The following is a 113,490-nucleotide window of genomic DNA, read 5'->3' on the forward strand; positions in this document are numbered from 1 at the left end:
GGAGAGGGCGCCCAGCACCCCGACGACGTTCAGGATCAGCAGCGCCGCCCGGGCGGACCAGAGCGAAGCGCACAGGGTCAGGAGCAAGGGTCCGACGGTGAACATGACTTCCTGCGCCACGGCGTCCATCGCGTACGCGGTGTGCACCTGCTCCTCCCGGCGCAGCACGGAGGGCCACAACGCCCGCAGACCGCCCTCCAGGGGCGGCGTGAAGAGCCCGGCGACGACCATCGAGAGATACGCCACCGGCAGCGGGTCGGTGCCCGAGAAGGCGAAGACGCTCATCCCGAGGGCCGAGACGAGCGAGGCCGGCAGCTGGACGCGGGGCTGCCCGTACAGATCCACGAGCCGCCCGAGCAGCGGCTGCCCCACGGCGTTGCCCACCCCGTACACGGCGGCGAGCGCACCGGCCAGGCTGTACGTCCCGCCCTCCGCACGGACGAAGAGCACGACGGCGATGGCGGCGGTGGCGTTCGGCAGCCGCCCGGTGAGCGTGCCGGCGAGCAGCCGTGCGGCGTGCCTCGCCCTGAGGATCTCCAGGTATCCCGCGGCCATGTCATGCCCTTCCGGTAACGCGTGACGTCCGACTGGTCATGCACACGAGGTTTTACGTATAACGTCCTGTGTCATACGTACCATGTGCCCAGTCCGCGAGTCCAGACGAAGGAGCAGGTCGCCGGTGGCACGAGGTAGCACCCGCCCGACGAGCCGTGACGTCGCCCAGGCCGCCGGGGTGTCCCAGGCCGCGGTCTCCCTGGTGCTGGGCGACAAGTGGCGCGGCCGGGTCTCCGAGACGACCGCGGAACGCGTCCGCGAGGCCGCCCAGGAGCTCGGCTACCGCCCGAACCTGGCCGCCCGCAACCTCCGCCTGGGCCGCACCCGTACGGTCCTCCTGGTGGTCCCCGCACTGACCACCGAGTTCTTCGCGGGCGTCTACACCGGCGCGGCCCGCGTCGCGGCGGACCACGGCTTCGGCGTGGTCCTGTACCCCTCCCCCGAGGGCATCGGCCCCGCCCGTGACCCGTTCGGCTCCGCGGCGGCCGCCCTGGACGGTGTCATCGCCTCCTCCATGGCCGCGGACGCCCTGACCGCCATCCGGGGCGACCAGCTCCCCCTGGTGATGCTCGACAGCGACCCGGAGGGCAGCCTCGGCGCGGCGACCGTCAACCTCGACATCAAGGACGGCGTACGACAGGTGGCTGAGCACCTCCTGTCGCTGGGCCACCGCCGTTTCCTCCATCTGGCGGCGGACATCCCGTCCTGGACCTTCGAGGTACGCGCCCGGGAACTGGCCAAGCGCCTGTCCGAGGTCCCCGGTACGGACCTCCGCACGACCCGAGCCCCGATCTCCTTCGAGGACGCCCTGTCCGTCGCGGAGACGGCGCTCGCCGCCCCCGGCCCCCGTCCCACCGCCCTGGTCTGCGACGACGACAAACTGGCGGCAGGCGCCTACAAGGCGGCCCGCCGCCTGGGCCTGCGCATCCCCGAGGACCTCTCCATCACGGGCCTGGACGATCTGGCACTGGCCCAGGCCATCGACCCGGAGCTCACCACCGTCCGCCTGGACGCGGAACGCTTCGGCGAACGCGGCATGGAAGCCCTCCTGGCCGTTCTGGACGGCCGAACACCCCCCGTGGGCGACATCCCGGTACACCTGGTCGTACGAGGCTCCACGGCCCCACCAAGCTCCCCGTAGACCGCTCGCCCCCCGCGCCCGCAGCCGCCGACGCACGAAAGGGGCCGTGCCGGTACATCCAAAGCCCGTCGCTTACGTCCGGATCTGGCAACGGCTCCCCATGGGGCGACGTCTGATCCGGCTGCGACGGGCTGGATGTACCGGCACGGCCTCGCCCCACCCACCGGCACCCGGCAGGCAGGGCGAAGACCAACGGTCACTCCTCGTCTTCGGCGTCCTCGGCCTCCGTGGCGGTCTCCGCGCCGCCCTCCTCCAGCAGCCGGCCCAGCTGACGCCCGACGATCCGCTTGAACTTGCGCTGCTGCGGACGCGTACGGTCCAGGACCGCGACCTCCAGGCGCTCCGCGGGGATCTCCCGCTCGCCCCCGTTCGGCTCCCGCGACAGCGACTGCACGGCCAGCTTCAGCGCCTCCGCCAGCGACATCCCGTCCTGGTGGCGCTGGTCCAGATAGCTGCTGATCTGCTCGGCATTGCCACCCACCGCGACGGACCCGTGTTCGTCCACGATGGACCCGTCGTGCGGCAGCCGATAGATCTGGTCACCTTCGGGGGTCTCCCCCACCTCGGCGACGACGAGCTCCACCTCGTACGGCTTCTCGGCGGCCGAGGAGAAGATCGTGCCCAGCGTCTGCGCGTACACATTCGCCAGACCCCGAGCGGTCACATCATCACGGTCATAGGTGTAACCCCGCAGATCGGCATAGCGCACACCACCGATCCGCAGGTTCTCGTATTCGTTGTACTTGCCGGCGGCCGCGAAGCCGATCCGGTCGTAGATCTCGCTGAACTTGTGCAGCGCACGGGACGGGTTCTCGCCGACGAACACAATGCCGTCGGCGTACTGCAGCACAACGAGGCTGCGACCGCGGGCGATGCCCTTACGGGCGTACTCCGCCCGGTCGGCCATGGCCTGCTGGGGTGAGACATAGAACGGCGTCGACACCGGTTATCCGTCCCTTTCTGTCGAAGTCACTGGGTCACCTTGGCAAAAAGAGCCGGGCTCAGAGCAGCGCGGCCCGCGGACCGTCCGGCTGCTCCAGACGCCGCTCCAGGATCGCGCGGGCGACCTCGGAGGACTCGTCGTCGGTGAGCCTGCGGAAGCCGTCCTCGGTGATCACGGTGACGATCGGGTAGATCCGGCGGGCGACGTCGGGACCACCGGTCGCCGAGTCGTCGTCGGCCGCGTCGTACAGCGCCTGGATGACGAGGGTCGTGGCCTGCTCTTCGGTCAGGTCGTCGCGGTAGAGCTTCTTCATGGCACCGCGCGCGAAGATCGAGCCGGAGCCGGTGGAGGCGTAGCCCTGCTCCTCGGAGCGGCCGCCGGTGACGTCGTAGGAGAAGATGCGGCCCTTGTCGCGGTCCACGTCGTAACCCGCGAACAGCGGGACCACGGCGAGGCCCTGCATGGCCATGCCGAGGTTGGAACGGATCATGGTGGAGAGCCGGTTCGCCTTGCCCTCCAGGGAGAGCGTGGTGCCCTCCACCTTCTCGAAGTGCTCCAGCTCCAGCTGGAACAGCTTGACCATCTCGACGGCCAGACCGGCCGTACCGGCGATGCCCACCGCCGAGTACTCGTCGGCCGGGAAGACCTTCTCGATGTCGCGCTGAGCGATCATGTTGCCCATGGTGGCCCGGCGGTCGCCGGCGAGGACCACTCCGCCGGGGAACGTGACGGCGACGATGGTCGTGCCGTGCGGGGCCTCGATCACGCCCTGGACGGGCGGCAGCTGCCGCTTGCCCGGCAGCATGTCCGGCTGGTGCTCGGACAGGAAGTCCATGAAGGACGACGACCCGGGCGTCAGGAAGGCAGCCGGTAGACGCCCGGTGCTACGAGTGTTGGCTTCCACGGGGATCCTTCCAAGTAGGCGGCAGCCCGACGAACAGCGTCGGGATCATCTCCCAACTTGCCGATGGCCGAATTGCAGTTGAAGCACAGTACGCCACGGACCCTACCCGTCTCGTGGCAGTGATCCACATGAACTGCAGGAGCTTTCAAACAGATCACACAGAGCCCCATTTGAGAGGCGACCATCTCGTCACGCTCGGCTTCGGTAAGGCCGTACTGGCGCTTCAGATGGCTGGCACGCCCCTCAGCGGCTCGACACGACTTGCAGCGCGTCGACAGCCCGTCCGAGGCCGTTGCATTGCGGTGCCACTCGGTCCACGGCTTGACCTCACCGCACTTGAGACAGAGTTTGTGTCCCTCGGCCACCTCCACCTTGAGGCGAACTTTCCGCCCGAGGCTCTGCTGATGTGTCCGGTGATAGTCCGATGCGCAATCTCGACAGTGTCGCTGCAGACCGTCCAGGTGGGACCGCTTGCGGGCGAAGGCCGCGTACGGCTTGTACTCACCGCACCGCACGCAGCACTTCACGTCCTCTTCGCTTGTCAAGTCGAAAGCCCCCGCAACCTTCGATTCGAAGGCTACTCGCCACCTTTCTGAACGAAACTTCGAACGAAGTCCTCGGCGTTCTCCTCCAAGACGTCGTCGATTTCGTCCAGGACGGAGTCCACGTCGTCGCTCAGCTTCTCCTGGCGCTCCTTGAGGTCCTCGGAGACCTGCGCGTCTTGCGCCGTCTCCTCGACCTCCTCGGTGGAACGCGTCGCCTTCTGCTGTCCGCCGCCGGTGTCCTTGGTCGCCATAACCCTCACCCCGCTCGGTTCGACGTTCTTGATCAGACCCTACAAGCAGGGTCCGACATCGGCCCCGCAGTTGCTACAACGTCCGGGAGCCACCTCGATGATTCCCGGACGTCGCGTCTTTCCACCCCGTTGTGCCGCCCGGGCTCCGACGCCCCTTGCGGCCCGGTCAGCCGCCTGACAGGACCCTGACCAGGTCTTCCGCCGTGCGACAGCGGTCGAGGAGCTCCTTGACGTGATTACGCGTTCCGCGAAGCGGCTCCAGGGTTGGGACGCGCTGGAGCGAGTCCCGGCCCGGCAGATCGAAGATCACCGAGTCCCAGGAGGCCGCCGCCACATCGTCCGCGTACTGCTCCAGACAGCGCCCGCGGAAGTACGCGCGGGTGTCCTCCGGCGGCTTCGTACGGGCCCGCTCGACGTCCCGCTCGTCCAGGAGCCGCTTCATCTTGCCGCGCGCCGCCAGACGGTTGTACAGGCCCTTCTCGGCCCGTACGTCGGCGTACTGGAGGTCGACCAGGTGCAACCGTGCCGCGTCCCAGTCGAGGCCGTCACGGCGCCGGTAGCCCTCCATGAGCTCCCGCTTGGCCACCCAGTCGAGCTCCCCCGAGAGGCTCATCGGGTCGTTCTCCAGGCGGTTGAGCGTGTCCTCCCAGCGGGCCAGGACGTCCTTGGTCTGGTCGTCGGCGTCCGCCCCGAACCGTTCCTCCACGTATTTGCGCGACAGCTCGAAGTACTCCATCTGGAGCTGTACCGCGGTCAGCGTGCGACCGCTGCGCAGCGTGACGAGCCGCTTCAGCGTGGGGTCGTGCGAGACCTGGTGCAGCGTGCGCACCGGCTGGTCGACGGCCAGGTCGACGGCGATGAAGCCGTCCTCGATCATGGACAGGACCAGGGCGGTCGTGCCCAGCTTGAGATAGGTCGAGATCTCCGACAGGTTCGCGTCACCGATGATCACGTGCAGCCTGCGGTACTTCTCGGCGTCCGCGTGCGGCTCGTCGCGGGTGTTGATGATGGGGCGCTTGAGCGTGGTCTCGAGGCCCACCTCGACCTCGAAGTAGTCCGCGCGCTGACTGAGCTGGAAGCCGTGCTCGTGCCCGTCCTGGCCGATACCGACGCGGCCCGCTCCGGTGACGACCTGGCGTGAGACGAAGAACGGCGTGAGGTGGCGCACGATGTCCGAGAAGGGGGTCTCCCGCTTCATCAGGTAGTTCTCGTGCGTGCCGTACGAGGCGCCCTTGTTGTCGGTGTTGTTCTTGTAGAGGTGGATCGGCTGGGCGCCTGGGAGCTGGGCCGCGCGCTCCGCGGCCTCCGCCATGATGCGCTCGCCGGCCTTGTCCCACAGGACGGCGTCCCACGGGTTGGTGACCTCGGGAGCGCTGTACTCCGGGTGCGCGTGGTCCACGTACAGCCGTGCGCCATTGGTGAGGATCACATTGGCCAGGCCGATGTCCTCGTCGGTGAGCTGGCTGGAGTCGGCGGCCTCGCGGGCGAGGTCGAAGCCTCGCGCGTCCCGCAGCGGGTTCTCCTCCTCGAAATCCCAGCGGGCGCGGCGCGCCCGGTGCATCGCCGCCGCGTACGCGTTGACGATCTGGGACGAGGTGAGCATGGCATTGGCGTTGGGGTGGCCGGGGACGGAGATCCCGTACTCCGTCTCGATGCCCATTACTCGCCGTACGGTCATGCGGCCCTCCTTGCCCGGCAGCGCCCTCGGTCGGGGGCGCTGCTCAAGTACCGCTGGTGCTCCGGTGCGTGTGCGGTGCCCGTCCCCGCAACGCGCGACTCGGCGGTACGAAAGAGCCTAGAACGCCTCTGCGCTGGTGGGGAGATCATTTGCGTCATTGCTCTGCTCCAGCCGTGCCCCGGAAAGCAGTCGGCTGCGGGTACCCGTGGAGGGCACCCGCAGCCGCCCTGGCTTTTACAGGTACTGCCCGGTGTTCGCCACCGTGTCGATGGAGCGTCCGGTGTCCGCGCCCTGCTTTCCAGTGACGAGCGTACGGATGTAAACGATCCGTTCGCCCTTCTTTCCGGAGATTCGGGCCCAGTCGTCCGGGTTGGTGGTGTTCGGCAGGTCCTCGTTCTCCTTGAACTCGTCCACGCACGCCTGGAGGAGGTGGGAGACCCGAAGGCCCTTCTGGTTCTGCTCGAGGAAGGCCTTGATCGCTGCCTTCTTGGCGCGGCCGACGATGTTCTCGATCATGGCACCGGAATTGAAGTCCTTGAAGTACAGGACTTCCTTGTCGCCATTGGCGTAGGTGACCTCGAGGAAGCGGTTCTCCTCGGACTCGGCGTACATCTGCTCCACGGCGGTCTGGATCATGCCGTGGACGGTGGCCGCCCGGTCCCCGCCGTGCTCACCGAGGTCGTCGGAGTGCAGCGGGAGGCGTTGTGTGAGGTACTTGGCGAAGATGTCCTTGGCGGCCTCGGCGTCCGGGCGCTCGATCTTGATCTTCACATCGAGTCGTCCGGGGCGCAGGATCGCCGGGTCGATCATGTCCTCGCGGTTCGAGGCGCCGATCACGACCACGTTCTCCAGGCCTTCCACGCCGTCGATCTCGGCGAGCAGCTGGGGGACGATGGTGTTCTCCACGTCCGAGCTGACGCCCGATCCACGGGTGCGGAAGAGGGACTCCATCTCGTCGAAGAAGACGATGACGGGGGTGCCCTCGCTGGCCTTCTCACGAGCACGCTGGAAGACGAGGCGGATCTGCCGCTCGGTCTCGCCGACGTACTTGTTCAGGAGCTCGGGGCCCTTGATGTTCAGGAAGAAGCTCTTGCCGGTTGCCTGGCCGGTGACCTCGGCGACCTTCTTCGCCAGCGAGTTGGCGACCGCCTTGGCGATGAGCGTCTTGCCGCATCCAGGAGGCCCGTAGAGCAGCACACCCTTGGGCGGCCGCAGTTCGTGCTCCTTGAAGAGGTCGGGGTAGAGGTAAGGGAGCTCGACCGCGTCGCGGATCAGTTCGATCTGGTTTCCCAGGCCGCCGATCTGCTCGTAGCCGATGTCCGGGACCTCTTCGAGGACGAGCTCCTCGACCTCGCTCTTGGGGACAACTTCGTAGACATAGCCGGAACGGGGTTCGAGAAGCAGGGCGTCGCCGGGACGGATGACGACGTCCAGCAGCGGCTCGGCGAGCCGTACCACCCGTTCCTCGTCGGTGTGCCCCACCACGAGGGCGCGTTCGCCGTCCTCGAGGATCTCCTTGAGGGTGACGATGTCGCCGACGCTCTCGTACTCCATGGCCTCGACCACGTTGAGGGCTTCGTTGAGCATCACTTCCTGGCCGCGCCTGAGCTCCTCGAGCTCCACGCTGGGGCTGACGTTCACCCGGAGCTTGCGGCCCCCGGTGAAGATGTCCGCCGTGCCGTCCTCGTTCGCCACGAGGAAGACACCGAAGCCGGCCGGTGGCTGTGCCAGCCGGTCGACCTCTTCCTTGAGGGCCACGATCTGGTCGCGGGCCTCACGGAGCGTGTTGGCGAGCCGCTCGTTCTGTGCGGACACGCCGGCCAGGTTGGTCTGCAGCTCGACGATCCGCTCTTCGAGAATCCTCGTGTGCCGCGGAGAGTCGGCGAGCTTGCGTCGCAGGACGGCGATCTCCTGCTCAAGGTAGGCAACCTGCCCGGCAGGGTCATCGGACCCTCGTCCCGGGCGGATGCCGCGGTTCATGTCGTCGTCGTGGGCTGCCACGGTCCTCACCTCCTCCAAGGGGAGCTGGACGCTTCCAGACCCTACCTGGGTGGGTGTCGATTGAAACCCCTAGATCACAAAGACTGTCGGGGTGTGTCCGATCTTCACCCTTGCGCTCTCCCTCACGCCAGGGGAATACCCACCGAACACGGTCGGGAAGCGGGCGGAGGTAGGGTCGACGTGTTCAACACCCGTCAGAGCTGGCCCGATTCCCCAGTCTGCGGATCGCTCGACGCAGGAAACGGCAGGAGAAATGACCGTGCAGCAGGAGGCCCCAGGCGGCGGCGAGGCTCTCGAGGTCTGGATCGACCAGGATCTGTGCACCGGAGACGGCATCTGCGCCCAGTACGCGCCGGAGGTCTTCGAGCTGGACATCGACGGCCTGGCCTATGTGAAGAGCGCCGACGACGAGCTCCTACAGGCCCCGGGCGCCACAACGCCCGTACCGCTGACGCTTCTGCGGGATGTCGCCGACTCCGCGAAGGAGTGCCCGGGCGACTGCATCCACGTACGTCGAGTTTCGGACAGGGTCGAGGTCTACGGTCCCGACGCGGAGTGACCACAAGGGCACTCCGCGTCACGATGAGTCTCTTTTCTCACACGCTTCTCATGCGTTCTGGGCCCCGGCGGGCGTCGAGCGGATGAACGTGCCGTTCTTCCACTGCCACTTGGCCTGCTCCTTCACGTCCGGGCAGCAACTCGGCACGTCGGCAGAGGAGTAGCCGAGCAGGGTCGCCGTGACGGCGCCGTCACGCACCGCGAAGTCGGTGACGCTGAGGCGGTCCTTCGGGTCGACCAGGGTGGCCACGACGCGGGGCTTCTTGGCTCCCGACCCGCCCTGGGTGATGACGTAGACGCCGTTGGGCGGGGTGCCGATGCCCGCGTCGCAGCGGACCACGGCCACCGTCTCCGGGCTGCCGTCGCCGTCGAGGTCTCCGGACGCCTTCTTCTGCACGAGGACCTTGACGGGCCCGCACTCGATCGGGAACGTGACGCCCGCGGGGTCCGGGGGCGCCGTCGCGGCCGGGGCGGACTTGGCCCCGGGGCCGGGCTGGGCCGCCGTCGCGGAGCCGGGCTGGAGGACCGAGGAGAGGGCGACGACTCCGGCCAGGGCGGTGGCCGTGGCGAGCCAGTGGATGGGGCGGGTGTGGGTGTGTGCCAGTTCCGGGACGACGGATTGCTGCACTAGGAGCGTCTCCTGGGAGGGCCGTGACGGTGGGGGTGGGGTGGCCAGCATGGTGCCACACGTCACAGTGGGGTGGAACGGCGGGGTCCGGACTTCTGGCGGCGTGTCACGGCGGCGGGCCAACGGAAAGGGCTTGCGGCGGAGTTGCCCGCCTGTCCCGCGGCCCACGTACGGGAACGCGCTGCGGCCGAGCTCCGGAGTGCTTCCGGGAACTCGGCCACAGGTGTGGTGCGTTGAGTACGTCGACGGCGTGGGCGCCGGTCGGGTCAGCGGCCTGAGCCGCCGTCGGCGTTCGGACCGGTGTAGTCGTCGCCGTACGCGCCCTTGGCCGGGCGGCGGCGACGCATGGGCGGCTCGACACCGTCCGCGAGGCGGCGGGCGGTGAGCAGGAAGCCGGTGTGGCCGATCATCCGGTGGTCCGGACGGACCGCCAGGCCCTCGACGTGCCAGTTGCGGATCATCGACTCCCACGCGGACGGCTCGTTGAAGGAGCCGATCTCACGGATGGACTCGACGGTCCGCGCGAGCTGGGTGGTGGTGGCGACGTAGCAGCACAGGATGCCGCCGGGGACGAGCGCCTTGGAGACGGCCTCCAGGCACTCCCAGGGCGCGAGCATGTCGAGGATGACACGGTCGACGTCGGTGTCGGACAGATTGTCCTGGAGGTCGCCGACGGTGAGCTGCCAGGCGGGGTGCGGGCCGCCGAAGTAGCGCTCCACGTTCTGCTGGGCGATCTCCGCGAAGTCCTCGCGGCGCTCGTAGGAGTGGAGCATGCCCTGGTCGCCGATGGCGCGCAGCAGGAAGCTGCTGAGCGAGCCGGAGCCCACGCCCGCTTCCACGACGCGCGCGCCGGGGAAGATGTCGGCGAAGGCCAGGATCTGCCCCGCGTCCTTGGGGTAGACCACGGCGGCGCCGCGGGGCATGGACAGGACGTAGTCGGGGAGCAGGGGGCGCAGCGCGAGATAGGCGACGTTCCCCGTGGTGCGGACAACGCTGCCCTCGGGAGCGCCGATCAGCTCGTCGTGGGGGAAAGAACCCTTGTGGGTGTGGAAGTTCTTCCCGGCCTCGAGCGTGAACGTGTAGTGGCGGCCCTTGGGGTCGGTCAGCTGAACCTGGTCCCCGACCTTGAAGGGCCCGCGCCTGCGGGCGGCACCGGTCGGTTCGGACATGTGACCAGCCTACCGGTCCCCGCACGGAGCGCCGACCACGTTCGGGCGGGGGCGTACAGCTCAGGACGGGCGGGCCATCGCCTTGACGAAGGCTCGCTCGACGTCCGCCGCCGACAGGACTCCGTAGATCTCACCCGAGTCCTCCACCACCAGGTACTCGGTCGCCGGGGTGGCACGGAGAGTGTCCAGGAGGGCCTCGCCGGCGAGTTCCGCGGAGACGCGCATGCCGTCGGTGAGGTCCTGGGCGAGGCCGCTGACGGCGACCCAGGGGCGGCGGTGCTCCGGTACGCCGACGATGGCGGCCTCGCGGACGAGGGAGAGCGGTTCGCCGTTGGCGTCGACGACGACCAGGGCGCGGGCGCCGGCGTCGTTGGCGCGGCGCAGCGCCTCCGAGAGCGGGGTGCTGGTCTCGACCGGGACCGCGCGCCGGGTGAGTGAGCGGGCGCGCAGCTCGGGCAGGTGCTCGCGCAGGCGGGCCATGCGGAGGCTGTTGCCGGCGCCGGTCCAGATGATCGCGGCGAGGATCGCGGCGAGCAGGGCGTCGGTGACGGTGTCCATGCCGCCGATGTTGTCCTGGGTGGCGCCGAGCGCTCCGGACTGGGTGAGCAGGGGCAGGCCGATCAGCACGGAGACGGCGAGGGCGCGGCCGACCCAGGCGGCGGCGATCGTGCCGCTCATCGGCTTGCCGGTGATCTTCCAGACGACCGCGCGGAGCATGCGGCCGCCGTCCAGGGGCAGGCCGGGGAGCAGGTTGAAGGCGGCCACGATCAGGTTGGAGATCATCAGGCCGGCCAGCAGCACGCCGGGGACCGTGCCGGGCTCGACGGCCAGCATGGCGAGGTAGAAGACGCCCGAGAGGACGAGGGAGAGCAGGGGGCCGACGAAGGACAGTACGAACTCCCGGCCCGGGGTCTCGGCCTCCTTCTCGATCTCCGAGACGCCCCCGAAGAACTGCAGCTGGATCCGGCGCACCGGCAGTTTGAAGCGCAGCGCGGCGACCGTGTGGGCCAGCTCGTGGACGAGGACGGAGGCGTAGAAGGCGACCGCGAAGAAGAGGGACACGAGGTAGCGCAGGGCGCCGAGTTCGGGGAGCACGCGGTCGAGCTGGCCGCCGAACACCCAGGTGATCAGCGCGGCCACGAGGAACCAGCTGGGCGCCACGTACACGGGCACGCCGAACGGCCGCCCCATCAGCAGCCCGCCACCGGGCTCCCGGCCGCGTCGCGGGGGCTGCGTCTTGCCGGTACCGGTGCCGGTTCCGGAGTGGGCCAGGGCTCGGGGGTGTTCGGGCTCGGGGTGCGGTTGCCCTGCGGCGGAGGAGCCGTGGCGCGCGTCGGCCTCGTCCGAGGAATCGGAAGGGAAACCGGGACCGGCGGGTGCCTCGGCCCGGTCCCGGGAATCGCCGGGCGCCTCGGCCCCGTCCTCGGCCCCGTCCTCGGCCCCGCTCGAAGAGTCGCCGTGCGTCGCGGCCCCGCGAGCTGAGTCGTGGGGGCCGTCGGGGGACGGGGCGGCCTCGGGGGTGCCCGGGGTCGTGGGTGGTGTCGGCCCGGTGGGGTGCTCGGAGCGCTCCGGTCCGGGACGCGTGGCATCCGCGGCCGGGGCCGAGGGGGCCCGCTGCTCCCCGTGGCGCTCGGTCGCTTCGTCGGTGCCGGACCGCGGCTGCCCGCTCCCGCCGCTCTCGTCCACGATGTCCCCTCGTTCGAAGCGTCTCCCGCTCCCGATCATGCGAAGCAGGAGGGTCTGGGTCGATGGTATGCGTCCGTCGCGACGCGTTCCGCCCCGGCACCCCCTCTGTTCTCCGCTCCGTCGCACAAGCGCGCACAAGCCCCTACCGTGCACTCACTGTCAGTGGCGGGCCGTAAGGTCTGTGGACATGGAAACCAGCACCGGGGGCGCCGTGCCGCCCGAGCCGACCGAAGCCGACGCGGCCGAAGCCGCCGTGGCCGAGGCTGTCGTGGCCGAGGCGACGGACGCGTCGACGGTTCCCGCGGCCCGACCGGCCCTGCCTCCGAGCTCGCTGTCGCCCTCACGGGCCGGCGACTTCATGCAGTGCCCGTTGCTCTACCGGTTCCGGGTGATCGACAGACTCCCCGAGAAGCCGAGCGAGGCGGCCACCCGCGGCACGCTGGTCCACGCGGTGCTGGAGCGCCTCTTCGACTCCCCGGCGGCGGAGCGCACGGCTCCGCGCGCCAAGTCGCTCATTCCGGGGCAGTGGGACCGGCTGCGCGAGACGCGCCCGGAGGTCGTGGAGCTGTTCGCCGACGATCCCGAGGGCGAGCGGTTGACGCGCTGGCTGGGCGAGGCCGAGCAGTTGGTGGAGCGCTGGTTCAGTCTTGAGGACCCGACGCGACTGGAGCCCGCCGAGCGGGAGCTGGCCGTCGAGGCCCAGCTCGACTCCGGGCTGAAGCTGCGCGGCATCATCGACCGCGTCGACGTGGCCCCGACGGGCGAGGTCCGGATCGTCGACTACAAGACGGGCAAGGCACCGCGGCCGGAGTACGCCGAGGGTGCGCTGTTCCAGATGAAGTTCTACGCCCTGGTGGTGTGGCGGCTGAAGCAGGTGGTCCCGCGCCGGCTCCAGCTCGTCTACCTCGGCAGCGGCGACGTGGTGACGTACGACCCGATGATCGAGGACCTGGAGCGGGTCGAGCGCAAGTTGCTCGCCCTGTGGGAGGCGATCCGGCAGGCCACCGAGACCGGCGACTGGCGACCGAGGCCCACCAAGCTCTGCGGCTGGTGCGACCACCAAGCGGTATGTCCGGAATTCGGCGGTACTCCCCCGCCCTACCCGCTGCCGGTCAGGGCGCCGGAGTCAGGCGTCACCGAGCAGGGCAGAATGGGGCGGGATTAGGGCCTGTCCGGCGCGTTGCTCAGCTCCGGCCCGGTCCGCCGGACAGACCTCAAGGAGACTTACGTGGCCATCCGCGTCCTACTGGTCGACGATCAGCCGCTGCTGCGTACCGGCTTCCGGATGATTCTGGAGGCGGAGCAGGACATCGCGGTCGTCGGCGAGGCCGGTGACGGTCTCCAGGCACTCGATCAGGTACGTGCGCTGCAGCCCGATGTGGTTCTGATGGACATCCGTATGCCGAGGATGGACGGGGTGGAGGCGACCCGGCAGATCACCGGGCCGGGGCGGGACGGACCGGCCAAGGTGCTCGTCCTGACGACCTTCGACCTCGACGAGTACGTGGTGGAGGCGCTGCGCGCCGGGGCCAGCGGCTTCCTCCTCAAGGACGCGCCGGCCAATGAGCTGGTGCAGGCGATCCGGGTGGTCGCCGCGGGCGAGGCGATGCTCGCGCCGAGCATCACCCGTCGGCTTCTCGACAAGTACGCGGGTCATCTGCCATCCGGCGACGAGCCGGTGCCCGACACGCTGCACACCCTGACCGAGCGGGAGGTCGAGGTGCTGAAGCTGGTGGCGCGCGGCCTGTCGAACGCGGAGATCGCCGCCGACCTGTTCGTCAGCGAGACCACCGTCAAGACGCATGTGGGCCATGTGCTCACCAAGTTGGGGCTGCGCGACCGGGTGCAGGCCGCGGTGTACGCGTACGAGAGCGGGTTGGTGCGCCCGGGCGCACAGCAGTAACCCCCGATACGCCGTCCACTCCCCCAGGTGCTCGGCCGAGGGCCCCAGGAGCACGACCGAGGGCGCCCCCTTCCACGAAGAGGGCGCCCTCGGCGTTCGTACCGGCGGTGGTGGAGTCAGTCCTTGCTGATCTCCCAGAAGCGGAACACCGTCGAGGCGTCGAGGCAGTACTCGAGGCCGTAGACGTTGTCCCGCACGATCGCGTACTGCTTGGCCTGCCAGATCGGGATGACCGGGAGGTCCTCGGCCACGATGTCCTGGATCTTGCCGTACGCGGTGTCGGTCGAGGAGCGGTCGCTCTGGGCGGCCGTCTTCGGGATGAGCCGACCGGTGATCGTGCTGTTCGTGTAGTGGTTGCTCAGCACGTTGCCCTTGCCGAAGAAGGGGGCCGTGAAGTTGTCGGGGTCCGGGTAGTCGGGCACCCAGCCCTTCACGTACACGCCGTACTTGCCCTTGGCGATGTCCTTCTCGTACTGGTCGTACGCGACGGACTTCACGGTCGCGTCGAACAGCCCACTGGCGTTGAGCTGCTGGGCGATCGCCCTGAACTCCTGGTCGGTGGCGGGGCCGTAGCGCGAGGGGGTCGACCAGAGCGTGAGCTTGACCTTGCCGGTGATGCCCTCGGCCCGGAGCGCGGCGGCGGCCTTCGTCTTCGAGGGGCGGGCGCCGTAGCGGTCGAAGAAGGCCGTGTTGTGGCCAGTGACACCGGCCGGGACGATCGAGTACAGCGGCGTCGCGGTGTCCTTGTAGACCTTGTTGACCAGGCCCTCGCGGTCGAGCAGATAGGCGATGGCCTTGCGCACGCCAAGCTTGCCGGCGACCGGGTCGTCCATGTTGAAGACCATGTGCTGGACTTCGGCGCTGGTGCCCTCGACGACGTTGACGCCCCTGCCGGTGGAGGTGTCGTTGCTGATGTCCGCGATGTCGTCGGCGGCGAGACCTCGGTAGGCGATGTCGACCTGGTGGTTCAGCAGCGCCTTCTTCAGGGCGGTCTGGTCGCCGTGGAAGAACTTCAGCGTGATGCCGGAGTTCTTCACCTTGGCGGTGCCCTTGTAGCTGTCGTTGACCGAGAAGACGGCCTGGTCCTTGCCGAAGGAGTCCAGCTTGTACGGGCCCGAGCCGACCGCCTGGTCGTCCTTGCGCAGCCCGTTGTCCGCGTACTGCTGGTGGTCCACGATCGAGCCGGCGCCGGAGGCGATCTTGCTGGGGAAGGTGGCGTCGGCGTACTTCAGTTTGAAGACGACGGTCTTCGCGTCCGGGGTCTGGACCGTGTCGAGCATGGGGAACATGACGGCCGGACCGGAGGCGTCGTCGATCTTCAGAATGCGGTCGAAGGAGAACTTGACGTCCTCGGAGGTGAGGGCGTCACCGTTGCTGAACTTCAGGCCGTCCTGGAGCGTGCACTTGTAGACCTTTGTCGTGGCGTCCGAGAACGCGCACTCCTTGGCCGCCTCGGGAACCGGCTCCGTACCGCCGTCGGGGAAGCTCAGCAACGACTGGAAGACGTTGTTGAACAACAGCCAGGACCCCGGGTCGTAGCCGGATGCAGGGTCGGTGGCCAGGACGTCGTCGGACATCCCCATCACCAGGGAGGAGCCGGTGCCGCCGGGCTCGCTCGTCTGCGAGCCGCATCCGGCGAGCAGACCGGCGGCCAGCCCCGTCGCGACGGACAGGACTGGCCACTGGTTGCGCATGTTCACGAGGAGGTGCCTTGTCATTGTTTTTCTGGAACGCCACGTGGAGCGGGCGCCGAATCGTGCGGTCGGGCGCCGGGTCCACGGGACCCGGCGCCCTGTGAAGGACCGGTCAGCCGCTCACACCGCGGCCGAGCTCCCACAGCTGGAGCGTGGAGGACGAGTTGAGCGCCCACTCGGTGCCGGTGATGTCGTCCCGCGCGGCGATGTACTGCTTGCCCTGCCACAGCGGCAGGAGCGGTACGTCGTCGGCCACCTTGTCCTGGATTTCGGTGAGGCTCTTCGACGCGGTGAGGCGGTCGGCCTCGCGACGGGACTCCGGGATCAGCGTGCCGCGGATCGTGGAGTTCACGTACGGCGAGCCGAGGGTGTTGTCCTTGTCGAGGAACGGCGCCAGGTAGTTGTCGGCGTCCGGGAAGTCGGGGAACCAGCCCATGCCGTAGACCTGGTACTCGTTCTTCTTCTCGGCCGGACGGAACGTCGTCCAGGGCTCGCCCTTGATCTCGACACTGAACAGGCCGCTGGCGTTGAGCTGCTTCTTCAGCACCTCGAACTCCTGCGCGGTGGCCGAGCCGTAGTGGTCGGTCGTGTAGTGCAGGGTGAGCTTCACCGGGGCGGTGATGCCGGCCTTGTTCAGCGTCGTGGTGGCCTTGGAGACGCTCGGGTCGCCGTACTTGTTGAAGAACGAGTTGGAGTGACCCGTGATGGTGGCCGGGACCATCGAGAACAGCGGCTCGGCCTGGGAGCCGTACACCTTGGAGACGAGCTCGCCGCGGTTGATCACCTCGGCCATGGCCTGGCGGACGGCCTTGCTCTTCACCGTCGGGTCATCGGTGTTGAAGCCGAGGTAGCGGATCTCGAGGCCGGGCATCTCGACCAGGTCGATCTTGCCGGTCGCGCCGGCGGCACCGAGCTTGGTGATCTGCGCCGGCGTCATCGCGCGGGTCATGAGGTCGATGTCGCCCTTGTTGAGCGCGGCGCCCATGGCGTCGGCACTCTCGAAGGAGCGCATCTCGACCTTGTCGCTCTTCGGCTTCAACAGACCCTTGTAGTTCGGGTTCTTGGTGAAGGTGATCTTGTCGGCCTCGTCGTTCTTGACGTCGGCCTGGAGGGTGTACGGGCCGGAGCCGTCGACGGAGAAGCCGTCGCGCAGCTTGCCCTTCTCGTAGTCCTTCGGGTTCACGATGCCGGCGACCGGGGTCGACAGCTTGAACGGGAAGGTGGCGTCCGCGGTCTTCAGGTGGAAGATCACCTGGCGGTCGCCCTGCGTCTCCACGGTGTCGACGGTGGACAGCAGCGCGAACACACCGCTGTCGGCCTTGAGCGACATCGCGCGGTCGATCGAGAACTTCACGTCCTTGGCGGTGATCGGGTCACCGCTCGCGAACTTCAGTCCGTCGCGCAGCGTGCAGGCGTAGCGCTCGTTGCCGGAGTCGGTGAAACCGCAGCTCTCGGCAGCCTCGGGCTGGGGCTCGCCGTCACCGCGGGGCTGGACCATCAGCGTCTGCACGGTCTGGCGCAGGATGTTCCAGGTGCCGACGTCGTACGCGTACGCCGGGTCGAGAGGAGCCGGGGCATCCTTCGATGCGGTGAACCGGTCCGTGGTGCCCACGACGATCGCGTCGCCGCCGCTTCCCCCGCTGTTGGAACCGCCACACGCGGCGAGCACCGGGGCGAGCAAGCCGACAACGGCCGGCAGCACCAAAGTCTTGCGGTTCATGCTCGAGTTTCTCCAGAGCTGTCGTATCCGTGTACTCGCCATGCAGGGGTGGTGCGGGCGAGTCACCGGGGTTATGGCGAGGTTCTCGCGACGACATTAGTCCGCACCACCAGGACGGCCCGCAGAGACCGGAGTTGAGTTCCCATCACGCTGCGAAACCGGGCGTGGACGCACCGATAACCCGACAGCGGAAGGATTAGTGCAGCGTTCCACCAATCGGGACACAAGGGCACGTCGACCACCCCCGAAAGGGGGGTCGCTGCACACGGCAGCCCGAATGTCGACCCTCTATCAGGTGACAAACCTCACACTGCCAACTCGGTGGGAGAGTACCGGAATTCGGCCATCCGGCCCCGGATTGAATTTCCCGTGGCAGGTCCGGGGCCCTTACCGGCGGATACGCAGGGGATAGCGGCACATTCGGTTACGCACGCTGGGTGAACGTCTAGCGCATTTCCGTCATCAGGCCACGGAGAAAAGGCAGGTCGACCTCTTCGAGGGAGGTCACGACCGTGCGCCGGACGGCGGGGGCGATCGGGGCGACGGAGGGAACGGCGACCACGTGGCAGCCTGCGGCCTCCGCGGCGGCGACGCCCGTGGCCGTGTCCTCGATGACGGCGCACCGGGCCGGTTCGGCGCCGAGTCCGGACGCCGCCAGCAGATAGGGGTCGGGGAAGGGCTTGGTCCGCTCCACCTCGTCGCCCGCGACGGTCAGCGCGAAGTACTGGGGGCCCAGGGAGGCCAGAACACGGTCGATGATGCGCCGGTGCGAGGCGGAGACCAGGGCGGTGGGGATCTCGTGCGCGGCGAGCTCCGCGAGGAGTCTGGCCGCCCCCGGCATCAGCGGCAGCGCCCGGTCGATACGGTCCTCGAAACCGTCGTTGAGCAGCACCGTGAGCTCGCCGAGCGTGATGTCGGCCCCGGTGGCCTCGATCAGGAAGCCCGCGCTGCGAGTCATGGGGCCGCCGACCACCACATGGCGCCAGGAGTCGTCGAGGGTGTGCCCGAGCGTCCGGAAGATCTCGACCTCGACGTCCCACCAGAACCCCTCGGTGTCCACCAGGGTGCCGTCCATGTCCAGGAGCACGGCCTGCAGCGCTGAGCCTTCGGCCGTACGGGTACCGAGCGCGGGAACCGTAGTGGTCATCCTGGCGCACCTCCTTGAGGGACGAGAAGGCCGGTTCCCTCAGGGGGAACCGGCCTGCTGTGGACCGTCCAGTGTACGACGGCGTCAGGTGAAACGCCTGTTGGTTGTGGGGGCCCGCTGACTCGCCTCGCGCCGGGTCACCTCGCGTTGAAGTACTTCGCCTCCGGGTGGTGGATCACGATCGCGTCCGTGGACTGCTCGGGGTGCAGCTGGAACTCCTCCGAGAGGTGGACGCCGATGCGCTCGGGCTCCAGGAGCTCGGCGATCTTGGCGCGGTCCTCCAGGTCGGGGCAGGCGCCGTAGCCGAGGGAGAAGCGGGCACCGCGGTACTTGAGGTCGAACATGTCCTCGATGGCCGAGGGGTCCTCACCGGCGAAGCCGAGCTCGGAGCGGACGCGGGCGTGCCAGTACTCGGCGAGGGCCTCGGCCAGCTGCACGGACAGGCCGTGCAGTTCGAGGTAGTCGCGGTAGGAGTTCGACTCGAAGAGCTTGGCCGTCTCCTCGCCGATGCGGGAGCCGACCGTGACGACCTGGAGGCCGACGACGTCCCGCTCGCCGGACTCCTCGGGCCGGAAGAAGTCGGCCAGGCACAGCCGCCGTCCGCGGCGCTGGCGCGGGAAGGTGAAGCGGGTGCGCTCGTTGCCCTGTTCGTCCAGGAGGATCAGGTCGTCGTCCTTGGACACACAGGGGAAGTAGCCGTAGACGACGGCCGCTTCGAGCAGGTTGTCGGTCTGGAGCTTGTCCAGCAGTCCGCGCAGCCGGGGCCGGCCCTCGGTCTCGACGAGTTCCTCGTACGTCGGTCCGTCGCCCGCACGGGCCTGCTTCAGGCCCCACTGACCCTTGAACAGGGCGCCCTCGTCCAGCCAGGAGGCGTACTCCTTGAGCTGGATGCCCTTGATGACACGGGTGCCCCAGAAGGGCGGGGTGGGCACCGGGTTGTCGACGGCGACGTCCGAGCGGACGTGGCCCTCCTCCGGGCGCTCCTCGACGACCGTCGGTGCGGTGGCGCGCACCCGGCGCTGCTTGAGCTCCGGCAGCACGGCCCCCGGCACTCCTCGCTTGACCCCGATGAGCGCGTCCATCAGGCGAAGGCCCTCGAACGCGTCCCGGGCGTAGCGGACTTCGCCCTCGTAGATCTCGTGCAGGTCCTGCTCGACGTACGCCCTCGTCAGGGCGGCGCCACCGAGGATGACCGGGTACTCGGCGGACAGACCGCGCTGGTTGAGCTCCTCCAGGTTCTCCTTCATGATCACCGTGGACTTGACCAGCAGGCCCGACATGCCGATGACGTCGGCCCGGTGTTCCTCGGCGGCGTCCAGGATCGCGGAGACCGGCTGCTTGATGCCGAGGTTGACGACGTTGTAGCCGTTGTTGGACAGAATGATGTCGACGAGGTTCTTGCCGATGTCGTGCACGTCGCCGCGCACGGTCGCCAGCACGATGGTGCCCTTGCCCTCGGCGTCCGACTTCTCCATGTGCGGTTCGAGGTAGGCGACCGCGGTCTTCATGACCTCGGCGGACTGGAGCACGAACGGCAGCTGCATCTGGCCGGAGCCGAACAGCTCGCCGACCACCTTCATGCCGTCGAGCAGCGTCTCGTTGACGATGTCGAGGGCGGGGCGGGTCTGGAGGGCCTCGGCGAGGTCGGCCTCGAGGCCGTTCTTCTCGCCGTCGATGATGCGCCGCTTGAGTCGCTCGTCCAGGGGCAGCGCGGCCAGTTCCTCGGCCTTGCCCGCCCTCAGCGACTTGGTGGTGGCGCCCTCGAACAGCGCCATCAGCTTCTGGAGGGGGTCGTAGGCTGGTTCGTCGCCCTGCTGGGCGATGCGCCGGTCATAGATAAGGTCGAGGGCGGTGGTGACCTGCTCCTCGTCGAAGCGCGCGATGGGGAGGATCTTCGACGCGTGCACGATCGCCGAGTCCAGGCCCGCCTTGACGCACTCGTCGAGGAAAACCGAGTTGAGCAGGATGCGGGCGGCCGGGTTGAGGCCGAAGGAGATGTTCGACAGGCCCAGCGTGGTCTGCACGTCGGGGCGGCGGCGCTTGAGCTCCCGGATCGCCTCGATGGTGGCGATGCCGTCCTTGCGGGACTCCTCCTGGCCGGTGCAGATGGTGAAGGTCAGGGCGTCGATGAGGATGTCCGACTCGTGGATGCCCCAGTTCGTCGTCAGGTCCTCGATGAGCCGTTCGGCGATGGCGACCTTGGTCTCGACGGTACGGGCCTGGCCCTCCTCGTCGATGGTCAGCGCGATCAGCGCCGCGCCGTGCTCCTGCGCCAGCCGGGTGACCTTCGCGAAGCGGGACTCGGGGCCGTCGCCGTCCTCGTAGTTGACGGAGTTGATGACGGCCCGGCCGCCGAGCTTCTCCAGGCCGGCGCGCAGGACCTCGACCTCGGTGGAGTCCAGGACGATGGGCAGCGTGGAGGCGGTGGCGAAGCGTCCGGCGAGTTCCTGCATGTCCGCGACGCCGTCCCGGCCGACGTAGTCGACGCACAGGTCGAGCATGTGGGCGCCCTCGCGGATCTGGTCGCGGGCCATCTCCACACAGTCGTCCCAGCGGCCCTCCAGCATGGCCTCGCGGAACTTCTTCGAGCCGTTGGCGTTGGTGCGCTCGCCGATCGCCATGTACGCGGTGTCCTGGCGGAACGGGACGGTCTGGTAGAGGGAGGCGGCGCCGGGTTCGGGGCGCGGGTCACGGGCGGTCGGGGTGAGATCGCGGACCCGCTCGACGACCTGGCGCAGGTGCTCCGGGGTCGTACCGCAGCAGCCGCCGATCAGGGAGAGGCCGTATTCGCGTACGAAGGTCTCCTGGGCGCCGGCCAGCTCAGGTGCCGTCAGCGGGTAGTGCGCGCCGTCCCTGCCGAGCACCGGAAGACCGGCGTTCGGCATGCAGGACAGCGGGATGCGGGAGTGGCGGGCCAGATAGCGCAGGTGCTCGCTCATCTCGGCGGGGCCGGTCGCGCAGTTGAGGCCGATCATGTCGATGCCGAGCGGTTCCAGCGCGGTCAGCGCTGCGCCGATCTCGGAGCCGAGCAGCATGGTGCCCGTGGTCTCGACCGTCACCGAGACGACGAGCGGCAGGACCAGGCCGGTGGCGTCCATCGCGCGGCGGGCACCGAGGACCGCGGCCTTCGTCTGCAGCAGGTCCTGAGTGGTCTCCACGATCAGCGCGTCGGCACCACCGGCGATCATGCCCTCGGCGTTCTGCTGGTAGGCGTCGCGGAGGGTGGTGTACGGGGCGTGGCCCAGAGTCGGCAGCTTGGTGCCGGGGCCCATGGAGCCGAGCACCCAGCGCTGCTGTCCGGTGGACGCCGTGAACTCGTCCGCCACCTCGCGGGCGATACGCGCACCGGCCTCCGACAGCTCGTACACGCGCTCGGGAATGTCGTACTCACCGAGCGCCGAGTGGTTGGCGCCGAAGGTGTTCGTCTCCACACAGTCCACGCCCACCTCGAAGTAGGCCTCGTGGACGGAACGGACGATGTCGGGGCGGGTGAGGTTCAGAATCTCGTTGCAGCCCTCGAGGTTCTCGAAGTCCTCGAGCGTCGGGTCCTGCGCCTGCAGCATCGTGCCCATCGCGCCGTCGGCCACCACGACACGCTCGGCGAGCGCCTCGCGGAGCGCGGCGATGCGGGTCCGGTTCTCGGCAAGCTCTGACGAAAGGGACGGGTTCGGCAACGAAGCCATGAAGGTGCTCCCTGAAGTGCGACGGCTGTCGGCTTTGCGCTTCCCATGGAAGGCGCACGCCGTCAGGGTAGCCCGAGCACCGTCACAGGGTCAGGGGCGTCCACGGGGCGGACGGGCGTGGCGGGTGCGTCCGGGGTGTTAAGACAGACCGAACATGTTGCGACGACCCATTAGCGGGAGCTCGGCAACGAACGGTAGTGTTCGACATTGCCGAACGGCGGTAGCGGAGGCGCACGCTGTCGGTCGAAGGGGACGGAGGCAGCACGGCGATGGCACGGAACATCCAGTCGCTCGAACGGGCGGCGGCGATGCTGCGGCTCCTGGCGGGCGGCGAGCGGCAGCTCGGTCTGTCCGACATCGCCTCCTCGCTGGGCCTGGCCAAGGGTACGGCCCATGGCATCCTGCGCACCCTCCAGCAGGAGGGCTTCGTCGAACAGGACAGCGTCTCGGGGCGTTACCAGCTGGGCGCCGAGCTGTTGCGGCTCGGCACCACCTATCTCGACGTGCACGAGCTGCGCGCGCGGGCGCTGGTGTGGACCGACGACCTGGCCCGCTCCAGCGGCGAGAGCGTCTACCTGGGTGTGCTGCACCAACACGGCGTGCTGATCGTGCACCATGTGTTCCGGCCCGACGACAGCCGTCAGGTGCTGGAGGTCGGGGCCATGCAGCCGCTGCACTCCACGGCCCTGGGCAAGGTCCTGTCGGCCTACGACCCGGTGGCGCACAGCGAGGTCCTGGAGGCCGAGCGGAAGACGTTCACGGCCCGTACGACGGTCGAACCGGAGCAGTTCGAGGGCGTCCTCGACCTGACCCGCGCGCGCGGGTACGCCGACGACGTCGAGGAGACATGGACGGGCGTCGCCTCGGTCGCGGCACCCATCCACAACCGGCGGCGCATGCCGGTGGGCGCGGTGGGCATCGCGGGAGCCGTGGAGCGGATCTGCCGGGACGGCGAGCTGCGCCCCGAGCTGATCGCGGCGGTGCGGGACTGCGCCCGCGCGGTCTCCCGGGACCTGGGAGCCGGACGGTTCTGACACCCCGAACGACGAGCTGAACCCCGTACGACAACAGGCCGGTACGTGTCCTACGTACCGGCCTGTTTTGGCATGTACGCGCGGGCCGCCGAGGCCTCTCAAGATCGATAACTCACAGCGATCAATAACGATCGTGTTTTCGATAACGGACCTCTTGACGAGCTGGTAACCCCAGGGCAAGACTCCCGTCCATCGGTCGGCATTGTCGAACACCTACCGGCAATAAGCGTTAGAGTGTGACAGTGCCATGGGCCGGCATCGCCCTCACCCCCGAGGGCGCGAACCACCGGTGGGACCCGGGGTTCGCCTTCCCCTGGACGAAGGACAAAGGAGTCGCGGGTGTCCAGCTCCGACATCTTCATCGGCGAGACCATAGGTACCGCCATACTCATCCTGCTCGGCGGTGGCGTCTGTGCCGCCGTCACGCTGAAGGCCTCCAAGGCCAGAAACGCCGGCTGGCTCGCCATCGCCTTCGGGTGGGGCTTCGCGGTCCTCACGGCGGTCTACACCTCCGCGCCGCTGTCCGGCGCACACCTGAACCCGGCCGTGACGCTGGCGCTGACCATCAAGGACGGCGGCTGGAACAACCTGCCGGTGTACTGGGGCGGCCAGCTGCTCGGCGCGATGATCGGCGCCACGCTGGTCTGGGTCGTGTACTACGGACAGTTCCACGCGCACCTGACCGACCCCGACATCGTCGGGGCCGCGGACGCGCAGGCCGCTGGTGCCAAGGCCGTCGAGGCGGAGGAGAAGGGCGCGGGCCCCGTGCTCGGCATCTTCTCCACCGGTCCCGAGATCCGCAACGCGGTGCAGAACCTCGCCACGGAGATCATCGCCACCGTCGTGCTGGTGCTCGCGGTTCTCACGCAGGGTCTCAACGACAAGGGCAACGGCCTCGGCCCGCTGGGCGCCCTGATCACCGCGCTGGTGGTTGTCTCCATCGGTCTCTCCCTCGGTGGACCCACCGGTTACGCGATCAACCCGGCCCGTGACCTCGGCCCGCGCATCGTGCACGCGCTGCTCCCCCTGCCGAACAAGGGCGGCTCCGACTGGAGCTACGCCTGGGTTCCGGTCGTCGGTCCGCTGATCGGCGGCGCGATCGCCGCAGGCCTCTACAACGTCGCCTTTGCTTAAAGCCCCGAGGCCTTCGGGCCTCGGGCCCTCTTTGAACCGCAAGGTTTTCCGAGCCGTAAGCAATACGCCGTCAGGCTGTGAGCAATACGCCGTGAGCCAGCCCCTTTCATACGGAACCTTCAGGAGCACACCGTGACCGACGCACACACCGCCGGCCCCTTCATCGCCGCGATCGACCAGGGCACCACGTCCAGCCGCTGCATCGTCTTCGACCGCGACGGACGCATCGTCTCCGTCGACCAGAAGGAGCACGAGCAGATCTTCCCGAAGCCGGGCTGGGTCGAGCACAACGCCGCCGAGATCTGGACCAACGTCCAGGAAGTCGTGGCCGGGGCCATCGAGAAGGCCGGCATCACCCGTGACGACATCAAGGCCATCGGCATCACCAACCAGCGCGAGACCACCGTGCTGTGGGACAAGAACACCGGTGAGCCCGTCCACAACGCCATCGTCTGGCAGGACACCCGCACCGACGCGCTCTGCAAGGAGCTCGGCCGCAACGTGGGCCAGGACCGCTTCCGCCGCGAGACCGGCCTGCCGCTCGCGTCCTACTTCGCCGGCCCCAAGGCCCGCTGGCTGCTCGACAACGTCGACGGTCTGCGCGAGCGCGCCGAGGCCGGGGACATCCTCTTCGGCACCATGGACACCTGGGTCATCTGGAACCTGACGGGCGGTGCGAACGGTGGCCACCACGTCACCGACGTCACCAACGCCTCCCGCACCATGCTGATGAACCTGCACACCCTGGCATGGGACGACAAGATCGCCGAGTCCATCGGCGTCCCGCTGGCCATGCTGCCGGAGATCCGCTCCTCCGCCGAGGTGTACGGCGAGGTGACCGGCGGCCGGCTCGGTGAGCTGCTCGGCGGCATCCCGGTCGCCTCCGCGCTCGGCGACCAGCAGGCGGCCCTGTTCGGCCAGACCTGCTTCTCCGAGGGCGAGGCCAAGTCCACGTACGGCACCGGCACGTTCATGCTGATGAACACCGGCGACAAGATCATCAACTCGTACTCGGGCCTGCTCACCACGGTCGGCTACCGCATCGGCGACCAGGCTCCGGTCTACGCCCTCGAGGGTTCGATCGCCGTCACCGGTTCGCTGGTGCAGTGGATGCGCGACCAGATGGGCCTGATCAAGTCCGCCGCCGAGATCGAGACCCTCGCGTCCTCGGTCGAGGACAACGGCGGTGCCTACTTCGTGCCGGCCTTCTCCGGCCTGTTCGCCCCGTACTGGCGCTCCGACGCCCGCGGTGTGATCGCCGGTCTGACCCGGTACGTCACCAAGGCGCACATCGCGCGCGCCGTCCTGGAGGCCACCGCCTGGCAGACCCGTGAGATCACCGACGCCATGACGAAGGACTCCGGCGTCGAACTCACGGCCCTCAAGGTCGACGGCGGCATGACCTCCAACAACCTGCTGATGCAGACCCTGGCCGACGTCCTGGACGCCCCCGTGGTGCGCCCGATGGTCGCCGAGACCACCTGCCTCGGCGCCGCCTACGCCGCCGGTCTCGCCGTCGGCTTCTGGACCAACACCGAGGACCTGCGCGCCAACTGGCGCCGGGCCGCGGAATGGACCCCCAACATGGACGCGGAGATCCGCGACCGTGAGTACAAGAGCTGGCTCAAGGCCGTGGAGCGGACCATGGGCTGGATCGAAGACGAGAACTGACAAGGAGTAACAACCCGCAATGACCAGTCAGTCCACCCTGCAGTCCGTGCCTGCCCTCGGTACGCACCCGGCCTCCGGCTCCAACCCGAGCCGCGCCGAGACCCGGGAGCAGCTCTCCAAGGCGACGTACGACCTTCTCGTGATCGGCGGCGGCATCCTGGGCATCTCCACCGCCTGGCACGCCGCGCAGTCCGGTCTGCGGGTGGCTCTGGTCGACGCCGGCGACTTCGCCGGCGCCACCTCCTCCGCCTCCTCCAAGCTGCTCCACGGCGGTCTGCGCTACCTGCAGACCGGCGCGGTGAAGCTGGTGGCGGAGAACCACTTCGAGCGCCGTGCGGTCTCCCGCCAGGTGGCCCCCCACCTGGCGAACCCGCTCACGTTCTACCTCCCCGTGTACAAGGGCGGGCCGCACGGCGCGGCGAAGCTCGGGGCGGGCGTCTTCGCCTACTCCGCACTGTCGGCGTTCGGCGACGGCGTCGGCCATCTGCTCTCGCCGGCCAAGGCGCAGCAGGACGTGCCGGAGTTGCGCACCGAGAACCTCAAGGCCGTGGCCGTGTACGGCGACGACCAGATGAACGACGCGCGCATGGCGCTGATGACGGTCCGCGCGGCCGTCGAGGCGGGTGCGGTCGTCCTCAACCACGCGGAGGTGACCGGCCTGCGCTTCACCAAGGGCCGGGTCACGGGCGCGGACCTCAAGGACGGTACGAACGGCGCGGAGTTCGGGGTCAACGCGCGCCTCGTCCTCAACGCCACCGGCCCCTGGGTCGACCACCTGCGCAAGCTGGAGGACCCGAACGCGGCGCCCTCCATCCGCCTGTCCAAGGGCGCGCACCTGGTTCTCAAGCGCACCTCCCCCTGGAAGGCCGCGCTCGCGACCCCGATCGACAAGTACCGCATCACCTTCGCCCTCCCCTGGGAGGACATGCTGCTGCTCGGCACGACCGACGAGGAGTACGAGGGCGACCCGGCGGACGTCTCGGTCACCGAGAAGGACATATCCCAGATCCTGGACGAGGCCGCGTTCTCCATCCGCGACCAGCAGCTCTCCCGTGATCTGATCACCTACTCCTTCGCCGGTCTGCGGGTGCTGCCCGGCGGCCCCGGCGACACCTCGAAGGCCAAGCGCGAGACGGTCGTCACGGAGGGCCGTGGCGGGATGCTGTCCGTCGCGGGCGGCAAGTGGACCACCTTCCGGCACATCGGCCGTACGGTCATGAAGAAGCTGGAGTCGCTGCCGGGCCACCCGCTGGGCGAGGACTTCGAGCCGATCTCCGAACTGCCGAAGAAGCTGCCGCTGCCGGGTGTCGCCAACCCGCGCGCGGTCGCCCACCGGCTGCTCGTCGACGGCCCTGCGCCCGGCCCCCGTATGGGCGCCGACACCGCCAAGCACCTGGCGACGCACTACGGTTCGCTGGCCTTCGACATCGCACGCCTGGCCAACGAGAGCCCGGAGCTCGGCGAGCGCGTCCACCCGGACGCCCCGGAGATCTGGGCGCAGGTCGTGTGGGCCCGCGACCACGAGTGGGCCGAGACGACGGACGACGTGCTGCGCCGCCGTACGACGCTGACGATCCGCGGGCTCGCCACGGACGAGGTCCGCGGCAAGGTGCAGGACCTGCTCGACAAGAAGTGACCACCCCCTGAGCGGGTGATCCGATCGGTTTGAGGGGCGGCTCCCACGGGGGGAGCCGCCCCTCCGCGTGCGCCGCCACAGCCCGGCGCCCGTCAGCGCAGGAGTGCCTCGACGTCCTCGGTGGACGTCAACTCCCCGCGACGGACGATCAGTTCGCGCCCGAGGAGGAGCGCGCGCCGGGAGGCGGGTACCGGGTCCGGGAGGGTGGTGAGGTCGGTGAGGTGGGCGAAGCCGATGACGCGGCGGCGGCGCGCTCCGCGAACGGGCGGGCGGGCGTCTTCAACATCGGCCTCGCAGGCATGATGCTGATCGGCTGGCTGCTTCACGGCCGTGACCACGAGCCGGTTCACCGGCGGACGGCATCGCGTACGAGGATCTGAAACTCGGCTGCGGCATCGCTCCGGTGCCGCGCCTGCTGAGCGCGGGTGTGACGGTCGGGCTCGGCACGGACGGAGCGGCCGGCTCGAACATGCTGGACATGCTGGACATGCTGGGGGCGGTGCGGCAGGCGGCCCTGGTCCACACACAACCCGTGGTCCACGCTCGCCTACGCCGCGCACTCGGCGGACGTGAGGGACACCGTCGTCTACGGCAGGATCCTGATGCGGGACCGCGTGCTCACGACGCTCGACGAGGCCGCCGCCCTCGCCGATCTGGGGGCTCTCGCCTGATCCGACCGTGGATTGTGTGTCCGTTCGGCCTGGTGACCCCACATAATGGCCCAAGACATCGGATGACTCAGCGACATCCGGAGTGACAGGGAGGTCGGCCATGGCAGTCACCGATGAGGCGATCGAGAAGATCAAGGGCATGATCGTCTCCGGCACGCTGCGCCCCGGCGACCGGCTTCCCAAGGAGAGCGAGCTCGCCGCCGACCTCGGCCTGTCCCGGAACTCCCTTCGGGAGGCGGTGCGCGCGCTCTCGCTGATCCGCATCCTGGACGTACGTCAGGGCGACGGCACGTACGTCACCAGCCTGGATCCCCAGCTCCTCCTGGAGGCGCTGAGCTTCGTCGTCGACTTCCACCGGGACGACACGGTGCTCGAGTTCCTCGCCGTGCGCCGGATCCTGGAGCCCGCCGCGACGGCGATGGCAGCCTCGAGGATCAGCGAGCAGCAACTGCAGGCCCTGACCTCCCAGCTGGACGCGCTGGGCGCCGCCCCCTCGGTGGAGGAGCTCGTCGCCTGCGACCTGGAGTTCCACCGGGGCATCGTGCAGAGTTCCGGGAACTCGGTCCTGTGCTCGCTGCTGGACGGCCTCTCGGGGCCCACCACCCGGGCCCGGATCTGGCGCGGCCTCACCCAGGAGGACGCGGTCAGCCGCACCCTGCACGAGCACCGGGCGATCCTGTCCGCCCTGCGGGACCGCGACGCGGAGGCGGCCCGCTCGTGGGCGACGGTGCACATCGCGAGCGTGGAGCAGTGGCTGCGCAGCACCCTGTAGAAACAGCTCGGATGACTCGGGGGGGGTGGTTCATGGTGGCGATCACGCGTGTTTCCGGCCCCTCGGTGGGGCAGTGATCCGTTCACTCCCCCGTGCAAGGGGGCTGCGGAGGCCCCCTTGGCACGCCGTAAGGTTGGGGCGTACGTAAGGGGCACGTCGGAAGGAGGCGCTGGGTGATCGAGCTCGAGGGGGTTCCCGAGCTGATCGACCCGGTCATGGTGGCCGCGTTCGAGGGCTGGAACGACGCCGGCGACGCCGCCTCCACCGCGGTCGCGCATCTCGACAGGGAGTGGAAGGGCGAGGTGTTCGCGGCGCTGGACGCCGAGGACTACTACGACTTCCAGGTGAACCGCCCCACGGTGTGGCTGGACGGCGGGGTCCGCAAGATCACCTGGCCGACCACGCGCCTGTCGGTGGTCCGGGTCGGCGGCGAGAAGCCGCGCGATCTCGTGCTGGTCCGCGGGATCGAGCCGTCGATGCGGTGGCGCTCGTTCTGCAACGAGCTGCTCGGCTTCGCGCACGAGCTGGGTGTGGAGCTGGTGGTGATCCTGGGCGCACTGCTCGGTGACACCCCGCACACACGTCCGGTGCCGGTCAGCGGGGTCACCTCCGACCCGGACCTGGCCCGCACGATGGACCTGGAGGAGACCAAGTACGAGGGCCCCACGGGCATTGTCGGCATCCTCCAGGAGGCGTGCACGCACGCGGGAGTACCGGCGGTGTCACTGTGGGCGGCCGTACCGCACTATGTGTCGCAGCCGCCGAACCCGAAGGCGACGCTGGCCCTCCTCAACCGTCTGGAGGACCTGATCGACCTGCGGATCCCGCTGGGCGAGCTGCCCGAGGACGCGCGGGCCTGGCAGCTGGGCGTGGACCAGCTGGCCGCCGAGGACAGCGAGGTCGCCGAGTACGTGCAGACGCTGGAGGAGGCCCGGGACACCGCGGAGCTGCCGGAGGCGTCGGGCGAGGCGATCGCGCGCGAGTTCGAGCGCTATCTGCGGCGGCGGGACGGCGGTCCGGCGGGCCCGGCCCCCGGCGGGCACGCCACGGCCGACGGCAGCGACAGCTCCTCGTATCTGCGGGACAACCCCGGCGGTCGTCCGAAGCCTCCGAAGTCCCCGCGGCCGGAGACCGGCACCGAGGACGAGGACTCCCCGGAGGACTGAGCGGACCGATCGGACAGACCGGACGGATCAGACGGATCGGTCCGCGCAGGCGGAAGCCCGGCCGACGGAAGGGGCGGTGCGCACCTGGCGCACCGCCCCTCCGCGTTCAGTACCCCGCGGTCTCCTCGCGTCAGCGTTCGACGGCGATCACGTCGTACGGGGTGTCCGGCGTCGGGGTGGTCGTGAAGCGGGCGTTGGGCAGGTACAGGCGGTCCCCGTACGCGGCCACGGTGGTCGGCACGTCGAGGTCCTGGTCGGTGAGGCGGTGTTGGAAGACGCCGCTGCGCCCGTCGGGTGAGAGCCGGAAGACGTCGATCGCGTTCTGCATGTTCTGCACCACGTACAGCGTCCGGCCGGTGAGCAGCAGCCCGTCGCCGTTGACGAGGGGCGCCGCGTCGCCGAGGTCGACGAGCCGGGTGACTCCGGTCCTCGGGTCGACCCGGTGCAGGGCGCCGACCCCGGTCTGCACGACGAGCAGGGCGGCACCGTCCGGGGTCCGCGTGATCCCGTTGGCGTTGATCGTGGCGCCGGGCACCTGGCTCCAGTCGCCACCCAGGGGGAGCCGTACGACGTCGGCCGCGTCCGGCAGGGCGCCGCCCGGGCCGAGCGGCAGCGCGTACAGCGTGGGCTGGTAGGAGTCGGTGAACCAGACCGCGCGGGGGGTCAGGACCACGTCGTTGACGAAGGTCTCGGGCTCCGTGGCGAGGACGTACGACGCGAGTTCGGCGCCGGTACGGACGTCCACCACGCGGGCACCCGTGCCGACCGTGGCGATGAACAGCCGCCCCCTGCCGTCGAGTTTGAGCCCGGCCGCCGCCGTACCCGGCCCCGGGGCGATGGTCCGGCCCTGTCCGGTGCGCAGATCGGCGCGGTAGACCGAACCGTCGGCGATGGATCCGAGGTAGGCGTACGGACCGCCGCCGATGGTGATGCCCTCCGGGCGGATGCCGTTCGGCAGATGTATGACGGTGGGTAACGACTTCTCTGCTGCCCAGGCCGGGCCGGCCGAGGACCCGGCGAGCGCGGCGCCGGCGAGCGCGGCACCGGCGGTGAGCAGTCTTCGGCGACTGGGACGGTCTTCGAACGAACGGTGCGTGGATGTCACGGTGCGTCCTTCCGGGCGGGACCGGGAGTTGACCGGTCCAGCGATCAACTGTCCCTGCCACCCCACCACATGACACCTGACTCCGCAGCCTTTGGCCTGTTTGCTGCGTGACATCTGTTTCAGGACGGATTGCACAGGTTTCCCAATTCAACTTGTTTTCAAACCGAGTTGGCGAAGCCGGGGTGGACGAGTCGCCTTGGGCGTGCCAGGTTGTGCCCCGAAGGCGCGGCCCGGGGACGGGACATGGCAGCACCCGCAGGACCGAACCGAGAGGAGCGGTACGCGATGACCGACCAGGTACAGCCGACACAGGGCCCGGGAACGGCCGGGCCGGGACCCGACGGAGCGGGGTTCACCTACCGGGGAGCCGAGCAGGAGCTGATCGTCGTCGCACGCCCCGAGGCCCGGCTGCGCGCCGGTGCCGAGGGCGTCCGCTCGGCGACGGGCTCGGACGTGTCGGCCCTCAACATGTTCCTCAGTGACGAACAGCTCGCCCTGGAGCCGCTGTTCGGCGGCGAGGAACGACTGCGGCAGTCCGAGGTGGCGGACGGCGGGGGCGGAAACGACCTCGCGCTCTTCTACCGGGTGCGCGGCGTCGAGAGCCGCGCCCAGGAGCTGCGTTCACGGATCGCCGCGCTGCCGGAGATCGACACGGCGTACGTGAAGCCCGGCGCCGTCCCCGCCTCGGTGGGGTCGGCCGGGCGGACCGCACAGGACTCGGCGGGCCCGGACGACGGCCGGCGGACGAAGGAAGGAGCGCCGGTCACCCCGGACTTCACCGGCCGCCAGGGCTATCTGCGGCCGGCGCCCGAGGGCATCGACGCCCACTGGGCCTGGCAGCGGCCGGGCGGTACGGGCCAGGGCGTGACGGTGATCGATGTGGAGGGGGCGTGGCAGCTGGGCCACGAGGACCTGGCCGCGAAGCTCGCGGGCGTGGTCGTCGGCACCCCGCTGACGGACCTCGCCTGGCGCAACCACGGCACCGCCGTCATCGGGGTGATCGGCGGCGACCGCGACGAGCGCGGGATCACCGGCATCGCGCCGGACGCGGTGACCGCGGCCGCGTCCTTCCAGGGCATGGGCACGGCGGCCGCGATCCACGCGGCGGCCGAACGGCTGGGCCCCGGTGACATCATCCTGGTCGAACTGCACGCCCCAGGGCCGCGGTTCGACTTCGAGGAGCGCGACGACCAGCAGGGTTACATCCCGATCGAGTGGTGGCCCGACAACTTCGCGGCCATCCGGTACGCGACCGCCAAGGGGGTGCTCGTCGTGGCGGCCGCGGGCAACGGCGCCGAGTCGCTCGACGACGCGGTGTACGAGCGGCGCCCCGCCGAGTTCCCCGCGTGGTGGCGCAACCCCTTCAACGCCGCCAACCCGTCCTCCGGCGCGGTGCTGGTCGGCGCGGGCGCACCGCCGCCCGGCACGCACGGCCGCGACCACGGCCCGGACCGCTCCCGCCTCGCCTTCTCCAACTACGGGGCGCGGGTGGACGCACAGGGCTGGGGGCGCGAGGTCACGACCACCGGCGGCTTCTGGGACCGGCCCGGCGATCTGCAGGGCGGTGCCGAGGAGATCGGCTGGTACACGGACACGTTCTCCGGGACCTCCTCCGCCTCCCCGGTGGTGGTCGGCGCCCTGGCCGCGCTGCAGGGCATGCTCAAGGCGGCGGCCCAGGAACCGATGTCCCCGGAGCGTGCCCGCGCGGTGCTGCGGGCCACCGGCTCCCCGCAGCAGGACGCGCCGGGCCGACCCGCCTCCCAGCGGATCGGCAACCGGCCGGACATCAAGGCGGCGGTCACCCGTCTGCTGCCGGAGGCGGTCGGCTCGGGCCAGGCCGAACGGTACTGGGACGAGCTGCTGCCGTACCCGCGCGAACTCCCGCCCAGGCTCCGGCTGTTCGTGGCCGGTGACTGGCGCAACCTCAACAACCCCTCCCCTGAGATCCGTCAGGCGGTGCACTCCGCCTTCGCGGGCGGACGGCCCGACGTACGTGTCTGGTTCTCGGAGGACGAGATCGTCGGTCTGGTGGTCACGGGCTGACGTATCCGAGGGCGTAGCCGCAAGTCAACGATTCGATGATTCACGGAAGGTGGCACCCGTATGAGCACCACCCCGCAGATGAGTCAGCAGCAAGGGCACCAGCAGGGCATCCAGCAAGGCATCCAGCTGGGGCAGCAGGGACCGAGCACGGCGCCGCCCCAGCAGTTCGGACAGCAGCAGCCCATGGCGTTCGGACCGCAGCAGCCCATGGCGTTCGGACCGCAGTTGCAGCAGCCGTTCGGGCAGCTGCAGAACCCGCAGCACCAGAACCCGCAGCAGCAGAACCCGCAGCAGCACATCCCGCTGCAGCAGATTCCGCAGCACCTCCAGCAGCAGCTCCAGCAGATGGGGCAGCAGCAGCCGTTCCAGCAGCTGCTCCAGCAGCTCGGCGGGCAGCAGCAACAGCAGCAGGCGCAGGTCCTGACGAGCGGGATCGCCCAGCACTTCTGGGACGTGGTCACCCCGCTCCCCGGCCAGCCGTCGATCCTCTACCTGTTCATCGACAACGCCTGGCGCCCCCTGGTGAACCCCAACCAGGTCACCCACGACGAGGTCCAGCAGGCCTTCGCCTACGGGCAGCAGGTCATCGGCGTCTACGACGCCAACAGCAACGCCGTGCAGGCCGTCATCGTGAACAAGTGACGCTCTGAGAACGAAGAACGAAAGGGCGCCGGGCGGTACGACCGCCCGGCGCCCCACACGTACGAGAGGAACTACAGGGCCACGCCCAGGAGGGCGTCCACGGCGCGCGAGACGACGCCGGGGGCGCCCTCGTCCGTACCGCCCGTCTCACGCTGGAGCGCCGCCCAGCGGTCGACCGCGGCGAGCGCGGCCGGTGCGTCCAGGTCGTTCGCGAGGGCCTCGCGGATCTCCTCGACCAGCGCCTCGGCGGACGGCCCGTCGGGACGCGACACCGCCGCCCGCCAGTTCTCCAGACGGGCGACCGCGTCCGCGAGGACGGTGTCCGTCCACTCCCAGTCGGCGCGGTAGTGGTGCGCGAGGAGGGCGAGGCGGATGGCGGCGGGGTCGACGCCGTCGCGCCGGAGCTTCGACACGAAGACGAGGTTGCCCCTGGACTTCGACATCTTCTCGCCGTCGAGGGCGACCATGCCGGCGTGCACGTACGCCTTGGCCATCGGGAACTCGCCGGTGAGCACCTGGGCGTGCGAGGCGCCCATCTCGTGGTGCGGGAAGGCGAGGTCGGAGCCGCCACCCTGGACGTCGAAGCCCATCCCGAGGTGGTCGAGGGCGATGGCGACGCACTCGATGTGCCAGCCGGGCCTGCCGCGGCCGAGCGAGCCCCCGTCCCAGCTGGGCTCCCCCTCCCGCGCCGCCATCCAGAGCATCGGGTCGAGCGGGTTCTTCTTGCCCGGACGGTCCGGGTCGCCGCCCCGCTCGGCGGAGAGCAGGCGCATGGCGGCGGCGTCCAGGTTGGACACCTTGCCGAAGTGGGGGTCGGACTCGACGGAGAAGTAGACGTCCCCTTCGAGTTCGTACGCCGCGCCCGCGTCCCGCAGCCGCTCGACGAGCGGCACGATGCCGGGTATCGCCTCGACGGCGCCTATGTAGTGCCGCGGCGGCAGCATCCGCAGGGCGGTCATGTCCTCACGGAAGAGGGCGGTCTCCTTCTCGGCGAGTCCCACCCAGTCGACGCCGTCGCGCTCCGCCCGCTCCAGGAGCGGGTCGTCGACGTCGGTCACGTTCTGGACGTAGTGAACCTGCCGCTTGGTGTCGAGCCACACGCGCTGAACGAGGTCGAACGCGTTGTAGGTCGCCGCGTGACCCATGTGGGTCGCGTCGTACGGCGTGATGCCGCAGACGTAGATACGGGCGACGGGACCGGGGTCGAGTGTGACGAGGCCGCCGGTCGCGGTGTCGTGGATCTGGAGGTCGCGGCCCTCACCAGGCAGGGCGGGGACCTCAGAAGCGGGCCAGGCATGCATGTCATGAGCCTAACCGGACGGAACTTGCGTATACGAACCGGACCAGCCCTGATGACGCGGAAGACCCTCTTGCGCAACGCCCGAGGGTGTGCGTCACCCGGTCCTTCGGGGGTGAGGCCGCCGTACGACGGCACAACCCACCGCCCAGGGCCACCCGCCGAGGCAGCGGGTCTCGCGGCCGCCGGCCGTGGCTACGGGCGCGCACCACCGAAACCGGCGCCCCACGTCCCACACGTGTGCCACACCACACCCACGGCTGCCGCCCCCAACGACGCGGACACCGCGAGCTCGGCCCGGTCGGCGTACCCGGTGCGAGGTGAGCCCGGCCCTCGGACGGTCGAAGGGGTTCACACCGGTGGCCAGGGGATCGCCGGCCACTCCCCGCTCGGCTCCGGGTGTTTCCCCGAGGCGAGCATCGCCTCCACGCGCGCGCGTGTGGCGTCGATCTCGGCGGTGGTGATGAGTTCGGCCAACCGGGTGGCGAGCGGCGCGCCCGGCGCCAGGCCGTCCCGCAGGGAGGCGAGGACCTCGACCGCCTCCGGCGTCAGCGACTCCCCCGCCCAGCCCCACAGCAGCGTGCGCAGCTTGTTCTCGGCGTTGAAGGTGACCCCGTGGTCGATGCCGTACAACCGCCCCTCACCGGCGGGCAGCAGATGCCCGCCCTTGCGGTCGGCGTTGTTGATCACGGCGTCGAGCACGGCGAGCCGTCGCAGCCGGACGTCGTCAGCGTGCACGAGCAGCGCCGTCTCCCCCTCACCGACCTCGGCGAAGCCGATCGCCTTCCAGCCCGCCTCGGGCTCCTCGGCCTCCACCAGGGCCAGCAGCCCGTCCCCGTCGGCCTCGGGCAGGGCCTCGATCCACAGCTGGCACATGCCCTCGCCGTAGGGCCCGTCGCGCAGCACGGTGGTGGGTACCAGACCCCAGCCCGTGGCTTCGGAGACCTCGTACGCGGCCACCTCACGCTGGGCGAGGGTCCCGTCGGGGAAGTCCCACAGGGGCCGCTCCCCGGCGACCGGCTTGTAGACGCAGGTTGCGTCCCGGCCCTCGTACGAAACGGAGCAGTACAGCACCGCGTTCGAGGCCTCACGGATCCGTCCGCGCACCTTCAGCTCGCCCAGGGCGAGCAGCTCGGCCGTGGTCACGCTCCGCGGCGGTATCCGTTCTGGCGCGGACATACGTGTCCTTCCGGGTCGAGCGGGAGGCTGCACAGCGGGCAGGGCGGCCGGCCCGCGTTGACGACATCGAGGGCGCGCTTGGCGAAGGCCCTGGCCTGCGCGCCGGTGAGCCGGACGCGGAGCATCGGCGGACCGTTCTCCTCGTCCTGAAGCAACCTTTCCTCGGCCTCGGCGAGGTCCTCGTCGGTGTCGGCGTCGAGTTCCACGAGGGCCTGCGCCTCGACGATCATGCGCTGTTCGTCACCGTCCCAGGCCAGCGCCATCGTGCCGACCCGGAACTCCTCCTCCACCGGGGTGTCGAGAGGAGCGGTGTCGGACACCTCGGTGGGGGCCACGGCCGGGACGGGTGCGCTGCCGCCGGTGCGCCGTACGACCTCGTCGAGGAGCTCGTCCATACGTTCGGCGAGCGCCGCGACCTGGGTCTTCTCCAGGGCGACGCTGGTCACCCGGGGGCCTGAGGAGGCCTGCAGGAAGAAGGTACGGCGCCCGGGCAACCCGACCGTACCGGCCACGAAACGGTCCGGGGGGTCGTAGAGGAACACCTGACGGGACACGTCCTGTCTCCATTGGAATCGGCATGTGGACCGGCTGACTGCCTGGGCCCTCATCGGCTGCTGACAACTTGCTGACAACTACTGCGCTGCTTCGACCGCTTCACCCTACTGCGGCCGACGATCACGGTGCGCCCGCACCGCCCCCGACCGGGGCGTCGCCGCTGGGGGGCTCCTCGCGCGGCGCCAGGGAGGCGAGGTCGCCGGTGTCCCCGAGGCGCACAAGGAAGGGACGCAGTCGTGTGTAACGGATCGCGGTGATGGAACACGGTTCTACAGAGATCCGCTGGAAGAGGTCGAGATGAAGTCCGAGTGCGTCCGCGACGAGGGACTTGATGATGTCGCCGTGCGAGCACATGACGTAGAGCGCGTCGCCGCCGTGGTCGCGCTCCACGCGCGCGTTCCACTCGCGCACCGCTTCGGCCGCCCGCGTCTGCATGGCCCGCATCGATTCTCCGCCGGGGAACGCGGCCGCGGACGGATGCGCCTGTACGACCTCCATCAACGGCTCGTCCCTCAGCTCGGCGAGCTTGCGGCCGGACCAGTCTCCGTAGTGCGCCTCACCGATCCGCTCGTCGGTGTGCACGCGCAGCTCGGGGCGGGCGTCGAGCAGCGGCTGCACGGTCTCCTGGCAGCGCTGCAGGGGGCTGGTGACGACTTCGGAGATCGGCAGCGCGGCGAGCCGGCCGGGCAGCGCCGCGGCCTGCTGGGCGCCACGCTCGTCGAGGGCGACGCCGGGTGTCCAGCCGGCGAGCAGCCCAGCGGTGTTGGCGGTCGAACGTCCGTGCCGTACGAGAATCAGGGTGGGCATGCGGCCCAGCGTAAACGGGTGGCTCGGGGCCCCGGAGGGGCCTGTGGACAACGGCGGCCGGAGTGCGGTGGCGGCCGGGCGACGGAAGAATACCCTCCGTGATCGTCGACTGCGCCATCTACCACCACGGGCGCCGGACGGAGGGCCCCGAGGACCTCTCCGACGCCCTGGATCTGGCACGCGCCGAGGGCGACGCGTTCATCTGGATCGGGCTGTACGAGCCGACGGAGCAGGAGTTCGACCTCGTCACCGAGGAGTTCAGGCTGCACCCGCTGGCGGTCGAGGACGCCCTCAAGGCGCATCAGCGGCCCAAGCTGGAGATGTTCGACGATTCGCTGTTCGTGGTCCTGAAGCCGGTCGCGTACGAGGCGGAGAGCGATGTCGTCACCACCGGCGAGGTGATGGTGTTCATCGGGGACTCCTTCGTGGTGACCGTCCGGCACGGGGAGTGCTCGCCTCTCGCGCGGGTGCGCCGCCGGCTGGAGGAGGACCCCGAGATGCTGCAGCACGGGCCGACGGCGGTGCTCTACTCGATCGCCGACGCGACGGTCGACCACTACCTGGAGGTGGCGACCGAGCTCCAGACGGACCTGGAGAAGCTGGAGGCGGAGGTCTTCTCGCCGAGTGGCGGCGGTTCGCGGCACACCGCGTCCAAGATCTACACGTTCAAGCGGCAGATCCTGGAGTTCCGGCGGGCGACGGGCCCGTTGACCGTTCCGCTGACCCGGCTCTCGGGCTCGGGCACCGCCGGCGCCCCGGTGCCGTTCGTGAACGAGAAGGCGCAGCCCTTCTTCCGTGACGTCAACGACCATCTGGCCCGTGTGAACGAGTCGGTGGAGAGCCTGGACCGGCTGGTCTCGGACATCCTCTCGGCGCATCTCGCGCAGATGAGCGTGCGCCAGAACGACGACATGCGGAAGATCTCGGCGTGGGCGGCCATGGCCGCGGTCCCCACGATGATCGCCGGCATCTACGGCATGAACTTCGACCACATGCCCGAGCTGCACTGGCTCTGGTCGTACCCGGCGGTGATCCTGGCGATGGCGGCGCTGGAATTCCTGCTGTACCACCTCTTCAAGCGGCGGGGCTGGCTGTGACCGGCGTGCGACCAGGTGTGCGACACGCGGAGGGTTCGCGACCGCGGGTCACACCACCTCCGGTGCGGGCGTCGCGGGGCCGCCCAGGGCGTCACGGTGTTCCGGCATCTTCAGGGAGACCATGCGGCGCCAGCCCGCGGCGCGCTCGTAGGCGTAGAGGGTGTAAATGGCCGCGGTGAGCGTCGCCGCCCTGGCCCTCGACCAGCCGAGGATGCGACCCATGTGGGCCATCACGGCGAGACTGACGTCCCGGTAGACGCGGATCTCGGCGAGCGCGTACGCGCGCAGCGTCCGTTGGATGGCGCGGCCGTGTCCGTCGGACGCGAGGCGGAGCAGCTCCTCGTGGCAATAGGCGAGGTGCCTGTCCTCGTCCTCGGAGATCATCCGGACCGCGCGACCGATGTCGGGATGGTCGGCGAAGTGGCGGCGCAGCAGCCTCATCTGCTCGGAGGCACGCTGTTCGGTGACCCTGCTGTGGGCGAGGTAGGTGACGATGTCTCGTACGGTGAGTGGCTGTTCGCTCTTCAGCCTGTCGTGCGCGAGGCCGATTCCGTGCCGTTCCAGGAGCATCGTGTAGTCGGTGTCGGCCGGGACCTCGACCGGTGCCAGGCCGCGCTTGTTCATCAGGGCGTGGAAGATCCGCCCGTGCTTGTCCTCGTCGGCGCCGTGCCGGGTGATCTTCGGGGCGAGTTCGCGTGCGCTCTGCGGGACGAGGGCGGCGATACGGGCGTTCTCCCAGCCGCCCTGCGACTCCCCGCCGGCGGCTATGGAGCAGAAGAGCCGGAACGACTCGTCGTTGTCGAGGATCTCCTGGAACAGACTCTTGGCCGAAAGCATCGATGACACCTTTCTGCAGGGTCCGCAGAAAACGAGTCAAATGGGATGCCGGGGGCCCGGCAACCGATGTGTCGGACAAATGCGCCGAACGAAGGATGACGGGACGGGCCCGGGCGCGTAACCCAGGGCACGCCCGCGCGTTGTTCTCCATGACGGCCGTGGCGGGGAAGACCCCCCGAGCCCCCACCACGGCCGCAGAACTTCTTCCGTCCCTCCGGGGAAGGATTCCGGCGCGTTACGCCAGACCGGCCCGCTCCAGCGCGTCCGAACCGGCGCGGAGCGAGGCGATCCGGTCCTCCAGCGTGAAGCCGGCGGGCGACAGCGTGAGGGTGGTGACGCCCGCCTCCGCGTAGGCCTTCATCCGGTCGGCGATGCGGTCCACGGAGCCGAGCAGGGTGGTCTGGTCGATCAGCGCGTGCGGAACGGCGGCGGCCGCGCCGTCCTTGTCGCCGGACAGGTACTTGTCCTGGATCTCGGCGGCCTCCTTCTCGTACCCCATGCGCTGGGCGAGCTGGTTGTAGAAGTTCTGCTTGCGGCTGCCCATGCCGCCGACGTACAGCGCGGTGTAGGGGCGGAACATGTCGGCGAGCGCCGTCACGTCCTTGTCGGCACCGACGGCGAGCGGCAGCGTCGGACAGACGTCGAAGCCCTCCATGGTCTTGCCGGCCTTCTCGCGGCCCGCGCGCAGATGGCGGAGCGCGGTGTCCTCGAGGTGCTCGGCCGAGGGGAAGATCAGCAGGGCGCCGTCGGCGATCTCGCCGGTCTGCTCCAGGTTCTTCGGGCCGATCGCGGCGATGTACAGCGGGATGTGCTCGCGCTGCGGGTGCACCGTCAGCTTGATCGGCTTGCCGGGACCGTCCGGCAGCGGCAGCGTCCAGTGCTCACCCTCGTACGACAGCCGCTCGCGGGTCATCGCCTTGCGTACGATCTCGACGTACTCGCGGGTGCGGGCCAGCGGCTTGTCGAACTTGACGCCGTACCAGCCCTCGGAGACCTGCGGCCCGGAGACACCGAGGCCGAGGCGGAAGCGCCCGCCGGAGAGCGAGTCGAGCGTCGCGGCGGTCATCGCGGTCATCGCGGGCTGACGGGCCGGGATCTGGAAGATCGCCGAACCGACGTCGATGCGCTCGGTCTTGGCGGCGACCCAGGCGAGCACGGTGGCCGCGTCCGAGCCGTAGGCCTCGGCGGCCCAGCACACCGCGTATCCCAGTCGGTCGGCCTCCTGGGCGACGGCGAGATTGTCCGCGTCCATTCCGCCGCCCCAGTAGCCGAGGTTGATCCCGAGCTGCATGGCCGATCCCCTTACCGATCAGTAACGTCCCTTGTGCCGGAGACCCTAGCGCGCTGGTGGGCGCGGCGGCAGGAACGGGTTCAGGTCTGATCATCCAGGTTGTCCACAGGGCCCCCACGAGGCGAGTTCTGGCCAGTAATCTCGGCGTCCATGGAGCAGAGGCATCTCGGCCGTACCGGCCTGCGTGTGTCCCGGATCGGACTCGGCACCCTCACATGGGGGCGGGACACCGACGAGCACGACGCCGCGGAGCTGTTGAAGGTGTTCTGGGAAGCGGGCGGGAACCTCGTCGACACCGCGGACGTGTACGGGGACGGGGAGTCGGAGTATCTGCTCGGACAGCTCATAGAAGGGCTCGTGCCACGTCGCGACCTGGTCATTTCCACGAAGGCGGGCAGTGTGCCCGACCCGGACCGGCGGTTCGACGGCTCGCGCGGGCATCTCCTGTCGGCACTCGACGCCTCGCTCCAGCGCCTCGGCACGGACTACGTGGATCTGTGGCACGTCCACGCCTTCGACCCGGACACCCCGCTGGACGAGACCCTCCAAGCGCTCGACCTCGCGGTCAGCAGCGGTCGCGCGCGGTACGCGGGGGTGTCCAACTTCTGCGGCTGGCAGCTCGCCAAGGCGGCGACCTGGCAGCTGGCGGCGCCCGGGACACGGACGCGGATCGCGAGTACGCAGATGGAGTACTCCCTGCTCCAGCGCGGCGTGGAGCGGGAGGTGCTGCCCGCGGCGCTCGACCTGGGCGTGGGCCTGCTGCCGTCCTCCCCGCTCGGGCGGGGTGTGCTCACCGGGAAGTACCGGGGCGGCACACCCTCGGACTCCCGGGGCGGCTCGGAGCACCTCGCGCCGTTCGTCGCGCCGTACCTGGACGACACGGCGAGCGGCATCGTGGACGCGGTGACGACGGCGGCGGACGGCCTCGCGGTCACGCCGTTGCAGGTCGCCCTCGCCTGGGTCCGCGACCGGCCGGGTGTCGCCGCCCCGATCGTCGGCGCGCGCAACGCGCAGCAGCTCACGGCCGCGTTGTCAGTGGAGAGCCTTAGTCTTCCTGACGAGATCTGCCGGGCGCTCGACGACGTGTCGGCACCGGTGCACCACTATCCCGATCACGACTGGAGCACGCTGTGAGCACGGAGCCCGAGACCACGGAGGAAGCGGAGCCGGGGACGCCGGGCGCGGGAGCGACCGCCGACCCGCCGACCGCGGACACGGACGCCGGCACGGCCACGGACGCGGGCGCCACGCCCTCCGAGGGCGAGGAGACCACGGTCGAGGGCGGCGCGGAATCCGAAGGCGCGGCGGACGCCACCAAACTGTCCGAGGCAGAGGCCGAGTTGGCGGCGCAGCGGCTGGAGCGGGAGCGGATCGAGCGGCGGAAGGCCCAGAAGCAGGGGCCGATCACGGCCGGGGCCAAGCTCAGCGGGACGGCCGCCGATCTGCTCGCGGCGGTGCGGGCCGTGGAAAGCGGCGAGAAGCCCGTGGCCACCGCCTTCCGTGAGCCCGAGCCGACGCCACGCAGAGCGGTCGCCCCAGAGCCCGTGCAGCGCCCGCAACCGGTGGCCGCCCCTGCCGAGACCTCGGCGGCCCTCGCACCGGAAGCCGTCGCCGCCGTACGCGCCGTACTGGGCGAAGGCGGCGCACCCGACACCCTCGCACCGGGGGCCCTCGCGGCCCTCGGCGAGGGCGCGGACGACCAGCTGCGTGAGGACCCCTGGCAGTTGCTGCGGGTCGCCGGGGTGCGGCCCGAGCAGGCCGACGGGTTCGCCCGCGCGCTGCTCGGCGCGGAGTGCCGCCCGGACGACGAGCGGCGCGGGCGGGCGGTCACCGTATGGCTCCTCGAGCAGGCGGCCCTCGCCGGGCACACCGCCCTCGACGCCCCGGCGCTCGCCGCCGCGCTCGCCCAGCGCGCGGTGCCGGATCCGGACGCGGCCGTGCAGAGCGCCCTCGCGGAGGGCGACGCGCTGGTCTTCCAGGACGCCCTCGACACCGCTCCCCCGGCCCAGGAGGAGGGCGCCGAGGAGTCCGAGGAGCGCCCGGTCCGTGTCCTCATCGGCCTGGAGCGGTACGCGCTGGCCGAGGAGAGCCTCGCCGACGGACTGGCCCGGGTCATGAACTCCGTACCGAAGACGGACGGCTCCGCCGACGGGTGGGAGCGGGCCGCCGCGTCGGCCACCCGCTCCGCCGCGGAGCTGATCCGGGCGGTCGCGGGCCACGGCCTGGTCCTGCACACCGGCGGGCACGCGTCCCAGGCCGAGGCGGCGGCTCTGCTGCACGCCGCGCGCGGGCTCGGCCTGCGCGGCTGGGCCGCCACCCACACGCCGAGCGGCCGCGACGACTTCATGGCCCGTCCGGCGCGGCACGACCCGCTGGACGGCACCTCGGACGGCGGCCCGTCGGGCGACGCCGGGGACGGGCCGGTCACCGGAGTCACCACCGTCGCCGGACTCCTCTCGGGCGCCGAGGGCCCGGGCCGGGACACGGACGGCGCCTTCGCCCTGGACCTCCTGGTCGTCCTGGACGCACCGCAGCTGGACGTCGAGACGGCGGCGATGCTCGCCGAATCGCTGCCGGACGGCGCGCGGCTGGTGCTGAGCGGGGACCCGGGGGTGCTGTGGTCGGCGGGGCCTGGGCGGGTCTTCGCCGATCTGCTCGCCGCCCGGGTGTGCCCGCAGGTGGCCTCGCGGACGCCGGACCCCGGCCCCGTCGGGGAGCTGGTCTCCGGGGTGGGCATCGGCGAGCTCAACCAGGTCGAGGCGCCCGGCAAGGAAGTCGTGATCGTCCCCGTGCGGGACGCCGGCGAGGCGGTGCACCGGACCGTGCAGCTGGTCGCGGACTCGGTGCCGCGCGCCATCGGCATTCCGGCCGAGCAGACACAGGTGATCACCCCGGGGCACGGCGGCGCGGTCGGCACCCGCGCGCTGAACAGCGCGCTCAAGGAGCGGCTGAACCCGGGTCCCGGCCGCTTCGGCGGCTTCGACCCCGGGGACCGCGTCGCCCACTCCCCCGCTCCGGGCCGTACGGCGGTGGGGCACGTGGTGAAGGCCGACGCCGACGGGCTGCACCTGGAGTGCTCGGGTCTGCCCGTCGTCGTACCGAAGGAGCGGGTGGAGCAGTCGGTGCGGCACGGCTGGGCGCTCACGGCGCACCAGGCGGTCGGTCTGCGCTGGCCCGCCGCGGTCGTGGTGCTCCCCGGTGACGCAGCGGCGGCCCTGACCAGGCCCTGGGTCTACACGGCCTTCGGCCGGGCCGAGCGCCATCTGTCCGTGGTCCACGGGGTGGAGCAGGCCCTGCAGCGGGCGGTGGCCGAGGTCCCGCAGAAGCCGCGCACCACGCGCCTGACCGCCCTGCTCAAGGCACAGGTCCCGGCGGCGGGCTGAGCCTGCGCCCAGGGACACGGCTCCCGTACGCGGGAAGGTGGCGGCCACCGGGCTTCCGGTGACCGCCACCTTCCTGTGCCGCGGTGCTCAGCTCTCCCCCGACGGGATGCTCGGGAGCCTGTGCCGCGATGCTCAGCGATCGGCGTCCAGCGGCTCCAGATCCCCGTCCTGGTCCAGCTCGGAGTCCGGGCCGAGGTCGTCCTCCAGCTCGTCGTCGTCCGACTCGTCGTCGAAGACCGCGCTGACGTCGAAGCGGCAGACCACACGCTGCGGGTCGATCGCCTCGAAGGGGGCCTCCAGCCACTCGCCGGGGTCGGCCGGTTCGTCGGCGGCCGTGACCCAGAGTGTGGAGTCGCCCTCCTCCAGACCGAACTCCTTGTGCCGTGAGGCGATCTCGTCCGGCTCGAACTCGCCGAACAGGACACCGAGCGCCCCGTGCACCGTGCCGGACGCCGCGTCGAAGCCCGCGGCCGCGGTGGCCCCGTCCTCCTCCACGGCCTCCACCCGCTGGGCCTGTGCCAGCAGTCGCTGCGGCTCCACCACCGCGTAGTCGCGGCGGATCAGCACGCTCAGCGCGTTCGGCTCCTCGGGGCCGGCGTACGGCGGCAGCGTGTCATCGCTGCCGGGGATCTCGAAGGGAGTGACCTCGTCATATCGGTCGTAGAGCAGCTCGTCGTACTCCTCGGCCGCGGCGGCCAGCTCGTTGAACGCCTCGTATACGGCCGGGTCGTCATCGCCCGACCTGCGCTCGACCGCGGCCAGGTGGCGGTCGAGAGCGGTCTTGACAGCCTCGGCGGCGGCGCGTACCTCGGCAGCGGTGGGCTGCACAGCATCAGACATAGTGCAGACGCTATCCGTACAGGGCCTCTGCCCGCACAATAGATGCGATGCCGGAATACGAATTTGTCGACGTGTACGTGCCGCGCGGGGTGTCCCGCAAGGAGACGACACGCCTGCTGACGGACCATGCGGAGTACGGACACTGGGAGTTGGACCGCCTCAGCCTGCACCCCGACGGCAGCCGCAAGGTGCGGCTGCGCCGGCGGATCATCCGCCAGGTGCGTGCCACGTGGTGAGCGAAAGCGGCTGAAACGGAGCGGGCCCCGCCAGTGCGGGCCCGCTCCGGTCGCTTCGCCACAGGAGATGCCTGTGGCGAAGCGATCACCCCTGCCCCGGCCCCCCGTTCCAGGCCCGGACTTCTCCTCCCTGTCCTGCCGGTCTACGCGGCTGAGCGCGCCCGGCGGTAGAGCACGGCGCCCGCCAGCAGCGCGCCCGCGCCCGCCGGGATCACCGCGCCGATCGGCAGATCACTGCCGGTGTGGGCGAGCTGCGCCGGGGCGCTGTGCGGCTGGGAGACGTGCTGCGTCCCCGGGTGGTGGGGGTACGAGGTGGACGGCGCGCCCGGGGTTCCGGGGTGCGCGGGCGTACCGGGCTGTCCAGGCGTACCCGGGTGTCCGGGGTTCCCGGGCTGACCCGGATGACCGGGGTGTCCGGGCTGACCCGGGTGACCAGGCTGTCCCGGGTGACCGGGCTGACCCGGGTGACCAGGCTGACCAGGCTGACCCGGGTGACCGGGGTGACCGGGGTGACCAGGCTGACCCGGGTGACCGCCGCCGGGCGGATAGTGGATGTGGCCGCCGTGTCCGTTCGCGCAGTCGTTGCCCATCGCCGGGTTGCCGACTCCCACGACGTTCACGCTGTTGCCGCAGACGTTGACCGGCACGTCGATCGGCGCCTGGACGTGGTTGCCGGAGCCGACGCCCGGCGAGCCACTCGCGTGCCCACCGGCGTGGGAGCCGTCATGGCCGCCCCCGTGACCGCCGGCGGACGACCCACCGCCGCCGTGGTTGACGCACTTGTTGCCCATCGCCGGGTTGAGCAACCCCACGACGTTCACGGTGTTGCCGCAGACGTTGACCGGCACGTGCACCGGTGCCTGCACCGTGTTGCCCGACAGCACGCCGGGCGAGTTGAAACTGGCGCCGCTCGCACCCGAGTCGGCGTGTGCGTAGCCTCCGGTCGCGGCGAGTACGCCAGTCGCGGCCGCCACGGTCATCAGGCCCTTGCGGGTGACCTGTCGCATAGCTGAATTCCCTGCCTTGGTCCTTGGCTCGGACTCTCCGGAAAGCGCACGCATCCGTCCCGCGCGTGCGCCGATAGCGGGTCGGCCCCGGAGCGCATGGCGCACGCTCCGGGGCCGACGGGCTCAGACCCTCATGGGGTGAGGCACAACGTCAGTTGTTGATGCAGGTGTTGCCGAAGGCGGGGTTCAGCAGCCCGATCACGGAGACCGTGTTGCCGCAGACGTTCACCGGGACGTGAACCGGCACCTGGATGACGTTGCCGGAGATGACGCCCGGGGAGTGCACAGCGGCACCCTGGGCACCCGAGTCGGCGACAGCCAGGCCCGCACCCGCGAGAACCAGACCACCAGTGGCAGCCGCAGCAGCGACGACCTTCTTGATCATTATTCCTCCTTGTAGGCAAATGCGATCCCAAGTAGCGGATCACATCACCTGTAACGAGGAAGAAGTACTTGAGCTACGAGCTTATGGTCCCATTCACCCGTCCCGGGCGATCTCCGCACGTACGGGCGATTGCGGGCGTCAACACGTCATGACGCCTCGATGAAGCGGTCGAGCACACGGACGCCGAACTTCAGGGCATCCACCGGCACCCGCTCGTCGACCCCGTGGAACATGCCCGCGAAGTCCAGCTCCGGCGGCAGCTTGAGCGGGGCGAAGCCGAAGCAGCGGATGCCGAGGTCGGCGAAGGACTTGGCGTCGGTGCCGGCCGAGAGCATGTAGGGCACGGCGCGCGCGATCGGGTCCTCGGCGGACAGCGCGGTCTGCATGGCGTCGACCAGCGCCCCGTCGAAGGTGGTCTCCAGCGCCTTGTCCGCGTGCACGTCCTCACGCTTGACCCTCGGGCCGAGAATCCGGTCCAGGTCGGCGAGGAACTCCTCCTCGTACCCCGGCAGGTAACGCCCATCGACGTGCGCGGTCGCCTGCCCCGGAATCACGTTGACCTTGTATCCGGCACCGAGCTGGGTCGGGTTGGCGGTGTTCTGCAGGGAGGCGCCGATGAGCTTGGCGATACCGCCGAGCTTGGCGAGCGTCTCGTCCATGTTCTCCGGGTCGAGCTCGGTGCCGAGCGCGTCACCGAGCTCGTCGAGGAAGTGCCGCAGCGTCTTCGTCACCCGGACCGGGAACTTGTGCCGCCCGAGCCGCCCGACGGCCTCGGACAGCTCGGTGATCGCGTTGTCCTTGTGGATCATCGAACCGTGCCCGGCGGTGCCGTCCACGGTCAGCTTCATCCAGTGCATGCCCTTCTGGGCGGTCTCGACGAGGTACAGCCGCAGCTTCTCGTTGACCGTGAAGGAGAACCCGCCGACCTCGCCGACCGCCTCGGTCACGCCCTCGAAGAGGTCGGGGTGCTTGTCGACGAGGTGCCGCGCACCCCACGTACCACCGGCCTCCTCATCGGCGAGGAACGCGAGGACGATGTCACGCGGCGGCTTGCGCCCGCTGCGCAGCCGGTCCCGCACGACCGCCAGGGTCATGGCGTCCATGTCCTTCATGTCGACCGCGCCGCGGCCCCACACCATCCCGTCCGCGATCTCGCCGGAGAAGGGGTGGTGGGTCCAGTCCGCCGCGTTGGCCGGTACGACGTCGGTGTGGCCGTGGATGAGCAGCGCCGGGCGCGAGCGGTCCTCGCCCTCGATACGGGCCACGGTCGACGCGCGCCCCTTGTGCGACTCGAAGATCTGCGGCTCGAGCCCGACCTCGGCGAGCTTCTCGGCCACGTACTCCGCGGCCTTGCGCTCACCCGGTCCGGAGTGGTCCCCGTAGTTGCTGGTGTCGATCTGGATCAGCTCGCGACAGAGGTCCACGACCTCGTCCTCGCCAGAGACGCTCCTGGCCGTGTTCGACTCGCTCACGCTGCTTCCTCCCACTGTCACTGCTGGTGGTCCCCCCTCATCCTCTCCCTCACTCCCTCCTCACCCCAAGGCCGGACCCGGCCCGTCACACGCCGTTCACGCGGCGACGGGGTGTGACCGGGGGCCCTCGAAAGCCTGGTAATGTTTCCTCTGTCGCCGCGAGGGAAACCCCGCGCGACAGACACCTTGTCCGGGTGGCGGAATGGCAGACGCGCTAGCTTGAGGTGCTAGTGCCCTTTATCGGGCGTGGGGGTTCAAGTCCCCCCTCGGACACACAGAGGAGTAAGGGCCGCGACCATCAGGTCGCGGCCCTTACTCGTTGTACGCATCACGGGCCTCAACTCGGCGTGTTCACAGCGTTACGGACAGATGTGGGGCAGATCTCGTCAGGATGACATACCCCCATGTCAGAGCTCTGTCACCGCACCGGAATCAGTGGTTCCGGTGCCCTCGCACGGCCTCCTCGCATGGCTGATGACCAGGTACGCGACTAGCGTCGTACTAAAATTCAAGGCTTGTTTGGAGCTGGACCGGAATATCCCCAGGCATACCTGCGGGCCCACCAGCTCCCCGGACGCTCCGGGAACGACACGTGAGGACCCGATGGCAGCCCTCGAGCAAGGCCCCGCACTCGCGCTGTTCGACGAGGAGGTGCGCGCGGAGTTCGGCGACCCGGCGCGCTTCTCCGCCTCCGTCGCCGCCTCGCCGCGCACGCTGCTCGACATCCTCGACGCCACCGTCCGGGCCCACCCCGACGAGCCCGCCCTCGACGACGGCCACCGGGCCCTCACCTACCGCGCCCTCGCCGTCGAGGTCGAGGCCCTGCGGCGGCGGCTGAGCGACGCCGGGGTGGGCCTCGGCGACCGGGTCGGTGTCCGCGTCCCCTCCGGCACCAACGAGTTGTACGTCGCCGTCCTCGCCGTACTGGCCGCCGGCGCGGCCTATGTACCGGTGGACGCCGAGGACCCCGACGAGCGGGCCGAGCTGGTCTTCGGCGAGGCGGAGGTGCGGGCCGTCATCGGGGCCGGGCACCGGCTGACCGTCAACGGCACCTCCGAGGTGCCCGCCGCGCGGCCCGGTGTCGAGCACGACGCCTGGATCATCTTCACCTCCGGGTCCACGGGCAAGCCCAAGGGCGTGGCCGTCAGTCACCGCAGCGCCGCCGCGTTCGTCGACGCCGAGGCGGAGCTGTTCCTCACCGAGGACCCGATCGGGCCCGGTGACCGGGTCATGGCGGGCCTGTCCGTCGCCTTCGACGCCTCCTGCGAGGAGATGTGGCTGGCCTGGCGGTACGGCGCCTGTCTGGTGCCGGTGCCGCGCTCCCAGGTGCGCAGCGGCGCCGACCTGGGGCCCTGGCTGGTCGAGCAGGAGATCAGCGTCGTCTCGACCGTGCCGACGCTCGCCGCGCTCTGGGAGCCGGAGACCCTCAATGACGTACGGCTGCTGATCTTCGGCGGTGAGGCCTGCCCGCCCGAGCTGGTCCAGCGGCTGGTGACCGAGGGCCGCGAGGTGTGGAACACCTACGGGCCCACCGAGGCGACCGTCGTCGCCTGCGCCTCCCTGATGACCGGCGAGGAGCCGATCCGGATCGGGCTGCCGCTGAACGGCTGGGAGCTGGCCGTGGTCGACGAGGCCGGCGAGCCCGTGGCGATGGGCGACAGCGGTCAGCTCGTGATCGGCGGGGTCGGGCTCGCCCGGTATCTCGACGCCGAGAAGGACGCGGAGAAGTACGCGCCGCTGAAGTCGCTCGGCTGGGAGCGGGCGTACCGCAGCGGTGACCTCGTCAAGGCGGAGCCGCAGGGGCTGATCTTCCTCGGGCGGGCCGACGAGCAGATCAAGCTCGGCGGGCGCCGCATCGAGCTCGGCGAGGTCGACGCGGCGCTCCAGGCGCTCCCCGGTGTGGCGAGCGCCGCGGCCGCCGTCCGGACCGCCCGCAGCGGCAACCAGCTGCTCGTCGGCTATGTCGTGACCCAGGAGGGCTGGGACCAGGCCGCCGCTGTCGAGAAGCTGCGCGCCGAACTGCCCGCGGCCCTCGTCCCGTTGCTCGCCCCGGTCGCGGACCTGCCGACCCGCACCTCGGGCAAGGTCGACCGGGGCGCGCTTCCCTGGCCCCTGGAGGGCCTGGAGACCGGCGGTGCGAAGGAACAGCTCTACGGCACCGAGGCCTGGCTCGCCGAGCAGTGGAGCGAGGTCCTCGGCATCCCGGTCGGCAGCGGGTCCGACGACTTCTTCGCGATCGGCGGTGGCAGCCTCGCCGCCGCCCAGCTCACCACCCGGCTGCGCACCCGCTATCCCAGCGCCGCCGTGCTCGACATCTACCAGCAGCCCGTCCTGCGCAAGCTGGCCCGGCACCTGGAGAAGTCCGCGCAGGACGACGGTGCCGAACGGGTCATCGCCCCGGTGCCGCTGCGCGCCAAGGTGACCCAGCTGTTCCTGCTGATACCCCTGTTCACACTGATGGGGCTGCGCTGGACCGTGGCGCTGGCCGCGCTCGGGAACGTACTGCACTGGTTCGGTCCCTACCCCTGGGCGCCGAGCGCCCCGTGGTGGCTCGTCGGTGCCGGGGCGGTCGTGCTCTACAGCCCGCCTGGGCGGCTCGCGATCGCGGCGGGCGGGGCGCGGCTGCTGCTGCGCCGGGTGAAGCCCGGGCGCTACCCGCGCGGCGGAAGCGTGCACCTGCGGCTGTGGACCGCCGAGCGGCTGGCCGAGTTCAGTGGCGCGGTCTCGCTGACCGGGTCCTGGCTGGAGCGGTACGCGCGTGCCCTGGGCGCCAAGGTCGGCACGGACGTCGATCTGCACTCGCTGCCGCCGGTGACCGGCATGCTCAAGCTGGGCCGGGGTGCCGCCGTCGAGTCCGAGGTGGACCTGTCGGGGTACTGGCTGGACGGGGACCGGCTGGAGATCGGGCAGATCAAGGTCGGCGCCGGTGCGGTGGTCGGGACGCGCAGCATCCTCTTCCCGGGCGCGCGCGTCGGCAAGCGGGCAGAGGTGGCGCCGGGCTCGGCGGTCGCCGGGCAGATTCCCACCGGGCAGCGCTGGGCCGGAGCGCCCGCCGGCAAGCTCGGCAAGGCGAAGCGCGCCTGGCCCAAGGAGCGTCCGCGCCGGGGCACGTACTGGCGGGCGATGTACGGCGCGACCGGTTTCGCGCTGACCGCGCTGCCCGTCCTTTCGGCCGTCGCCGCGCTTGTGGTGGCTCATCTGTTCGTGAGCGCGGACGCCGGGCTCGGTGCGGCCCTGCGCGGCGCGGCGCTCGCGCTGGTCCCGGCCACGCTCGCCTTCGGGCTCGCGTACGCGTTGCTGCTCCTGGTCGGTGTACGTCTGCTCAGCCTGGGTCTGCGTGAAGGCACCTACCCGACGCACAGCCGGATCGGCTGGCAGGCCTGGACCGTCACGCAGTTGATGGACCGCTCGCGCGACACGCTGTTCCCGCTGTACGCCGGGCTGATCACGCCGGTGTGGCTGCGGCTGCTCGGTATGAAGATCGGCCGGGGTGCCGAGGTCTCCACCGTTCTCGCGCTGCCGAGCCTCACCACCGTGGGCGAAGGCGCCTTCCTCGCCGACGACACCCTGACCGCGCCCTACGAGCTGGGCGGCGGCTGGATGCGGATCGGGCGTGCCGAGATCGGCCGCCGGGCCTTCCTGGGCAACTCCGGGATGACGGCTCCGGGTCGCAGCGTGCCGGACGGCGGGCTGGTCGGGGTGCTGTCGGCGACCCCGAAGAAGGCGAAGAAGGGCAGCTCGTACCTGGGGCTGCCGCCGGTGAAGCTGCCGCGCTCGACGCAGGACGGCGATCAGAGCCGTACCTACGACCCGCCCGCGCGGCTGCTGTGGGCGCGGGCGCTCGTGGAGCTGTGCCGGATCGTGCCGGTGTTCTGTTCGGCGGCGCTGGCGGTGCTGACCGTCGCCGCGCTGAGCGCGCTGGGCGTCTGGGCGCCGCTGCTGGCCGGGATCGTGTTCCTGGGCGTCGGTGTGCTCGCCTGCCTGACGTCCATCGTGGCGAAGTGGCTGCTGGTCGGCCGGCACCGGGCGGGCGAGCACCCGCTGTGGAGCGGTTTCGTGTGGCGCAACGAGCTGGCGGACACCTTCGTCGAGGTCGTCGCCGTGCCGTGGCTGGCCGGATCCGTACCGGGTACGCCGCTCATGACCGCGTGGCTGCGCGGCCTCGGCGCCCGTATCGGCAAGGGCGCATGGATCGAGAGTTACTGGCTACCCGAGACGGACCTGGTGACCCTGGAGGACGCGACCACGGTCAACCGGGGCTGTGTCCTGCAGACCCACCTCTTCCACGACCGGATCTTGCGGACGGATACTGTTGTCCTCCGTGAGGGCGCCACTCTGGGCCCGGGCGGAATCGTCCTTCCCGGCAGCACAGTCGGGGCGCGCAGCACGCTGGGACCCGCGTCGCTCGTCATGGCGGCTGAATCCGTCCCCGACGACACCCGCTGGCTGGGCAACCCGATCGAGGCATGGCGTTCCTAGGCGCGGCCCGTACGGCGTCCGGGGACGGTGCACCGGCACGTCGTACGAGCACAGCGCAGGGAGCAGACGCAAGCGTGAGCGTTCAGCAGACAGTGGGTTCGGACCCGTACTTCCCGGCCAACGGTGATCCCCGTTACCGGGTGCACCGGTATGAGCTCGCGCTGGACTATCGCCCCGGCCCCAACCGGCTGTCCGGCACCGCGCGGCTCAACGCCATAGCGGGCCGGGCTCCGCTCGCCGAGTTCCAGCTGAACCTGGCCGACTTCCGGATCGGCCGGGTCCGGGTCGACGGCAAGGCACCGCACTACACGCACCGGGGCGGCCGGCTGCGCATCCGCCCGCCGAAGCCGATACGGGCCGGGGCCGCGTTCACCGTGGAGGTGCACTGGTCGGGCAACCCCAAGCCGGTCGCCAGCCCCTGGGGCGAGCTCGGCTGGGAGGAGCTGGAGGACGGGGCGCTGGTGGCGAGTCAGCCGATCGGCGCGCCCTCCTGGTACCCGTGCAACGACCGCCCCGCCGACAAGGCCTCGTACCAGATCTCGATCACGACGCCGTCGGCGTACTCGGTGGTGGCGGGCGGCCGGCTGCTCACCCGCACGACGAAGGCGTCGACGACCACCTGGGTGTACGAGCAGGCGGCGCCGACCTCCAGCTATCTGGTCGGGATGTCGATCGGGAAGTACCAGACGGTGCTGCTCGGCGACCCCGGGCTCGGTGGCGTACCGCAGACGGGGCATCTGCCCGCGCACCTGCTCGGCGCATTCTCCCGGGACTTCGCGCGGCAGCCCGCGATGATGGAGCTGTTCGAGCAGATCTTCGGGCCGTATCCGTTCGGCGAGTACGCCGTCGTGGTGACCGAGGAGGAGCTCGATGTCCCCGTCGAGGCACAGGGGTTGTCACTGTTCGGCGCCAACCACGTGGACGGGGCGCGGGGTTCGGAGCGGCTGGTCGCGCACGAGCTGGCGCACCAGTGGTTCGGCAACAGCGTGTCCATCGCGGACTGGCGGCACATCTGGCTGAACGAGGGCTTCGCGAAGTACGCCGAGTGGCTGTGGTCGGAGCGGTCGGGAGGCCGTACGGCTCAGCAGCTGGCCGCTCTCGCGCACCGCAAGCTGTCCGGGCAGCCGAAGGATCTGGTGCTGGCCGACCCGGGCCGCAAGCTGATGTTCGACGACCGGCTCTACGAGCGCGGCGGGCTCACCCTGCACGCGCTGCGCTGCGCGATGGGCGACGACGCCTTCTTCCGCATGCTGCGCGGCTGGGCCGCCCTGCACCGGGGCGGCGCGGTCACCACGGCGGTGTTCACCGCGCATGCCGCCCGGTACTCGGCCGAGCCGCTGGACGACCTGTTCGGGGCCTGGCTGCGTACGGCGAAGCTGCCGCCGCTGCCCACCCTGGCCGCACCGGTCGCGCCGTTGCCGGCCCGCCCGACGTACCCGCCGACCAACGCCGACTCGGCGTAGGGCCCTCCGGGCTGGGAGAGAATGGCGGTCATGACCAGTCGTAGCTGCCCGTGCGGGCTGCCCGAGCCGTACGCGCGGTGCTGTGGGCGCTTCCACCGCGGTGAGGCGCTCGCGCCGACCGCGGAGCGTCTGATGCGGTCGCGGTACTGCGCCTTCGTCAAGGAGGACGAGGGGTACCTGCTGCGGACCTGGCATCCGCGGACGCGCCCGACGCGGGTCGACTTCGATCCGGGGATGCGGTGGACGGGTCTGGAGATCCTCGGCACGGGGCAGGGGTCGGCCTTCCACTCCGTGGGGACCGTGACCTTCCGGGCCTCCTACCGGGGCGGTTCGCTGCACGAGCGGAGCCGGTTCGAGCGGGTCGACGGAGCCTGGGTGTACGTGGACGGCGACTTCCTGGAGTAGGACGCCTACGGCGCGAGGATGTCCAGTTCCTGGAGCGCCCCGACCGTGATCTGGCGGGTGAGTTCCTCGGCGCGGGACGCGTCGCCCGCGCGGACCGCCTCCGCGACCTGGACGTGCAGGGTGACGGCGGCCGGGTCGGGGTCCTCGAACATCACCTCGTGGTGGGTGCGGCCCGCGAGGACCTCGGCGACCACGTCACCGAGGCGGGCGAACATGTCGTTGCCGGAGGCGTTGAGGATCACCCGGTGGAAGGCCATGTCGTGGACGAGGTACTCCTCCAGCTTGTGGCCGCGTGAGTTGGCCACCATGCCGAGGGCGCACTCGGTGAGCTCCGCGCACTGCGCGGCGGTGGCGTGCCGGGCGGAAAGGCCCGCGGCGATCGGTTCCACGGCGGAGCGCAGCACCGTGAGCGAACGCAACTGGTGGGGGCGGTCGGCGCCGGCCAGCCGCCAGCGGATGACCTGAGGGTCGAACACGTTCCATTCCGCCTTGGGGCGGACCGTGACGCCGACGCGGCGGCGGGACTCGACCAGGTACATGGACTCCAGCACCCTGACCGCCTCACGCATCACGGAGCGTGACACCTCGAAGCGCTGCGCGAGCTCGTCGGTGCGCAGCACGCTTCCCGGCGGGTACTCGCCCGCCGTGATCGCCGGCCCGAGGGATTCCAGTACATGTCCGTGCAGCCCCCGGCCCCGTGTGGTCATGGGGTCAGCGTACGAGGCGGAGCCCTGGAACAAAAAGTCAGACTTATATGTCACACACTCTTGAATTCGTCGTACCTAATGAGTTTCAGTGTCGTCGACATCAGATGTCGACGAAGACAGTGAGAGCACGATGCAGCAAGTGCGCACCCCCCATGTCGTCGTGGTCATGGGCGTCGCAGGTACCGGCAAGACCACCATTGGTCCCCTGCTTGCGGCCCGGCTCGGCGTTCCGTACGCCGAGGGCGACGACTTCCACCCGCCGGCCAACATCGCCAAGATGACGGCCGGAACCCCGCTGACGGACGACGACCGCTGGCCGTGGCTGGACGCCATCGGCCGTTGGGCGCACGACCGGCACGGGCTCGGCGGAGTGGTCAGCAGTTCCGCGCTCAAGCGCAGCTATCGCGACCGACTGCGGGCCGAGGCGCCCGGGGTCGTCTTCGTCCATCTGACCGGTGACCGCGCGCTCATCGAGGACCGGATGTCGCACCGCCAGGGGCATTTCATGCCGACGGCGCTGCTGGACTCGCAGTTCGCCACCCTCCAGCCGCTGGAAGCGGACGAGGCGGGTGTCTCCGTGGACGTCTCCGGCGACCCCGGGGAGATCACCGAACGGGCCGTGGCCGCACTCCAGGGGCTTGCCCAGCCCTCGCTCTAACACCTTCCCCACGTACGTTTCTCAAGCAAGGGACCACCGTGACCAGACTCAGCGTCGAGATGCTGGCAGCGGACGCCGTCGAGCCGATCACCTCGGCGGGCCATGCTCAGTTGGGCATCGCCGTGCTGGCGGGCATCGCCGTCATCGTCCTGCTCATCACCCAGTTCAAGCTGCACGCATTCCTGGCCCTGACCATCGGCTCGCTCGCCCTCGGCGCCTTCGCCGGGGCTCCGCTCGACAAGACCATCTCCAGCTTCACCACCGGCCTCGGCGCCACCGTCGCCGGTGTGGGCGTCCTGATCGCGCTCGGCGCGATCCTCGGCAAACTCCTCGCCGACTCCGGCGGCGCCGACCAGATCGTCGACACCATCCTCGCCAAGGCCGGCGGGCGCGCCATGCCCTGGGCGATGGTGCTGATCGCCTCGGTGATCGGTCTGCCGCTGTTCTTCGAGGTCGGCATCGTGCTGCTGATCCCGGTCGTGCTGATGGTCGCCAAGCGCGGCAACTACTCCCTGATGCGCATCGGCATCCCGGCGCTGGCCGGCCTGTCCGTGATGCACGGCCTGATCCCGCCGCACCCCGGCCCGCTCGTCGCCATCGACGCGGTCAAGGCCAACCTGGGCATCACGCTCGCGCTGGGCGTCCTGGTCGCCATCCCGACGGTGATCATCGCGGGCCCGGTCTTCTCCCGCTACGCGGCCCGTTGGGTCGACGTCCCGGCCCCCGACCGCATGATCCCCACCCGCGCCTCCGAAGAACTCGACAAGCGTCCCGGCTTCGGTGCCACCCTCGCCACCATGCTGCTGCCGGTCGTCCTCATGCTGTCCAAGGCACTGGTCGACATCATCGTGGACGACCCCACCCACATGGTGCAGCGCGTCTTCGACGTCGTCGGCTCCCCGCTGATCGCCCTGCTCGCCGCCGTCATCGTCGGCATGTTCACCCTGGGCCGCGCGGCCGGCTTCACCAAGGACCGCATCTCCACCACCGTCGAGAAGTCCCTGGCCCCCATCGCGGGCATCCTGCTGATCGTGGGCGCGGGCGGCGGCTTCAAGCAGACCCTGATCGACTCCGGGGTGGGCCAGATGATCCTGGACATCTCCAAGGACTGGTCGATCCCCGCGCTGCTGCTCGCCTGGCTGATCGCGGTGGCCATCCGTCTCGCGACCGGCTCCGCGACCGTCGCCACCATCTCGGCGGCCGGTCTGGTCGCGCCCCTCGCGGCCGACATGTCGACCGCGCACACCTCGCTCCTGGTCCTCGCGATCGGCGCCGGCTCGCTCTTCTTCAGCCATGTCAACGACGCCGGCTTCTGGCTGGTCAAGGAGTACTTCGGCCTCAGCGTCGGCCAAACCGTCAAGACCTGGTCCGTCATGGAGACGATCATCTCGGTGGTGGCGGGCGGGCTGATCCTGCTGCTGTCGCTGGTCATCTAGGGGTACGAGGATGAGAGACGGGAGTACGGGGATGAGTCACCCTCTGTTCGACATCAGTGGTCGCAGGGCCCTGGTCACCGGCTCCAGCCGGGGCATCGGGTTCGCGCTGGCCCGCGGGCTCCTGGAGGCGGGCTGCACGGTCGTCCTCAACGGGCGGGACGCCGACCGGCTCACCCAAGCCGCCTCGGAGCTGCCCGGCGACGTCCACACCGCGGTCTTCGACGTCACGGACGGCCCCTCGGTGGCCGCCGGAATAGCGGACGTCGAGGACCGGGTGGGCCCGCTCGACATCCTCGTCAACAACGCGGGCATGCAACTGCGGGCCCCGCTCCTGGAGTTCACGGACACCGACTGGCACCGGATCCTGAACACCAACCTGACCAGCGCGTTCCTGGTCGGCCGCGAGGCGGCACGGCGGATGACGGAACGCGGCCACGGCAAGATCGTCAACATCTGCTCGTTGCAGAGCGAGGTCGTCCGTCCGGGCATCGCCCCGTACGCGGCCACCAAGGGCGCGCTGAAGATGCTCACCAAGGGCATGTGCGCGGACTGGGGGCAGTACGGGGTGCAGGTGAACGGGCTCGGCCCCGGTTACATCGAGACGGAGCTGACCCAGCCCCTCGTCGAGGACGAGGAGTTCAGCGCCTGGGTGCGGCGGCGCACCCCGGCCGGGCGGTGGGGCCGTACGCAGGACCTGGTCGGCGGGGTGCTCTTCCTCGCCTCGCCCGCGGCGGACTTCGTGAGCGGGCAGGTGCTGTACGTCGACGGCGGTATGACGAGTGTGCTGTGAAGCGGACCGCGCGGTGAGCGCGGTGAAAGGGGCCTGACGATGCTCGGCTGTGTGATTCACGGGCAGGGTGACCTGCGGGTCGACGAACTGCCGGTCCCGTCCGCCGGGCCCGGCGAGGCACTCGTCGCCGTCCGGTACGGCGGGGTGTGCGGGTCCGACCTCCACTACTGGCGGCACGGCGGCGTCGGGGACTTCCGGCTGCGGGAGCCGATGGTGCTGGGCCACGAGGTCGTGGGGACGGTGCTGTCGTACGGCGACGGGGCCACCGGTCCCGCGCCGGGTACGGCCGTGGTCGTGCACCCGGCGACCCCGTGCGGGGTGTGCCCCGAGTGCGCCGACGGACGGGCGAACGTCTGCCGGGACACCCGCTACCTGGGCAGCGCGGCGCGCACCCCGCATGTGCAGGGTGGGTTCGCCGCCCAAGTGGTGGTGCCCGCCCGGCAGTTGAGGGAGGTGCCCGCGGGGCTCCCGCTGCGGCGGGCGGCGCTCGCCGAGCCGCTCTCGGTGGCGCTGCACGCCGTCCGGCGGGCCGGTGCGGTGAAGGACCGGCATGTCCTGGTGACGGGGGCCGGGCCCATCGGCTGCCTGGTGGTGGCCGCCGCGAAGGCCGCGGGCGCGGCCCGGGTGACCGTGACGGACCTGCTGCCGCAGGCGCTGTCGTACGCCGTCGCGGCGGGCGCGGACGCGGTCGTACGGGCCGACGATCCCGCCGATCCCGGGTGGCCGACGGAGGTCGACGTGGCCGTCGAGGCGTCCGGGGTGGCCGCGGGCCTCGACACCTGCCTGCGCCTGGTACGGCGTGGCGGGGTCGTCGTCCAGCTCGGCATGCTGCCGCCGGGACAGAGCCCGTTCGCGGGGAACCTGGTGGTGAGCCGGGAGATCGAGCTGCGGGGCGCGTTCCGCTTCGACGAGGAGTTCGACGACGCGCTGGCCCTGCTCGCGGCCGAGCCCCGCTTCGACTCCCTGGTCAGCGCGGTGGTCCCGCTCGGTGCGGCGGAGTCGGCGTTCACCCTGGCCGCGGACCGCGGCCGCTCGTGCAAGGTGCTGCTGGACTTCGAGGTCGAGCAGGGCTAAGCGGTGTGCCGGGGGCCGCAGCAGTCCCCCGGCACACCCGACGGGCCCTAGGGCCGCCAGAGGGGATGCTCCCGCTCCGCCCACTCCCGGCTCACCGAGCCCGTGCGCAGGCCGCGGCGGGCCTCCGGGTCGCCGAGGGCCATGCCGATGTGGCCCGCGAGGACGACGCCGATCGTGAGCGCCAGCCAGTCGTGGACGAAGGTCGCCGAGGTGCGCCACATCAGGGGGGCGAGGTGGGTGAACCACATCAGCAGCCCCGTGGCGAGCATGACCAGGGTCGCGCCGGCGATCCAGGCGGCGTAGGTCTTCTGGCCCGCGTTGAACTTGGCCGCCGGACGGGAGGAGGGGCGCCGGTCCCGTCGTAGCGCCGCGCGCAGCCACGTACGGTCGTGCGGGCCCCAGCGGTTGAGGCGGCCCAGGTCCGCGCGGAAGGCGCGGGAGACCAGGCCCGCCAGGACCGGTACCGGCAGCATCAGGCCCGCCCACTCGTGGATCCTGACCACCAGCTCACGGCGGCCGACGAGCTCGGCGAACATCGGGAGGTACAGACAGGCCGCCGTCGCCACGCAGATCCCCATCAGCAGGGCGGTCACGCGGTGCACCCAGCGCTCGGCGCGGCTGAAGCGCCGTACGCGCGGCGCGGGCGCGGCGAGGGTGGGGGTGTCGTCAACTCGTGGGTGCATCGTCGCGTCCGTTCGAGCGGCCGACCCACGCGTCCACGTCGTAGCCACGGTCCTCCCAGTACCCGGGACGGACGTCCTCGGTGACGGTGATGCCGGAGAGCCACTTGGCGGACTTGTAGAAGTACATGGGGGCGACGTAGAGGCGGACCGGGCCGCCGTGGTTGTGGCCGAGTGGCTTGTCCTGCATGCGGTGGGCCACCAGGATGTCGGGGCGCCGGGCCTGCTGGAGCGTGAGGCTCTCGGTGTACGCCCCGTCGAAGCAGGTGAAGCGGATCGCGCGGCCCTTGGCCTTGACCCCGGCGGCGTCCAGGAGATGGGACAGCCGTACGCCCTCGAAGGGGGTGCCGGGCACCCGCCAGCCGGTGACGCACTGGACGTCGTGCACGATCCGGGTCTGCGGCAGGGCCTTGAGGTCGGCCAGCGTGTAGCTGCGGGGGTGGTCGACCAGGCCGTCGATGGTGAGGCGGTAGTTCGACGCGTCCTTGTTCGGGACGGAGGAGGTCACCGAGTAGTAGCGGAATCCGCCGCCGTTGGGGAGCAGGCCGCTCAGTCCGGTGGGGTCGTCGGCGAAGAGGGACTCCAGGCCGCGCTGAAGGGTGGGCGCGGCCAGCACGCCGAGGGCGCCGAGTCCGAGCGTGCCGAGCAGGAGCCGGCGGCCGACGGGCGTGCCGGAGGCTTCCGGGTCTTCCGGCGGGCGGTCCCGGGGCCGGTCCGGTCCCTGCCGGGGGGGCTGTTCAGGGGTCACACACCCATACGAGCACCCGCGACCCCCTTGAGGCCAGCGGCAGCGGGTGCTCGTCAGACTTCCGTAACCACTTCTCACACGCTTCTCAGAACGGGTGCTCCTGACCGGGCCGCCGGATCAGGGTGTGGACTCCGCCGCCTTGTCCAGCTGGAACGCCTCGTTGCCCAGGCCGATACGGGCGTGTGCCTCGGGTTTGCGGGAGCGCAGTACCAGGCCCTGCACCAGGCCGACGACCAGAGCGGCCGCGATCAGGGCGGGCAGCAGCCAGCTGAGCGCGGAGTCCGGACCGGCCCCGACCAGGATGTCGAAGTCCTTGACCGTGTAGCCCGCGATCACGAGGAGGGCGACGGCCGCGATCGCCGAGGTGGCCAGGCGCCAGGCCTGGGCGCGGGCGGCGCCGCGGCGGGCGAAGAAGACGATCACGGAGAGCGAGGCCGCGGCCATCAGCAGGATGACGCCGAGCGCGCCGACGTTGCCGGCCCAGGTGAACAGGTGCAGCACGGGCGCGGTCGGGTCACCGGTGGGCTTGTCGTCGGTCACGGCGAACGCGATCAGCACGATCACGGAGACGCCGGTCTGCAGCAGCGAGCCGGTGCCGGGCGCGCCGCTGGTGCCGGTGGTCCGGCCGAAGGCGGAGGGCAGCAGTCCTTCGCGGCCCATGGCGAAGGCGTACCGCGCGACGACGTTGTGGAAGCTGAGCAGGGCCGCGAACATGCCGGTCACGAAGAGGACGTGCAGGATGTCGGTGAAGGTGCCGCCGAGGCGCGACTCGGTGAGGAAGAACAGCAGTCCGGCGCTCTGCTTCCGCGACGCCCCGACGATCCCGGAGGGGCCCGCGGCGACGGTCAGCGCCCAGGAGCTGAGCGCGAAGAAGACGGCGACGAAGCCGATCGCCAGGAACATCACGCGCGGGACGAGGATGTGCGGGCGGCTGGTCTCCTCGGCGTACACCGGTGCCTGTTCGAAGCCGGTGAAGGCGGCGATGCAGAAGCACAGCGCGGTGCCGACGCCCGCCCCGGTGAGTGTGTCCGGGTTGAAGGCGTGCAGGGAGAGGCCCTCCTTGGCGGGGTCGGCGACGGCGGCGATGTCGAAGATGACGACGAGCGCCACCTCGACGACCAGGAGGACGCCGAGTACACGCGCGTTGACGTCGATCTTCAGCCAGGAGAGCGCGCCGACGGCGAGGACGGCGATCAGCGCCGGTATCCACCAGGCGACTTCGACGTCGGCGTAGGTGGCGAACAGCCCGGAGACCTCGAAGCCGAAGATGCCGTAGATACCGAACTGCAGCGCGCTGTAGGCGACGAGCGCGACCGCGGCGGCGCCGGCGCCGGCGGTGCCGCCGAGACCGCGGGCGACGTAGGCGTAGAAGGCGCCCGCGTTGTGGACGTGGCGGCTCATCTCGGCGTACCCGACGCTGAAGAGCACCAGCACCACGCCGAGGATGACGAAGAGCAGCGGCTCTCCGACGATGCCCATCACCGCGAATGTGGTGGGCATGACACCCGCGACCACCATGAGGGGGGCGGTCGCCGCGAGGACGGAGAGCAGCAGACCTCCCGTGCCGAGCCGGCCCGCGTGCAGAGCGCGGTCCTGGCCCTTGAAGGTGCTGATGGCGCCACCGGTCGTGGCGGGTCTACCCGTGTTCGAACTGCTCGAGGTGCTCGAACTGCCCGTCGTCATCGCGGGGCCGTCCTTTCGGGTTTCTCGACTTCTTGTGGGTGGGGTCACACCGTGCCGAGGGCGCTGTCGCGGGCGGCACGGAAGGCTTGGTACGGGTCGCGCTCCGGGTACGACCACGGCACCGGGGTGGCGTGCGGGCCGATGCGGTGGAACAGGGCGGCGGCCTCGGCGCCCCGGCCCTCGCAGAACTTGGCGTGGGCGAGGAAGTTGAGGTCGAGGTACCGGCGGGGGTGGTCCTCGCGCTCCCACTCCAGCCACCAGTCGAAGGCGGCCTTCATCACCTGACGGGCCCGGCGTCCGACCCAGTGCCCGGAGGCGGCCGGGTCGGTGGACTCGCTGCCTGCGCCGGCCAGCACGCGATAGCGCTCGGCGTGCGCGACGACGGGCAGCATCGCCAGCGGAGAGTCGGCGGGCGCCTGTTCGGCCGCCCAGTTCGCGAAGTCGTAGACCTCGTGGAGGGGGTCCTGGCCGGCCTCGGCGCGGCGCTCGGCGAGCCGGGCGACCATCAGGTGGTGGGCGTGGTGGTGCTCGGGATAACGGTGGCGCACCTCGTCGAAGAGCCGGACCACGTCGCCCTCGCTGCCGCGCGAACGCTCCAGTATCAGCAGGCCGAGCCAGGGGGTCGGGTCGGCCGGCGCGAGCGCGGCGGCGGCGTCGCAGGCCTCGCGGGCCCGCTCCGGGCGGTCCTTGCCGTGCAGGGCGCGCTGGACGGTGGCGCAGGCGAGGAGTACGGCGGCGTCGGCGGACTCGGGTTCCGCGAGCTGCCAGTCACGGGCCCAGGCGAGGGCGGCGGGCTCCTGGGCGAGAACGGTGACGCGGTGTCCGCGGCGGTCCCAGTCGTCGCCGGTGGCGGCGAGCAGCGCGCGGACCGCGGTCCATCGTCCCTGGGCCAACGAGGTGCGCGCGGCGACGAGTTCGACGTCGTCGAGCGCGGCGTCGAAGGCGTGGACCGCGCGTTTGCGGCCACGGCCGAGGGGAGGAGGGGGTGGCGGGGGTGGCGACACCGCGGGGGTTCCTCACAGACGCGGCTGGTCAAGGGGTGATCACGCACAGCAAACCCTTGGCTGAGGGTTTACGTCAAGGCCGGATTGATCCGCCGAACGATTCAACTTCCCATGAATGGCGCAGAGTTGATGTTCCCCCCGCACGCTGTCCGGGACGGGAACCGGCTGGTGGGACAGCTCTTTCCGGGGGCGGGCTCGACTCCCCGCGGGGGCCGAGCCGCGCCCGGACCCCGATTCCCCGGAGTCCGGTCACGGCTGAAACCCGACCTCGCGACGGCCCCCTGCGCGGGTCAGCCCACCGCCTCGGCGGCCGCCCGGCCCGCTGTGCGGCCGGAGAAGAGGCAGCCCCCGAGGAAGGTGCCCTCCAGGGAGCGGTAGCCGTGGACTCCGCCGCCGCCGAAGCCGGCGGCCTCGCCGGCCGCGTACACACCGGAGAGCGGGTCGCCGCCCTCCGTCAGTACGCGCGAGGAGAGGTCGGTCTCCAGGCCGCCCAGGCTCTTGCGGGTGAGGATGTGGAGACGGACGGCGATGAGCGGGCCCGCCTTGGGGTCGAGGATGCGGTGCGGGGTGGCCGTACGGATCAGCTTGTCCCCGAGGTAGTTGCGGGCGCCGCGGATCGACATCACCTGGAGGTCCTTGGTGAACGGGTTCGCGATCTCCCGGTCACGCGCGACGATCTCGCGGCGCAGCGCGGCCTCGTCGATCAGCGGCTCCTTGGTGAGGGCGTTCATGCCGCGTACCAGGGCGCCCAGATCCTTCTCGACGACGAAGTCCGCGCCGTTGTCCATGAACGCCTTGACGGGGCCCGGCACGTCGGCGCGCGCCCGTCCGATGACGTCCCTGATCGACTTGCCGGTCAGATCCGGGTTCTGTTCCGAGCCGGAGAGCGCGAACTCCTTGCCGATGATCTTCTGGTCGAGCACGAACCACGTGTACTCGTATCCGGTCTTCATGATGTGTTCGAGCGTGCCGAGGGTGTCGAAGCCCGGGAAGAGCGGCACCGGGAGCCGGTTCCCGCGGGCGTCCAGCCAGAGGGAGGACGGGCCCGGCAGGATGCGGATGCCGTGGTTCTCCCAGATGGGGTTCCAGTTCTGGATGCCCTCGGTGTAGTGCCACATGCGGTCGCGGTTGATGAGATGCGCGCCCGTCTCCTCGGCGATCGCGAGCATCTTGCCGTCGACGTGCGCGGGGACGCCCGCGACCATCTTCTCGGGCGCAGTACCGAGCCGCTCGGGCCAGTTCGCGCGGACCAGGTCGTGGTTGCCGCCGATGCCGCCCGAGGTGACGATCACCGCCTGCGCCTTGAGCTCGAACGCCCCGGCGACGGTACGGCTGCTGGCCTGCCCGCGCGCTGCGCCCGACGGCTCCAGGATCTCGCCGGTGACCGTGTCGACGGTGCCCGCGCTGCGGGACAGCCCGGTCACTCGGTGGCGGAACCTGAGCTGGACGAGCCCCCGGGCGACCCCGGCGCGCACCCGCCGCTCGAAGGGCGCGACCACCCCGGGCCCGGTCCCCCACGTGATGTGGAAGCGCGGCACGGAGTTCCCGTGGCCGTTGGCGTCGTAGCCGCCGCGCTCCGCCCAGCCGACCACCGGGAAGAAGCGGACCCCCTGCTGGTGCAGCCAGGACCGCTTCTCACCGGCCGCGAAGTCCACGTACGCCTCGGCCCAGCGGCGCGGCCAGTGGTCCTCGGCCCGGTCGAAGCCGGCCGTGCCCATCCAGTCCTGGAGGGCGAGCGCGTGAGTGTCCTTGATCCGCATCCGGCGCTGCTCGGGAGAGTTCACGAAGAAGAGTCCGCCGAAGGACCAGTGGGCCTGGCCGCCTATCGACTGTTCCGGCTCCTGGTCGAGGAGAATCACCTTGCGGCCCGCGTCGACGAGCTCCGCGGTCGCGGCGAGCCCCGCGAGGCCCGCTCCGATCACGATCACATCTGCGTCGTAGGCCATGGGCCCGTCCTCTCGGCCTGCCGTCCGTTTCCGGTCGGCTTCTGTCGGCTTCGTCACGAGCCGGCGGCATCGTCGTTGGTTGATGAGACAGTGGTACGGAAGACATCTGGCATCGGCACCGGTCGAGCAGGCACGGCCGCCGCTCGACCAGCCGTTGTCACTGATCGGCCAGATCCTTCGGCAAGAGGAGTGACCGAGTCAACTGCCCGGTTCCGGCTTCTCCCGTGGGCAGGGCCCGGTCGATGGCACTACAGTCGGCGGAAATACGCGCGCGTGACCCGCTCAGACTCCCGATGTTTCGAGGTACCCAGCGTGTCGGTTCTCGTTCTGATCCTCTCGGTGAGCGCGGCCTGCTGTCTGGGCTTCGGTTTCGTGCTCCAGCAGAACGCCGCCTCGCACGCCCCGCTGAGCGACTTCCTCTCCCCGCGCCTGCTGCTCGACCTCATCCGGGTGCCCCGATGGCTGGGCGGCATCGGGCTCATGGTGTGCGGCATGATCCTCGGCGCGGTCGCCCTGGGCAAGGGCGAGATCTCCCAGGTGGAACCCCTCCTCGCGACCAACCTGCTCTTCGCGCTCGCGCTCACCCGCCATCAGACCAAGCACCCGCTGGGCCGCCAGGGCTGGGCGGGCCTCGTCCTGCTCGCGGGCGGGGTCACGGCGTTCATCGTGGCGGGCCAGCCCAAGGGCGGCGACTCGGTCACCGATCCACTGCGCCACTGGCTGATCATCGGGATCATGATCGGGCTCGCGCTGCTGCTCACCACCTACGCCAAGCGCTCCCGGCTGAGCGCGGCGCCCGTCCTGCTCGCGCTGGCCGCGGGGCTCCTGTACGGCGTGCAGGACGCGCTCACCCGGGTCAGCGGGGAGCGGTTCGGAGCCGGCAGCTGGAGTGAGCTGCTGACCGGCTGGCAGCCGTACGGAGTACTGGTGCTCGGGGTGACGGGCCTTGTGCTGGTGCAGAGCGCCTTCGAGACGGCGGAGCTGCGGATGTCACTGCCCGCGCTCACCGCCGCCCAGCCGCTGGCCGGAATCGTGTGCGGCGTGGGCTTCCTCGGGGACAAGCTGCACACGGACGTGGGGGCACTCGCCTGGGAAGCGGCGGGGCTCGCGGCGATCGTGGCGGGAATCGTCCTGCTGGGCATGCACCCCGCGATGCCGTCGGGCACCACCAAGACCGAGTCGGTACGGGACCTCCAGCCGCATTGAGGGCGCCCGACGGCGCCGGCCGCACGCACGGTGCGCACCGCGCCCGGCGCCGGCGGCTGCTTGGATGGGGCCATGAGCGCCGCTGACGAGATCCTCGACATCGTGGACGAGAACGACGTGGTCATCGGGCAGTCCCCGCGCGGCGAGGCGTACGCGCGCGGTCTTCGCCACCGCTGCGTGTTCATCCAGGCCCGGGACGCCCGGGGCCGGCTCTTCGTCCACCGCCGCACGCCCACCAAGCTCGTCTTCCCCTCCCTGTACGACATGTTCGTCGGCGGGGTCGTGGGCGCGGGCGAATCCTACGACTCCGCGGCCCTGCGCGAGGCCGAGGAGGAACTCGGGGTCTGCGGGCTCCCTGGGCCCGTCCCCCTCTTCAAGTTCCTCTACGACAACGGCTCCGGCCAGACCTGGTGGTCGGCCGTCTACGAGGTCCGCTGCGAGCTCCCGGTGAACCCCCAGACGGAGGAGGTCGCCTGGCACGACTTCCTCACCGAGGAGGAGGTGGAGCGGCGCCTGACGGACTGGACGTGGGTACCGGACGGCCTGGCGGCGTACGAGCGCCTGAAGGACTACCGGGCGACGGGCACCGACTGAGCCCCCGCCGGGCCCCGGTAGGGTCGATGGCGTGATCGAATTCGTACGGAACGTCCGGCTGTGGTTCGCGCCCGAGGAGGTCCGGCAGGAGGGCGTCACACCCGACTACCGGTTCTCGCTGGCGAACGAGCGGACCTTCCTCGCCTGGCTGCGCACCGCGCTGGCGCTGATCGGCGGGGGCTTCGCCGTGGATCAGTTCCTGCCGGACCTGCGCTGGGGCTGGCGGGTCGGCCTCGCGCTGGCCCTGCTGGCGGCGGGCGTGCTCTGCTCGCTGCGCGCCGTCAATCACTGGGTGCGCTGCGAGCGCGCGATGCGCCACGGGGAGGACCTTCCGGTGTCGCGCTTCCCGGCGCTGCTGAGCATCGCCGTCGCGATCGTGGCCATCGCGATGGTCGTCGTCGTCCTCGTCGGCTGGGAAGGGTGACCGTGCCCGGCCCGCAGCACCCTGCCGAGCGGGACCCCGGGCTGCAGCCGGAGCGTACGCGGCTCGCGTGGCGGCGTACGACCCTGTCGAGCACCGTCGCCGCGGTCCTCGCGGCGAAGGCGGCACTGCACGGCGGCCCGTCAGCGCTCGACGTGGCGGCCTGCGCCCTGTGCTGCGCGCTGTGGCTGGGCCTCCTGGCGCTCGCGCACCGGCGTATCCGGGTGCTCGCGACGTCCGGCACCGACGGCCCGCCCGCACTCACGCCGCGGCACGCGACGGCGGCGACCCTGTGCACCGTCGCCCTGGCCGTGTGCGCGGTGGCACTGGTGTTCTAAACCGGACCGAATGGGGCGTAATGGTGCAAATAGTGACGGATGCGGTTCTTTCTGGCGTTAGCCTGAGCCGTCATTTCACGCCACTCACGAAGGTGAGCAACATGACCACCCTTCACCTGGAGCACCCGACCCACGAGCACACCCACGGCCCGGACTGCGGGCACACCGCCGTGCCGCACGGGGACCACGTCGACTACGCCCACGACGGACATCTGCACCGGGAGCACTCCGGGCACTGGGACGAGTGCGAGCCGAGCGGTCACACGGCGCACGACGAGCACGGCCACCGGCACGGCGAGGGCTGCGGGCACCCCACGGTCGCGCACGGCGACCACGTCGACTACCTGCACGACGGCCACCGCCACGCCGAGCACGACGGCCACTGGGACGACCACTAGAGGCAAGCACGCCCGGCGTCTCCCCCGGCCCCCGGAGGGAGACGCCGATCACGTTTCGCCCGGGCGCTGGACGACATACCGACTGGTCGGCATCATGGTCATGTCCCGTTTCCCGGCGTGCAGGAGAAATGATGAGTCCCGACCACCCGCCAGGTCTCGACCTCGACCGACTGCGTGGCCTGCTCGACGGCGAGCGGCCCGGTCTGGTGCACGGCCCGCTGACCGGCCGGCTGATCGAGGGCGGACGGTCGAACCTCACGTACGCGGTCACGGACGGCACCACGAGCTGGGTCGTGCGACGGCCCCCGCTCGGGCACGTACTGGCCACCGCGCACGACATGAAGCGCGAGCACCGGGTCATCAGCGCGCTGCACCCGACCGCCGTCCCCGTACCGCGTCCGGTGCTGCTGTGCGAGGACGAGGAGGTGCTGGGCGCGCCCTTCTACGTCATGGAGTTCGTGGTCGGCACCCCGTACCGCACCGCCGAGCAGCTCGCCCCGCTCGGCCCGGAGCGCACCCGGGACGCGGTGCTCGGGCTCGTCGACACGCTCGTCGAGCTGCACGCCGTCGACCCCGCCGCCGTGGGCCTCGCCGACTTCGGGCGCCCCGAGGGCTTCCTCGACCGGCAACTGCGCCGATGGGGCAAGCAGCTGGACGCCTCCAGGAACCGTGAGCTCGCCGGGATCGACGAACTGCACGCCGCCCTCGGCCGTGAGCTGCCGCACTCCCCCGCACCCTCCGTCGTGCACGGCGACTACCGGCTCGACAACGTGCTGATCGGCGAGGACGACCGGATCAAGGCGATCCTGGACTGGGAGATGTCCACGCTCGGCGATCCGCTCACCGACCTGGGCCTGCTGGTGATGTACAGCGCGCCGCTGGACCTGCCCGACTCCCCCATCAGCACGACCGCCTCGGCCGCCGGGCACCCGGACCCGGCCGAGATCGTCGAACGGTACGCCGCGCGCTCGGGTCGCGACGTGTCCGACGTCGCCTGGTACACCGCGTTCGCCTGGTTCAAGCTCGCCGTGATCCTGGAGGGCATCCACTACCGCTACACGCTCGGCCAGACGGTCGGCGCCGGCTTCGACCGCATCGGTGAACTGGTCCCGTTCTTCATCGAGCACGGACTGACCACTCTTCAGGAAGGCTGATCCGTCATGGACTTCGCATTCGACGCGCGCACCGAGGAACTGCGCGGGAAGCTGCTCGCCTTCATGGACGAGTACGTCTACCCGGCGGAGGCGGTGGCGGAGGAGCAGCGCGCCTCACTGGCCTCGCCGTGGGACACGCCCGCCGTGGTCGGGGAGTTGAAGGCGGAGGCCCGCAGGCAGGGCCTGTGGAATCTCTTCCTGCCCGACGCGGAGTACGGCGCCGGGCTCACCAACCTCCAGTACGCGCCGCTCGCCGAGATCACCGGCCGCAGCCCGCACCTGGCGCCCACCGCGCTGAACTGCGCCGCGCCGGACACCGGCAACATGGAGGTGCTCGCGCAGTTCGGCGACGAGCAGCAGAAGAAGCAGTGGCTGGAGCCGCTGCTCGCCGGTGAGATCCGCTCGGCGTTCGCGATGACCGAGCCGGAGGTGGCCTCCTCCGACGCCACCAACATCACCACGCTCATCGAGCGCGACGGTGACGAGTACGTGATCACCGGCCGCAAGTGGTACATCTCCGGGGCGATGAACCCCGACTGCAAGATCTTCATCGTGATGGGCAAGACGGACCCGGACGGGCCGGACATCCGCCGCCAGCAGTCCATGGTCCTGGTCCCGCGCGACACCCCGGGGCTCGAAGTCCGGCGCGCCATGCAGGTGTACGGCTACGAGGACCACTCCCACGGCGGGCACGCGGAGGTCGTCTTCGACCATGTCCGTGTCCCGGTGAGCAACCTCGTCGGCGAGGAGGGCGGCGGCTTCGCCATCGCCCAGGCGCGGCTCGGCCCGGGCCGCATCCACCACTGCATGCGGCTGATCGGCATGGCCGAGCGTGCGATCGAGCTGATGTGCCGCCGGGCCGTGTCCCGTACGGCCTTCGGCAAGCCGCTCGCCCAGCAGGGCGTGGTCCAGAACTGGATCGCGGACGCGCGCGTCGCCGTCGAACAGCTCCGTCTCCTGGTCCTGAAGACCGCCTGGATGATGGACACCGTCGGCAACAGGGGCGCCCACACCGAGATCCAGGCCATCAAGATCGCCACCCCGCGCACGGTCGTCGACATCCTCGACAAGGCGGTCCAGCTGCACGGTGCGGGCGGTGTCAGTCAGGACTTCCCGCTGGCCGAGCTGTGGGCGAGCGCGCGCACGCTGAAGCTCGCGGACGGCCCGGACGAGGTGCACCAGCGGTCGCTGGCGCGACGGGAGATCAAGAAGTACGTGTGACCGTCCGGTCCGGTGGGGCGGTGACGGGCTTCTCGCCCCCGCCGCCCCTGCCCATTCCCGTCCCCTGAGGGCTGCGCCCCCAGACCCCCGCAAAAGACGCGCAGTTCCCCGCGCCCCTGAAGGGACGCGGGGAACTGCGCGACAGGGCCCCACCCACCCGCAGCCGAAAGGCTATGGCCGCAACGCGCGCAGCAGCAGGTCCGCCAGGTGGTCGGCGACCTGCTGGGGGGTGAGGGGGCCGTCGGGGCGGTACCAGGTCGACAGGTGGTGCACCGAGCCGAAGTGGTAGTCGACGACCAGGTCGGCCGGGGTGGCGGTGGAGAAGACGCCCTTCTTCTGGCCCTCCTCCACTAGCGCGCGGAAGCGTTCGTGGTAGCGGCGGCGCTCGGCGCGCACCTGCTTGTCCTTCTCGGGGCTGAGGTGGTGCATGGAGCGGAAGAAGATCGCCGCGTCGTCGAGGTTGTCGATCGTGGTGACGACGACGTCGGCGGCGGCACCCCGCAACCGCTCCTCGACCGGCGCGTCGGCATCGGCGAACGCGTCCAGCCGCTCCTGCTGAAGCCGCAGCACACGCGCGTACACCTCGTGCAGGAGATCGTCCTTGGAGCCGAAGTAGTGGTACAGCGCGCCCTTGGTGACGCCCGCCGCCTCCACGATCTCCTGCACGGATGTGCGGTCGTAGCCCTGCTCGGCGAAGAGCCTGGTGGCGGCGGCCAAGAGCCGCTGCGGGACGGGCGTACCGTCTCCGTCCGTCGTCCTGGGCACTGCCGCCACCTGCCTTTCAAGCGTTTGTCCGGTGAAACGCGTCGTCTACTGGTCGTCTACTGAGAGTCCTGGGGACGGGAACGCAGTTCCCGACGGAGGATCTTGCCACTCGCCGTCTTCGGCAGCTCGGGCAGGATCTCCACATGCCGCGGATACTTGTAGGCGGCCAGTCTCTCCTTGCAGTACGCGGCGAGCGCGTCGGGGTCCTCGTCCGCGCCGGGCCGCAGGCTGATGTAGGCCTTCACGGTCTCGCCGCGGTAGCCGTCGGGGATGCCGACGACGGCCGCCTCCCGGACCGAGGGGTGCGTGTAGAGCACGTCCTCGACCTCTCGGGGCCACACCTTGAAGCCGGACGCGTTGATCATGTCCTTCTTGCGGTCGACGACGTAGAGCCAGCCCTCGGAGTCCATGAATCCGATGTCGCCGGTGCGCAGCTCACCGTCCGGGAAGGTCTCGGCGGTGGCTTCGGGGCGGTGCCAGTAGCCGGGCACGACCTGGGGGCCTCGTACGAGGATCTCGCCCTGCTCGCCGAACGGCACCTCCTGGCCCTGGTCGTCGACGATGCGTACGACCGTGTCGGGGCCCGGCACACCGACGGCCAGCGTGCCCGAGACCGGGTCGACGGGAGCCTCCCGGCCCGGCGGTACGGAGGCGCAGGGCGCGGTGCACTCGGTGAGTCCGTAGCCGTTGCGGATGTAGGGCCCGAAGCCCGCCCGGAACTTCTCCACCAGGGCCGGCGGCAGTGGCGCGCCGCCCGAGGAGATGTTCATGAAGGAGGCGAAGTGGTCCGGCGTGACCGCCGGATGCGCCGCCAGTGCCATGAAGGCGGTCGACGGGCCGACCGTGTACAGCGGCCTGTGCTCGGCGAACGCGTCGAGGACGACCCCCGCCTCGAAGCGGTAGGCGAGGACGAGCGTGCCCGCGCTGTTGAGGCAGGCGGCGAGCTGGCAGACCATCCCGGTGATGTGGAACAGGGGCGCCATCGCGAAGTAGACGGGCGCCTCGGGCAGCCCGAGGCCCGTCCGCTGCCGCTCGGCGTTGTACATGATGTTGCCGTGCGTGTTGGTGGCCCCCTTGGGGGTGCCGCTCGTCCCCGAGGTGTAGCTGATCAGCGCGATGTCGGAGGACTCCGCGTCACGCCCCGCGGGGGCCTTGTGGCCCGCCCGGGCGACCGTCGCCAGATCGTCGGCGTCCGCGGCGTGCGGCAGCCGCTCGAAGGTCAGCACACGCGCGTCACCCCGAGTCTGGAAGTCCAACTCACAGCCGGTGAGGACGACACTCACGGCCGAGTCGGCGGCCGTCTCGCGCAGATACGACTCCCACGCGCGGTCGGAGCACACCAGGGCGCGTACGTCCGCGTCGTGCAGGACGTGGCGGACCTCTCCCGACTTGTACATCGGGTTGACCGGCACGACGGTCGCGCCCGCCTTCCAGGCGCCGAGCAGCGCGAGCACGAAGTGCGGGGAGTTCTGGAGCAGGATCGCGACGCGGTCGCCGCGCTCCAGACCGCGGGCGGCGAGGTGCCCGGCGACGGAGTCGCTCAGCTCGTCCACCTCGCGGTAGCTCAGCCGCCCGTCGAAGTAGGCGAGCGCGGCGCGGTCCGGGGCGTCCGCCACGGCGCCGCGCAGGGCGTGCACCAGGGAGTCGGCCGGGCTCACCGGGCCGCTCTGGGCGTCGTTGAGCAGGTCCACCCAAGGGCGGTCGGCGTAGGTGGTCACCGGGTCGCCTCCCACTTCTGCTGGATGTGGTTCATGTTCGACAGCCAGTGGTCCGGTTGGGTGGCGCGCACCTGGTAGTACCCGGCGACCTCGGGGTGCGGCAGGATCAGGAAGCGGTCCTCCTCGATCCCCGCGAACAGCGCGTCCGCGACGGCCTCCGGCTCGATGGCGGTCGGCTGGAGGACCAGGTCGCCCGCACTGCCGGTGGCGTCGAGCATGTCGGTGCGCACGCCCTGCGGACAGATCGCGTGCACCTTCAGACCGCGGTGGCGGTACGTCAGCGACAGCCACTCGGCGAAGGCGTACGCGCCGTGCTTGGTGACGCTGTAGGGCGCGGCGCCGATCATGGTGAGCAGTCCGGCGGCGGAGACGGTGGAGACGAACCGGCCGCTGCCGCGCTCCAGCCAAGCCGGGAGCAGCTCCTGGGCCGCCCGGACGTGCGCCATCACGTTGACGTCCCAGGCGAGCGCCCAGACCTTCTCGTCGGCCGACTCACTGCCGGCCGAGGGGAGGCCCGCGTTGGCGCAGTAGACGTCGATGGTGCCTCCGAGGGCGTCCCGGGCCTCGGCCACGATCGTGGACGCGTCGCCGGGAACCGCGATTGCCCCGATCTCCTCGGCCACGGCCTTCGCCTTGGCGGCGTCCAGGTCGTTGACGACGACCCGGGCCCCCTCGGCGGCGAATCGACGGGCCAGCGCGGCCCCGATGCCGCCTCCGGCCCCGGTGACGACCACTCCCGCATCCTGCACGGCTTCCACCATCGGTCTCCTTCGACACGACGCGACACAACACGGCTCAGCTGCGACCCCAGACTAACCAGTCGGTATGTAGCAGGGGAAGGGCCCTTTGACAGCTCCGGCCCGCAGGAGCGCCCCTTCGGGGGCGCGGGGCTCTGACATATGCGGCTCCGCCGCGTGGGCGCGACCAGCCACTTACGGCCTGCCGCTTACGAACCATCCGCGGGAGCACATAACGTGCCGATGCCAACCTTCCGCGATCACGGAGGTCCCCCCATGCGCCCCTCCCGCCGAGCCCTCCTGGCAGCCACGGCCACAGCCACCGCCACCCTCGCGGTAACCCCCACCCCCACCACGACGACATCCCATGCCAACCCCCTCCGCACCGGCTTCGAGCAGCTCCAGGCGAGCGGCTACGCCGCCCTCCAAGGACGGCGTGTCGGCGTCGTCACGAACCCCACCGGCGTCACCAGAGACGTTCGTCACATCGTCGACGTCATGCACGGCGACCCCCACGTCGAGCTGACCGCCGTCTTCGGCCCGGAACACGGTTTCCGCGGCACCGCGCAGGCCGGCGGCTCCGAGGGCCGCTACGACGACCCGGCGACCGGACTCCCGGTCTACGACACGTACCTCAAGAGCGGCAAGCCTCTCGCCGACGTCTTCACCGCCTCCGGCGTGGACACCGTCGTCTTCGACATCCAGGACGTGGGCGCGCGTTTCTACACGTACATCTGGACGCTGTACGACTGCATGGAGGCGGCCCGGCTCGCGGGCAAGCCCTTCGTGGTGCTGGACCGGCCGAACCCGGTGACCGGACGGGCCGCCCAGGGCCCGGTGCTGCACAAGGAGTTCGCGACGTTCGTCGGGCGCCAGCCCATCGCGCAGGCGCACGGGATGACGGTGGCGGAGCTGGCGCGGCTGTTCAACGGGGAGTTCCTGGCGGCGCCGGTGGAGCTGACCACCGTACTGATGTCGGGCTGGAAGCGGTCGGACTTCTACGACGCCTCCGGCCTGCCCTGGGTGCCGCCGAGCCCGAACATGCCGACGGCCGACACCGCCCTGGTGTACTCCGGGACATGTCTCTTCGAGGGGACCAACCTGTCGGAGGGGCGCGGTACGACACGCCCGTTCGAACTGCTGGGCGCGGAGGGCATCGACGGCCGATGGGCTCTGGAGGCGAACCGGCTCAAGGTCCCGGGCGTGCTCTTCAGGGAGGCGTATTTCGCTCCGACCTTCTCCAAGTTCCAGGGAAAGACGATCGGCGGCGTGCAGATCCATGTGCACGACCGGGCCGCGTACGACCCCGTCCGCACCGGAATCGCGCTCCTGGTGACCGCCAAGAAGGTCTGGAGCGACTTCGCCTGGCGCTCGGACAACTGGATCGACAAGCTGACCGGCTCCACGAGCGTGCGCACGATGATCGACGCGGGGGCGACGGCCGACGAGGTCGTGGCCGCCTGGCAGGACGAGCTGAAGGCCTTCCAGCGGATCCGGAAGGAATATCTTCTCTACGGATGAGCGGAAAGAACTTCTTTTCCCCGGTTGAGTCGTGACGTATGGCCAATCTTCGCCCCCGGTAGGACGATGCGCCCACATCGCACCGCCTTCGGGGGACGAGGGGGCTTGCCATGGCGGATCCGGCAGTCAGTGTTTCTCCCTACTGGGAGCTGACCTTCGACGCGGACGGGGACGTGGACGGCCGGGAAAGGGACCGGCTGCTCGCGGAGGTGCCCCGGCGCGGAGTGCGTGATCTGATCGTCTTCGCGCACGGCTGGAACAACGACCGTTCCGGCGCGACCCGCCTCTACAGCCAGTTCTTCGCGCCCGTCCCGGACCTCGCGCCGCACGCGCGTCTGGGCTACGTCGGTGTGGTGTGGCCCTCGATGCGGTTCTCGGACGAACCGATCCCCGACTTTCCCCGGTCGGTGGCCGCCGCGGTCTCCACCGACGTGCCCGCCGCCGCCCGCGCCGCGCTCGACAAGGACACCCGGCACGCGCTCCTGGAGGTGTTTCCGGGGCGGGCGACGGTCGTCGAGCAGATCGCGCGTCTGCTGGACCAACAGCCGGACGAGGGAGCCTCGTTGGAGGAGTTCGGGCGTCTGGTGCGGCTGCTCGTGGAAGTACCGCCGCAGGGACCGCAGGCCGCCTTCGCCTCGGACACGCTCGGGGAGGGCACGCCGCAGGGCGACCCCGCGATGCTCTTCGGGGACACGGCCACGGTGTGCGGCGAGTTCGCCGAGGCGCTGGCCGGGATGACGGCGCCCGGCGAGACCTTCACGCTGCCGCGGCCCTGGGACGGGGCGCGTGAACTGCTGCGCCAGGCCACGTACTACGCCATGAAGCGGCGCGCCGGCACGGTGGGTGAGCGTGGGCTCGGGCGCGCGCTCGGGCAGCTCGCGGCCGCCGCGCCCGGGGTGCGCGTGCACCTGGTCGGGCACAGCTTCGGCGGACGGCTGGTCTCCTTCGCACTGCGCGGACTGCCCGAGGGCGTGCGCACGGTGAAGTCCGTGACGCTGCTCCAAGGGGCCTTCTCGCACTACGCGTTCGCCGCGCAACTGCCCGGCGACCCGCGGACGAGCGGCGCGCTGCACGGTCTGCAGAGCCGCGTCGACGGCCCCCTGGTGTGCTGCTACTCCCACTTCGACACGGCGCTCGGCACGATCTATCCGCTGGCCTCCCGGATGGCGGACGACGATCGTTCCGTGCTGGGGATCGACCTCGACCCCGGACATCTCCTGGGTGCCCGCTGGGGCGCGATGGGACACGACGGGGTGCAGGCGGTGGAGGGCACGAAGACGTTCACGCTCGCCGACGCGCTGCGCGCGAAGCTGCCGGTGTCGGGGTGCGTGAACGTCGACGCGTGCGCGGTGGTGAACCGCGGCGGGCCCCCGTGCGGGGCCCACAGCGACATCTGCCACCGGGAGTTGGCCCAGGTGGTGCTGGCGGCGGGCCGCGTTCAATGACCCGCCGCCGGGGAGTCTCCGAAGCGCCCCGGGGTCACCGGTGCGACGTGTACTCCACCACCTGCTGGTAGGTCGGCCGGTTCTGCCAGGTGATCTTGCCGTGCTTGATACCGCCGAGCGTCCGCTGGACGATCGAGTCGGCACACCACTGGTCGCCCGCCGAGCACTGGTCGTCGCCCGGGTAGACCTGGGCGGCGGTCAGACCGGCCGCCGTCTTGAGTGTGCTGATCAGGGCGTCCCGGCAGGCGCTGAGGCTGCCGCCGCCGCAGTACTTCTGCGACAGTCCGCCCTGCACCGACTCACCGAGGACCGCCCGGATGTCCTTGTCGACATAGCTCCACCAGCCGTACTGGAAGGAGCTTCCGGCGTGCGCGCCGGTCGGGCCGTGCGCGGCCGACGGGGACTCGTCGATGGGCAGGTTGTTGGAGAAGGCCGTGTACAGGTCGGTGCCGAGACCGGGTTCGAACTCGGCCTTCACCAGCAGCGGCCACCAGGCGTCCAGGATGCGGATCGCGTCGGCGTTGGCGTAGGCCTTCGAGCCGGCCGAGGTCTCCTTGCGCTTGGCTCCGGCCGTCACCCAGTCGGACAGCTTGGTCACCGCCGCCGCGGCCGTGGTGTCCGTGACCGTCGAACTGTTGATGACCTTCAGCAGCTTCGGCAGCACGTCCTCGGCCCGCAGATCGGCCAGCGCGGCGTCGGCCATCGCCTTGGTGAGCGAGGACCTGGTCACCCCGCCCGCGGCGACCAGTTTCTTCACCCGGTCCTCCAGGAGGTTCCCGCGGTGCACGGAACCGTCGCCCCAGGGAGCCGTGGTGTAGTCCTTGGCCTGCTTGTTGTTCCAGGAGATGTAATAGTCCTGGTCGATGGAGTTGGGGTGCGCGGACGGCGGGGTGTACGAGGCCGTGTTCGTCGTCGGGTTCCAGTTCTGCCACTCGTACGCGGCCTGCGCCCAGACCGGGAACTCGGCGTCGACGCCGGCCGCCCGCACCGGGTTGTCACCGCTGTTGTAGTACGCGGTGTGCGAGGAGTCGGCGTAGAACCAGTTGAAGGTGTAGTTGATGTGCTGCACCGCGCTCTGGAACGTCCCCGGGCTCTTCACGTAGTCCGGGTCGTTGAGCATCTGGAAGCCGATGATCGAGTCGGCCTCGTGCATGTAGGAGGAGCGCAGGGTCGTGTACGCGACCTTCTTGCCGCCGACCGTCGCGCGGTACTCCACGGGACCGTACTTGGTCCGGTAGACCTGCATACGGTACGAGCCCGCCGCGGTGCCGTCGGCCGTGGTCGGCTTCCAGGAGTTGGTCCGCTCGACCTTGTCCATGGCGGTGCAGGTGCCGTGGTACAGGTAGTGGATGTCGTCCTGGCACAGTTCGACGGCGTACGTGTCGATGATGTCCTGGCCGGAGGTCGTCGCGCTCCAGGAGTAGTCCTGGCCGCGTCCGAGTTCGACGTACATGCTCAGGCCCGCGAAGGAGGCGCCGCGCGCGCTGAGGCCTGGTCCCTGGATTTCCTGGAGCATGAGGAGCTGTGGCGCGAAGTAGCCGGTCTGCGGCCCGAAGACGGCGATGGGGTGACCGCTGGCGGTGTACTTGCCGCTCACCACGAGGGCGTTGGACATCCCGCGCTTCGCGGAGGTGAGGGTGGTGGCGGCCGCCGTCGCCGAGGCGCTGGTGGCCGTCGCGGTGGCCGCGCTGCCGGTGCGGTCGTAGACCAGTGGCTCCTGGGTCACCGAGCCGGCGTCGGGCAGGGCCTCGCCCTGCGCGGTGTCGGGCTTCGAGGCGTACGGGAAGCTCTCGCCGTTGTGGACGGTGAGCACCGCCTCGGGATCGTTGCGCTCGCGGAAGGACTCCCAGACCTTGGTGCCCTCGGTCACGCCGTACTTGGACTGGGCGGCCAGCAGCGAGAGGGCGTTGTTGACCTCGCCGCCGCCTCCGGAGCCGAAGAGCGAGCCGATGACGGAGGCCAGCGCGACCAGGTCGGTGATCTTGAAGTGGTCGATGGTGCCGGCGTTGGTGATGGAGTCCTTGTGGCCGGTCAGGACGTACTCACCGGGGAAGTAGCGGCCGCTGTCGGAGGCGTCGATGTACGCGTTGATGCCGTCGATGTAGGCGTTGGCGTCGGTGAGGGCCTGCTGACCGCGGGCGCCGTTGTTCGCGATGGCGTTGTCGATCTGGGTCTGCAGATCGGCCTCGGTGTAGGGCGCGTTGCGCCAGAACTCCTGCTCCAGGCCCTGGTTGGAGGAGGCACCGCCGGCGAAGGAGGTCAGCTGGCCGCGGCCGACGTGCCGGAAGACGTCCATCAGCCACAGCCGGTCCTGGGCGGCGGCGTACCCGGCGCCGTACTCGGTGCCGTAGCGGGTGGTGCCGGTGATGTGCGGCACACCGGTCTTCTTGTCGCGGACGATCGTCACGTCGCTGCGGCCGCCGGGCGCGGTGGTGGAGGCGACCTGGTCGGAGGCGACCCCGAAGGACGCGTCGTTGAAGAAGTCGTTGATCTTGGCGTCGGTGAGTGTGGCGGCGCCCGAGGCCAGGTTGTTGTAGGGACCGAGCTGGTCCTCGGCGTGGTCGGGCTGGATGCCGAAGGCCTGGTTGAGGAGGATCTGGGCGAGGGTGGCGTTGCCGTTCTGACCGGGCGGGAGGATGTCGGAACACTGGCCGCCGCAGTAGTCGTTGGCGGCGAGCGCGGCCGTGCTGTCGGCGGCCGCCGCCTGGGTCAGCGGGGACAGCAGGGCGGCTATGAGAGCACAGATGGACGCCGCCCCCAGGAACTTGGGGAATCTGCGGGGAGTTCTCAGTCTGTCGAGTGCGGTGCGTGCGGTGCGCCGTGGCATGGCTGCTCCTACCGACGGGGGTGGGCCGGACGTTACCGCCGGTATCCCCGAGTTGGAAGATGAACATGCGTCAACTTTTCAACGATCACTGAGCTGTTCAGAGGTCACGAGCCGTTTAGAGATCGACGGGCCATGCGGAGCCGGCGACACCCCGGCACCCCGGCCCACGGGCTTTTCAACAGGTGACTGACAGCGAAGGGAGGTAGGCCGGAGGGAGTTCGGCCGGTGACTTATGGCGCTCATCGGAAATTGGATGGAGCCGAATCGCGTGTCGATACGTCTACTCGGCGACGTCCCTGGGACGGCAACGCCGAAGTGACCGAAGTACAGGTGCAGGTGTGACGGAGGTGCAGGGCGATGGCGGGTTTTCGGAGTCTGGCGAGACAGGTGCGAGATCCGAGGAATGATCTGGCACTGCGACGCTATTCACTGCGCAAGTGCCTGGAGAGGTTCGCCCCTTACGGGCATCGGGCAACCTGGGACCACCTCTGCTCCCGGGCCGGGTTCGGTCCCGAGGACCGGTCCCCCGATCCAGCGCGGCTCGTGGCCGCACTGGACGAGTTGGAGGAGGCCCGCTCCGTCTGGCTCGCCTACGAGGTCGAGTTCGCCGAGCGCCGCAAGAAGGAGAAGCACGACGGGCTGCGCCGGCCGGGCAGCGTGGACGACTGGCATCGGCTGACCTGGGGCGGATTCGGCGTCGCGTGGTGCGACGATCCGCGGATCCACCCCCACGAATCACTGGCCGAGGTGCTGCGCCGGCTGATCGCCGCGCTGGAGCGCGAGCCGGGCACGGTCTGCCCGGTCTGCACCCGTGAGCGCCTCACCTGGAAGTACGACCTGGCCCACGAACCGTCGTCGGGTCCCGTCTGCACGGGTTGCGGAATCGTCGTACCGCGGCCCGTCCTCACGCCCGATGCGCTGGCGGAGGCCAGGCGCGTGCGGTTGCTGGTCTCTGCGTGAGCGCTCCGCCGGGTTGAACCGGGGGGCGGGGATCGGCGGTCGGCGGTCGGCGGTCGGCGGTCGGAGTGAGGCTCGGGGGCGAGGTCGGCCGGGTTACGGGAACTGCGGGTGAGTCGTCGGCTGCGGGATTGCCCGTGGCTGGGCGCGCAGTTCCCCGCGCCCCTGGCGGGGCGCCGACCTCGACGGGGGCTGAAGACAGCCGGTGGGCCGACGCTAGCAGGCGCAAATCCGTTCGCTCCAGCTCTTTCTCCTCGGGACAGTTGGGCTCGATGAAACCCCGTTGAGGTACCCGCGGAACCCGAGGAGTCCCGATGTCGACGCTGCGCGTCACCGCCGAAGTGCTGACCGTCCATGAACACCCGAACGCCGACGCGCTCGAACTGGCCCAGGTGGGCCTGTACCGAGCCGTCGTCGCCAAGGACGCCTACCGCACCGGCGAGAGTGCCGTCTACATCCCCGAGCAGTCCGTGCTCCCCACCACTCTCATCGAGGAGCTGGGCCTGACCGGACGCCTCGCGGGCCCCGGTTCGGACCGCGTCAAGGCCGTACGCCTGCGCGGTGAGCTGTCGCAGGGCATCGTCTGCCGCCCCAAGGCGCTGGCCGACGTCGACCTGGCGCGGGCCGCCGCGGACGGCACCGACTTCGCCGAGGCGCTCGGCATCGTCAAGTGGGTGCCGCCGATCCCGCCCGCCATGAACGGCGACGTCGAGTCCGCGCCCGATCTGCTGCCCTGGGTCGACATCGAGAACGTCCAGCGGTACCCGGACATCTTCGCGCCGGGCGAGAACGTCGTCCTGACGGAGAAGCTGCACGGCTCGGCCTGCCTGCTGACCCACGTCGCCGACCAGGACCGCGTGTACGTCTCCTCCAAGGGCTTCGGCGCCAAGTCCCTGGCCCTCAAGGAGGATCCCCGCAATCTGTACTGGCGCGCCGTCCACGCCCACCGCGTCGCGGCCGCCGCGGCCCGGCTCGCCGAACGGCTCGGCGCCCGCCGGGTCGGCATCTTCGGCGAGGTGTACGGGGCGGGTGTGCAGGACCTGTCGTACGGCGCCGACGGCCGCCGCGAGTCCCTCGGCTTCGCCGTGTTCGACGTGTCCGCGGAGATCGCCGGCGAGGTCCGCTGGCTGGACGCGGCGGCGCTCCTCGACGGCGAACTGCCGCTGGTGCCACGGCTGTACGAGGGGCCCTACGACATCGACCGCGTCCTGGAGGTCGCCTCGGGCCGGGAGACCGTGTCCGGGCGCGCACTGCATCTGCGGGAGGGCGTCGTGATACGCCCTGCCGTCGAGCGCTACAGCCCGGTGACCGGCGGCCGGGCCATCGCGAAGGCGGTCAGCCCGGCGTATCTGACGCGCAAGGGCGGCACGGAGTACGAGTGACGGGCGGCCGGGGCGATCGCGGCACGAGAGCCGGTTCTGCCCGGCCACGGGGCCGAGGCGTGCCCCTCAGCAGCACTCCTCGGCCGCCTGCTGCGACTGCTGCGACCCCTGTGACTGCCGCGGCTTCGGCCGCGCGGTGACGCGCTCCACCATGAGCCGGGAGCCCGCCTGACGCTCACCGAAGACGTCGTCCGGGTTGGACAGCACGCAGTTCTCGAGGGACAGACAGCCGCACCCGATACAGTCGGTCAGGTGGTCCCGCAGCCGGCTCAACTGCTTGATCCGCTCCTCCAGTTCGGAACGCCAGGCCTCCGACAACCGGGCCCAGTCCTCGCGTGTCGGGGTGCGCTCCTCGGGGAGTTCGGCGAGCGCCTCGCGGATGGTGGCGAGGGGGATGCCGACGCGTTGGGCGGCCCGGACGAAGGCGACACGGCGCAGCGCGTCGCGGTGGTAGCGGCGTTGGTTGCCGGTGGTGCGCCGGCTGCTGATCAGGCCCTTGGACTCGTAGAAGTGCAGGGCGGAGACGGCGGCGCCGCTGCGGGCCGACAGCTGGCCGACGGTCAGCTCGTGGATCTTCTCAGGGATCTGGGGCACCCCTCCAACCCTACCTACTTCGTCACACGTCCGGTCCGTTGACATGCGCCCCGCACCCGACCATGCTAAGCAGTTGCTTAGACATGGATACGTGGGAGGTCGGGAAGATGGCAGAGCCGAGGACGTTCGCGACGGTCGACGAACTGCGGGCCGCGGTGGGCGAGCAGCTGGGGTACAGCGACTGGGTCGAGATCGAGCAGAAGCGGATCGACCTCTTCGCGGAGGCGACCGGCGACCACCAGTGGATCCACGTCGACCCCGAGAAGGCCGCGACCGGCCCCTTCGGCACGACGATCGCGCACGGCTACCTCACCCTGTCGCTGCTCCCGCTCTTCGGCCCGCAGCTGATCAAGGTCGAAGGCGTGAAGATGGGCGTCAACTACGGGACGAACAAGGTCCGTTTCCCCGCCCCCGTACCGGTCGGCTCACGGCTGCGCGCCACCGCGAAGATCACCGGCGTCGAGGACGTACCCGGCGGTGTCCAGGTGTCCGTGGCCTTCACCGTGGAGCGCGAGGGCGGCGACAAGCCGGTGTGCGTCGCCGAGTCGGTGTCGCGCTACTACGTCTGAGCACCCCGCACGCGCCCCGGGGCCGCTACTCCTTGGCCCCGACCATCCGCAGTACGAGGTCGGCGTAGAGCGCGCCGACCTCGTCGGGCGTACGGGGCCCGTTGACGTTGAACCAGCGGGCCACGTCGATGCAGAGGGAGAGCACGGCGAGCGTGGTGCCCGGCACGTCCGGCACGTCGAAGTCGCCGGCCGCCACGCCGTCCTCGATGATGCCGCGCACGGCCGCGTCGGTCTGCCGCCGCAGCGCGACGATCTCCGCCCGCGCCTCGGGTCCGAGGGCTTCCAGCTCGTACTGCACGACCCGCGCGGTGGTGTGCTGCCCGGCGTGCCACCGTACGAAGGACCGCACGGCGTCGGTGAGCCGCTCGGCGGCGCTGCCGCCGCCCTGCGCCGCGCCGCGCACGATGTCGAGCGCCTTGTCGTGCCCGATCCGGCTGATGCGGTGGAGCAGCTCTTCCTTGGTCTTGTAGTGGATGTAGAGCGCGGCGGGGCTCATGCCCGCGCGGCCCGCGATGTCCCGGGTCGTCGTCGCGTGGTATCCGCGCTCGGCGAAGGCCTCGACGGCGGCGACGAGCAGCCGCCGGGCCGCGTCCGGGGTGACCTCGGCCCACGGCTGCATCTCGCCGCCGGCCGTCTCCTCCGCCGTACTCATCGCTGGTTCGCCCCTCTCGCTGACAGGAGGTACACCATACCGCCGAAGGTGAGCGAGCGCTTAGCGTGCCCGGTCGGCGCCCGCGTCCTGACGGTCACGGATCACCTTGGCCAGCGTGAAGGACGACGTCACCAGATAGAGGACGGCGATGGCCAGAAAGGCGCGCACCCAGGCGTCGGCGTGCAGCTTGTAGATGCCGACGGCGGTCGCCACCATGGCGACGGAGAAGGAGGCCACGGCCTGGCCGTAGAAGGCCGCCGTGTTCAGATGCTTGACGGGTGTCTCACTCATGGGGACAAGGGTCGGCGGACGCGGCCGCCGCCGCATCCGCCCACGTACTCAGTACCGCGTGCGGGCGTACTCAGAAGGCGGAAACCCCCGTCAGCGCACGCCCGATGACCAGTTTCTGTATCTGGCTGGTGCCTTCGTAGAGGGTCATCACGCGGGCGTCGCGCAGCAGCTTGCCCGCCGGGTACTCGTCGATGTAGCCGTAGCCGCCGAAGACCTGGAGGGCGTTGTTCGCGGCGCGCACGGCGGCCTCGGAGGCGAAGAGCTTGGCCTTCGACGACTCCGTGGCGAAGGGCAGTCCGCGGTCGACGAGATCGGCGACCCGCCAGGTCAGCAGCCGTGCCGCGTCCACGTCGACGGCGATGTCGCTGATCAGTTCCTGGACGAGCTGGTGGTGCGCGATGGTCTTCCCGAACTGCTCCCGCTCGGTCGCGTACCGCACGGCGACGTCCAGGGCCGCCTGCGCGATGCCGACGCACCCGGCGGCGACCGACATCCGCCCCTTGGCCAGGGCCGACATGGCCACGGAGAATCCCTTGCCCTCGGGCGCGAGCAGGGCGCTCGCGGGTACGCGTACGTCCTCCAGGACGAGTTCGGCGGTGGCCTGGCCGCGCAGGCCGAGCTTGCCGTGGATGGTGCGGCGGGTCAGGCCGGGGGTGTCGGTCGGCACGAGGAAGGCGGAGACGCCCTTGTGGCCCGGCGCGTCGGTGGAGCGGGCGAAGAGCAGGACGACATCGGCCCAGGTCCCGTTGGTGATGAACATCTTGGTGCCGTTGATGACGTAGTCGTCTCCGTCGCGTACGGCCTTCGTCTTCAGGTTGCCCGCGTCCGAGCCGGTGCCGGGCTCGGTGAGACCGAAGCAGCCCACGTACGCGCCGGAGGTCAGCCCCGGCAGCCACTGCCGCTTCTGCTCCTCACTCCCCCAGTACGCGATCGTCTTGGCCACGAGACCGAGCGAGACGGAGACGATGCCGCGCACGGAGGAGTCACCGCGGCCCAGTTCCTCCGTCACGAGGCAGTAGGCGAGGTGGTCGCCGCCGCTGCCGCCGTACTCCTCGTCGACGGTGAGCCCGAGGAAGCCGACCTCGCCGAGCTTCTTCACGAGCGAGCGGTCGACCTCCTCCGCGCGGTCCCACTCGACGACATGAGGGGCGATCTCGCGGTCCACGAAGTCCTTGGCGAGTTGCCGGACGGCGGTCTGCTCCTCGCTGAGCTCCAGGTTCATGACAGTCACCCCACTTGAAAGCCGTACATTCGAAAAGCTAAATTAGCACTGCTAGTTTAAGTTCGCAGCCCTACTATGTGCGCCATGGCCCGACCGCGCAAGCCCCTCCTGAGCACCGACCGGATCGTCGACACGGCGCGGGCGCTGGTGGACGCGGAGGGGCTGGCCGCCGTCTCCACACGGCGGCTCGCCGCCGAACTGGGCGTGAGCGGGCCCTCCCTCTACAACCACTTCCGCACCAAGGACCAGATCCTGGAAGCGGTCGCGGACTCCGTGAGCGCGCAGGTCGACCTGTCGATGTTCGAGGACGGGCGGGAGTGGCGTACCGCCCTGCACGACTGGGCCGTGTCCTACCGGGCGGCGCTGCGCGACCACCCGAACATCGTCCCGGTCCTCGCCCGCGGTCCCGGGCGCCGACCCGCCGGGCTGCGCCTCGCGGACGCCGTCTTCGGCGCGATGGTCGACGCCGGCTGGCCACCGGCCCAGGCCACGTCGATCGGCGCCCTGATGCGCTACTTCATCATGGGCTCCGCCCTCGGGTCCTTCGCCGGCGGTTTCGTCGACGACGAGAGTGCGTACGACCCCGCCGACTATCCCCACCTCGGGCAGGCCCACCTGCTGGCCGAGCAGCAGGAGAAGGTGGACGAGCGGGCCTTCGAGGTGGGGCTCGGGGCGTTGCTGGACGGGTTGACGGAGCAGTTCGGGAGGGTGACGGCCGACGGCGCCGAGGCGGTTTGATCCCGCTCCCGCCGCCCCCGGTTGGGTTTGTTGGCTGCGGGTGAGTGGGGGCTTGGCGCGCAGTTCCCCGCGCCCCTGGGGGCACGGGGCTGCGCCCCGGTACCCCATCGGCCCGGCGCCCCATGGGCCTCGTCCTCGCGCGCCGGACGGGCTGGAGGCCTTCAGGGGCGCGGGAAACTGCGCGACCAGCCCCCACCCGCCGGCAGCCGAAGAGTGTCGGCCGGTGGGGGACGCGGGGCGAAGCCCCGTCTTGGGGGCGCGGGGAACTGCGCGACCAGCCCCCACCGGTCGGCAGCCGAACGACTCGGGACGGACGGGGAACCGGGGCGCAGACCCCAGCCGCCCGCGGCCGAAGAACCCCCGCGGCCCGGAGACCGTTCGGCGGGGGCCGAACTGTGCGGGGCGGATGATGGGGGGCATGACGAGGTCGACGGATCCGGTCGCACCGGGACTCGCCGCGCTGGCCGCGATGTTCGCGGACGAGACCCGCGCCACCTTCCTGCTCACCCTGCTCGACGGCCGCGCCTGGACCGCGGGGGAACTGGCCAGGCATGCCCGCGTCGCCCCCTCGACGGCCAGCGAACACCTGGGCAAGCTCGTCGCCGGCGGCCTGCTCGCCGAGGAACGACAGGGCCGACACCGCTACGTACGGCTCGCCGACCCCCACGTCGCCCAACTCGTCGAGGACCTCGCCGCCCAGGTCGCACCCGAGGCCACCCGACGCCCTCGCACCCTGCGGGAAGCCGGCACGGGCTCCGCGATGGCCCGCGCCCGCACGTGTTACGACCACCTCGCGGGCCGCCTCGGCATCACCCTCACCGACGCCCTCACCCACCGCGGCCTGCTCCGACAGGACACCGGGTTCGCGCTCACGGACGCGGGCCTGCGATGGTTCGACGAGGCAGGTATCGACCTGAACCGCACCGGCCGCCGCCCTCTCACCCGCGCCTGCCTGGACTGGACCGAACGCCGCCCCCACCTCGCGGGTAGCGCCGGCGCGGCCCTGTGCCGCCACGCCCTGGACGCCCACTGGTGCGTACGTATCGGCTCGGAGCGCGCGGTCAAGGTCACGCCGGACGGCGAGCGGGCCTTCGCGGAACTCCTGGGCATCGAGGCGACGGCACTCCGCTGAGCGATCACACCCCACCGCGGCGTCCGAAATCCGCGAGTCCTCTCCCCCGTACCCACCTAGCCTCGGGACCATGATGAACGCCACTTCCCCCGCGCCCGCCCGTCGCGCGGACCTGCTCGCCGCGGGCGCCGCGACCGTCACGGTCGTGCTGTGGGCCTCCGCCTTCGTGTCGATCCGCAGCGCGGGCGCAGCGTACTCGCCGGGCGCGCTGGCACTCGGGCGGCTGCTGGCAGGCTCGGTCGCGCTGGGCGCCCTCTGCCTCGTACGCAGGGAGGGGTGGCCACCGCGCGCGGCCTGGCGCGGGATCGCGATATCCGGCCTGCTCTGGTTCGGCTTCTACATGGTGGTGCTCAACTGGGGTGAGCAGCAGGTGGACGCCGGCACGGCGGCGCTGGTCGTGAACATCGGCCCGATCCTCATCGCGCTGCTCGGCTCCCGGCTGCTCGGCGACGCGATGCCGCCGCGGCTGCTCGCGGGCATGGCGGTGTCGTTCGCGGGGGCGGTCGCGGTGGGGCTGTCAATGTCCGGCGAGGGCGGTTCCTCGGTGCTCGGCGTGGTCCTGTGTCTGCTCGCCGCCGTCGGCTACGCGGCGGGGGTCGTCGCGCAGAAGCCGGCGCTCGGGCGGGCGAGCGCCCTCCAGGTGACCACGTTCGGCTGTCTGGTCGGGGCCGTGGTGTGCCTGCCGTTCGCGGGACAGCTGGCCCACGACGTGGCGGACGCGCCCGCCTCCGCCACTCTCAACGTGCTCTACCTGGGGGTCTTCCCGACCGCGCTGGCGTTCACGACCTGGGCGTACGCGCTGGCCCGGACCACCGCGAGCCGCATGGGCGCGACCACCTACGCGGTGCCCGCGCTCGTCGTCGCGATGTCCTGGCTGTTCCTCGACGAGGTACCGGCGCTGCTCACCCTGGCGGGCGGCGCACTGTGCCTGACCGGGGTCGCGGTGTCCCGCTCCCGCCCCCGGTCCAAGGCTGTCAGGGACGCGGGAGACCGCACGACCAGCCCTCACCCACCCGCGGACGACCACGCCACCCGGGGCTAGAGCCTGTCCGGCGGATCGGCCCTAGGTCCTGTCGGACGACAGGGCCTAGAACACCACCAGCGCTCGCCCGCCCTTCCCCGCCACCATGTTCTCGAACGCCCCCGCGATCCCGTCCAGCCCGATCCGCTCGGTCACCAGCATCCCCAGATCCAGACGCCCCGCCCGAACATGCTCCGCCAGCACCGGCAGGTCCCGCGCAGGGTCACAGTTGCCGTACACACAGCCGGACAGCGTACGGCCCCAGTGGAAGATCTCCAGGGCGTTGAAGGTGACCTGCTGGTCCTTGCCACCGATGCCGACGACCGTCGTACGGCCCCCGCGGCGGGTGGAGTCCCAGGCCGCGCGAATGGTCACGGCACGGCCCACACACTCGACGGCGACGTCGACACCCTGCTTGCCGGTGAGGGAGCGGATCTCGCGGGCCGTGGTGTCGGAGGCGACGACGTAGTGCGTGGCGCCGGCCTCGCGTGCCAGTGACTCCTTCTCCGGAGAGATGTCCACCGCGATGACCTGCGACGCGCCCGCGATTCGCGCCGCCTGGAGCGCCGCGAGCCCCACCCCGCCCACCCCGAACACGGCGACGGTCTCACCGGCACGGACCCGCGCCGAGTGGTGGACGGCGCCGTACCCGGTGAGGACGGCACAGCCGAGGAGGGCGGCGTCGGTGAGGGGGACGCCGTCCGGGACGGGCAGTACGCAGCCGGCGGCCACGACGGTCTCCTCGGCGAACGCGGCGACGTTCAGCCCGGGATGGAGATCGCTCCCGTCGGAGGCGCGCCGCGCGTACACGTCCCCCGCGCCGGTCAGCGCGTTGGCGCACAGCCACACCTCCCCCAGCGAGCAGGCGTGGCAACTGCCGCAGGAGGGAGCCCAGTTGAGGACGACTCCGTCGCCGGGCGCGACACCCCTCACGCCCTGCCCGACGGAGACGACGGTCCCGGCACCCTCGTGGCCGAGGACGGCGGGGACGGGCACCCGCATGGTGCCGTCGGACAGCGAGAGGTCGGAGTGACAGACCCCGGCGGCGGCCAGCCGGACACGGACCTGGCCGGGACCGGGTTCCGGGAGGTCGATCTCGGCGATCTCCAGGGGAGCGCCCACGGCGGGAAGTACGGCAGCGCGAACCACGTAAAAGCTCCTCGGGCCCAGAACTCTGGAACTGACTGAATGTAGTGGAACGGAGTGGGGTGGAGTCGGGTGGGGTGGAGTCGAGTGGAGTGGAGTCGAGTGGAGTGGAACGGGCTAGAACTGGAGGGACTTCGTCTGGAGGTACTCGGACAGGCCGTGCGCGCCCAGTTCTCGTCCGACCCCCGACTGCTTGTAACCGCCGAACGGGGCACTCGGGTTGAACCGGCCGCCGTTGATGTCGACCTGACCGGTGTCGAGCCGTCGCGCGAAGGCGACCGCCTCGGCCTCGTCACCCGCCCACACCGCGCCCGCGAGCCCGTACACCGTGCCGTTGGCGATCCGGACGGCGTCCTCCTCGTCCTCGTACGGGATCACCGACAGCACCGGGCCGAAGATCTCCTCCTGCGCGATCGTCATCTCCGGGGTGACGTCCGCGAAGACGGTCGGCTGGACGAAATACCCCTGCTCGCGAGGGGATTCGGGGCCGCCCGCGACCAGCCGGGCGCCCTCGGCGACGCCCTTCTCGATGTAACCGCGCACCCGCGCCTGCTGCTTGGCGTTGACGACCGGGCCGATGCGGTCCCCGTACTTCGCCGCGGCGGTCGCGGCGAGTTCGACCGCCTCCTCGTACTGCGCGGCGTGCACGAGCATGCGGGTCCAGGCGCTGCACGTCTGGCCGGAGTTGGACATCACGTTGGCGACGCCGACGTTGACGGCCTTGGCGAGGTCGGCGCTCGGCAGGATGACGTTGGCGGACTTGCCGCCGAGTTCGAGGGCGACCCGCTTGACCGCCGCACCGGCCGTCGCTCCGATCCGCCGCCCCACCGCCGTGGAGCCCGTGAAGGAGACCAGGTCCACGTCCGGGTGTTCGGCCAGGGCCTGGCCCGCGACCGGTCCGAGGCCGGTGACGAGGTTGAAGACGCCGGCCGGGACGCCCGCCTCCGCGACCGCCTCCGCGAAGAGCTGGGCGGTGAGCGGGGTGTCCTCGGCGGGCTTCAGGACGACCGTGCAGCCCGCCGCGAGCGCGGGGGCGACCTTGGCGACGATCTGGTGCAGCGGGTAGTTCCAGGGCGTGATCGCGCCGACCACACCGATCGGCTCCTGGTAGACGGTCGAGTTGCCGACCTTCTCCTCGAAGGCGTAGGAGGCCGCCAGTCCGGCGTACGAGCCCGCGACCAGGATCGGTACGGTCGCGTGGACCGCCTGCGAGAAGGACAGCGGGGAGCCGAGCTCCGCCGTGACCGTCTCGGCGATCTCGTCCTTGCGTGCGGTGAGAACGTCACGCAGGGCGCCGAGCCGTGCGGCCCGCTCGGCGGGCGGCGTCGCGGCCCAGGCAGGGAAGGCGGCGCGGGCGGCCCGTACGGCGGTGTCGACGTCCTCGGCCGTGCCCGCCGGAACCCGGCCGAGAACCTGTTCGTCCACCGGGTTCACGACCTCGATCGTGTCCGTCCCGGCGGCGGGGCGCCAAGCACCGTCGATGTACATACCGTCATGTGCCTTCATCGTGTTCCTCCCGGGCGGGGGCGTGCCGTCCGCCTCGCGGCGTCGTCCGAACCACAAACTAGCGGTGTTAGTTTTCAGGCGCCAGATGTCTTCCCGCGACTCACCCTGCTCACCTCACTCGTCCAGGTCCGGCAGCCGCGCCGGAGCGGGGCAGATGCGTTCGCCGTGCCGGTCGAAGACGAACAGATGGGCGAGGTCGACGAGGAGGGGCACCTGCATGCCGTGACGGAGGTCGAAGTCGGGGGTGGTGCGGACGACCAGGTCGCCGGGGAGCCGGCCCTCGGGCGGTGTCTCGTCGTCGCGGGCCGGACCCGCATCGGCGGGGTCGTCGAGGTCGACCACCGGCCCGGCCCGCAGACCGGCCCGGCGGTCCCGGAGACGGTCGAGGAGCGAGCCCTCGCGACGGCGGCGCCTGACCGGGCGGACCGGGCGCGGCGCCTCCAGGTCCGGGACGAAGGCGGGCCGCGAGCCGGTGTTGAAGTGGACGAGCACCTCGTGCCCCTGGAACTCCACGTGCTCGACGAGACCACTGATCGCCACCTCGCCGGGACGGGCCTGCGACGGCTTGGCCAGGCGGACGGCCTCGGAACGCAGCCCGACGATGACCTCGCGGCCCTGCTGCACCCGCAGCAACCGCTGATCCACCGACCAGGGCTCGCGCAGCGGCAGGTACTGCTTGCCGAGGCTGATCGTCATCGCCCCGTCGAGCGGGGCCCGGACCAGGCCGCGCAGCAGATTGATGCGCGGGGTGCCGATGAAGGCGGCGACGAAGACGTTCGCCGGCAGCGCGTAGACCGTACGGGGTGTGCCCACTTGCTGGAGGACGCCGCCGCGCAGGATGGCGACCCGGTCGCCGAGCGACAACGCCTCGGCCTGGTCGTGGGTGACGTACACCGTGGTGACGCCCAACTCCCTGGTGAGCGAGGCGATCTCGGCGCGCAGATGGTTACGGAGCTTGGCGTCGAGGTTGGAGAGCGGCTCGTCCATCAGGAAGGCGGAGGGGTGGCGGGCGATCGCACGGCCCATCGCCACGCGCTGACGTTCGCCGCCCGACAGCTGGTGGGGGAAACGGTCGAGGAGGTCCTCGATGCCGAGCATCCGGGCGGTGGCGTCGACACGCGGACGCGGGTCCTCGCCGGGGGTCTCGATGCGCAACGGGAAGCCGATGTTGTCGCGGCTCGTCATGCTCGGGTAGAGGGCGAAGTTCTGGAAGACCATCGCCATGTCCCGCTCGGACGGCGGCAGATCGCCCGCGTTCTCACCATCGAGGCGCACCTCGCCCTCAGTGGCGTCCTCCAGACCGGCGATCATCCTCAGCACGGTCGACTTGCCGCAGCCGGAGGGGCCGAGCAGTACGAGGAACTCGCCCGGCCGGATGTCCAGCGACAGCCGTTCCACCACGCGGACACCGCGCGTATACGACTTGCTGACCTGGTGCAGGGAGATGGCGCGTGTCATGAAGGGTGCCCCCGGGGGCTCACAGGGCGCTGTCGCTCCGCGGTCGAGACGCCCCGAGCGGGCCGCAAGGGACGTATGAGTCACGGAAGTTAACGGACCGCGACCACCTGGGGGAAGACACCCGGCGGGATCCGGCGTGTCGGTTCCCGCCGCGGTTCCCGTCCCTGTTCCGGTGCGGCGGAAACGGACGATCGTCTACCGGCCCGACAGACACTTCGCCGCACCCTCGTCGGGCCGGTCGGGAAGGTCAGATGTCGCTCTTACGACGCAGGAGCACCCCGGGCCGTACGGGCTCGGCACGCCCGGCGGGCGCCTTCCTCGGCGAGCGCAGCGCGATCCCCGAGGACAGCACCAACAGCGCGCCCAGCATCACGAACGGCGCGGCCACTCCGGCGACCCCGGCGACCAGCCCCGCCGCGGCCGGGGCAGTCACCTGCCCCAGACGGTTGCCGGTCAGCCGCAGGGCGAGGGCCGTGGAGCGGGCCTCGTCCGGGGCGGCCTGCACGACCGTCGTCATGGACAGCGGCTGGCCGACGCCCAGACAGAAGCCGAGGACCAGCAGCATCGCAGCCAGCGCCCACACCGGCACCGGCAGCGCCAGACCCGCGCACAGCACACCGGCCACCAGACAGGTCGCGGTGAGCAGCGCCGCCCGGCCCAGCAGTCGCAGCATCGGCGTCATGACCAGCCGGCAGGCGATGGTCGCCGCCGCGCGCAGACTGAGCAGCAGACCGATCACGGACGGCGCGATGCCCCGGTGCTCACCGACCACGGGCAGATACGCGGTCAGGATGTCCGTCGCGGACAGCACGGAGAGGCTGATGAGGATTCCGGCGGGTACGCCCCGGGCGCGCAGAATGCGGTGCACGGGCACGCGGTCACCCTGAGCCGTACGGGACTCGGCGGGCGTACGGTGCTCGATGCGCCAGAGCGAGCTGAACGACACCGCGGCGAGCGCACCCGCGACGAGCAGCGCCTGCGCGCTGCTGCCCGCCCTGTCCGGGCCCCCGATCAGAAGGCCCGCGACGATCGGCCCGACCAGTTGGCCCAGGGAGGCGCCGATGGTGAAATGGCCGAAGTTGCGGTCCTGTTCGTGCGGCGCGGACTGCCGGGCCACGATCGACTGGGCACCGATGACGAAGCAGAGGTGACCGAGGCCCATCACCCCGCTCCAGGCAGCCATCGCCCCCAGCGAGTCCGCCGTACCGCTGAGCGCGCAACCGCCCACGATGAGGACGACCCCCACGGGCAGCAGCGGGGCACAACGACCGTGGTCGGTACGGCGGCCCAGCGGTACGGCCGCGAAGAGGGGCAGCAGGGCGTAGACACCGGCGATCACACCGATGGCGCGTTCGTCGGCGCCCAGCGCAAGGGCCCGGTAGGAGACGGCGGGGCGGGCCATCGAGACCGCCCCCTGCGCGAAGCCGAAGGCGATGACGAGGCGCAGCAGCCAGCCGCGGTTCCGACCGGGCCTCACGGGGACACCCCTCCATCCGATGACGGATTTCAGAGAACAGGTGGCAGATGACGGGTACCGACTGACCGATATCGACTGACAGATAACGGATGACGGATTTCAGATGACAGATAACAGAATCTGTCAGTCGCCATCCGTCCGTCAGATGATGCCGAACAGAATCCCGGCTCCCAACACCACCAGCGAAGTCAGCGCCGCCCACTTCACCACGAACCTGGTGTGGTCTCCGAACTCGACCTTCGCCATGCCGACGAGGACGTACACGGCGGGCACCAGCGGGCTGGACATGTGCAGCGGCTGGCCGACGAGCGAGGCACGGGCGATCTCCAGGGACGAGACTCCGTGTGCCTGGCCCGCTTCGGCGAGGACCGGGAGGACACCGAAGTAGAAGCCGTCGTTCGACATGAAGTAGGTGAGCGGGATGCTCAGGACGCCGGTGACGAGGGCCATGTGCGGGCCCATGCCGTCGGGGATGTTGGAGACCAGCCACTTGGACATGTGGTCGACCATGCCGGTGCCCGTCAGGACGCCGGTGAAGACGGCGGCGGCGAAGACCATGCCGGAGACGTTGAGGACGTTCTCGGCGTGGGCGCCGAGGCGGGCCTTCTGGTCGGGCATGTGGGGGAAGTTGACGGTGAGTGCGAGCGCGGCGCCGAGCAGGAAGAGGACCGGGATCGGCAGCCACTCCATGATCATGGCGGTGAGCAGGGTGACCGTGAGGAGCGCGTTGAACCAGTAGAGCTTGGGGCGCAGGGTGGCGCGGTGGGGGTCGAGACCCTGGAAGTCGTCGTCCGCTTCGGGCAGATCGGCGTCGGTGCCGGAGCCGGAGCCGGAGCCCGAACCACCTGCACGTGCCGCCTTCTTCGCGACGGCGCCGTCGCCGTCGCCGGAGGCGCCCGCACCCGCGCCGACGAGCACCGTCTCGGTCTCCGGCTCCAGGACCTCGTCCAGCGTCAGCACGCCGAGCCGCTTGCGTTCGCGGCGTCCGAGGACGTACGAGAGGGCGAGGACGCCGAGCAGGCCGACGGCGAGGGCCGGGATCATCGGGACGAAGATGTCGCTGGCGTCGAGCTTCAGCGCGGTCGCGGCGCGGGCCGTGGGGCCGCCCCAGGGGAGCGTGTTCATCACGCCGTTGGCCATGGCGGCGACGCCGGTCATCACGACCAGGCTCATCTTGAGGCGCTTGTACAGCGGGTACATCGCCGAGACCGTGATCATGAAGGTGGTCGAGCCGTCGCCGTCGAGGGAGACGATCGCGGCGAGGACCGCCGTGCCGACCACGATCCGCAGCGGGTCGGCCTTGCAGAACTTGAGGATCCCCCGGACGATCGGGTCGAAGAGACCGACGTCGATCATCACACCGAAGTAGACGATCGCGAACATCAGCATCGCCGCCGTGGGGGCGAGGCTGGTGACGCCGTCGATGACGTAGTCACCGAGCTTGGCGCCCTTTCCGACGAAGACACAGAAGAGTGCCGGGATCAGCACGAGCGCCGCGATCGGCGACATCTTCTTCAGCATGATCAGGACCAGGAAGGTCGCGATCATGGTGAAGCCGAGGATGGTCAGCATGAGTTGGATTACCTAACGTTCGCCCTTGAACTCCCACCAGGGCCGGCGGTGCGTTGACGTTAGGTCGCGCAAGATTGCGTTAACAAGATGTTGACATGCGAGCAATAAGCGCAAAACTCCAGGTCACAGGCTTGTCTCGGTGAGCGGGGGGCTGCTACGGGCATGCCGCGAGCTCCACGGGCACCCCGTTGAGCACCGCCGTGCCCGACAGCGGGTCGAGGAGCGAGCCGTCGAGGAGCTGGTTGACGTTGACGCCCGGGTCGAGGGCCGCGTGGCTCATCCGGGTGCCGGGGCGGTCGTGTCCCCAGCCGTGCGGCAGGCTCACCACCCCACGTCGTACGGCGTCCGTGACCTCGGCCGGGGCCACCACCTCTCCCCCGGCGCCCTTGACGCGCACGGCCGCCCCGTCGGCGAGGCCGAGGCGTGCCGCGTCCTCGGGGTGGATGTGCAGGGTGCAGCGGTTGGTGCCGCCGGTGAGGGCGGGGACGTTGTGCATCCAGCTGTTGTTGGAGCGCAGATGGCGGCGGCCGACGAGGACGATCGCCGCCGGACGCTCACGCAGGGCGGCACGCAGTCGGGGAAGATCGTCGACAATCGGTGCCGGCAGCAGCTCGATCTTCCCGCTGCGCGTCTTCAGTGGCTGCGGCAGACGTGAGCGCAGCGGTCCGAGGTCGATACCGTGCGGGTGGGCGAGCAGTTTCTCCAGGCTCAGGCCGTCGGGCCGGGCGCCGAAGCCCTCGCCGTACGGGCCGAGGCGCAGCATCATGTCGAGCCTGCGTTCGGGTCCGCTCTCGCCGGTGAGCCGCGCGGCGAGTTCTTTCGGGTCGCGTTCGTGGACGGGGCCGTGCGGGTCCTGGACGGCCTTGCCGAGGGTGGAGTCGATGACCATGGCGTCCACGGCGGACGGGTCGGCGCCGTGCATGCCGGTCGCGGCGAGCACCAGCCGGGCGAGGATCTCGGTCTCGGCCATGCGGCCCGGTTCGAGGGGGACGGCGGGGCGGTTGTAGCGGACCTGGTTGCGTACGGCGAGGGTGTTGAAGGCGAAGTCGTGGTGGGCGCTCTGGGAGGGCGGGGGCGGCGGCAGCACGACGTCGGCGTGGCGTGCGGTCTCGTTCAGGTACGGGTCGACGCTGACCATGAAGTCGAGGGAGCCGAGAGCCTTGTCGAGGCGGTTGCCGTCGGGTGCCGACAGTACGGGGTTGGCGGCGATGGCGATGAGGGCGCGGACGGGGCTGCCCTCGGGTGTGGCGGTGTCGATCTCCTCGGCGAGTGCGGCGAGCGGGAGTTCGCCCTTGGCCTCGGGGTGGCGGCTCACCCGGCTGTGCCAGCGGCCGAGCGCGAAGCCGCGGCCGGGTCCGGCGGGGCGGGGCGTCTTGTCGGTGGCGGCCTGCGGGAAGAGGGCGCCGCCGGGGCGGTCGAGGTTGCCGGTGAGGATGTTGAGGATGTCGACGAGCCAGCTGGCGAGGGTGCCGTGCGGGACGGTGCAGCTGCCGATGCGGCCGTACACGGCGGCGGTGGGGGCGGCGGCGAGTTCGCGGGCGAGCGCCCGGATGGTGTCGGCGTCCACGTCGCAGGCCTCACTCGCGGCCTCGGGGGTGAAGTCCCGTACAGCGGTGGCGAGTTCTTCGACGTCCTGGACGTGCGGGGCGAGGTCGCGCAGGTCGACGAGCTTCTCCTCGAAGAGGACGTACGTCATCGCGGCGAGCAGCAGGGCGTCGGTGCCGGGGCGGATGGTCACGTGGCGGTCGGCGAGTTTGGCGGTACGGGTGGTGCGCGGGTCGATGACCGTCAGGGTGCCGCCGCGGGCGCGCAGTGCCTTGAGCTTGCCGGGGAAGTCGGGGGCGGTGCACAGACTCCCGTTGGATTCCAGGGGGTTGGCGCCGATGAGCAGGAGGTGGTCGGTGTGGTCGAGGTCCGGGACCGGGATCGCGTTGGCGTCGCCGTAGAGGAGACCGCTCGAGACGTGTTTGGGCATCTGGTCGAGCGTGGAGGCGGTGAAGACGCTGTGCGTGCGCAGCGCGGTGAGCAGGACGGGCGGGTAGAGGGCGCCGGCCATGGTGTGCACGTTCGGGTTGCCGAGGACGAGGCCGAGGGCGTGCGGGCCGTACTGCTCGACGACCGGGCCGAGGCCCGCCGCGATCGCGTCGAAGGCCTCCTGCCAGGTGGCCTCGCGCAGTTCGCCGTCCGTGCGGACGAGGGGGGTGCGCAGCCGGTCGGGGTCGCCGTCGGCCGCGCCGAAGGAGGCGCCCTTGGGACAGATGAACCCCTTGCTGAAGACGTCGTCGCGGTCGCCGCGGGCGCCGGTGACCCGGGTGCCCTCGATGGTGAGGGTCAGCCCACAGGTGGCCTCGCAGAGAGGGCAGACACGCAGGGCGGTGCGGGAGCCGGGGGTGGCGCCGGAGGTGCGGGACACGGGTCCTCCCGGAGGACGGTGGCAGCGGTGGCACACGGACCGGGCCGAGCATACCGACCGGTACGGATGAGAGGGAGGGCTTGAAGGGGGTGAGGTCGGAAAATCGCGCACCTCTCTCCCCCTCCGGCCCGCGCGCTTCAGCGATAGAGCGATAGAGCGGTGGATGCAGTGGAGCGGTGGAGCGGTGGAGCGGTTCAGTCCAGAACTCTGGCCAGATACGCGCGCAGCAGCTCCCGTGTCTCCTCGATGATCCGCTCGTCCCCCTCCGGGGCGATGCGGAAGGCCAGGTGGACCAGGCTGTCGGCGGCCTCCACGGCGACCAGGAAGGTGCGCCGGAGGTCCTCGTCGGGGGTGCGGTCGAGGAAGTCGGAGAGGAGGTCGGTGAGGCGGTCGGCGACGCGGGTGTTGGGCTCGGCGTCGCGGGTGCCGACGGGTATCTGGTTGCCGAAGTCGACGAGGGAGAAGCCGGGGGCGGTGCGCTTCATGGCGAGGTACTCGTCGAGCACGGCGTCCATGGCGGCGCGCCAGCCCTGCGCGTCTGTCGCCCGCAGGCGTTCGGTGACGCGTTCGGTGTAGCGCTCGAGGTTGCGCTGGGCGAGCGCGTCGGCCATGGCGCGCTTGTTGCCGAAGAAGCGGTAGACGGAGCCGATGGGGACGCCCGCGCGCTGGGCCACGGCCCGGGTGCTCAGGGCGTCGTAGCCGACCTCGTCGAGGAGGTCGGCACAGGCGTCGAGGATCCTGGTCAGTCGTTCGGCGCTGCGCCGCTGAACGGGCGCGCGGCGCAGCGAGGTCGCTTGAGGCACAGGCTTCATGATGCCTTTCCGCCGGGATCCGGTGAACCTCCCGTGTCGGTACGGCCCGCGACGCCGTTCCCGCTCGCCGTCGCTGCCGGCGTCGCTGCCGGCGCCGATGCCGGCGCCGATGCGGGGGCCGACGGGGGCGGCGAGGCAGGTGTCGACGGCCGGGTCGACACGGCGGTTCCGGAGGCGGTGATGTCCGCCGTGCTCTCGACGGCCTTGCCATGGACGGCCCACGCCGTGCGGTCGTCGGCGTAGAGGCGCGCGGTGACGTGGTGGGTGCCGCGTGGGACCAGGTCGCCGGTGAGGTGGTACGCGGCGGTGCGCAGGGTGGCGAGGTTCCGGCCGTCCAGGGACAGCAGCGCGACGCCGCGGCCGGCCACGGCCTGCGCCTTGGCGGCGGCGGGCGAGAAGCGGAAGCGGTGGACGGTCAGGCGGACGTCCCAGCCGTCGCCGGAGGCCGGTTGGACCTCGATGGCGACCTCGGGCGCGCTCTTCTTGTCGACCTCACGGTAGTGGCGTCCTTCTTTGTCCGTCTCGTCCAGGATTTTGCCCACGGGCGAGGGCGACACCGCTTCCCTCCGCTCGTGTGCGGCACCGGTGCCGCAGCCCGCCGATCCACCGAGCAGAGCGCAGACCGCGAGCGCGGCGAGCAGTCCACGCTTCCACGACATGCCGGGGAGATTAGAACAACGCTCTGACAGGCGAATCCCCCTGGAGTCGGGTTCTTGGGCCGTGCCGCCAGCCCTGGGGTGTACTCCGCACGGAGGTTCCGGCGCCGCGCATACGGCGGCCACGCACTTCGGCGTACCTCTTGCGCGCGAAAAAGCTGAATCCTACGGTGAAGCATAGGAATCAGGCGCGAGGGAGCGATCATGAGCGGGGACGCGAGGAAGACGGCCGAGGGGCTGACCTACCTCACCGGATTCGGCAACCAACACAGCTCGGAGGCGCTCCCCGGGGCGCTGCCGCACGGCCGCAACGCGCCCCAGCGCGCCCCCCTCGGGCTGTACGCGGAGCAGCTGAGCGGTTCGGCGTTCACGGAGCCGAGGGCGCACAACCGGCGTTCGTGGCTGTACCGGATCCGTCCGTCGGCCGCGCACCCCGCGTTCACACGCACGGACAACGGGGCGCTGCGCTCGGCGCCCTTCACGGAGACCGAGCCCGACCCGAATCGGCTGCGCTGGAACCCGCTGCCGGAGCCGGCGCGGGGCACCGACTTCCTCGCGGGCCTGTGGACGCTGGGTGGCAACGGCGACGCGACCCAGCGCACCGGTATGGCCGTGCACCTGTATCACGCGGACTCCTCGATGGACCGCGTCTTCAGCGACGCCGACGGGGAGCTGCTGATCGTGCCGGAGCGTGGCGGGCTGCTGCTGCGGACCGAGTTCGGGCTGCTGCACGTGGAGCCGGGCCGGGTGGCGCTGATTCCCCGTGGGGTCCGCTTCCGGGTGGAGCTGCTGGACGCCGAGCCCGGCGGCGGGCGGAGCCCGTCGGCCCGCGGCTATGTGTGCGAGAACTACGGGGCGCCCTTCCAACTGCCCGACCTCGGCCCGATCGGCGCCAACGGACTGGCCAACGCGCGGGACTTCCTCGCCCCCGTCGCCGCGTACGAGGATGTCGAGGGCCCGGTGGAGGTGGTCAACAAGTTCTGCGGCAACCTCTGGACGGCGACGTACGACCACTCGCCGCTGGATGTCGTCGCCTGGCACGGCAACCATGTGCCGTACGTCTACGACCTGCGCCGCTTCAATGTGATCGGCACGATCAGCTACGACCACCCGGATCCGTCGATCTTCACGGTGCTGACCTCGCCGAGCGACACCCCGGGCCTCGCCGGGGTCGACTTCGTGGTGTTCGCGCCGCGCTGGCTGGTGGGCGAGGACACCTTCCGGCCGCCGTACTTCCACCGGAACGTGATGAGCGAGTACATGGGGCTCATCGAGGGGGCGTACGACGCGAAGGCGGAGGGCTTTGTTCCGGGGGGCGGTTCGCTGCACAACATGATGTCGGCGCACGGGCCGGACCAGGAGACCTTCGACCGGGCTTCCGCCGCCGAGCTGCGGCCCCAGAAGATCGACGACGGGCTGGCGTTCATGTTCGAGACCCGGTGGCCGGTGACCGCCACGGCGCAGGCGGCGCACGCGGAGCATCTGCAGCGCGGGTACGACGACGTGTGGCAGGGCCTGCAGCGGCACTTCGGCCCGTTGCACTGAGCGTCGGCGACCGGTACGGATATCCCTCGTGACCTCCTTCGCCCCGGACTCGATCGTCCTGAACCGCAAACTCCCGCTCTGGTACCAGGTGTCGCAGTCCCTGCGCGCCTCGATACTCGGGCGCTCGCCCCAGGACCCGCTGCGCCTGCCCACCGAGGAGCGGTTGGCGGGCCACTACGGGGTGAGTGTGCTCACCATGCGGCAGGCGCTCAAGGAGCTGGAGGACGAGGGGCTGATCACCCGCCACCGGCGGCGGGGCACGTTCATCGAGCCGAGCGCGCAACGGGGCGCTCCGGTGCGGCTGCTGGGCTCGGTGGACACGATCGTCGCGCAGCAGTCGGGGATGACGACCGAGCTGCTGGACCACGGGAGCGTGCCGGTGCCGGCCGAACTCGCCGAGCACTTCCCGGATCTGGCCGAGGTGGGGACGTACCACCGGCTGCGCGGTGACGAGAAGACCGGTGAGCCGACGAACCACGCGCGCAACTACGTCCGTCCCGAACTGGCCGCGCTGATCGACCCGCAGGACCTGGTGCGCTGGCCCATGACAAAGGTGCTGCGGGACGTGGTGGGCGTGCGCATCAGCCGGATCACCGACACGGTGGAGGCGCGGCTCGCGGATCCGGAGACGGCCCGGCTGCTCCAGGTGCCGCTGCTCAGCCCGATCCTGCACTACACGGGCATCGTGCACGGCGAGGACGGCCGTGCCTTGGACGTGGCCCGCATCCACTACCGCGGTGACCGCTTCTCCTTCACGGTCACCCTCGACGCCCACTGACGATGACGTACGAGACCGGCGCGCGGCGCCCACGTCGTACGATGCCGGGCGTGACGCACGCCGACGCTCCGCTGCTCGCGGACCTCATGCCGTGGTCCGTCGCACCGCCGAGGCTGGGCCGGGGGTGGCCGACGGGGCCCGACGCGGCGTCCCTGAAGGCGCGCTGGGACACGCTGATGAAGGCCGAGGGGCAGGGCCGCGAGGCGTTGTTCGGCCCGACGCGCTCGCGCACCACGCACTCGGCCGTCGGGCAGCTGCCCGGACAGTCCAGTGGGACGGCCCGGCTGGAGCGGGAGTCGGGGCCCTGTCCGGAGCCGGTACGCGTCCTGCACGGACCGTTCGACGAGCAGTGGCTGATCCCGGACCACCGGCTGATCGACGCGGCGCGCCCCGAGTTGTGGCGGGTGGCCGACGAGCGGCAGATGTTCGTGGTGGAGCAGACGGCGGTGCCGGACACGTCGGGGCCGGTGCTGCTGGTCGCGTCCGTGCTGCCGCTGAGCGCCGGTCGCGGTGGCCGTGTCCGCCCCCTCCACCGGCGCCCCGGGGGCCTCGAACCGAATCTGGCGCCCGGCCTGTTGGAGCACCTCGGCGCCCGCCTCGGCCACTTGCCCGAACCCGACGACGTCCTTGCCTGGACGGTCGCGGTCGCGCGATCGGACCGGGACGGGTGTGCCGTCCCGCTCACCGCCGACCCGCAGGCGTGGGCGAACGGCGTCGCGTTGGGGCGCCGGATGCTGTGGCTGATGCGCCGCGACGGCGAGCGCCCCAAGCTCCCCGGTGGCCGCCGCCCCTATGTCCGCGCCCCGCTCCCGTCGCGCCCACTCGACGTGCGCTACGACCGCGACGAGGAGGCCCTCCTCCTCGACGAGGGCCGTATCTCGCCCGTGCCGCCGGAGGCCTGGGACTTCGAGGTGGGCGGAGTGCGGGTCCTGGAGCAGTGGTTCGCGGCCAGGACCGAGCCGGCGGAACCGGCCGGGCCGGGCACCCTGGAGGCGATCCGGCCCGCCGGCTGGCCGCAGGTGTGGACGTCCGAGCTCCTGGAGCTCATCACGGTGCTGACACTGCTCGCGGAACTCCGCCCCCAGCTGGCCGAGTTGACGATCGACTCGCCGATCACGCGGACCGAGCTGCGCAAGGCGGGCGTGCTGCCGGTTCCGGAGGCGGCGCACCGGCCCGCGTCCGTCCTCGATCACCACGAAGAGGGCCCAGAAGGACAGTTCGCGCTCATCTGACCCCGTAGGTCCGACAGCCCCGTAGGTCCGACAGCCCCGTAGATCTAACCCTTTGGTTCGAACGCGTCCAGCACCCGCCCCAGCGCCCGCTCGAACACCGCCTCCAGGTCGATCGGGCCCGCGTCCTGCGTGAAGGCGGCCGCCATCCGCGGATACGCGCCGGTCGCGATCCGGCTGCCGAGGTAGGCGATCCGCATCGCCTGCTCCTGCTCCTCGGACCAGGGCAGGGAGCGGGTACGTTCGGCGGTGGCCAGTTCGTTGCCGACGTACGTCGTCACCACGCCGTTGAGCATCGCGATCAGCTCCATCTTCGTGCCGTACGACGCGTCCAGCGGGTCGAGGCAGACGAGACAGTGCTCCAGGTAGCGCAGGGCGTTGGGGCTGAAGCCGTAGACCGGGGACATCAGACGCGGCAGCCACGGGTGGCGGTGCATGAGGGCACGGGTCTGATGGGCGACGCGGAGCATGTCGGCGCGCCAGTCGCCCGTCGGCTCCCAGGAGTCGTGCTCACCGCTGATGGCGTCAACCATCAGCTCGTACAGGTCCTCCTTGCGCGGGACGTAGTTGTACAGCGACATCGTGCCGCAGCCCAGCTCGCTGGCCACATGCCGCATCGAGACCGCTTCGAGCCCGTCCGCGTCCGCGATCCGCACCGCGGCGGCCGCGATGTCCACCCGGCGGTACGCCGCCCGCGGACCACGGCCCGCGCGCTCGGGGCGGGCCCAGATCACTTCGGGTACGGCACTGCGCCCTGTCATGTCGTCGATCACCTCACCACCATCCTAGTTACGTACAGCGTACGTAGTGCGCTATGGTCGCCCCATGACAACTACGTACGCCGTACTTAGTGAAGGCCTGGGGAAGAGCTTCAAAACCAAGGGGGAGGTCGTCCACGCGGTGCGCGGGCTCGATCTCGCGGTGGCCGAGGGCACCGTGTGCGGTGTGCTCGGACCGAACGGCGCGGGCAAGACCACGGCGGTGCGCCTGCTCACCACGCTGCTGCGGCCCGACGCGGGGTCGGCGCGGGTCGCCGGGCACGACCTCGTACGGGAGGCGGCCGCGGTGCGCGGCGCCATCGGGGTCACCGGGCAGTACGCCTCCGTCGACGGCGACCTCACCGGCCGGGAGAACCTGCGGCTGTTCGCGCGGCTGCACCGGATGCGGGACGCTCCCACGCGCGCCGGTGAACTCCTCGAACGCTTCGGGCTCACCGATGCCGCCGACCGGCCCGCGTCCACCTACTCGGGCGGTATGCGGCGCCGCCTCGACCTCGCGGCGAGCCTGATCCGCCGCCCCGAGGTGCTCTTCCTCGACGAACCCACCACCGGGCTCGACCCGGCCAGCCGCAACCAGATCTGGGAGGCCGTGCGCACCCTGAAGGGCGAGGGCACGACCGTCGTGCTGACCACGCAGTACCTGGAGGAGGCCGACCGGCTCGCCGACGACATCGCGCTCGTGGACCACGGCCGGGTCGCGCACACCGGATCGCCCGCCGAACTCAAGGCGCTCATCGGCTCGTACGCGGAGGTCGTCGTCGCCCACGCCGACGCGATGCCCGGCGCGGCGGCCGTCCTCGACCGGCTCACCGGCTCCGAACCGGCGTTCGCCCCGGAGAGGCACGCGGTCGGGGCGGTGACCACCGATCCGACACTGACCCTGCCCCGGCTCGTCCGTGAACTCGACGCCGCGGGGGTGCCACTGCTCGACGCGAGCCTGCGCCCGCCGACGCTCGACGACGTCTTCCTGCGCCTCACCGGAGGCCGCACCGACCGCAAGGAGCTTGTGACATGAGCACGTTGGCGTACGACGGGACCGCGATGCTGGGGCGGCACCTGCGGCGGATCCGGCACAATCCCGGGCTGCTGATCCTCACCCAGTCCATGCCGATCACGATGCTGCTGTTCTTCGGCTACGTCTTCGGCAGCGCCCTCGCGACACCCGGACAGGAATACCGCGCCTTCCTGCTGCCGGGACTGCTGGTGGCGACCGCCGCGGGCGGGATCATGACCGGCATGTTCCAGGCCGCCCAGGACTCGCACCGGGGCGTGATGGACCGCTTCCGCACCCTGCCGATGAGCCGGGCCGCCGTGCCGCTCGGACAGGCGCTCGCGGACCTCGTGGTCACCGCCGTGGGCACGGTGCCGCTGATGCTGGTCGGGCTGGCCGTGGGCTGGCGGATCGAGGGGTCGGCGCTCCGGGCGGTGGCCGGCGTCGGTCTCCTGCTGCTCTTCCGGTTCGCGACGACATGGATCGGCATCGTGCTGGGGCTCGCCTCACGGAGTGAGGAGGCGGCCGGGCAACTGGGCGGGGCGACGTTCATCCTGCCGCTGCTGTCGAACGCGTACATCCCCACCGACAACCTGCCCGGCTGGCTGCGCACGGTGGCCGAGTGGAATCCGATCAGCGCGGTGACCACGGCACTGCGGGACCTCTTCGGAAACGCACCGGTGCCTGGCGAGGGGGCATGGCCGGTGACACACCCGGTGGCCGGGGCGCTGACCTGGTGCGCCGTCATCCTCGCGGTGTTCGTGCCGCTCGCCGTGCGCCGATACGCGACCGGGGAGCGATGAACCCCAACGGGGGATAGGCATCCGGGGTTGACGACGGCCGAGGGCCGGGAGGGGGGAGACAGGAGTCACCGCGCGCCGCCGGGTGGGAACGAGGCGCACAAAAAGACGAACGGGGGTGCACCCGCGCTCGGGGAGCACACCGGGGCGGCGCTGCGTGCCGTGGGGACGACGGGCGGCGAGAACGCAGCGCTTACGCCGGGGCGGTGTGGTCGCCTGAGCGCGGGTTCGAGTACCGCGCGACCGTACTAGTGGCCGCCGAACAGCGAACGACGCAGTCGCTTCAGAGGGGCGAAGAGCGAGACCCGCCGTACGCGCGCGCCCCTCCCACTGCTGTCGTGCGCGGTGTCACGCGCGGTGAGCTCACGCATCAGCGAAGTCGCCTCGGCCGTCTCGCGCTGCGGGACGGCAGGGCCGCCCAGCACCGCCAGATGGCGGTCGAGGCGCGAACTGGTCGCGCTGCTCCCGCAGGTGATCGCAGGGACACGTGCCCTGCTGCGCACTGTTATCTGTTCCATGTCTCTCCCCACCCGTACGAGTCCACCCGGCCCGGGCAGGCTAACCCTATCGCTCCCCCGTGGCACTCGTGTATCGCGGGAGCAGGATTCACCTTCCCCGTAAGGGTGTTGACGGTCACTCTCCGAATCCAACCGATTTCAGGGCGAGTTGCACAACTGGCGTGGTGGTGGGCTGTGCCGAGCCCCCCTGCGGCTCGACGGTGACAGCGAGTGACGTGGCGTTCGTATTCAGTCCGTCGGCTATCAAGGGCGTGTCGCCCTCGAAGAGCCCGAGGGAGCGCGGTTGCACGTTGGGGCGCATGAGCCACAACTGGTGCACGCGCCCCCCTGACGGAGTACCGAGTCCGCTCAGGGTCACGACGGCGCGCCGCTCCGATGCGGAGGCAACCACTCCGATTCCGCGGCCCTGTGAATCCCTGTCACTCGTCGCCCGGGCGTCGGGGGCCGCCAGAACGTGGGCGATCTCACGTGCCTGGGCCCGCTCCTGGTCCAGCTTGTCCTGGGTCTGTGTCGCCTGCACGGCGAAGAGGGACGCCACGACGAGCGCCGCGGCGGCGGTGGCGGTGGACAGCGGGGCGAGCAGCGACCGGAAGCGCGGGGTCCGGCCGCGCGCGGGCCCGTGCGCCGCGCGCCCACGGGGCACGCCGTTCGGCAACGCCTGCGACGGGTGGGCGGGGTGCGACGGATCCGGCGCCTCTTGCGGAGTCGTGCGTACGGCGGTCAGGACCCGTTCGCGCAGGGCGGCCGGGGCGGGTGCCGCGGTGGACCAGGCGAGCCGCACCGCGTCCTCGCCCAGCTCCCGCACCTCGGCCTCGCACCGGGGGCAGCCCCGCAGATGGCGCTCGAAGCGGCGGCGTTCGTCGGGTTCCAGCGCGTCGAGAGCGTAGGGAGCGGCGAGCGAGTGCAGATCGCGGCGCAGCAGACGGTCGAGGACGCTCATACGACGCCTCCCTGGGGGTGCGGGGCGCGGCTGGGCAGTTCCAGGGCGCGGATACGGGGGTGTCGGGAGCCGGGGGGAAGGTGCCGCGAATGTGGGACACGGCCCTGGCGGGCGAACTCGTAGGTCGGTGCGGGGGCCTGACGGCCCGGCACGCCGTCCGCATGGCGCGGTGTCCGACGCGCGCTCATGCCACACCTCCCAGGCAGTGGCGCAACCGTGTCAGACCGTCGCGCATGCGTGTCTTGACCGTGCCGAGCGGCAGGGAGAGGCGTTCGGCGACTTCGCGGTAGGTGTAGCCGTCGTAGTAGGCGAGAGTGACGGACTGCCGTTGCAGGGTGGTGAGCCGCTCCAGGCAGCGGCGTACCCACTCGCGTTCGAGCCCGGCCTCCACCTCCTCGGCGACCTGGTCGAAGGCGGGATGATGGGCGCGCTGGCCCTCGCGCTGCTCGCGTTCGGTGGCCGCGCGGGCGCTGCGTACCCGGTCGACGGCCCGCCGGTGCGCGAGGGTGAGGATCCAGGACAGGGCGCTGCCCCGGCCGGGGTCGAACCGGGCGGCGGAGCGCCAGAGTTCGAGCAGCACCTCCTGGGACACCTCCTCCGACTGGGCCACGTCCCGCACCACGCGGCGTACGAGTCCGAACACGGGCCCGGACACCTGCCCGTACAGCTCCTCGAATGCCTTCTGGTCGCCTCCGGCCACGAGCACCAGAAGTTCGTCCGCCTCCACTCGTTCCCCCCTCTCCGGCCGCGCGCGGCCTGTCCCTGCACCTACATGTTCGCAGCGCGAGCGCCTCCGGATGGGTTACGGATCACGGCAGTCAAAACGCGGGTCGGTTGCCAAAGAGTGATGAGGGGTCTCTGAGAGCGCCGTGAAAGAAACCGGCCCGACGATGAAACGAGCCGCGAAACCCGCCGTAAGAACGTTTGGGATTCGACCAATCCACCCCGGCGACCGCTCCGAATGGCGTGCGTCAGGCAATTGGGATCTGAGGACGGACGGCATGACACCTATCTCCAGGAGTGGCTTGGGACGCAGGAGTCTCGCGACCCTCGTCTGCGGTGCGCTGGCTGCCGGGGGGCTCGTAGCCGCCGGCGTAGCCGCGCTGGACCCCGGGGCGGCCTCCGCCTCCAGTCACCGGGAGGCCCCGCTGATCTCGGGCACTCCCCAGTACGACAACACCGACCTGTACGCCTTCGTCAGCCCGGACAAGCCGGACACGACGACGGTCATCGCGAACTTCATACCCTTCGAGGAGCCGGCCGGCGGGCCGAACTTCTACACGTTCGCCGACGACGCCCAGTACGACATCCACATCGACAACAACGGTGACGCGCAGAGCGAGCTGGTGTACCGGTACACCTTCAAGACGCACCGCAAGAACGGCGACACGTTCCTCTACAACACGGGCCCGGTCAACAGCCTCGACGACCCGGACCTGAACATCACGCAGACCTACGACATCGATCTGCTGCGGCTGCACAACCAGAAGCTGGTCTCCAAGACGAAGGTCGCGGACGACATCCCGGTCGCGCCGTCGAACGTCGGCAAGGCCTCGATGCCGGACTACACGAAGCTGCGCAACCAGGCCGTGTACAAGCTCGCGGGTGACTCCACGACCTTCGCCGGCCAGGCGGACGACCCCTTCTTCGCCGACCTGCGGGTCTTCGACCTGCTGTACGGCGGCAACCTGTCCGAGGTCGGGCGGGACACCCTCAAGGGCTACAACGTCAACACGCTGGCCCTGCAGGTGCCCAACTACATGATCCAGGAGTCGTCGAAGCAGCCGATCGTCGGCATCTGGTCCACCGTCCAGCGCAAGGACGCCCGCGGCTACTACACGCAGGTCTCGCGCCTGGGCAGCCCGCTGGTCAACGAGGTCGTCAACCCGCAGAAGGACAAGGACAAGTTCAACGCGTCCTCGCCCTGGGACGACGCGCAGTTCCTGAAGAACGTGACCAACCCGGAGCTGCCCAAGCTCATCGAGGCGATCTACAAGATCAAGGCGCCCGCCGAGCCGCGCAACGACCTGGTCGACGTGTTCCTGAAGGGCGTGAAGGGCCTCAACCAGCCGCCCAAGGTGCGCCCGGCGGAGGAGCTGCGGCTCAACACCTCGATCAAGCCCAGCATGCACCCCAAGCGGCTCGGTGTGCTCGACGGCGACAACGCGGGCTTCCCGAACGGCCGTCGGCTCGCCGACGACGTGATCGATGCCTCGCTGCGGGTCGTCGAGGGTGAACTCCTCGGCCAGAAGACCGGCCTGTCGGACTCGGTCGACAAGAACGACAAGAGCTTCGAGAAGTCGTTCCCCTACGTGGCCGAGCCCACCTCGGGTTCGCGTGGACCGCTGGCGAAGGGCACCGGCAGCAGCGTCAAGAACCAGCTGGGTGACGCCCTTCAGTCGGGCACCGGCGGCACCAACACCATGCTGATCGCGGGCTCCGCCGCGGCGGGCGTGGCCGGGGTCCTGCTGATCGGCGCCGGTGTCATGTGGTGGCGCCGCCGCATGTACAACCGGGCCTACTGACCGGCCCTGGCGACGACCGGGCCCCTTGACCGGGCCCGGTCCACCGACTGGCGCGGCCCGCATCCATTTACCCCCACGGCGGGCCGCGCCGCCCCACCCCCACGACGACCGTTCACCCCAAGGACTTTGAGGAGAGGGCATGTCCCCGCGTACGAACGAGAGCGCGCCGGAGGGCGAGCCCGACGAGGTGACGACGGCCGACCCACAGCCTCCGCACGACGCTTCCGAGCCCGAACCCGAGCCCGAGCCCGAAGCCAAGCTGCCGGTGGCCGAGGATCACCTGCCCGAACCCGAAGCCAAGCAGCCCGCGGCCGAGGACCACCTGCCGGTGCCCGAGGACCAGCCGTCCGCGGCCGATGAACGCGTCGCCGCCGTCCGGCGGGTGTCCGCCTCGACTCGCCGCTGGCGTGCGGTCCAACTCGGCCTCTGCGCCGCTTCGTTGGCCCTCGCTCTCACCGCCGGGGCCGTGATCGTCGGGGCCCTGCGGGACGGCTCGGGCACCGCGGTCGCCGCCACCACCGGCGCCGTGTCACCGGAGTTGCTGGCCGGTGGGGATCTCGACGCCAGCATCACCTCGCTGCAGGCCCATCTCCGCACCCAGCCCAAGGACTTCGACAGCTGGGCCACCCTCGGACTCGCCTACGTCGAGCAGGCCCGCACCAAGGGCGACCCCTCCCGCTACCCCCAGGCGCAGCAGGCACTGGACCGCTCCCTGAAGCTGCGTCCCGACAACGAGTCGGCGCTCGCGGGCCGCGCCGCCCTCGCCGCGGCACGGCACGACTTCACCGGCGCCCTGACCTACGCGGACAAGGTGCTGAAGGAGAACCCGTACAGCGAGCGCGCCCTCTCCTCCCGTATCGACGCGCTCGTCGAACTCGGCCGCTACGCCGATGCCTCGAAGGCCGCCGACCTGGCCGACTCGCGCCGGCCCGGCGTCCCCGTCTTCACCCGGTACGCCTACGTCCACGAGCTGCGCGGCGATGTGAAGACCGCCCGCCGCGTCCTTCAGCAGGCGCTCGACACGGCGACGAGCCGGGGCGACGTCTCGTACGTGGCGGCGGCGCTCGGCCAACTCGCCTGGAACCAGGGCGACTACGACTCCGCGCTGAAGTACTACGCCCGAGCCCTGGCCGCCGACGACAGCTACCTCCCCGCGCTCGAGGGCCGCGCCCGCGCCCAGGCCGCGAAGGGCGACCAGGCGGCGGCGATCAAGGGCATGGAACAGGTCGTTGAGCGCTATCCGCTCCCCCAACCACTTGTCGAACTCGGCGAGTTGTACGAGGCGCGCGGCCGGGCCGGCGACGCGCAGAAGGCCCGCGACCAGTACGCCCTGGTGACCGCCTGGGTCTCGCTGGCCCACTCCTATGGTGTCAACGCCGACCTGGACACCGCCCTCGCCGCCGCCGACCACGGCAACCGGGGGGACGCGCTCAAGGCGGCCCGCGCCGAGTGGGCCCGCCGCCACACCGTGCACACGGCGGACGCGCTCGCCTGGGCGCTGCACGTCAACGGCCGCGACAAGGAGGCCCTGCCGTACGCCCGCCAGGCCACGGCCACCGGCTATCGCAACGCGTCCTTCCTCTATCACCGCGGCATGATCGAGCCCGCCACCGGTCACGAGAAGGAGGCCCGCGCCTCGCTGAAGTCGGCGCTCGACCTGAACGCGGGCTTCTCACTCCTGGGTGCCCGTGCGGCGCGCAAGGCTCTGGGGGAGGACAAGTGAGGCCCCCTCGAACGCGCGGTCGGCGGGCGAAGTCCCCGCAGGGGAGGTCGCGTCGGCTGTTCGCCTCCTGCGCGGCCGTCCTCACCGCCGCCTGCGCCCTCGTCCTCGTCCCCACCGGGGCCGCGAGCGCGCATCCGCTCGGCAACTTCACCGTCAACCGGTACGACGGACTCGTCGCCGCCCCCGGGCAGCTGCGCGTCGACCATGTCGAGGACCTCGCCGAGATCCCGGCCACCCAGGCCAAGCCCGACCTGAAGAAGCTCGGTATGACGGACTGGGCCCGGCAGCGCTGCGAGAGCGCCGCGACCGGCAGCAAGGTCACCGTCGACGGACATCCGGCCGCGCTCTCCGTCGCCACGAGCCGAGCGAAGCTGCGCCCCGGGCAGGCCGGGCTCAACACCCTGCGCGTGGAGTGCCGGTTGACGGCCGCGCTGCCCAAGCAGGGCACGGTCTCCCTCGGCTTCCACAGCGCCGGGGCCGACCGTGGACCCGGCTGGCGCGAGATCACCGCGCGCGGCGACCGGATGACGCTCACCGCCTCGGACGTACCGGCCAAGTCGGTGTCGCACGAACTGACCAGCTACCCCAAGGCGCTGCTCTCCTCCCCCGCCGACACCGCGACCGCGTCCCTGCGGATACGCCCCGGCGGCCCCGCCCTCGCCGAGGAGCGCACGGAGGCGCCCGGCGCCTCCGTACTGCCCCGGGGCGCCGACCGCTGGACCGAGGCGCTGAACAACCTGGTGGCCCGCCATCACCTCACCGTCGGCTTCGCCGCGCTGGCCCTGGTCATCTCCGTGTTCCTGGGCGCGATGCACGCACTCGCGCCCGGTCACGGCAAGACCCTGATGGCCGCGACCGCCGCGGCGCGCGGCGGCAAGGCGGGGCTGCGTGACGTCCTGCCGCTGGCCGCCTCCGTCACGGTCACCCACACCCTGGGCGTGGTCGCCCTCGGCCTCCTGGTGACGGCCGGTTCGGCCGCGGCGCCGTCCGTGATCGCGTGGCTCGGCATCGCCAGCGGCGTCCTGGTGACCTTCGCGGGCGCCACGCTCGTACGCCGGGCCTGGCGCAACCGGCCGCGGCGACCCGGGCTTGGGCACGCCCACGGACACGCGCACGACCACCCCCATGACCACCACGCGCACAGCCACGCTGACGACCACGAGCACGGGCGCGAGCACGAGCACGAGCACGCCGAAGAGCACGAACGCCCCTTGGTGCTCGCCCACGCCCACGCCGCGACGGCAGCGGCGGACAGCGAGCCGCACACGCACGGGCACGAGCGCGGACATTCCCACGACCACGACTACGACCATGGCCACGACCACCACCACGCGCACCCCCACCCCCACTCGCACGACCACTCGCACGACCACGCCGTCTCCCCCACCCTCGAACACACCCACGGCGGCTTCACCCACACCCACGAGGTGGCCCCCACCCTCCGCGGCACGATCCTGCTCGGATTCGCCGGCGGACTCGTGCCCAGCCCCTCAGCCGTGGTCGTCCTGGTGGGCGCCGCGGCGCTGGGACAGGCGTGGTTCGGCCTACTTCTCGTCCTGGCGTACGGCGTCGGTCTCGCCCTGACGCTCACGGCGGCCGGGTTCGCCGTCGTCAAGCTGAACGACGGGATGAACCGGGCGCTGGCGAAGCGTCCCCGGTGGGCCGGGGGACCGACCGCGGCCCTGATCCGCAGGACCGCCCCCCTGGGTTCGGCGTTGATCGTCATCGCCCTTGGGGCTGGATTGGTGTTCAAGGGGGCGGCATCCGCACTCGGCTGAGCTACTTTTGTGGAGAAATCGCGCGAAGAGACATCGCGAAAAGACATCACGCGGATGCACAGCGGATACGAATGGGGGACACCCGTGTCCGAAGAGCCGGGCAGTGAACGTGTGATCGCGGGCCGCTACCGCCTCCTCTCCCCCTTGGGCGAGGGCGGTATGGGGACCGTGTGGCGCGCCCGTGACGAGGTGCTGCACCGCGAGGTCGCCGTCAAGGAGGTCCGTGCGCCCGCCGGGATCGCGGCGCACGACGTGGAGCGGATGTACGCCCGGCTAGAGCGCGAGGCGTGGGCCGCGGCCCGGGTCGCGAACCGCAATGTGGTGACGGTGTACGACGTGGCGACCCAGGACGGCCGCCCCTGGATCGTCATGGAGCTCGTGCGCGGCATCGCCCTGTCCGAT

Annotated in this window: 98 protein-coding genes, 1 tRNA gene and 2 pseudogenes (2 of these 101 cut by a window edge); 49 read left to right on the forward strand and 52 right to left on the reverse strand. The window is 70.7% G+C overall.

What is annotated here, in order from left to right; all coding sequences use genetic code 11:
* Positions 1-555: the 5' portion of an MFS transporter gene (locus ACFZDJ_RS21730; protein ID WP_391060830.1), read on the reverse strand. The gene continues 705 nt to the left of window position 1, outside the view; the window shows 555 of its 1,260 coding nt (coding positions 1-555); the start codon lies at positions 553-555; its stop codon lies off the left edge, out of view.
* A 124-nt stretch (positions 556-679) separates the two neighbouring features.
* Between ACFZDJ_RS21730 and ACFZDJ_RS21735 the strand changes: the two genes are divergently transcribed.
* Positions 680-1,696: a substrate-binding domain-containing protein gene (locus ACFZDJ_RS21735; RefSeq protein ID WP_390934093.1), complete on the forward strand. Its 1,017-nt coding sequence runs from the start codon at positions 680-682 to the stop codon at positions 1,694-1,696.
* 196 nt (positions 1,697-1,892) lie between these two features.
* On the opposite strand, the gene prcA is transcribed toward ACFZDJ_RS21735, so the two are convergent.
* From prcA to arc, 6 genes are all read right to left on the reverse strand, one after another.
* Complete coding sequence (gene prcA / locus ACFZDJ_RS21740) at positions 1,893-2,639, reverse strand: proteasome subunit alpha (protein WP_168507546.1); 747 nt, start codon at positions 2,637-2,639, stop codon at positions 1,893-1,895.
* Between the two features lie 58 nt (positions 2,640-2,697).
* Positions 2,698-3,543 carry a proteasome subunit beta gene (gene prcB, locus ACFZDJ_RS21745; protein WP_168507548.1) on the reverse strand — a complete coding sequence of 282 codons (846 nt, stop codon included), beginning with the start codon at positions 3,541-3,543 and terminating at the stop codon, positions 2,698-2,700.
* Entirely contained in the window at positions 3,495-4,088 is a 594-nt protein-coding gene (locus ACFZDJ_RS21750; RefSeq protein ID WP_391060832.1) for an endonuclease domain-containing protein, read from the reverse strand. Before ACFZDJ_RS21750 ends, prcB begins: the two co-directional genes overlap by 49 nt.
* 32 nt (positions 4,089-4,120) lie before the next feature.
* Positions 4,121-4,339 (reverse strand): ubiquitin-like protein Pup, encoded by a 219-nt coding sequence (locus ACFZDJ_RS21755; protein ID WP_189187860.1) that lies wholly within the window; start codon positions 4,337-4,339, stop codon positions 4,121-4,123.
* A gap of 166 nt (positions 4,340-4,505) precedes the next feature.
* The gene (gene dop / locus ACFZDJ_RS21760; protein WP_343323942.1) at positions 4,506-6,017 is read right to left on the reverse strand and encodes a depupylase/deamidase Dop; all 1,512 of its coding nucleotides are present in this window, start codon (positions 6,015-6,017) and stop codon (positions 4,506-4,508) included.
* A 234-nt stretch (positions 6,018-6,251) separates the two neighbouring features.
* Positions 6,252-8,018: a proteasome ATPase gene (gene arc / locus ACFZDJ_RS21765; protein WP_168507550.1), complete on the reverse strand. Its 1,767-nt coding sequence runs from the start codon at positions 8,016-8,018 to the stop codon at positions 6,252-6,254.
* 253 nt (positions 8,019-8,271) lie between these two features.
* Between arc and ACFZDJ_RS21770 the strand changes: the two genes are divergently transcribed.
* On the forward strand, positions 8,272-8,577 hold the full coding sequence (locus ACFZDJ_RS21770; protein WP_168490175.1) for a ferredoxin: 306 nt from the start codon (positions 8,272-8,274) through the stop codon (positions 8,575-8,577).
* Positions 8,578-8,625: 48 nt separating this feature from the next.
* Here the strand turns inward: ACFZDJ_RS21770 and ACFZDJ_RS21775 are convergent, their stop codons facing one another.
* The 3 genes from ACFZDJ_RS21775 to ACFZDJ_RS21785 form a co-directional block, all read right to left on the reverse strand.
* Positions 8,626-9,204: a hypothetical protein gene (locus ACFZDJ_RS21775; protein WP_390934086.1), complete on the reverse strand. Its 579-nt coding sequence runs from the start codon at positions 9,202-9,204 to the stop codon at positions 8,626-8,628.
* A gap of 266 nt (positions 9,205-9,470) precedes the next feature.
* Positions 9,471-10,373, reverse strand: a complete 903-nt coding sequence (locus tag ACFZDJ_RS21780; RefSeq protein ID WP_101406100.1) for a tRNA (adenine-N1)-methyltransferase — start codon at positions 10,371-10,373, stop codon at positions 9,471-9,473.
* Positions 10,374-10,433: 60 nt separating this feature from the next.
* On the reverse strand, positions 10,434-12,059 hold the full coding sequence (locus ACFZDJ_RS21785) for a site-2 protease family protein (protein ID WP_391060834.1): 1,626 nt from the start codon (positions 12,057-12,059) through the stop codon (positions 10,434-10,436).
* 187 nt (positions 12,060-12,246) lie between these two features.
* Between ACFZDJ_RS21785 and ACFZDJ_RS21790 the strand changes: the two genes are divergently transcribed.
* On the forward strand, positions 12,247-13,224 hold the full coding sequence (locus tag ACFZDJ_RS21790; protein ID WP_391060836.1) for a PD-(D/E)XK nuclease family protein: 978 nt from the start codon (positions 12,247-12,249) through the stop codon (positions 13,222-13,224).
* A 63-nt stretch (positions 13,225-13,287) separates the two neighbouring features.
* Positions 13,288-13,962, forward strand: a complete 675-nt coding sequence (locus ACFZDJ_RS21795; protein ID WP_075027695.1) for a response regulator transcription factor — start codon at positions 13,288-13,290, stop codon at positions 13,960-13,962.
* Between the two features lie 116 nt (positions 13,963-14,078).
* Here the strand turns inward: ACFZDJ_RS21795 and ACFZDJ_RS21800 are convergent, their stop codons facing one another.
* The 4 genes from ACFZDJ_RS21800 to metH all read right to left on the reverse strand — a co-directional run bounded on the left by ACFZDJ_RS21800 (position 14,079) and on the right by metH (position 22,206).
* Positions 14,079-15,662 (reverse strand): ABC transporter substrate-binding protein, encoded by a 1,584-nt coding sequence (locus tag ACFZDJ_RS21800; protein ID WP_390934171.1) that lies wholly within the window; start codon positions 15,660-15,662, stop codon positions 14,079-14,081.
* A 106-nt stretch (positions 15,663-15,768) separates the two neighbouring features.
* Positions 15,769-17,376, reverse strand: a complete 1,608-nt coding sequence (locus ACFZDJ_RS21805) for an ABC transporter substrate-binding protein (RefSeq protein ID WP_391060838.1) — start codon at positions 17,374-17,376, stop codon at positions 15,769-15,771.
* Positions 17,377-17,821: 445 nt separating this feature from the next.
* Positions 17,822-18,523 (reverse strand): HAD family phosphatase, encoded by a 702-nt coding sequence (locus ACFZDJ_RS21810; RefSeq protein WP_067365320.1) that lies wholly within the window; start codon positions 18,521-18,523, stop codon positions 17,822-17,824.
* Positions 18,524-18,660: 137 nt separating this feature from the next.
* The gene (gene metH / locus ACFZDJ_RS21815) at positions 18,661-22,206 is read right to left on the reverse strand and encodes a methionine synthase (RefSeq protein ID WP_212727667.1); all 3,546 of its coding nucleotides are present in this window, start codon (positions 22,204-22,206) and stop codon (positions 18,661-18,663) included.
* Between the two features lie 269 nt (positions 22,207-22,475).
* Between metH and ACFZDJ_RS21820 the strand changes: the two genes are divergently transcribed.
* The 4 genes from ACFZDJ_RS21820 (at position 22,476) to ACFZDJ_RS21835 (ending at position 27,681) form a co-directional block, all read left to right on the forward strand.
* Positions 22,476-23,240: an IclR family transcriptional regulator gene (locus tag ACFZDJ_RS21820; protein ID WP_385372355.1), complete on the forward strand. Its 765-nt coding sequence runs from the start codon at positions 22,476-22,478 to the stop codon at positions 23,238-23,240.
* Positions 23,241-23,579: 339 nt separating this feature from the next.
* Positions 23,580-24,374, forward strand: coding sequence for an MIP/aquaporin family protein (locus ACFZDJ_RS21825; RefSeq protein ID WP_101406093.1), 795 nt, complete (start codon positions 23,580-23,582; stop codon positions 24,372-24,374).
* Positions 24,375-24,506: 132 nt separating this feature from the next.
* Positions 24,507-26,045, forward strand: coding sequence for a glycerol kinase GlpK (gene glpK, locus ACFZDJ_RS21830; RefSeq protein ID WP_101406092.1), 1,539 nt, complete (start codon positions 24,507-24,509; stop codon positions 26,043-26,045).
* Positions 26,046-26,064: 19 nt separating this feature from the next.
* Positions 26,065-27,681: an FAD-dependent oxidoreductase gene (locus ACFZDJ_RS21835; protein WP_384906302.1), complete on the forward strand. Its 1,617-nt coding sequence runs from the start codon at positions 26,065-26,067 to the stop codon at positions 27,679-27,681.
* 92 nt (positions 27,682-27,773) lie between these two features.
* On the opposite strand, the pseudogene ACFZDJ_RS21840 reads toward ACFZDJ_RS21835, so the two are convergent.
* A pseudogene (locus ACFZDJ_RS21840) lies at positions 27,774-27,926 on the reverse strand (S-methyl-5-thioribose kinase); the annotation flags it as partial.
* Positions 27,927-28,018: 92 nt separating this feature from the next.
* On the opposite strand from ACFZDJ_RS21840, the pseudogene ACFZDJ_RS21845 reads away from it, so the two are divergent.
* The 3 genes and pseudogenes from ACFZDJ_RS21845 to ACFZDJ_RS21855 form a co-directional block, all read left to right on the forward strand.
* Positions 28,019-28,352: pseudogene (locus ACFZDJ_RS21845) on the forward strand (amidohydrolase family protein); the annotation flags it as partial.
* A 100-nt stretch (positions 28,353-28,452) separates the two neighbouring features.
* Positions 28,453-29,124 (forward strand): FadR/GntR family transcriptional regulator, encoded by a 672-nt coding sequence (locus tag ACFZDJ_RS21850; protein WP_168507564.1) that lies wholly within the window; start codon positions 28,453-28,455, stop codon positions 29,122-29,124.
* A gap of 173 nt (positions 29,125-29,297) precedes the next feature.
* Positions 29,298-30,290: a PAC2 family protein gene (locus tag ACFZDJ_RS21855; RefSeq protein ID WP_384906303.1), complete on the forward strand. Its 993-nt coding sequence runs from the start codon at positions 29,298-29,300 to the stop codon at positions 30,288-30,290.
* A gap of 130 nt (positions 30,291-30,420) precedes the next feature.
* Here the strand turns inward: ACFZDJ_RS21855 and ACFZDJ_RS21860 are convergent, their stop codons facing one another.
* A complete protein-coding gene (locus ACFZDJ_RS21860) occupies positions 30,421-31,395 on the reverse strand; it encodes an SMP-30/gluconolactonase/LRE family protein (protein ID WP_391060840.1) in 975 nt (324 codons plus the stop codon).
* A gap of 285 nt (positions 31,396-31,680) precedes the next feature.
* On the opposite strand from ACFZDJ_RS21860, the gene ACFZDJ_RS21865 reads away from it, so the two are divergent.
* A complete protein-coding gene (locus ACFZDJ_RS21865) occupies positions 31,681-33,438 on the forward strand; it encodes a S8 family serine peptidase (protein WP_391060842.1) in 1,758 nt (585 codons plus the stop codon).
* 60 nt (positions 33,439-33,498) lie between these two features.
* Complete coding sequence (locus ACFZDJ_RS21870) at positions 33,499-34,080, forward strand: hypothetical protein (RefSeq protein ID WP_391060844.1); 582 nt, start codon at positions 33,499-33,501, stop codon at positions 34,078-34,080.
* A 71-nt stretch (positions 34,081-34,151) separates the two neighbouring features.
* On the opposite strand, the gene mshC is transcribed toward ACFZDJ_RS21870, so the two are convergent.
* From mshC to ACFZDJ_RS21890, 4 genes are all read right to left on the reverse strand, one after another.
* Positions 34,152-35,381 (reverse strand): cysteine--1-D-myo-inosityl 2-amino-2-deoxy-alpha-D-glucopyranoside ligase, encoded by a 1,230-nt coding sequence (gene mshC / locus ACFZDJ_RS21875; RefSeq protein ID WP_390934079.1) that lies wholly within the window; start codon positions 35,379-35,381, stop codon positions 34,152-34,154.
* Positions 35,382-35,728: 347 nt separating this feature from the next.
* Complete coding sequence (locus tag ACFZDJ_RS21880) at positions 35,729-36,556, reverse strand: SCO1664 family protein (protein WP_391060846.1); 828 nt, start codon at positions 36,554-36,556, stop codon at positions 35,729-35,731.
* Positions 36,520-37,110 (reverse strand): DUF3090 domain-containing protein, encoded by a 591-nt coding sequence (locus ACFZDJ_RS21885; RefSeq protein ID WP_101406078.1) that lies wholly within the window; start codon positions 37,108-37,110, stop codon positions 36,520-36,522. Before ACFZDJ_RS21885 ends, ACFZDJ_RS21880 begins: the two co-directional genes overlap by 37 nt.
* A 121-nt stretch (positions 37,111-37,231) precedes the next feature.
* Positions 37,232-37,918, reverse strand: a complete 687-nt coding sequence (locus ACFZDJ_RS21890) for a histidine phosphatase family protein (RefSeq protein WP_384906309.1) — start codon at positions 37,916-37,918, stop codon at positions 37,232-37,234.
* A 98-nt stretch (positions 37,919-38,016) separates the two neighbouring features.
* Here ACFZDJ_RS21890 and corA point away from each other — a divergent pair, with 98 nt between their 5' ends.
* A complete protein-coding gene (gene corA / locus ACFZDJ_RS21895) occupies positions 38,017-39,015 on the forward strand; it encodes a magnesium/cobalt transporter CorA (protein ID WP_168507576.1) in 999 nt (332 codons plus the stop codon).
* Between the two features lie 48 nt (positions 39,016-39,063).
* Here corA and ACFZDJ_RS21900 read toward each other — a convergent pair whose 3' ends face one another.
* Together ACFZDJ_RS21900 and ACFZDJ_RS21905 are read right to left on the reverse strand one after the other, a co-directional pair.
* Positions 39,064-39,852: a ferritin-like domain-containing protein gene (locus ACFZDJ_RS21900; RefSeq protein WP_391060848.1), complete on the reverse strand. Its 789-nt coding sequence runs from the start codon at positions 39,850-39,852 to the stop codon at positions 39,064-39,066.
* Between the two features lie 235 nt (positions 39,853-40,087).
* A complete protein-coding gene (locus tag ACFZDJ_RS21905; RefSeq protein ID WP_384906312.1) occupies positions 40,088-41,143 on the reverse strand; it encodes an LLM class F420-dependent oxidoreductase in 1,056 nt (351 codons plus the stop codon).
* Positions 41,144-41,293: 150 nt separating this feature from the next.
* Between ACFZDJ_RS21905 and ACFZDJ_RS21910 the strand changes: the two genes are divergently transcribed.
* Positions 41,294-42,277, forward strand: coding sequence for an aldo/keto reductase (locus ACFZDJ_RS21910; RefSeq protein WP_168507582.1), 984 nt, complete (start codon positions 41,294-41,296; stop codon positions 42,275-42,277).
* Positions 42,274-44,526 carry a helix-hairpin-helix domain-containing protein gene (locus ACFZDJ_RS21915; protein WP_391060850.1) on the forward strand — a complete coding sequence of 751 codons (2,253 nt, stop codon included), beginning with the start codon at positions 42,274-42,276 and terminating at the stop codon, positions 44,524-44,526. The genes ACFZDJ_RS21910 and ACFZDJ_RS21915 overlap by 4 nt, the downstream gene beginning before the upstream one ends.
* Before the next feature lie 132 nt (positions 44,527-44,658).
* Here the strand turns inward: ACFZDJ_RS21915 and ACFZDJ_RS21920 are convergent, their stop codons facing one another.
* Positions 44,659-45,366, reverse strand: a complete 708-nt coding sequence (locus ACFZDJ_RS21920) for a hypothetical protein (RefSeq protein ID WP_390934074.1) — start codon at positions 45,364-45,366, stop codon at positions 44,659-44,661.
* Between the two features lie 47 nt (positions 45,367-45,413).
* Here ACFZDJ_RS21920 and ACFZDJ_RS21925 point away from each other — a divergent pair, with 47 nt between their 5' ends.
* Positions 45,414-45,602, forward strand: coding sequence for a DUF5703 family protein (locus tag ACFZDJ_RS21925; protein ID WP_054231126.1), 189 nt, complete (start codon positions 45,414-45,416; stop codon positions 45,600-45,602).
* A 143-nt stretch (positions 45,603-45,745) separates the two neighbouring features.
* On the opposite strand, the gene ACFZDJ_RS21930 is transcribed toward ACFZDJ_RS21925, so the two are convergent.
* From ACFZDJ_RS21930 to ACFZDJ_RS21940, 3 genes are all read right to left on the reverse strand, one after another.
* On the reverse strand, positions 45,746-46,609 hold the full coding sequence (locus ACFZDJ_RS21930) for a chaplin family protein (RefSeq protein WP_391060852.1): 864 nt from the start codon (positions 46,607-46,609) through the stop codon (positions 45,746-45,748).
* A 151-nt stretch (positions 46,610-46,760) separates the two neighbouring features.
* A complete protein-coding gene (chpH, locus tag ACFZDJ_RS21935) occupies positions 46,761-46,994 on the reverse strand; it encodes a chaplin ChpH (protein ID WP_099940520.1) in 234 nt (77 codons plus the stop codon).
* 146 nt (positions 46,995-47,140) lie between these two features.
* Positions 47,141-48,466, reverse strand: a complete 1,326-nt coding sequence (locus ACFZDJ_RS21940) for a M20/M25/M40 family metallo-hydrolase (RefSeq protein WP_384906316.1) — start codon at positions 48,464-48,466, stop codon at positions 47,141-47,143.
* Positions 48,467-48,654: 188 nt separating this feature from the next.
* On the opposite strand from ACFZDJ_RS21940, the gene ACFZDJ_RS21945 reads away from it, so the two are divergent.
* The 4 genes from ACFZDJ_RS21945 to ACFZDJ_RS21960 all read left to right on the forward strand — a co-directional run bounded on the left by ACFZDJ_RS21945 (position 48,655) and on the right by ACFZDJ_RS21960 (position 54,813).
* Positions 48,655-48,739, forward strand: a tRNA-Leu gene (locus tag ACFZDJ_RS21945).
* Between the two features lie 330 nt (positions 48,740-49,069).
* Positions 49,070-52,945: a Pls/PosA family non-ribosomal peptide synthetase gene (locus ACFZDJ_RS21950; RefSeq protein WP_391060854.1), complete on the forward strand. Its 3,876-nt coding sequence runs from the start codon at positions 49,070-49,072 to the stop codon at positions 52,943-52,945.
* Between the two features lie 74 nt (positions 52,946-53,019).
* Positions 53,020-54,408: a M1 family metallopeptidase gene (locus ACFZDJ_RS21955; protein ID WP_384906318.1), complete on the forward strand. Its 1,389-nt coding sequence runs from the start codon at positions 53,020-53,022 to the stop codon at positions 54,406-54,408.
* A gap of 30 nt (positions 54,409-54,438) precedes the next feature.
* Positions 54,439-54,813, forward strand: coding sequence for a YchJ family metal-binding protein (locus ACFZDJ_RS21960; protein WP_391060856.1), 375 nt, complete (start codon positions 54,439-54,441; stop codon positions 54,811-54,813).
* Positions 54,814-54,818: 5 nt separating this feature from the next.
* On the opposite strand, the gene ACFZDJ_RS21965 is transcribed toward ACFZDJ_RS21960, so the two are convergent.
* On the reverse strand, positions 54,819-55,520 hold the full coding sequence (locus tag ACFZDJ_RS21965) for a FadR/GntR family transcriptional regulator (protein WP_168507596.1): 702 nt from the start codon (positions 55,518-55,520) through the stop codon (positions 54,819-54,821).
* Positions 55,521-55,650: 130 nt separating this feature from the next.
* Here ACFZDJ_RS21965 and ACFZDJ_RS21970 point away from each other — a divergent pair, with 130 nt between their 5' ends.
* The 4 genes from ACFZDJ_RS21970 to ACFZDJ_RS21985 are packed head-to-tail and all read left to right on the forward strand — an operon-like array spanning position 55,651 to position 59,478.
* A complete protein-coding gene (locus ACFZDJ_RS21970) occupies positions 55,651-56,178 on the forward strand; it encodes a gluconokinase (RefSeq protein ID WP_384906320.1) in 528 nt (175 codons plus the stop codon).
* 38 nt (positions 56,179-56,216) lie between these two features.
* Positions 56,217-57,614 (forward strand): gluconate:H+ symporter, encoded by a 1,398-nt coding sequence (locus tag ACFZDJ_RS21975; RefSeq protein WP_390934069.1) that lies wholly within the window; start codon positions 56,217-56,219, stop codon positions 57,612-57,614.
* Positions 57,615-57,645: 31 nt separating this feature from the next.
* Entirely contained in the window at positions 57,646-58,404 is a 759-nt protein-coding gene (locus tag ACFZDJ_RS21980; RefSeq protein WP_390934068.1) for an SDR family oxidoreductase, read from the forward strand.
* Positions 58,405-58,443: 39 nt separating this feature from the next.
* The gene (locus ACFZDJ_RS21985) at positions 58,444-59,478 is read left to right on the forward strand and encodes an alcohol dehydrogenase catalytic domain-containing protein (protein ID WP_391060859.1); all 1,035 of its coding nucleotides are present in this window, start codon (positions 58,444-58,446) and stop codon (positions 59,476-59,478) included.
* Between the two features lie 47 nt (positions 59,479-59,525).
* Here the strand turns inward: ACFZDJ_RS21985 and ACFZDJ_RS21990 are convergent, their stop codons facing one another.
* The 5 genes from ACFZDJ_RS21990 to ACFZDJ_RS22010 form a co-directional block, all read right to left on the reverse strand.
* On the reverse strand, positions 59,526-60,161 hold the full coding sequence (locus tag ACFZDJ_RS21990; RefSeq protein WP_384906323.1) for a cytochrome b/b6 domain-containing protein: 636 nt from the start codon (positions 60,159-60,161) through the stop codon (positions 59,526-59,528).
* Entirely contained in the window at positions 60,145-60,906 is a 762-nt protein-coding gene (locus ACFZDJ_RS21995; RefSeq protein WP_391060861.1) for a molybdopterin-dependent oxidoreductase, read from the reverse strand. Before ACFZDJ_RS21995 ends, ACFZDJ_RS21990 begins: the two co-directional genes overlap by 17 nt.
* A gap of 117 nt (positions 60,907-61,023) precedes the next feature.
* Positions 61,024-62,589 carry an amino acid permease gene (locus tag ACFZDJ_RS22000; protein WP_391060863.1) on the reverse strand — a complete coding sequence of 522 codons (1,566 nt, stop codon included), beginning with the start codon at positions 62,587-62,589 and terminating at the stop codon, positions 61,024-61,026.
* Positions 62,590-62,633: 44 nt separating this feature from the next.
* Positions 62,634-63,593, reverse strand: coding sequence for a hypothetical protein (locus ACFZDJ_RS22005; RefSeq protein ID WP_390934062.1), 960 nt, complete (start codon positions 63,591-63,593; stop codon positions 62,634-62,636).
* A 290-nt stretch (positions 63,594-63,883) separates the two neighbouring features.
* Positions 63,884-65,539, reverse strand: coding sequence for an FAD-binding dehydrogenase (locus ACFZDJ_RS22010; RefSeq protein WP_391060865.1), 1,656 nt, complete (start codon positions 65,537-65,539; stop codon positions 63,884-63,886).
* 312 nt (positions 65,540-65,851) lie between these two features.
* Between ACFZDJ_RS22010 and ACFZDJ_RS22015 the strand changes: the two genes are divergently transcribed.
* The 7 genes from ACFZDJ_RS22015 (at position 65,852) to ACFZDJ_RS22045 (ending at position 70,871) form a co-directional block, all read left to right on the forward strand.
* Positions 65,852-66,745, forward strand: a complete 894-nt coding sequence (locus ACFZDJ_RS22015) for a DMT family transporter (protein ID WP_390934060.1) — start codon at positions 65,852-65,854, stop codon at positions 66,743-66,745.
* Between the two features lie 72 nt (positions 66,746-66,817).
* On the forward strand, positions 66,818-67,339 hold the full coding sequence (locus tag ACFZDJ_RS22020) for an NUDIX hydrolase (RefSeq protein ID WP_384906328.1): 522 nt from the start codon (positions 66,818-66,820) through the stop codon (positions 67,337-67,339).
* Between the two features lie 31 nt (positions 67,340-67,370).
* Positions 67,371-67,763 carry a YidH family protein gene (locus ACFZDJ_RS22025; RefSeq protein ID WP_168507610.1) on the forward strand — a complete coding sequence of 131 codons (393 nt, stop codon included), beginning with the start codon at positions 67,371-67,373 and terminating at the stop codon, positions 67,761-67,763.
* Positions 67,764-67,765: 2 nt separating this feature from the next.
* Complete coding sequence (locus tag ACFZDJ_RS22030) at positions 67,766-68,098, forward strand: DUF202 domain-containing protein (protein ID WP_384906484.1); 333 nt, start codon at positions 67,766-67,768, stop codon at positions 68,096-68,098.
* A 101-nt stretch (positions 68,099-68,199) separates the two neighbouring features.
* The gene (locus ACFZDJ_RS22035; protein ID WP_168490225.1) at positions 68,200-68,496 is read left to right on the forward strand and encodes a hypothetical protein; all 297 of its coding nucleotides are present in this window, start codon (positions 68,200-68,202) and stop codon (positions 68,494-68,496) included.
* A gap of 131 nt (positions 68,497-68,627) precedes the next feature.
* Entirely contained in the window at positions 68,628-69,650 is a 1,023-nt protein-coding gene (locus tag ACFZDJ_RS22040; RefSeq protein ID WP_060898796.1) for a phosphotransferase family protein, read from the forward strand.
* 6 nt (positions 69,651-69,656) lie between these two features.
* Entirely contained in the window at positions 69,657-70,871 is a 1,215-nt protein-coding gene (locus tag ACFZDJ_RS22045) for an acyl-CoA dehydrogenase family protein (protein WP_212727657.1), read from the forward strand.
* Between the two features lie 171 nt (positions 70,872-71,042).
* Here ACFZDJ_RS22045 and ACFZDJ_RS22050 read toward each other — a convergent pair whose 3' ends face one another.
* From ACFZDJ_RS22050 to ACFZDJ_RS22060, 3 genes are read right to left on the reverse strand one after another with little or no spacing between them, the layout of a single operon-like run.
* Entirely contained in the window at positions 71,043-71,636 is a 594-nt protein-coding gene (locus tag ACFZDJ_RS22050; protein ID WP_266415823.1) for a TetR/AcrR family transcriptional regulator, read from the reverse strand.
* Between the two features lie 56 nt (positions 71,637-71,692).
* Complete coding sequence (locus tag ACFZDJ_RS22055; protein WP_391060867.1) at positions 71,693-73,354, reverse strand: AMP-binding protein; 1,662 nt, start codon at positions 73,352-73,354, stop codon at positions 71,693-71,695.
* Positions 73,351-74,115 carry an SDR family NAD(P)-dependent oxidoreductase gene (locus ACFZDJ_RS22060; protein WP_391060869.1) on the reverse strand — a complete coding sequence of 255 codons (765 nt, stop codon included), beginning with the start codon at positions 74,113-74,115 and terminating at the stop codon, positions 73,351-73,353. Before ACFZDJ_RS22060 ends, ACFZDJ_RS22055 begins: the two co-directional genes overlap by 4 nt.
* Before the next feature lie 252 nt (positions 74,116-74,367).
* Here ACFZDJ_RS22060 and ACFZDJ_RS22065 point away from each other — a divergent pair, with 252 nt between their 5' ends.
* Together ACFZDJ_RS22065 and ACFZDJ_RS22070 are read left to right on the forward strand one after the other, a co-directional pair.
* The gene (locus ACFZDJ_RS22065; RefSeq protein ID WP_391060871.1) at positions 74,368-75,612 is read left to right on the forward strand and encodes an exo-beta-N-acetylmuramidase NamZ domain-containing protein; all 1,245 of its coding nucleotides are present in this window, start codon (positions 74,368-74,370) and stop codon (positions 75,610-75,612) included.
* A 110-nt stretch (positions 75,613-75,722) separates the two neighbouring features.
* Positions 75,723-77,057 carry a serine-threonine protein kinase gene (locus ACFZDJ_RS22070; RefSeq protein ID WP_385381484.1) on the forward strand — a complete coding sequence of 445 codons (1,335 nt, stop codon included), beginning with the start codon at positions 75,723-75,725 and terminating at the stop codon, positions 77,055-77,057.
* A 34-nt stretch (positions 77,058-77,091) separates the two neighbouring features.
* Here the strand turns inward: ACFZDJ_RS22070 and ACFZDJ_RS22075 are convergent, their stop codons facing one another.
* The gene (locus ACFZDJ_RS22075; protein WP_390934055.1) at positions 77,092-79,884 is read right to left on the reverse strand and encodes a penicillin acylase family protein; all 2,793 of its coding nucleotides are present in this window, start codon (positions 79,882-79,884) and stop codon (positions 77,092-77,094) included.
* A gap of 357 nt (positions 79,885-80,241) precedes the next feature.
* Here ACFZDJ_RS22075 and ACFZDJ_RS22080 point away from each other — a divergent pair, with 357 nt between their 5' ends.
* Positions 80,242-80,844 (forward strand): hypothetical protein, encoded by a 603-nt coding sequence (locus ACFZDJ_RS22080; protein WP_168507626.1) that lies wholly within the window; start codon positions 80,242-80,244, stop codon positions 80,842-80,844.
* Between the two features lie 311 nt (positions 80,845-81,155).
* On the forward strand, positions 81,156-82,223 hold the full coding sequence (locus ACFZDJ_RS22085) for an RNA ligase (ATP) (protein WP_390934054.1): 1,068 nt from the start codon (positions 81,156-81,158) through the stop codon (positions 82,221-82,223).
* A 66-nt stretch (positions 82,224-82,289) separates the two neighbouring features.
* On the opposite strand, the gene soxR is transcribed toward ACFZDJ_RS22085, so the two are convergent.
* On the reverse strand, positions 82,290-82,817 hold the full coding sequence (soxR, locus tag ACFZDJ_RS22090) for a redox-sensitive transcriptional activator SoxR (protein WP_384906336.1): 528 nt from the start codon (positions 82,815-82,817) through the stop codon (positions 82,290-82,292).
* Between the two features lie 107 nt (positions 82,818-82,924).
* Here soxR and ACFZDJ_RS22095 point away from each other — a divergent pair, with 107 nt between their 5' ends.
* Positions 82,925-83,386, forward strand: coding sequence for a MaoC family dehydratase (locus tag ACFZDJ_RS22095; protein ID WP_101408248.1), 462 nt, complete (start codon positions 82,925-82,927; stop codon positions 83,384-83,386).
* 25 nt (positions 83,387-83,411) lie between these two features.
* Here ACFZDJ_RS22095 and ACFZDJ_RS22100 read toward each other — a convergent pair whose 3' ends face one another.
* The 3 genes from ACFZDJ_RS22100 to ACFZDJ_RS22110 all read right to left on the reverse strand — a co-directional run bounded on the left by ACFZDJ_RS22100 (position 83,412) and on the right by ACFZDJ_RS22110 (position 85,551).
* Entirely contained in the window at positions 83,412-84,038 is a 627-nt protein-coding gene (locus ACFZDJ_RS22100) for a TetR/AcrR family transcriptional regulator (protein WP_384906337.1), read from the reverse strand.
* A 60-nt stretch (positions 84,039-84,098) separates the two neighbouring features.
* Positions 84,099-84,329: a YiaA/YiaB family inner membrane protein gene (locus tag ACFZDJ_RS22105; protein ID WP_168507636.1), complete on the reverse strand. Its 231-nt coding sequence runs from the start codon at positions 84,327-84,329 to the stop codon at positions 84,099-84,101.
* Between the two features lie 70 nt (positions 84,330-84,399).
* A complete protein-coding gene (locus ACFZDJ_RS22110) occupies positions 84,400-85,551 on the reverse strand; it encodes an acyl-CoA dehydrogenase family protein (RefSeq protein ID WP_391060874.1) in 1,152 nt (383 codons plus the stop codon).
* Positions 85,552-85,635: 84 nt separating this feature from the next.
* Here ACFZDJ_RS22110 and ACFZDJ_RS22115 point away from each other — a divergent pair, with 84 nt between their 5' ends.
* The 3 genes from ACFZDJ_RS22115 (at position 85,636) to ACFZDJ_RS22125 (ending at position 88,463) form a co-directional block, all read left to right on the forward strand.
* Positions 85,636-86,289: a TetR/AcrR family transcriptional regulator gene (locus tag ACFZDJ_RS22115; protein ID WP_168507640.1), complete on the forward strand. Its 654-nt coding sequence runs from the start codon at positions 85,636-85,638 to the stop codon at positions 86,287-86,289.
* A 406-nt stretch (positions 86,290-86,695) separates the two neighbouring features.
* On the forward strand, positions 86,696-87,421 hold the full coding sequence (locus ACFZDJ_RS22120) for a metalloregulator ArsR/SmtB family transcription factor (RefSeq protein WP_391060877.1): 726 nt from the start codon (positions 86,696-86,698) through the stop codon (positions 87,419-87,421).
* Positions 87,422-87,494: 73 nt separating this feature from the next.
* Positions 87,495-88,463: an EamA family transporter gene (locus ACFZDJ_RS22125; RefSeq protein ID WP_391060978.1), complete on the forward strand. Its 969-nt coding sequence runs from the start codon at positions 87,495-87,497 to the stop codon at positions 88,461-88,463.
* Positions 88,464-88,508: 45 nt separating this feature from the next.
* Here the strand turns inward: ACFZDJ_RS22125 and ACFZDJ_RS22130 are convergent, their stop codons facing one another.
* The 8 genes from ACFZDJ_RS22130 to ACFZDJ_RS22165 all read right to left on the reverse strand — a co-directional run bounded on the left by ACFZDJ_RS22130 (position 88,509) and on the right by ACFZDJ_RS22165 (position 99,485).
* Positions 88,509-89,591, reverse strand: a complete 1,083-nt coding sequence (locus ACFZDJ_RS22130; protein WP_385381461.1) for a Zn-dependent alcohol dehydrogenase — start codon at positions 89,589-89,591, stop codon at positions 88,509-88,511.
* 114 nt (positions 89,592-89,705) lie between these two features.
* Positions 89,706-91,094 carry an aldehyde dehydrogenase family protein gene (locus ACFZDJ_RS22135; protein ID WP_389593305.1) on the reverse strand — a complete coding sequence of 463 codons (1,389 nt, stop codon included), beginning with the start codon at positions 91,092-91,094 and terminating at the stop codon, positions 89,706-89,708.
* Between the two features lie 114 nt (positions 91,095-91,208).
* Entirely contained in the window at positions 91,209-92,552 is a 1,344-nt protein-coding gene (locus ACFZDJ_RS22140) for an ATP-binding cassette domain-containing protein (protein ID WP_390934048.1), read from the reverse strand.
* Positions 92,553-92,799: 247 nt separating this feature from the next.
* Complete coding sequence (locus ACFZDJ_RS22145) at positions 92,800-94,029, reverse strand: MFS transporter (RefSeq protein ID WP_391060880.1); 1,230 nt, start codon at positions 94,027-94,029, stop codon at positions 92,800-92,802.
* A gap of 141 nt (positions 94,030-94,170) precedes the next feature.
* Complete coding sequence (locus ACFZDJ_RS22150; protein ID WP_391060882.1) at positions 94,171-95,601, reverse strand: citrate:proton symporter; 1,431 nt, start codon at positions 95,599-95,601, stop codon at positions 94,171-94,173.
* A gap of 154 nt (positions 95,602-95,755) precedes the next feature.
* Positions 95,756-98,014, reverse strand: a complete 2,259-nt coding sequence (locus tag ACFZDJ_RS22155) for a molybdopterin-dependent oxidoreductase (RefSeq protein ID WP_390934045.1) — start codon at positions 98,012-98,014, stop codon at positions 95,756-95,758.
* A gap of 194 nt (positions 98,015-98,208) precedes the next feature.
* Positions 98,209-98,826, reverse strand: a complete 618-nt coding sequence (locus tag ACFZDJ_RS22160) for a TetR family transcriptional regulator (RefSeq protein WP_390934044.1) — start codon at positions 98,824-98,826, stop codon at positions 98,209-98,211.
* Positions 98,823-99,485 carry a nuclear transport factor 2 family protein gene (locus ACFZDJ_RS22165; RefSeq protein WP_391060884.1) on the reverse strand — a complete coding sequence of 221 codons (663 nt, stop codon included), beginning with the start codon at positions 99,483-99,485 and terminating at the stop codon, positions 98,823-98,825. The genes ACFZDJ_RS22160 and ACFZDJ_RS22165 overlap by 4 nt, the downstream gene beginning before the upstream one ends.
* Before the next feature lie 201 nt (positions 99,486-99,686).
* Between ACFZDJ_RS22165 and hmgA the strand changes: the two genes are divergently transcribed.
* Genes hmgA through ACFZDJ_RS22180 form a run of 3 tightly spaced genes read left to right on the forward strand, consistent with a single transcriptional unit; the run spans position 99,687 to position 103,037 of the window.
* A complete protein-coding gene (gene hmgA / locus ACFZDJ_RS22170; RefSeq protein ID WP_390934042.1) occupies positions 99,687-101,027 on the forward strand; it encodes a homogentisate 1,2-dioxygenase in 1,341 nt (446 codons plus the stop codon).
* A gap of 28 nt (positions 101,028-101,055) precedes the next feature.
* Positions 101,056-101,805 (forward strand): GntR family transcriptional regulator, encoded by a 750-nt coding sequence (locus tag ACFZDJ_RS22175; protein WP_101406031.1) that lies wholly within the window; start codon positions 101,056-101,058, stop codon positions 101,803-101,805.
* 41 nt (positions 101,806-101,846) lie between these two features.
* On the forward strand, positions 101,847-103,037 hold the full coding sequence (locus ACFZDJ_RS22180; protein ID WP_390934169.1) for a type ISP restriction/modification enzyme: 1,191 nt from the start codon (positions 101,847-101,849) through the stop codon (positions 103,035-103,037).
* A 44-nt stretch (positions 103,038-103,081) separates the two neighbouring features.
* Here ACFZDJ_RS22180 and ACFZDJ_RS22185 read toward each other — a convergent pair whose 3' ends face one another.
* A complete protein-coding gene (locus ACFZDJ_RS22185) occupies positions 103,082-103,795 on the reverse strand; it encodes a TetR/AcrR family transcriptional regulator C-terminal domain-containing protein (protein ID WP_391060886.1) in 714 nt (237 codons plus the stop codon).
* Positions 103,796-103,859: 64 nt separating this feature from the next.
* Between ACFZDJ_RS22185 and ACFZDJ_RS22190 the strand changes: the two genes are divergently transcribed.
* Together ACFZDJ_RS22190 and ACFZDJ_RS22195 are read left to right on the forward strand one after the other, a co-directional pair.
* Positions 103,860-104,828, forward strand: coding sequence for an ATP-binding cassette domain-containing protein (locus tag ACFZDJ_RS22190; protein WP_391060888.1), 969 nt, complete (start codon positions 103,860-103,862; stop codon positions 104,826-104,828).
* Positions 104,825-105,607 (forward strand): ABC transporter permease, encoded by a 783-nt coding sequence (locus ACFZDJ_RS22195; RefSeq protein WP_390934039.1) that lies wholly within the window; start codon positions 104,825-104,827, stop codon positions 105,605-105,607. The genes ACFZDJ_RS22190 and ACFZDJ_RS22195 overlap by 4 nt, the downstream gene beginning before the upstream one ends.
* A gap of 245 nt (positions 105,608-105,852) precedes the next feature.
* Here ACFZDJ_RS22195 and ACFZDJ_RS22200 read toward each other — a convergent pair whose 3' ends face one another.
* The 3 genes from ACFZDJ_RS22200 to ACFZDJ_RS22210 form a co-directional block, all read right to left on the reverse strand.
* Positions 105,853-106,122: a hypothetical protein gene (locus ACFZDJ_RS22200; protein WP_054231078.1), complete on the reverse strand. Its 270-nt coding sequence runs from the start codon at positions 106,120-106,122 to the stop codon at positions 105,853-105,855.
* A gap of 115 nt (positions 106,123-106,237) precedes the next feature.
* Positions 106,238-107,062, reverse strand: coding sequence for an anti-sigma factor domain-containing protein (locus ACFZDJ_RS22205; protein WP_389593283.1), 825 nt, complete (start codon positions 107,060-107,062; stop codon positions 106,238-106,240).
* A gap of 184 nt (positions 107,063-107,246) precedes the next feature.
* A complete protein-coding gene (locus ACFZDJ_RS22210) occupies positions 107,247-107,789 on the reverse strand; it encodes a sigma-70 family RNA polymerase sigma factor (protein ID WP_384906354.1) in 543 nt (180 codons plus the stop codon).
* Between the two features lie 274 nt (positions 107,790-108,063).
* Between ACFZDJ_RS22210 and ACFZDJ_RS22215 the strand changes: the two genes are divergently transcribed.
* The 4 genes from ACFZDJ_RS22215 to ACFZDJ_RS22230 form a co-directional block, all read left to right on the forward strand.
* The gene (locus ACFZDJ_RS22215; RefSeq protein WP_168490256.1) at positions 108,064-109,587 is read left to right on the forward strand and encodes a DUF4331 domain-containing protein; all 1,524 of its coding nucleotides are present in this window, start codon (positions 108,064-108,066) and stop codon (positions 109,585-109,587) included.
* Between the two features lie 139 nt (positions 109,588-109,726).
* Positions 109,727-111,310, forward strand: coding sequence for a tetratricopeptide repeat protein (locus tag ACFZDJ_RS22220; RefSeq protein ID WP_391060891.1), 1,584 nt, complete (start codon positions 109,727-109,729; stop codon positions 111,308-111,310).
* Complete coding sequence (locus tag ACFZDJ_RS22225; protein ID WP_391060893.1) at positions 111,307-113,088, forward strand: sulfite exporter TauE/SafE family protein; 1,782 nt, start codon at positions 111,307-111,309, stop codon at positions 113,086-113,088. The genes ACFZDJ_RS22220 and ACFZDJ_RS22225 overlap by 4 nt, the downstream gene beginning before the upstream one ends.
* Before the next feature lie 84 nt (positions 113,089-113,172).
* Positions 113,173-113,490, forward strand: partial view of a protein kinase gene (locus tag ACFZDJ_RS22230; protein ID WP_391060895.1) — the 5' end (the start) only. It continues 1,338 nt past the right edge of the window; only the first 318 of its 1,656 coding nucleotides appear in the window; the start codon lies at positions 113,173-113,175; the stop codon falls past the right edge of the window.

This window comes from Streptomyces sp. NPDC007896, from assembly GCF_042959425.1.
Lineage (GTDB): Bacteria > Actinomycetota > Actinomycetes > Streptomycetales > Streptomycetaceae > Streptomyces.

Excerpts from the sequence above, each read along its gene's own strand:
- ACFZDJ_RS21900 (WP_391060848.1), bottom strand. The coding sequence starts at position 39,852 with ATGCTTTCGGCCAAGAGTCTGTTCCAGGAGATCCTCGACAACGACGAG.
- metH (WP_212727667.1), bottom strand. The coding sequence starts at position 22,206 with ATGGCTTCGTTGCCGAACCCGTCCCTTTCGTCAGAGCTTGCCGAGAAC.
- ACFZDJ_RS22080 (WP_168507626.1), top strand. The coding sequence starts at position 80,242 with ATGGCGGGTTTTCGGAGTCTGGCGAGACAGGTGCGAGATCCGAGGAAT.
- ACFZDJ_RS22195 (WP_390934039.1), top strand. The coding sequence starts at position 104,825 with ATGAGCACGTTGGCGTACGACGGGACCGCGATGCTGGGGCGGCACCTG.
- ACFZDJ_RS22215 (WP_168490256.1), top strand. The coding sequence starts at position 108,064 with ATGACACCTATCTCCAGGAGTGGCTTGGGACGCAGGAGTCTCGCGACC.
- ACFZDJ_RS21790 (WP_391060836.1), top strand. The coding sequence starts at position 12,247 with ATGGAAACCAGCACCGGGGGCGCCGTGCCGCCCGAGCCGACCGAAGCC.
- chpH (WP_099940520.1), bottom strand. The coding sequence starts at position 46,994 with ATGATCAAGAAGGTCGTCGCTGCTGCGGCTGCCACTGGTGGTCTGGTT.
- ACFZDJ_RS21770 (WP_168490175.1), top strand. The coding sequence starts at position 8,272 with ATGACCGTGCAGCAGGAGGCCCCAGGCGGCGGCGAGGCTCTCGAGGTC.
- ACFZDJ_RS21950 (WP_391060854.1), top strand. The coding sequence starts at position 49,070 with ATGGCAGCCCTCGAGCAAGGCCCCGCACTCGCGCTGTTCGACGAGGAG.
- ACFZDJ_RS21985 (WP_391060859.1), top strand. The coding sequence starts at position 58,444 with ATGCTCGGCTGTGTGATTCACGGGCAGGGTGACCTGCGGGTCGACGAA.
- ACFZDJ_RS21970 (WP_384906320.1), top strand. The coding sequence starts at position 55,651 with ATGCAGCAAGTGCGCACCCCCCATGTCGTCGTGGTCATGGGCGTCGCA.
- ACFZDJ_RS21810 (WP_067365320.1), bottom strand. The coding sequence starts at position 18,523 with ATGACCACTACGGTTCCCGCGCTCGGTACCCGTACGGCCGAAGGCTCA.
- mshC (WP_390934079.1), bottom strand. The coding sequence starts at position 35,381 with ATGCATGCCTGGCCCGCTTCTGAGGTCCCCGCCCTGCCTGGTGAGGGC.
- ACFZDJ_RS21780 (WP_101406100.1), bottom strand. The coding sequence starts at position 10,373 with ATGTCCGAACCGACCGGTGCCGCCCGCAGGCGCGGGCCCTTCAAGGTC.
- dop (WP_343323942.1), bottom strand. The coding sequence starts at position 6,017 with ATGACCGTACGGCGAGTAATGGGCATCGAGACGGAGTACGGGATCTCC.
- ACFZDJ_RS22200 (WP_054231078.1), bottom strand. The coding sequence starts at position 106,122 with ATGGAACAGATAACAGTGCGCAGCAGGGCACGTGTCCCTGCGATCACC.
- ACFZDJ_RS21990 (WP_384906323.1), bottom strand. The coding sequence starts at position 60,161 with ATGCACCCACGAGTTGACGACACCCCCACCCTCGCCGCGCCCGCGCCG.
- ACFZDJ_RS21910 (WP_168507582.1), top strand. The coding sequence starts at position 41,294 with ATGGAGCAGAGGCATCTCGGCCGTACCGGCCTGCGTGTGTCCCGGATC.
- ACFZDJ_RS21755 (WP_189187860.1), bottom strand. The coding sequence starts at position 4,339 with ATGGCGACCAAGGACACCGGCGGCGGACAGCAGAAGGCGACGCGTTCC.
- ACFZDJ_RS22125 (WP_391060978.1), top strand. The coding sequence starts at position 87,495 with ATGAACGCCACTTCCCCCGCGCCCGCCCGTCGCGCGGACCTGCTCGCC.
- ACFZDJ_RS22115 (WP_168507640.1), top strand. The coding sequence starts at position 85,636 with ATGGCCCGACCGCGCAAGCCCCTCCTGAGCACCGACCGGATCGTCGAC.
- ACFZDJ_RS22205 (WP_389593283.1), bottom strand. The coding sequence starts at position 107,062 with ATGAGCGTCCTCGACCGTCTGCTGCGCCGCGATCTGCACTCGCTCGCC.
- ACFZDJ_RS21880 (WP_391060846.1), bottom strand. The coding sequence starts at position 36,556 with ATGTCCGCGCCAGAACGGATACCGCCGCGGAGCGTGACCACGGCCGAG.
- ACFZDJ_RS21930 (WP_391060852.1), bottom strand. The coding sequence starts at position 46,609 with ATGCGACAGGTCACCCGCAAGGGCCTGATGACCGTGGCGGCCGCGACT.
- ACFZDJ_RS22140 (WP_390934048.1), bottom strand. The coding sequence starts at position 92,552 with ATGACACGCGCCATCTCCCTGCACCAGGTCAGCAAGTCGTATACGCGC.
- ACFZDJ_RS22185 (WP_391060886.1), bottom strand. The coding sequence starts at position 103,795 with ATGACAGGGCGCAGTGCCGTACCCGAAGTGATCTGGGCCCGCCCCGAG.
- ACFZDJ_RS22065 (WP_391060871.1), top strand. The coding sequence starts at position 74,368 with ATGCGCCCCTCCCGCCGAGCCCTCCTGGCAGCCACGGCCACAGCCACC.
- ACFZDJ_RS22180 (WP_390934169.1), top strand. The coding sequence starts at position 101,847 with ATGCCGGGCGTGACGCACGCCGACGCTCCGCTGCTCGCGGACCTCATG.
- ACFZDJ_RS21820 (WP_385372355.1), top strand. The coding sequence starts at position 22,476 with ATGGCACGGAACATCCAGTCGCTCGAACGGGCGGCGGCGATGCTGCGG.
- ACFZDJ_RS22010 (WP_391060865.1), bottom strand. The coding sequence starts at position 65,539 with ATGGCCTACGACGCAGATGTGATCGTGATCGGAGCGGGCCTCGCGGGG.
- ACFZDJ_RS21835 (WP_384906302.1), top strand. The coding sequence starts at position 26,065 with ATGACCAGTCAGTCCACCCTGCAGTCCGTGCCTGCCCTCGGTACGCAC.
- ACFZDJ_RS21965 (WP_168507596.1), bottom strand. The coding sequence starts at position 55,520 with ATGACCACACGGGGCCGGGGGCTGCACGGACATGTACTGGAATCCCTC.
- ACFZDJ_RS21865 (WP_391060842.1), top strand. The coding sequence starts at position 31,681 with ATGACCGACCAGGTACAGCCGACACAGGGCCCGGGAACGGCCGGGCCG.
- ACFZDJ_RS22150 (WP_391060882.1), bottom strand. The coding sequence starts at position 95,601 with ATGCTGACCATCCTCGGCTTCACCATGATCGCGACCTTCCTGGTCCTG.
- ACFZDJ_RS22110 (WP_391060874.1), bottom strand. The coding sequence starts at position 85,551 with ATGAACCTGGAGCTCAGCGAGGAGCAGACCGCCGTCCGGCAACTCGCC.
- ACFZDJ_RS21960 (WP_391060856.1), top strand. The coding sequence starts at position 54,439 with ATGACCAGTCGTAGCTGCCCGTGCGGGCTGCCCGAGCCGTACGCGCGG.
- ACFZDJ_RS21920 (WP_390934074.1), bottom strand. The coding sequence starts at position 45,366 with ATGTCTGATGCTGTGCAGCCCACCGCTGCCGAGGTACGCGCCGCCGCC.
- ACFZDJ_RS21805 (WP_391060838.1), bottom strand. The coding sequence starts at position 17,376 with ATGAACCGCAAGACTTTGGTGCTGCCGGCCGTTGTCGGCTTGCTCGCC.
- ACFZDJ_RS22120 (WP_391060877.1), top strand. The coding sequence starts at position 86,696 with ATGATGGGGGGCATGACGAGGTCGACGGATCCGGTCGCACCGGGACTC.
- hmgA (WP_390934042.1), top strand. The coding sequence starts at position 99,687 with ATGAGCGGGGACGCGAGGAAGACGGCCGAGGGGCTGACCTACCTCACC.
- ACFZDJ_RS22045 (WP_212727657.1), top strand. The coding sequence starts at position 69,657 with ATGGACTTCGCATTCGACGCGCGCACCGAGGAACTGCGCGGGAAGCTG.
- ACFZDJ_RS21850 (WP_168507564.1), top strand. The coding sequence starts at position 28,453 with ATGGCAGTCACCGATGAGGCGATCGAGAAGATCAAGGGCATGATCGTC.
- ACFZDJ_RS22020 (WP_384906328.1), top strand. The coding sequence starts at position 66,818 with ATGAGCGCCGCTGACGAGATCCTCGACATCGTGGACGAGAACGACGTG.
- ACFZDJ_RS22095 (WP_101408248.1), top strand. The coding sequence starts at position 82,925 with ATGGCAGAGCCGAGGACGTTCGCGACGGTCGACGAACTGCGGGCCGCG.
- ACFZDJ_RS22070 (WP_385381484.1), top strand. The coding sequence starts at position 75,723 with ATGGCGGATCCGGCAGTCAGTGTTTCTCCCTACTGGGAGCTGACCTTC.
- ACFZDJ_RS22000 (WP_391060863.1), bottom strand. The coding sequence starts at position 62,589 with ATGACGACGGGCAGTTCGAGCACCTCGAGCAGTTCGAACACGGGTAGA.
- ACFZDJ_RS22160 (WP_390934044.1), bottom strand. The coding sequence starts at position 98,826 with ATGAAGCCTGTGCCTCAAGCGACCTCGCTGCGCCGCGCGCCCGTTCAG.
- ACFZDJ_RS21905 (WP_384906312.1), bottom strand. The coding sequence starts at position 41,143 with ATGCAGCTCGGGATCAACCTCGGCTACTGGGGCGGCGGAATGGACGCG.
- ACFZDJ_RS22085 (WP_390934054.1), top strand. The coding sequence starts at position 81,156 with ATGTCGACGCTGCGCGTCACCGCCGAAGTGCTGACCGTCCATGAACAC.
- ACFZDJ_RS21925 (WP_054231126.1), top strand. The coding sequence starts at position 45,414 with ATGCCGGAATACGAATTTGTCGACGTGTACGTGCCGCGCGGGGTGTCC.
- ACFZDJ_RS21980 (WP_390934068.1), top strand. The coding sequence starts at position 57,646 with ATGAGTCACCCTCTGTTCGACATCAGTGGTCGCAGGGCCCTGGTCACC.
- ACFZDJ_RS21890 (WP_384906309.1), bottom strand. The coding sequence starts at position 37,918 with ATGCCCACCCTGATTCTCGTACGGCACGGACGTTCGACCGCCAACACC.
- ACFZDJ_RS22100 (WP_384906337.1), bottom strand. The coding sequence starts at position 84,038 with ATGAGTACGGCGGAGGAGACGGCCGGCGGCGAGATGCAGCCGTGGGCC.
- ACFZDJ_RS22075 (WP_390934055.1), bottom strand. The coding sequence starts at position 79,884 with ATGCCACGGCGCACCGCACGCACCGCACTCGACAGACTGAGAACTCCC.
- ACFZDJ_RS22135 (WP_389593305.1), bottom strand. The coding sequence starts at position 91,094 with ATGAAGGCACATGACGGTATGTACATCGACGGTGCTTGGCGCCCCGCC.
- ACFZDJ_RS22060 (WP_391060869.1), bottom strand. The coding sequence starts at position 74,115 with ATGGTGGAAGCCGTGCAGGATGCGGGAGTGGTCGTCACCGGGGCCGGA.
- ACFZDJ_RS22105 (WP_168507636.1), bottom strand. The coding sequence starts at position 84,329 with ATGAGTGAGACACCCGTCAAGCATCTGAACACGGCGGCCTTCTACGGC.
- ACFZDJ_RS22035 (WP_168490225.1), top strand. The coding sequence starts at position 68,200 with ATGACCACCCTTCACCTGGAGCACCCGACCCACGAGCACACCCACGGC.
- ACFZDJ_RS22165 (WP_391060884.1), bottom strand. The coding sequence starts at position 99,485 with ATGTCGTGGAAGCGTGGACTGCTCGCCGCGCTCGCGGTCTGCGCTCTG.
- ACFZDJ_RS22190 (WP_391060888.1), top strand. The coding sequence starts at position 103,860 with ATGACAACTACGTACGCCGTACTTAGTGAAGGCCTGGGGAAGAGCTTC.
- ACFZDJ_RS22220 (WP_391060891.1), top strand. The coding sequence starts at position 109,727 with ATGTCCCCGCGTACGAACGAGAGCGCGCCGGAGGGCGAGCCCGACGAG.
- ACFZDJ_RS21870 (WP_391060844.1), top strand. The coding sequence starts at position 33,499 with ATGAGCACCACCCCGCAGATGAGTCAGCAGCAAGGGCACCAGCAGGGC.
- ACFZDJ_RS22040 (WP_060898796.1), top strand. The coding sequence starts at position 68,628 with ATGAGTCCCGACCACCCGCCAGGTCTCGACCTCGACCGACTGCGTGGC.